At 38.3% G+C, this 115343-nt stretch carries 114 protein-coding genes and 1 pseudogene (2 of these 115 running past the window's edge); 67 read left to right on the top strand and 48 right to left on the bottom strand.

All coding sequences use genetic code 11. The features are described 5' to 3' along the window. The 3 genes in view from PDT38_RS06890 to PDT38_RS06880 are tightly spaced (at most 34 nt apart) and all read left to right on the top strand, a layout consistent with a single transcriptional unit that may run on beyond the window. Positions 1 to 108, top strand: partial view of a GNAT family N-acetyltransferase gene (locus PDT38_RS06890; RefSeq protein ID WP_270800009.1) — the 3' end only. 378 nt of this gene lie to the left of the window's left edge; 108 of the gene's 486 nt are visible here — the last part of the coding sequence; the start codon falls outside the window, past its left edge; its stop codon occupies positions 106 to 108. Positions 109 to 128: 20 nt separating this feature from the next. Beyond that, entirely contained in the window at positions 129 to 1202 is a 1074-nt protein-coding gene (locus PDT38_RS06885) for a Gfo/Idh/MocA family oxidoreductase (RefSeq protein WP_270800160.1), read from the top strand. Between the two features lie 34 nt (positions 1203 to 1236). Next, the gene (locus tag PDT38_RS06880; RefSeq protein ID WP_270800008.1) at positions 1237 to 2403 is read left to right on the top strand and encodes an MFS transporter; all 1167 of its coding nucleotides are present in this window, start codon (positions 1237 to 1239) and stop codon (positions 2401 to 2403) included. A 179-nt stretch (positions 2404 to 2582) separates the two neighbouring features. On the opposite strand, the gene PDT38_RS06875 is transcribed toward PDT38_RS06880, so the two are convergent. Then, complete coding sequence (locus tag PDT38_RS06875; RefSeq protein WP_270800007.1) at positions 2583 to 3503, bottom strand: RluA family pseudouridine synthase; 921 nt, start codon at positions 3501 to 3503, stop codon at positions 2583 to 2585. Between the two features lie 106 nt (positions 3504 to 3609). Here PDT38_RS06875 and PDT38_RS06870 point away from each other — a divergent pair, with 106 nt between their 5' ends. Then, positions 3610 to 3966 carry a DUF5365 family protein gene (locus PDT38_RS06870; RefSeq protein WP_394356227.1) on the top strand — a complete coding sequence of 119 codons (357 nt, stop codon included), beginning with the start codon at positions 3610 to 3612 and terminating at the stop codon, positions 3964 to 3966. Positions 3967 to 4148: 182 nt separating this feature from the next. Next, entirely contained in the window at positions 4149 to 4805 is a 657-nt protein-coding gene (locus PDT38_RS06865) for an HAD family hydrolase (RefSeq protein WP_270800158.1), read from the top strand. Between the two features lie 39 nt (positions 4806 to 4844). Here the strand turns inward: PDT38_RS06865 and PDT38_RS06860 are convergent, their stop codons facing one another. After that, the gene (locus PDT38_RS06860; protein ID WP_270800003.1) at positions 4845 to 5981 is read right to left on the bottom strand and encodes a hypothetical protein; all 1137 of its coding nucleotides are present in this window, start codon (positions 5979 to 5981) and stop codon (positions 4845 to 4847) included. A 536-nt stretch (positions 5982 to 6517) separates the two neighbouring features. Here PDT38_RS06860 and PDT38_RS06855 point away from each other — a divergent pair. The 8 genes from PDT38_RS06855 to PDT38_RS06820 all read left to right on the top strand — a co-directional run bounded on the left by PDT38_RS06855 (position 6518) and on the right by PDT38_RS06820 (position 14729). Next, entirely contained in the window at positions 6518 to 7072 is a 555-nt protein-coding gene (locus PDT38_RS06855) for a glycerol-3-phosphate responsive antiterminator (protein ID WP_270800001.1), read from the top strand. Positions 7073 to 7297: 225 nt separating this feature from the next. Beyond that, positions 7298 to 8113, top strand: coding sequence for an MIP/aquaporin family protein (locus PDT38_RS06850; RefSeq protein WP_270799999.1), 816 nt, complete (start codon positions 7298 to 7300; stop codon positions 8111 to 8113). Positions 8114 to 8143: 30 nt separating this feature from the next. Next, positions 8144 to 9634 (top strand): glycerol kinase GlpK, encoded by a 1491-nt coding sequence (gene glpK / locus PDT38_RS06845; protein ID WP_270799996.1) that lies wholly within the window; start codon positions 8144 to 8146, stop codon positions 9632 to 9634. Between the two features lie 146 nt (positions 9635 to 9780). Further along, positions 9781 to 11445, top strand: a complete 1665-nt coding sequence (locus PDT38_RS06840) for a glycerol-3-phosphate dehydrogenase/oxidase (RefSeq protein ID WP_270799994.1) — start codon at positions 9781 to 9783, stop codon at positions 11443 to 11445. Positions 11446 to 11578: 133 nt separating this feature from the next. Beyond that, positions 11579 to 13327, top strand: a complete 1749-nt coding sequence (locus tag PDT38_RS06835) for a phospho-sugar mutase (protein ID WP_270799993.1) — start codon at positions 11579 to 11581, stop codon at positions 13325 to 13327. 124 nt (positions 13328 to 13451) lie between these two features. Continuing rightward, the gene (locus tag PDT38_RS06830) at positions 13452 to 13910 is read left to right on the top strand and encodes a hypothetical protein (protein WP_270799991.1); all 459 of its coding nucleotides are present in this window, start codon (positions 13452 to 13454) and stop codon (positions 13908 to 13910) included. A gap of 20 nt (positions 13911 to 13930) precedes the next feature. Continuing rightward, a complete protein-coding gene (locus PDT38_RS06825; protein ID WP_270800157.1) occupies positions 13931 to 14128 on the top strand; it encodes a helix-turn-helix transcriptional regulator in 198 nt (65 codons plus the stop codon). Between the two features lie 82 nt (positions 14129 to 14210). Continuing rightward, positions 14211 to 14729: an NADPH-dependent FMN reductase gene (locus PDT38_RS06820; RefSeq protein WP_270799990.1), complete on the top strand. Its 519-nt coding sequence runs from the start codon at positions 14211 to 14213 to the stop codon at positions 14727 to 14729. A gap of 23 nt (positions 14730 to 14752) precedes the next feature. On the opposite strand, the gene PDT38_RS06815 is transcribed toward PDT38_RS06820, so the two are convergent. Beyond that, on the bottom strand, positions 14753 to 15001 hold the full coding sequence (locus PDT38_RS06815; RefSeq protein ID WP_270799988.1) for a YhdB family protein: 249 nt from the start codon (positions 14999 to 15001) through the stop codon (positions 14753 to 14755). A 218-nt stretch (positions 15002 to 15219) separates the two neighbouring features. Here PDT38_RS06815 and PDT38_RS06810 point away from each other — a divergent pair, with 218 nt between their 5' ends. After that, positions 15220 to 15498 (top strand): DUF3889 domain-containing protein, encoded by a 279-nt coding sequence (locus PDT38_RS06810; RefSeq protein ID WP_394356244.1) that lies wholly within the window; start codon positions 15220 to 15222, stop codon positions 15496 to 15498. 30 nt (positions 15499 to 15528) lie between these two features. Here the strand turns inward: PDT38_RS06810 and nsrR are convergent, their stop codons facing one another. Then, positions 15529 to 15957 carry a nitric oxide-sensing transcriptional repressor NsrR gene (gene nsrR, locus PDT38_RS06805; RefSeq protein WP_270799984.1) on the bottom strand — a complete coding sequence of 143 codons (429 nt, stop codon included), beginning with the start codon at positions 15955 to 15957 and terminating at the stop codon, positions 15529 to 15531. A gap of 210 nt (positions 15958 to 16167) precedes the next feature. Between nsrR and hmpA the strand changes: the two genes are divergently transcribed. From hmpA to PDT38_RS06785, 4 genes are all read left to right on the top strand, one after another. Continuing rightward, positions 16168 to 17382 (top strand): NO-inducible flavohemoprotein, encoded by a 1215-nt coding sequence (hmpA, locus tag PDT38_RS06800; RefSeq protein WP_270800156.1) that lies wholly within the window; start codon positions 16168 to 16170, stop codon positions 17380 to 17382. 101 nt (positions 17383 to 17483) lie between these two features. Next, on the top strand, positions 17484 to 18893 hold the full coding sequence (locus tag PDT38_RS06795) for a SpoVR family protein (RefSeq protein ID WP_270799981.1): 1410 nt from the start codon (positions 17484 to 17486) through the stop codon (positions 18891 to 18893). 433 nt (positions 18894 to 19326) lie between these two features. After that, the gene (locus PDT38_RS06790; RefSeq protein WP_270799979.1) at positions 19327 to 20310 is read left to right on the top strand and encodes a C40 family peptidase; all 984 of its coding nucleotides are present in this window, start codon (positions 19327 to 19329) and stop codon (positions 20308 to 20310) included. A 326-nt stretch (positions 20311 to 20636) separates the two neighbouring features. Continuing rightward, positions 20637 to 20930, top strand: a complete 294-nt coding sequence (locus PDT38_RS06785) for a hypothetical protein (protein WP_270799978.1) — start codon at positions 20637 to 20639, stop codon at positions 20928 to 20930. A gap of 214 nt (positions 20931 to 21144) precedes the next feature. On the opposite strand, the gene PDT38_RS06780 is transcribed toward PDT38_RS06785, so the two are convergent. Together PDT38_RS06780 and PDT38_RS06775 are read right to left on the bottom strand one after the other, a co-directional pair. Then, positions 21145 to 21495 (bottom strand): hypothetical protein, encoded by a 351-nt coding sequence (locus PDT38_RS06780; RefSeq protein ID WP_270799977.1) that lies wholly within the window; start codon positions 21493 to 21495, stop codon positions 21145 to 21147. 490 nt (positions 21496 to 21985) lie between these two features. Beyond that, a complete protein-coding gene (locus tag PDT38_RS06775; RefSeq protein ID WP_270799975.1) occupies positions 21986 to 22885 on the bottom strand; it encodes a LysR family transcriptional regulator in 900 nt (299 codons plus the stop codon). 113 nt (positions 22886 to 22998) lie between these two features. Between PDT38_RS06775 and PDT38_RS06770 the strand changes: the two genes are divergently transcribed. The 3 genes from PDT38_RS06770 (at position 22999) to PDT38_RS06760 (ending at position 27232) form a co-directional block, all read left to right on the top strand. Further along, positions 22999 to 24090 (top strand): citrate synthase/methylcitrate synthase, encoded by a 1092-nt coding sequence (locus PDT38_RS06770; RefSeq protein WP_270799973.1) that lies wholly within the window; start codon positions 22999 to 23001, stop codon positions 24088 to 24090. A 123-nt stretch (positions 24091 to 24213) separates the two neighbouring features. Then, the gene (locus PDT38_RS06765) at positions 24214 to 25572 is read left to right on the top strand and encodes a sodium-dependent transporter (protein WP_270799972.1); all 1359 of its coding nucleotides are present in this window, start codon (positions 24214 to 24216) and stop codon (positions 25570 to 25572) included. Between the two features lie 25 nt (positions 25573 to 25597). Continuing rightward, entirely contained in the window at positions 25598 to 27232 is a 1635-nt protein-coding gene (locus PDT38_RS06760) for a pyridoxal phosphate-dependent decarboxylase family protein (protein ID WP_394356226.1), read from the top strand. 146 nt (positions 27233 to 27378) lie between these two features. Here the strand turns inward: PDT38_RS06760 and PDT38_RS06755 are convergent, their stop codons facing one another. Genes PDT38_RS06755 through sigM form a run of 3 tightly spaced genes read right to left on the bottom strand, consistent with a single transcriptional unit; the run spans position 27379 to position 29211 of the window. Next, positions 27379 to 27669 (bottom strand): anti-sigma factor, encoded by a 291-nt coding sequence (locus PDT38_RS06755; RefSeq protein WP_270799970.1) that lies wholly within the window; start codon positions 27667 to 27669, stop codon positions 27379 to 27381. Next, complete coding sequence (locus tag PDT38_RS06750; protein WP_270799968.1) at positions 27657 to 28727, bottom strand: anti-sigma factor; 1071 nt, start codon at positions 28725 to 28727, stop codon at positions 27657 to 27659. The genes PDT38_RS06755 and PDT38_RS06750 overlap by 13 nt, the downstream gene beginning before the upstream one ends. Further along, positions 28720 to 29211: an RNA polymerase sigma factor SigM gene (gene sigM, locus PDT38_RS06745; protein WP_172293796.1), complete on the bottom strand. Its 492-nt coding sequence runs from the start codon at positions 29209 to 29211 to the stop codon at positions 28720 to 28722. The genes PDT38_RS06750 and sigM overlap by 8 nt, the downstream gene beginning before the upstream one ends. 320 nt (positions 29212 to 29531) lie before the next feature. Between sigM and PDT38_RS06740 the strand changes: the two genes are divergently transcribed. Together PDT38_RS06740 and PDT38_RS06735 are read left to right on the top strand one after the other, a co-directional pair. Beyond that, positions 29532 to 30131, top strand: a complete 600-nt coding sequence (locus PDT38_RS06740; RefSeq protein WP_270799964.1) for a lysophospholipid acyltransferase family protein — start codon at positions 29532 to 29534, stop codon at positions 30129 to 30131. A 731-nt stretch (positions 30132 to 30862) separates the two neighbouring features. Continuing rightward, a complete protein-coding gene (locus PDT38_RS06735; protein WP_270799962.1) occupies positions 30863 to 31303 on the top strand; it encodes a DUF805 domain-containing protein in 441 nt (146 codons plus the stop codon). A 67-nt stretch (positions 31304 to 31370) separates the two neighbouring features. On the opposite strand, the gene PDT38_RS06730 is transcribed toward PDT38_RS06735, so the two are convergent. Beyond that, a complete protein-coding gene (locus tag PDT38_RS06730) occupies positions 31371 to 32690 on the bottom strand; it encodes a hemolysin family protein (RefSeq protein WP_270799960.1) in 1320 nt (439 codons plus the stop codon). Between the two features lie 624 nt (positions 32691 to 33314). Here PDT38_RS06730 and PDT38_RS06725 point away from each other — a divergent pair. Further along, positions 33315 to 34688, top strand: coding sequence for a hemolysin family protein (locus PDT38_RS06725; RefSeq protein ID WP_270799959.1), 1374 nt, complete (start codon positions 33315 to 33317; stop codon positions 34686 to 34688). Between the two features lie 283 nt (positions 34689 to 34971). Here the strand turns inward: PDT38_RS06725 and crcB are convergent, their stop codons facing one another. Genes crcB through PDT38_RS06710 form a run of 3 tightly spaced genes read right to left on the bottom strand, consistent with a single transcriptional unit; the run spans position 34972 to position 36433 of the window. Next, positions 34972 to 35325 (bottom strand): fluoride efflux transporter CrcB, encoded by a 354-nt coding sequence (gene crcB, locus PDT38_RS06720; RefSeq protein WP_270799958.1) that lies wholly within the window; start codon positions 35323 to 35325, stop codon positions 34972 to 34974. Further along, positions 35322 to 35714, bottom strand: a complete 393-nt coding sequence (locus tag PDT38_RS06715) for a fluoride efflux transporter FluC (RefSeq protein WP_270799957.1) — start codon at positions 35712 to 35714, stop codon at positions 35322 to 35324. The genes crcB and PDT38_RS06715 overlap by 4 nt, the downstream gene beginning before the upstream one ends. A 14-nt stretch (positions 35715 to 35728) precedes the next feature. Beyond that, positions 35729 to 36433: a glycerophosphodiester phosphodiesterase gene (locus PDT38_RS06710; RefSeq protein WP_270799956.1), complete on the bottom strand. Its 705-nt coding sequence runs from the start codon at positions 36431 to 36433 to the stop codon at positions 35729 to 35731. Positions 36434 to 36578: 145 nt separating this feature from the next. Between PDT38_RS06710 and PDT38_RS06705 the strand changes: the two genes are divergently transcribed. Both PDT38_RS06705 and PDT38_RS06700 read left to right on the top strand, forming a co-directional pair. Continuing rightward, entirely contained in the window at positions 36579 to 37658 is a 1080-nt protein-coding gene (locus PDT38_RS06705; protein WP_270799955.1) for a mechanosensitive ion channel family protein, read from the top strand. Between the two features lie 13 nt (positions 37659 to 37671). Continuing rightward, positions 37672 to 38409: an NAD-dependent protein deacylase gene (locus tag PDT38_RS06700; protein WP_270799953.1), complete on the top strand. Its 738-nt coding sequence runs from the start codon at positions 37672 to 37674 to the stop codon at positions 38407 to 38409. 27 nt (positions 38410 to 38436) lie between these two features. Here PDT38_RS06700 and PDT38_RS06695 read toward each other — a convergent pair whose 3' ends face one another. Further along, complete coding sequence (locus PDT38_RS06695; protein ID WP_270799951.1) at positions 38437 to 39333, bottom strand: polysaccharide deacetylase family protein; 897 nt, start codon at positions 39331 to 39333, stop codon at positions 38437 to 38439. A gap of 221 nt (positions 39334 to 39554) precedes the next feature. Between PDT38_RS06695 and dat the strand changes: the two genes are divergently transcribed. Beyond that, a complete protein-coding gene (gene dat / locus PDT38_RS06690; RefSeq protein WP_270799949.1) occupies positions 39555 to 40403 on the top strand; it encodes a D-amino-acid transaminase in 849 nt (282 codons plus the stop codon). 39 nt (positions 40404 to 40442) lie between these two features. On the opposite strand, the gene nhaC is transcribed toward dat, so the two are convergent. The 5 genes from nhaC to PDT38_RS06665 all read right to left on the bottom strand — a co-directional run bounded on the left by nhaC (position 40443) and on the right by PDT38_RS06665 (position 47126). Next, positions 40443 to 41804: a Na+/H+ antiporter NhaC gene (gene nhaC, locus PDT38_RS06685; RefSeq protein WP_270799947.1), complete on the bottom strand. Its 1362-nt coding sequence runs from the start codon at positions 41802 to 41804 to the stop codon at positions 40443 to 40445. Between the two features lie 491 nt (positions 41805 to 42295). Further along, positions 42296 to 44221: a TOMM precursor leader peptide-binding protein gene (locus PDT38_RS06680; RefSeq protein ID WP_270799946.1), complete on the bottom strand. Its 1926-nt coding sequence runs from the start codon at positions 44219 to 44221 to the stop codon at positions 42296 to 42298. Then, positions 44221 to 46050: a putative thiazole-containing bacteriocin maturation protein gene (locus PDT38_RS06675; protein ID WP_270799944.1), complete on the bottom strand. Its 1830-nt coding sequence runs from the start codon at positions 46048 to 46050 to the stop codon at positions 44221 to 44223. The genes PDT38_RS06680 and PDT38_RS06675 overlap by 1 nt, the downstream gene beginning before the upstream one ends. A 118-nt stretch (positions 46051 to 46168) precedes the next feature. After that, positions 46169 to 46429: a hypothetical protein gene (locus tag PDT38_RS06670; protein WP_394356225.1), complete on the bottom strand. Its 261-nt coding sequence runs from the start codon at positions 46427 to 46429 to the stop codon at positions 46169 to 46171. A gap of 274 nt (positions 46430 to 46703) precedes the next feature. Further along, positions 46704 to 47126, bottom strand: coding sequence for a universal stress protein (locus PDT38_RS06665; RefSeq protein ID WP_270799941.1), 423 nt, complete (start codon positions 47124 to 47126; stop codon positions 46704 to 46706). Positions 47127 to 47549: 423 nt separating this feature from the next. Here PDT38_RS06665 and PDT38_RS06660 point away from each other — a divergent pair, with 423 nt between their 5' ends. Next, positions 47550 to 49304, top strand: coding sequence for an ABC transporter ATP-binding protein (locus PDT38_RS06660; protein WP_270799940.1), 1755 nt, complete (start codon positions 47550 to 47552; stop codon positions 49302 to 49304). After that, a complete protein-coding gene (locus tag PDT38_RS06655) occupies positions 49301 to 51319 on the top strand; it encodes an ABC transporter ATP-binding protein (protein ID WP_270799938.1) in 2019 nt (672 codons plus the stop codon). Before PDT38_RS06660 ends, PDT38_RS06655 begins: the two co-directional genes overlap by 4 nt. A gap of 15 nt (positions 51320 to 51334) precedes the next feature. On the opposite strand, the gene PDT38_RS06650 is transcribed toward PDT38_RS06655, so the two are convergent. After that, a complete protein-coding gene (locus PDT38_RS06650) occupies positions 51335 to 51463 on the bottom strand; it encodes a hypothetical protein (protein ID WP_270799936.1) in 129 nt (42 codons plus the stop codon). A 268-nt stretch (positions 51464 to 51731) separates the two neighbouring features. On the opposite strand from PDT38_RS06650, the gene PDT38_RS06645 reads away from it, so the two are divergent. Next, positions 51732 to 52040 (top strand): RNase A-like domain-containing protein, encoded by a 309-nt coding sequence (locus PDT38_RS06645; RefSeq protein WP_270799934.1) that lies wholly within the window; start codon positions 51732 to 51734, stop codon positions 52038 to 52040. Between the two features lie 113 nt (positions 52041 to 52153). Next, a complete protein-coding gene (locus tag PDT38_RS06640) occupies positions 52154 to 52453 on the top strand; it encodes a contact-dependent growth inhibition system immunity protein (RefSeq protein ID WP_270799933.1) in 300 nt (99 codons plus the stop codon). Positions 52454 to 53023: 570 nt separating this feature from the next. Here PDT38_RS06640 and PDT38_RS06635 read toward each other — a convergent pair. Next, positions 53024 to 53230: an alpha/beta-type small acid-soluble spore protein gene (locus tag PDT38_RS06635; protein ID WP_270799931.1), complete on the bottom strand. Its 207-nt coding sequence runs from the start codon at positions 53228 to 53230 to the stop codon at positions 53024 to 53026. A 228-nt stretch (positions 53231 to 53458) separates the two neighbouring features. On the opposite strand from PDT38_RS06635, the gene PDT38_RS06630 reads away from it, so the two are divergent. Further along, entirely contained in the window at positions 53459 to 53683 is a 225-nt protein-coding gene (locus PDT38_RS06630) for a hypothetical protein (RefSeq protein WP_270799930.1), read from the top strand. Between the two features lie 29 nt (positions 53684 to 53712). Here the strand turns inward: PDT38_RS06630 and PDT38_RS06625 are convergent, their stop codons facing one another. The 5 genes from PDT38_RS06625 to PDT38_RS06605 all read right to left on the bottom strand — a co-directional run bounded on the left by PDT38_RS06625 (position 53713) and on the right by PDT38_RS06605 (position 58516). After that, on the bottom strand, positions 53713 to 54813 hold the full coding sequence (locus tag PDT38_RS06625) for an ABC transporter ATP-binding protein (protein WP_270799928.1): 1101 nt from the start codon (positions 54811 to 54813) through the stop codon (positions 53713 to 53715). 89 nt (positions 54814 to 54902) lie between these two features. Next, positions 54903 to 55790 (bottom strand): PucR family transcriptional regulator, encoded by an 888-nt coding sequence (locus tag PDT38_RS06620; protein ID WP_270799926.1) that lies wholly within the window; start codon positions 55788 to 55790, stop codon positions 54903 to 54905. A gap of 20 nt (positions 55791 to 55810) precedes the next feature. After that, positions 55811 to 56020 (bottom strand): YheE family protein, encoded by a 210-nt coding sequence (locus PDT38_RS06615; RefSeq protein ID WP_172293880.1) that lies wholly within the window; start codon positions 56018 to 56020, stop codon positions 55811 to 55813. A gap of 67 nt (positions 56021 to 56087) precedes the next feature. Beyond that, entirely contained in the window at positions 56088 to 57437 is a 1350-nt protein-coding gene (locus tag PDT38_RS06610; RefSeq protein WP_270799924.1) for a YheC/YheD family endospore coat-associated protein, read from the bottom strand. Continuing rightward, the gene (locus PDT38_RS06605) at positions 57434 to 58516 is read right to left on the bottom strand and encodes a YheC/YheD family endospore coat-associated protein (protein ID WP_270799921.1); all 1083 of its coding nucleotides are present in this window, start codon (positions 58514 to 58516) and stop codon (positions 57434 to 57436) included. Before PDT38_RS06605 ends, PDT38_RS06610 begins: the two co-directional genes overlap by 4 nt. Before the next feature lie 188 nt (positions 58517 to 58704). Here PDT38_RS06605 and PDT38_RS06600 point away from each other — a divergent pair, with 188 nt between their 5' ends. From PDT38_RS06600 to PDT38_RS06575, 6 genes are all read left to right on the top strand, one after another. Then, positions 58705 to 59835 carry a DUF445 domain-containing protein gene (locus tag PDT38_RS06600; protein WP_270799919.1) on the top strand — a complete coding sequence of 377 codons (1131 nt, stop codon included), beginning with the start codon at positions 58705 to 58707 and terminating at the stop codon, positions 59833 to 59835. A 104-nt stretch (positions 59836 to 59939) separates the two neighbouring features. Further along, a complete protein-coding gene (locus tag PDT38_RS06595; protein WP_270799918.1) occupies positions 59940 to 60293 on the top strand; it encodes a YlbF family regulator in 354 nt (117 codons plus the stop codon). Positions 60294 to 60716: 423 nt separating this feature from the next. Then, positions 60717 to 60872, top strand: a complete 156-nt coding sequence (locus tag PDT38_RS06590; protein WP_270799917.1) for a hypothetical protein — start codon at positions 60717 to 60719, stop codon at positions 60870 to 60872. Between the two features lie 138 nt (positions 60873 to 61010). Beyond that, positions 61011 to 61874 (top strand): Cof-type HAD-IIB family hydrolase, encoded by an 864-nt coding sequence (locus PDT38_RS06585; RefSeq protein WP_270799916.1) that lies wholly within the window; start codon positions 61011 to 61013, stop codon positions 61872 to 61874. Between the two features lie 120 nt (positions 61875 to 61994). After that, the gene (locus PDT38_RS06580) at positions 61995 to 63479 is read left to right on the top strand and encodes a coproporphyrinogen III oxidase (RefSeq protein ID WP_270799914.1); all 1485 of its coding nucleotides are present in this window, start codon (positions 61995 to 61997) and stop codon (positions 63477 to 63479) included. A gap of 114 nt (positions 63480 to 63593) precedes the next feature. Beyond that, a complete protein-coding gene (locus PDT38_RS06575; RefSeq protein WP_270799913.1) occupies positions 63594 to 64361 on the top strand; it encodes an enoyl-CoA hydratase in 768 nt (255 codons plus the stop codon). A gap of 49 nt (positions 64362 to 64410) precedes the next feature. Here PDT38_RS06575 and PDT38_RS06570 read toward each other — a convergent pair whose 3' ends face one another. Beyond that, positions 64411 to 64596, bottom strand: a complete 186-nt coding sequence (locus PDT38_RS06570; RefSeq protein ID WP_270799912.1) for a YhzD family protein — start codon at positions 64594 to 64596, stop codon at positions 64411 to 64413. Positions 64597 to 64724: 128 nt separating this feature from the next. On the opposite strand from PDT38_RS06570, the gene PDT38_RS06565 reads away from it, so the two are divergent. The 6 genes from PDT38_RS06565 to PDT38_RS06540 all read left to right on the top strand — a co-directional run bounded on the left by PDT38_RS06565 (position 64725) and on the right by PDT38_RS06540 (position 72489). Next, on the top strand, positions 64725 to 65621 hold the full coding sequence (locus tag PDT38_RS06565; RefSeq protein WP_270799911.1) for an ABC transporter ATP-binding protein: 897 nt from the start codon (positions 64725 to 64727) through the stop codon (positions 65619 to 65621). Further along, positions 65614 to 66888 (top strand): ABC transporter permease, encoded by a 1275-nt coding sequence (locus tag PDT38_RS06560; RefSeq protein WP_270799910.1) that lies wholly within the window; start codon positions 65614 to 65616, stop codon positions 66886 to 66888. The genes PDT38_RS06565 and PDT38_RS06560 overlap by 8 nt, the downstream gene beginning before the upstream one ends. Before the next feature lie 123 nt (positions 66889 to 67011). Then, positions 67012 to 68232 (top strand): metallophosphoesterase family protein, encoded by a 1221-nt coding sequence (locus PDT38_RS06555; protein ID WP_270799908.1) that lies wholly within the window; start codon positions 67012 to 67014, stop codon positions 68230 to 68232. 12 nt (positions 68233 to 68244) lie between these two features. Then, entirely contained in the window at positions 68245 to 71190 is a 2946-nt protein-coding gene (locus tag PDT38_RS06550; protein ID WP_270799906.1) for an ATP-binding protein, read from the top strand. A gap of 60 nt (positions 71191 to 71250) precedes the next feature. After that, positions 71251 to 72204, top strand: coding sequence for a 3'-5' exoribonuclease YhaM (gene yhaM, locus PDT38_RS06545; RefSeq protein WP_270799904.1), 954 nt, complete (start codon positions 71251 to 71253; stop codon positions 72202 to 72204). Positions 72205 to 72264: 60 nt separating this feature from the next. Then, complete coding sequence (locus PDT38_RS06540) at positions 72265 to 72489, top strand: sporulation YhaL family protein (RefSeq protein WP_270799902.1); 225 nt, start codon at positions 72265 to 72267, stop codon at positions 72487 to 72489. Positions 72490 to 72646: 157 nt separating this feature from the next. Here PDT38_RS06540 and PDT38_RS06535 read toward each other — a convergent pair whose 3' ends face one another. Further along, entirely contained in the window at positions 72647 to 73501 is an 855-nt protein-coding gene (locus PDT38_RS06535) for a peptidylprolyl isomerase (RefSeq protein ID WP_270799900.1), read from the bottom strand. Positions 73502 to 73662: 161 nt separating this feature from the next. Between PDT38_RS06535 and PDT38_RS06530 the strand changes: the two genes are divergently transcribed. Then, entirely contained in the window at positions 73663 to 73749 is an 87-nt protein-coding gene (locus PDT38_RS06530; RefSeq protein ID WP_003180245.1) for a YjcZ family sporulation protein, read from the top strand. A gap of 123 nt (positions 73750 to 73872) precedes the next feature. Further along, positions 73873 to 73971, top strand: coding sequence for a YjcZ family sporulation protein (locus PDT38_RS06525; RefSeq protein ID WP_003180247.1), 99 nt, complete (start codon positions 73873 to 73875; stop codon positions 73969 to 73971). A gap of 50 nt (positions 73972 to 74021) precedes the next feature. Here PDT38_RS06525 and PDT38_RS06520 read toward each other — a convergent pair whose 3' ends face one another. Together PDT38_RS06520 and PDT38_RS06515 are read right to left on the bottom strand one after the other, a co-directional pair. After that, positions 74022 to 74204, bottom strand: coding sequence for a hypothetical protein (locus PDT38_RS06520; RefSeq protein WP_270800154.1), 183 nt, complete (start codon positions 74202 to 74204; stop codon positions 74022 to 74024). Between the two features lie 74 nt (positions 74205 to 74278). Then, positions 74279 to 74794, bottom strand: a complete 516-nt coding sequence (locus PDT38_RS06515) for a DUF3267 domain-containing protein (RefSeq protein ID WP_270799897.1) — start codon at positions 74792 to 74794, stop codon at positions 74279 to 74281. Between the two features lie 212 nt (positions 74795 to 75006). Between PDT38_RS06515 and PDT38_RS06510 the strand changes: the two genes are divergently transcribed. Then, positions 75007 to 75354, top strand: a complete 348-nt coding sequence (locus tag PDT38_RS06510; protein WP_270799895.1) for a YhaI family protein — start codon at positions 75007 to 75009, stop codon at positions 75352 to 75354. Here the strand turns inward: PDT38_RS06510 and PDT38_RS06505 are convergent. From PDT38_RS06505 to PDT38_RS06480, 5 genes are all read right to left on the bottom strand, one after another. After that, a complete protein-coding gene (locus PDT38_RS06505) occupies positions 75351 to 75971 on the bottom strand; it encodes an HTH-type transcriptional regulator Hpr (RefSeq protein WP_270799894.1) in 621 nt (206 codons plus the stop codon). The genes PDT38_RS06510 and PDT38_RS06505 overlap by 4 nt on opposite strands. Positions 75972 to 76164: 193 nt before the next feature. Then, positions 76165 to 76521, bottom strand: a complete 357-nt coding sequence (locus tag PDT38_RS06500) for a YtxH domain-containing protein (RefSeq protein WP_270799892.1) — start codon at positions 76519 to 76521, stop codon at positions 76165 to 76167. A gap of 369 nt (positions 76522 to 76890) precedes the next feature. Then, entirely contained in the window at positions 76891 to 77418 is a 528-nt protein-coding gene (locus tag PDT38_RS06490) for a tryptophan transporter (protein WP_270799888.1), read from the bottom strand. Between the two features lie 119 nt (positions 77419 to 77537). Continuing rightward, complete coding sequence (serC, locus tag PDT38_RS06485) at positions 77538 to 78617, bottom strand: 3-phosphoserine/phosphohydroxythreonine transaminase (RefSeq protein ID WP_270799886.1); 1080 nt, start codon at positions 78615 to 78617, stop codon at positions 77538 to 77540. 191 nt (positions 78618 to 78808) lie between these two features. Next, entirely contained in the window at positions 78809 to 79231 is a 423-nt protein-coding gene (locus PDT38_RS06480) for an HIT family protein (protein ID WP_270799884.1), read from the bottom strand. A gap of 485 nt (positions 79232 to 79716) precedes the next feature. On the opposite strand from PDT38_RS06480, the gene PDT38_RS06475 reads away from it, so the two are divergent. The 3 genes from PDT38_RS06475 to PDT38_RS06465 are packed head-to-tail and all read left to right on the top strand — an operon-like array spanning position 79717 to position 82434. Next, complete coding sequence (locus PDT38_RS06475) at positions 79717 to 80457, top strand: ABC transporter ATP-binding protein (RefSeq protein ID WP_270799882.1); 741 nt, start codon at positions 79717 to 79719, stop codon at positions 80455 to 80457. Next, positions 80450 to 81673: an ABC transporter permease gene (locus PDT38_RS06470; protein WP_270799881.1), complete on the top strand. Its 1224-nt coding sequence runs from the start codon at positions 80450 to 80452 to the stop codon at positions 81671 to 81673. The genes PDT38_RS06475 and PDT38_RS06470 overlap by 8 nt, the downstream gene beginning before the upstream one ends. Before the next feature lie 53 nt (positions 81674 to 81726). Next, complete coding sequence (locus PDT38_RS06465; RefSeq protein ID WP_270799880.1) at positions 81727 to 82434, top strand: EcsC family protein; 708 nt, start codon at positions 81727 to 81729, stop codon at positions 82432 to 82434. 36 nt (positions 82435 to 82470) lie between these two features. Here PDT38_RS06465 and PDT38_RS06460 read toward each other — a convergent pair whose 3' ends face one another. Beyond that, a complete protein-coding gene (locus PDT38_RS06460; RefSeq protein WP_394356243.1) occupies positions 82471 to 83604 on the bottom strand; it encodes a M20 family metallopeptidase in 1134 nt (377 codons plus the stop codon). A 196-nt stretch (positions 83605 to 83800) separates the two neighbouring features. Beyond that, entirely contained in the window at positions 83801 to 84304 is a 504-nt protein-coding gene (locus tag PDT38_RS06455) for an antibiotic biosynthesis monooxygenase family protein (protein WP_270799877.1), read from the bottom strand. Between the two features lie 129 nt (positions 84305 to 84433). Here PDT38_RS06455 and PDT38_RS06450 point away from each other — a divergent pair, with 129 nt between their 5' ends. The 6 genes from PDT38_RS06450 to PDT38_RS06425 all read left to right on the top strand — a co-directional run bounded on the left by PDT38_RS06450 (position 84434) and on the right by PDT38_RS06425 (position 93169). Next, positions 84434 to 86563 (top strand): transglycosylase domain-containing protein, encoded by a 2130-nt coding sequence (locus PDT38_RS06450; RefSeq protein WP_270799875.1) that lies wholly within the window; start codon positions 84434 to 84436, stop codon positions 86561 to 86563. A 134-nt stretch (positions 86564 to 86697) separates the two neighbouring features. Then, positions 86698 to 87744: a uroporphyrinogen decarboxylase gene (hemE, locus tag PDT38_RS06445; protein WP_270799873.1), complete on the top strand. Its 1047-nt coding sequence runs from the start codon at positions 86698 to 86700 to the stop codon at positions 87742 to 87744. A gap of 75 nt (positions 87745 to 87819) precedes the next feature. Continuing rightward, positions 87820 to 88758: a ferrochelatase gene (gene hemH, locus PDT38_RS06440; RefSeq protein ID WP_270799871.1), complete on the top strand. Its 939-nt coding sequence runs from the start codon at positions 87820 to 87822 to the stop codon at positions 88756 to 88758. 14 nt (positions 88759 to 88772) lie between these two features. Beyond that, positions 88773 to 90191, top strand: a complete 1419-nt coding sequence (gene hemY, locus PDT38_RS06435) for a protoporphyrinogen oxidase (RefSeq protein WP_270799870.1) — start codon at positions 88773 to 88775, stop codon at positions 90189 to 90191. Positions 90192 to 90372: 181 nt separating this feature from the next. Continuing rightward, a complete protein-coding gene (locus PDT38_RS06430) occupies positions 90373 to 90945 on the top strand; it encodes a TetR/AcrR family transcriptional regulator (protein ID WP_270799868.1) in 573 nt (190 codons plus the stop codon). 58 nt (positions 90946 to 91003) lie between these two features. After that, a complete protein-coding gene (locus PDT38_RS06425; protein ID WP_270799866.1) occupies positions 91004 to 93169 on the top strand; it encodes a YhgE/Pip domain-containing protein in 2166 nt (721 codons plus the stop codon). A gap of 41 nt (positions 93170 to 93210) precedes the next feature. Here PDT38_RS06425 and PDT38_RS06420 read toward each other — a convergent pair whose 3' ends face one another. After that, the gene (locus PDT38_RS06420) at positions 93211 to 94203 is read right to left on the bottom strand and encodes a ketoacyl-ACP synthase III (protein WP_270799865.1); all 993 of its coding nucleotides are present in this window, start codon (positions 94201 to 94203) and stop codon (positions 93211 to 93213) included. A 114-nt stretch (positions 94204 to 94317) separates the two neighbouring features. Here PDT38_RS06420 and PDT38_RS06415 point away from each other — a divergent pair, with 114 nt between their 5' ends. Beyond that, entirely contained in the window at positions 94318 to 95361 is a 1044-nt protein-coding gene (locus tag PDT38_RS06415) for a M42 family metallopeptidase (protein WP_270799864.1), read from the top strand. 178 nt (positions 95362 to 95539) lie between these two features. Here PDT38_RS06415 and PDT38_RS06410 read toward each other — a convergent pair whose 3' ends face one another. Together PDT38_RS06410 and yhfH are read right to left on the bottom strand one after the other, a co-directional pair. Then, positions 95540 to 96826, bottom strand: a complete 1287-nt coding sequence (locus tag PDT38_RS06410; RefSeq protein ID WP_270799862.1) for a cation:dicarboxylate symporter family transporter — start codon at positions 96824 to 96826, stop codon at positions 95540 to 95542. A gap of 246 nt (positions 96827 to 97072) precedes the next feature. Further along, positions 97073 to 97207: a protein YhfH gene (yhfH, locus tag PDT38_RS06405; protein WP_172293955.1), complete on the bottom strand. Its 135-nt coding sequence runs from the start codon at positions 97205 to 97207 to the stop codon at positions 97073 to 97075. 174 nt (positions 97208 to 97381) lie between these two features. Here yhfH and PDT38_RS06400 point away from each other — a divergent pair, with 174 nt between their 5' ends. The 4 genes from PDT38_RS06400 to PDT38_RS06385 all read left to right on the top strand — a co-directional run bounded on the left by PDT38_RS06400 (position 97382) and on the right by PDT38_RS06385 (position 102207). Then, positions 97382 to 98116, top strand: a complete 735-nt coding sequence (locus PDT38_RS06400; protein ID WP_270799859.1) for an MBL fold metallo-hydrolase — start codon at positions 97382 to 97384, stop codon at positions 98114 to 98116. Between the two features lie 13 nt (positions 98117 to 98129). Then, positions 98130 to 99119, top strand: a complete 990-nt coding sequence (locus PDT38_RS06395) for a lipoate--protein ligase (RefSeq protein ID WP_270799858.1) — start codon at positions 98130 to 98132, stop codon at positions 99117 to 99119. A gap of 152 nt (positions 99120 to 99271) precedes the next feature. Then, the gene (locus PDT38_RS06390) at positions 99272 to 100813 is read left to right on the top strand and encodes a fatty acid--CoA ligase family protein (RefSeq protein ID WP_270799856.1); all 1542 of its coding nucleotides are present in this window, start codon (positions 99272 to 99274) and stop codon (positions 100811 to 100813) included. Positions 100814 to 100956: 143 nt separating this feature from the next. Continuing rightward, a complete protein-coding gene (locus tag PDT38_RS06385; protein WP_270799854.1) occupies positions 100957 to 102207 on the top strand; it encodes a M48 family metallopeptidase in 1251 nt (416 codons plus the stop codon). 60 nt (positions 102208 to 102267) lie between these two features. Here PDT38_RS06385 and PDT38_RS06380 read toward each other — a convergent pair whose 3' ends face one another. The 6 genes from PDT38_RS06380 to PDT38_RS06355 form a co-directional block, all read right to left on the bottom strand. Next, entirely contained in the window at positions 102268 to 103410 is a 1143-nt protein-coding gene (locus tag PDT38_RS06380; protein WP_270799852.1) for a S8 family peptidase, read from the bottom strand. A 348-nt stretch (positions 103411 to 103758) separates the two neighbouring features. After that, positions 103759 to 104334 carry a histidine phosphatase family protein gene (locus PDT38_RS06375; RefSeq protein WP_270799851.1) on the bottom strand — a complete coding sequence of 192 codons (576 nt, stop codon included), beginning with the start codon at positions 104332 to 104334 and terminating at the stop codon, positions 103759 to 103761. Between the two features lie 60 nt (positions 104335 to 104394). Further along, on the bottom strand, positions 104395 to 105501 hold the full coding sequence (locus PDT38_RS06370; RefSeq protein ID WP_270799850.1) for an acetyl-CoA C-acyltransferase: 1107 nt from the start codon (positions 105499 to 105501) through the stop codon (positions 104395 to 104397). Positions 105502 to 105504: 3 nt separating this feature from the next. After that, on the bottom strand, positions 105505 to 106935 hold the full coding sequence (locus tag PDT38_RS06365; RefSeq protein WP_270799849.1) for an AMP-binding protein: 1431 nt from the start codon (positions 106933 to 106935) through the stop codon (positions 105505 to 105507). A gap of 13 nt (positions 106936 to 106948) precedes the next feature. Then, positions 106949 to 107485: a biotin transporter BioY gene (locus PDT38_RS06360; protein WP_270799848.1), complete on the bottom strand. Its 537-nt coding sequence runs from the start codon at positions 107483 to 107485 to the stop codon at positions 106949 to 106951. A gap of 148 nt (positions 107486 to 107633) precedes the next feature. After that, positions 107634 to 109163, bottom strand: a complete 1530-nt coding sequence (locus PDT38_RS06355) for an FAD-dependent oxidoreductase (RefSeq protein ID WP_270799846.1) — start codon at positions 109161 to 109163, stop codon at positions 107634 to 107636. Between the two features lie 115 nt (positions 109164 to 109278). On the opposite strand from PDT38_RS06355, the gene PDT38_RS06350 reads away from it, so the two are divergent. After that, entirely contained in the window at positions 109279 to 110136 is an 858-nt protein-coding gene (locus PDT38_RS06350) for an SDR family oxidoreductase (RefSeq protein ID WP_270799837.1), read from the top strand. 26 nt (positions 110137 to 110162) lie between these two features. Here PDT38_RS06350 and PDT38_RS06345 read toward each other — a convergent pair whose 3' ends face one another. Continuing rightward, positions 110163 to 110393, bottom strand: a complete 231-nt coding sequence (locus PDT38_RS06345) for an IDEAL domain-containing protein (RefSeq protein ID WP_270799836.1) — start codon at positions 110391 to 110393, stop codon at positions 110163 to 110165. Positions 110394 to 110664: 271 nt separating this feature from the next. On the opposite strand from PDT38_RS06345, the gene PDT38_RS06340 reads away from it, so the two are divergent. The 3 genes from PDT38_RS06340 to lepB all read left to right on the top strand — a co-directional run bounded on the left by PDT38_RS06340 (position 110665) and on the right by lepB (position 112527). Next, positions 110665 to 111246: a competence protein ComK gene (locus tag PDT38_RS06340; protein WP_270799834.1), complete on the top strand. Its 582-nt coding sequence runs from the start codon at positions 110665 to 110667 to the stop codon at positions 111244 to 111246. 144 nt (positions 111247 to 111390) lie between these two features. Next, positions 111391 to 112002, top strand: coding sequence for a TVP38/TMEM64 family protein (locus PDT38_RS06335; protein ID WP_270799833.1), 612 nt, complete (start codon positions 111391 to 111393; stop codon positions 112000 to 112002). 12 nt (positions 112003 to 112014) lie between these two features. Further along, on the top strand, positions 112015 to 112527 hold the full coding sequence (gene lepB, locus PDT38_RS06330) for a signal peptidase I (protein WP_270799832.1): 513 nt from the start codon (positions 112015 to 112017) through the stop codon (positions 112525 to 112527). Between the two features lie 60 nt (positions 112528 to 112587). On the opposite strand, the gene PDT38_RS06325 is transcribed toward lepB, so the two are convergent. Further along, complete coding sequence (locus tag PDT38_RS06325) at positions 112588 to 114363, bottom strand: S8 family peptidase (protein ID WP_270799831.1); 1776 nt, start codon at positions 114361 to 114363, stop codon at positions 112588 to 112590. Positions 114364 to 114573: 210 nt separating this feature from the next. On the opposite strand from PDT38_RS06325, the pseudogene PDT38_RS06320 reads away from it, so the two are divergent. After that, a pseudogene (locus tag PDT38_RS06320) lies at positions 114574 to 114997 on the top strand (DUF2690 domain-containing protein). Between the two features lie 279 nt (positions 114998 to 115276). Then, a protein-coding gene (locus PDT38_RS06315; protein WP_270799830.1) for a Rap family tetratricopeptide repeat protein crosses the window boundary here: on the top strand, positions 115277 to 115343 show its 5' portion. It continues 1022 nt past the right edge of the window; only the first 67 of its 1089 coding nucleotides appear in the window; it begins with the start codon at positions 115277 to 115279; the stop codon falls past the right edge of the window.

Here is a 115343-nt window from a genome sequence, read left to right as displayed (position 1 = left end):
CATCATGTCGAAAAGATTGTCTTGCAAACAACACCAATGGCAAAAGATCTTTATATAAAACTCGGGTTTGAGAACTCTGGAGAAGATCTTCTATTTAAAGAACTATAGTGTAGGAGGGGCATGATGTGATGAATGTCTTAATTATTGGATTAGGTTATGCTGGAACAAGGTTTCTTCAGGCTTTTACACAAATAAGCATAAAGTTAGATCAAAAAATCAATATTGCATATGTGAATCGAACAAAAAAGCGCAATGATATTCCTTACTTTAAAGATGTTAATTCTGCTATTCACCAGTTTAAACCTGAAGTTGTAGTCATCAGTGTAAATGATGAAAATCATGCTGAGATTATAAAAGAATTGAATGACTACACAGGTTTTATTATTTGTGAAAAACCGTTAACTCAACCACATAACGACTTAGTAGCTTTAGAAAGTCATTTGAAAAATATATCAGGTTTTTGTTTAGATGTTGTAGAAAGATACTCTGATGCAACGATAGCTTTAAAAAAGTATGTTGAACAGCATCATTTACGTCTAGTTCGTGCGAATTTTTGTTGGGGGAAAGATAGAATTAATGACCATAGGCCAACTGCTGGTGTCATCAGTGAAGTCATTCATCCTTTAGATCTTGTTCAGTGGATTTGTGCACCATACTCTGAGTTAAAGCTTATGGGGATTCAAGGTGTTCGTTCCGATTTCTCTATTTCAGGATCTGAAATCCTTGATAGTGTTATGGTCAATGGGTATCTTGAGGAAGCTGTAGTTACAGGATATAGTAGTTTTGTGAATATTGTCAGAAAACGTGAAGTTGACATGGTATTTGCTTCTCCTCAAAATAGACTGGTTTATGTGACGATGGTGTTTGATACACCTGTGTGGGATATTGATTACCTTCGAATTTGGGAGAAGACACCAACTGGTGAACATACATTGCTTGAAATGAAAACGACTGACCAAGACAATGATCCAGAACTTCATACGATCCGTAAATTGATAAAGTTAGTAAAGGATGTTGTGGAATATGTGTTGAATAGGACAAAACCTTCTCAACAATTTCCTGGAATTCAAACTGCTTTACAATTACAACGTTTATTAAATACGATAGAGTATGAGGCTAAAGCGATTGGTCCTGTAAAATATGTAATCGGCAACAAACGGGAGATTTATCAAGATGAAAAGGATTATGAACGTTTAGGATAAACAAAACATAGTCTTAAAGAACATGGAGGGTGTCATGCAAAAAGTACTTCTTCTCACTATAGGGATGTTTACACTAGGTTTTGATGCCTATGTTGTAGCAGGTTTACTGCCAGATATCAGTGCAACTTTTCATATCAATGACTCACAAGCGGGACAGGCTGTAAGTGTTTTTACGCTCTTTTACGCCTTAGCAGCTCCTATTTTTGCAACAATATTGGCTGGAAAGCCTGTACGTAAAGTGTTGTTGTTTGCTCTTGGTTTATTTACAATTGCCAATGGCATTAGTGCTCTATCTCCAAATTTTACTGTTCTTCTTGTATCTCGAGCAGTAGCAGGTATTGGAGCAGGGCTTTATTCACCTTTAGCAGCCGCAGCTGCTGCTGCTCTTGTTTCTCAAGAAAAAAGAGGCCGTGCGCTTGGGATGATTCTTGGGGGTATGAGCATGGGGACAGTCATAGGAGTTCCTGTGGGATTGATGATTGCAAAACATTTAAGTTGGCAAGGAACATTAGGTTTAATTAGTGTGATTGGTTTTGTCGCTATGCTTGGAATCGTCATCTGGTTTCCTCATCTTGCGGCTTCTGCTCCTCCTTCATTACGAGAAAGATTTAAAATGATGACCAATAAACGGGTGTCAATCATTGTAGGAATTACGTTTATGACGAGTGTTGCCAGCCTCGGTTTATATACTTATGTAGCATCTATCTTACAAAACTTGGCATCAATTAATGAAATAACACCTTATTTATGGGTTTGGGGAGTTGGAGGTATTATTGGCAGCTTTTCAATTGGTACTTTAATTGACCGTACTGGACGGCCAGCTTTGCTGATGGCTTTGATTCTAGCCATTCTAGCAATCGCCTTATTTAGTTTGCCATTTACAATTCATATTTCTATATTAGGATTTTTACCTTTTCTATTATGGGGTGCAACGGGATGGGCTTCACAAGCTCCGCAACAGCACTTATTATTAGAAGCACAGCCTCAACACGGTGCTGCTGCTGTCGCTTTAAATAGTTCTGCTAATTATCTAGGCAGTGCAGTCGGTTCATCACTAGGAGGCCTTGCTATGCTAACAGGACTAGCACCTTCTGAATTGCCTTTTGCTGGTACAGCTTTAGTTGTGCTGGCATTTGCAGCACAATTACTAGTCTTAGTTAAAAACAGAGAGAACAAACATACAATTGGGAAAGAGTGTTAAAATATAATGAGCGCACTGAAAAATCAGTACTAGGTTTTCTTTGCAAGGCTTCGACAAAGTCAATGTCGAGTTCCCGAATAGTGGCATTAGCCCACAATAATAGCAGGCATCCACCAACTCCTTTTAATGCAAGTGAAGAAACACAACACATGTTTCTTCACTTGTTTCATTTTTTTGGACTAGATTTTTACTTTTCCAAACAATTGCTCAGTCACCACTTTTAAATCGTCTGGCATTGGTGCCTTGACGACCAGTTTTTCTCCTGTGATCGGATGAGTGACTCTAATTTTTGCGGCGTGCAATGCTTGCCTTTGAAAAAGTTTTGTTGAACCTCCGTAAAGTGTATCTCCTAATAAAGGATGACCAAGGTTTGCAAGATGAACACGGATTTGATGGGTTCTTCCTGTTTCAAGCTGAAGTTCACATAAAGAAATGTTGTTTTTTTGTTGATAGCCTTTTATAACATAATGGGTAATGGCCGATTTTCCGGTTGGAGAAACCCTTCTTCTGACAGGATGATGCCTGTCTCTACCGATGGCATGATGAATGGTCCCTGTTTGTTTTTTAAATTTACCTTTGGCGATGGCAATATATGTTCTCGATAGCTCTTTTCTTTCAAGCTGCTCATCTAAAATAATCTGAGCAAGGCGATGTTTTGCAAATACGATTGCACCACTCGTGTCTTTATCAAGGCGGTGAATATGACGGACTTTTCGTTTTTCCCCATTTGCTTGATAATAAAATGCAATGATGTTGCTTAATGTTCCTGTCTGTCCTTTGTCATTTGGATGTGTTGCGATACCAGGCGGTTTATTGACAATAAGTATATGTTCGTCCTCAAACAACACGGAACATTCGCCGTATTCAGGAATAAAGTCACTTTCTTCATTCTCCCTAAGGTCGATTTCAATTGTATCCCCACTTTTTAATAATAGGTTTTGGGTTTCCGTTTTTTGGTTTATTTTTATTTTTTGATGTTGGGTCCAGTATTGAATGACCGGCTTTGAAGCTTTCGTTACTTTTTTTAAAAATGCAAACAAATGTTCACCATTATTTTCGTTCTGAAATTGGAATGTTAATTTGTTATTTTCTTGGTGCATTTTAACTACTCCTTTCTCTAAAAAGCAATTCAGCCATAAGGAAACACTTACCTTCACTGCCCTGTATTTTTGTATGATATTCTGTTGGAAGAGATTACAGTAAAGGGTGATATGTGTGCGTATTGTTAAAGCAGCAACAGAAGAACAGGAAATCTATATTGAGGAACTTGCTTCTGATCTTTATCAAGTGTTTTCAACTTATTTTAATGATCAAAAAATTGATGAGTTGAAACAGATGGGCACTCTTGATTTTAAAGAATTGCATTACAATGGAACTTTGGATGAAGCATTTCAGATTATGACTAGCCTTCAAATTATACACACATTATTAACAAAGTCAACTCGTCAATGGGGGTTAAAAGATCGCCATCTTTTCGATAAAAATTGTCATAAGTTAAATGAATGTGGCCTGAATTTTCCTTTAAGATCTGCTGATTTCTATATGGACAGCCAAGTGATGTAAGATTGTCCTTCTCCTTCGTTAGTATCTTCATTATTGTACATACTAACAAGGAGTGAGTCTATTGTTGTCTTGTTGCCCCTGCCTTAGTTCATCAGTTGGACTGATACTGATGAACTTGCTTGGGGGTGCTAGGAAGGATACAATAAATGTGCAAAAAGGCAAAAGGAGTTGGACATAGCGGAATGATAAAAGCGATAATCTTTGATTTTGATGGTCTGATCTTAGATACAGAAACCCATGATTATGAAGTGCTTCAAGAGATCTTTCAAGAGCACGGCTCAGATCTTCCAATGTCTGTTTGGGGGAAAGTGATTGGGACGGCTGCTGGATTTGAGCCATTTTCTTATTTAGAAGAGCAATTACAAACCAAGTTGGATCATGATGTACTAACAAATACTCGAAAAGAGCGCTTTTTAAAAAGGATGGAAAATGAAAAACCGCGAGCTGGGGTTGAAGCTTACATAACAGCGGCAAAAGAGCTTGATTTAAAAATTGGTCTGGCCTCAAGTTCAGATTATAAGTGGGTCACACAGCATTTAAAGCAAATTGGGCTTTATGATGATTTTGAGTGTATTAAAACAGCTGATGATGTAAAAGAAGTCAAACCGAATCCAGAGCTTTATTTGCAGACAGCTACTTGTTTAGCCGTAAAGCCTGAGGAATGTCTTGCATTTGAAGACTCTGTCAACGGTTCAATAGCGGCAAAACGGGCAGGAATGAAATGTGTAATTGTTCCGAATAAGGTGACAAAAAGTCTGTTTTTTGAACAATATGACCATCGCTTAGAATCCATGGCGGAAATGGAATTGGAACAACTTATTCAGAAAGTCTCTCAGTAAAGTGAAAGGCGGAACCGCTAAGGTCCGCCTTTTTCGTACTTATTTATTGGGCAATAATTGAAAACGAGCAACATCCCAATCCTGATTTGCTTTTAAAGGTGTCGTGTTCTCTTTTTTTCCTGATTTTAAGTTGTAAGAAATGATGTTTCCAATCAGATGGTGCTTATCTCTTTTAAATCTTTTTGTTAACGCATAGACATTGTGATCATTTATTTTCACATCTTCTAGTGAAAAGTCATCATTGCCTGTGAAAACTTTAAATGATCGTTTTTTATGGAATAAATGATCAAAAACGGTTACTTTTCCATTGCTTGAAACAGCAACAACCTCATCTTTTATTCGTTTTAATTTTGTAGGGAAAAATCCTTTCTCCATTTTGATTTCTCTTTTTGTTTTTAAAGTCTCTTGATCTATCAGTAATATTTTCGATTTTTGGTTCTGTTCTACTTGGTCATTTACTGCTAGCATAAAGGTTTGTTCATCAAGTACTTGGAATCCGTCTTTTTTATTCAGAAAATAAATTTTTTCATTAGGAATCCGTTTTTTTATTTCCGGTTTGTTTGTTTTTGAATTGATGAGTACGATGGACATATGATCATCTTTATTAGTAATGGCGTAAATCTTTTGACCAACTATTTGTGCGGAAACAATCTCACCACTTATGATTAAATGGTTTTTCTTTTTCATCTTGCTGTTCCAATAAACAAGTTCACCGTGTAAACCGTCACCTGTATTACCGATGTTTATATCATGTAAAACATAATTTCCTGAAGTATTAATAAAGATTGCACCTTCATCTTCCGTTTTCTTAGACAAGCTTTTCTCATTGATCTTGTCAAGCTTTCCAGTTTTATTGTTTATCTTAATATGGTCGTTACTTCTATTTGACGCAAAAAAGGTATAGTCTTGATTAGACGCAGATGAATTCAAATCGGTGTGATCTTTTAATGTGATCTGGTCCTGTATTGCACCATCTTCTTGATATACTGCAAACTCACTACCGCTGTTTAACATGTTAGAAAAACTAACGATAAAAGCGCCTTTTTTAATGTCTCTTAACATCATATCCTGATGAGTGCTGATCTTTTCCTTTTGAGGTTCGACTGATTGCTGCTGACAAGAACATGTGATAATTAGGATACTTGATAAAACAAAAAGGGTCTTAAGTCTGTTCATTTTTCCTCCTTATGATGCAAAACAACCGGTTAGACCGGTTGTTGTTTTTAAAATGAATACCCTAACTTTCAGGGGAATAAAACTTGCTTGATAACGTTGTTGTAAGACCCATGGTGATAAGCAAGGTTTTTCACTATAAAATTTTACTATGTTTCTAATATATAGGACAGAAAGCTGTTTGTAAATGACTTATTAGTAATTTTTATTCAGGTAGATTAGTGTGTAAATTCTTGTTTATTTGAGCATAGATCCAAAACGTCAGACGGTCTATTTTGTTCGTCTATTTATCGATATGTAGTGTTGATGAAGTTTTGTTTGATGGGAAATATTGATAATTCATAGTTTACCACATGCTGTCGGAATTTAGAAGAAGCCAACAATCTTTGTCAATGATATGACGAAATTTGATTGAAAATGAGAAGAAGGTTCTTTATGATTAAAACGTTATAGTACCGCTTGTGGTAAAACTATGCTTTTTTGCTTTTTGATTTGAGAGAATTTAGAGATACAAATGATAAGAAGTGAGGGGATGAAACATGGGTTTTCACAATCAAAATATTTTACCAGCTGTGCGCAATATGAAGCAATTTGATATCTTTCTGGATAGCCCGTTTACATATGGTGTTCTTCTTGATATTCACCTTGGACATCTAGGAGGGGTGATGAGTGCTGCAAAACTTCGGGGGAAAAAAATGCTTGTTCATGTTGATCTTATACAAGGAATCAAGCATGATGAATACGGAGCGGAGTTTATTTGTCAGGAAATGAAACCAGCGGGTATTTTGTCGACAAGATCAAGTGTGATTGCCAAAGCAAAACAAAAGAAAGTATATGCGATTCAGCGCATGTTTTTAATTGATACGAGTGCAATGATGAAAAGTATTGAATTGGTACAAAAACATAGACCTGATTTTATCGAGGTTCTGCCCGGGGTTGTGCCTGAATTGATTAAGGAAGTGCATGAAAGAACGGGTATTCCGATTTTTGCTGGCGGTTTTATACGCTCTGATAAAGACGTTAAAAAAGCTTTAGATGCTGGGGCTGTTGCAGTGACAACCTCTGAAACTCAATTGTGGAAACAGTATTATTAAAGAAAAAATAAATTGTGAAAAAATATTGACAACGCTTTCAAAATACGTTACGATCTTACCAAGTTAATACATTGTGATGGAGACTTGGAGATCACAGCAGTTCTTTACAATTTTATGTAAAGAAGGTTTGCTGTGTTTTTTTGTGGTCTTTTATGCAGTGTAAACGGTGAACAATTCATGTTCATCATTTGAAGCACATATTAATAGATTTTAGGAGGGATGGTCTTGACAGCATTTTGGGGGGAAGTTGTTGGAACAATGCTGCTCATCGTATTTGGCGCTGGGGTTTGTGCAGGTGTGAATCTGAAGAAGTCACTTTCACATCAATCAGGATGGATTGTGATCGTATTTGGTTGGGGTCTTGGTGTTGCAATGGCGGCATATGCCGTTGGAGGCATTAGTGGAGCGCACTTGAATCCTGCAGTCACAGTAGGCTTAGCTTTTGTCGGAGATTTTCCTTGGGGACAAGTGCCTTCTTATATTTTAGCGCAAATGTTAGGCGCCTTTTTAGGTGCTGTACTTATTTTTCTTCATTACTTACCACATTGGAAAGAAACAGATGATGAAGGGGCGAAGCTTGGCGTATTTTCAACAGGACCTGCGATTAAAAACACTTTTGCAAATTTGTTTAGCGAAATACTAGGAACCTTTATTCTTGTACTTGGAATTTTGGCGATTGGTGCTAACAAATTTACAGAAGGGCTCAATCCGTTGATTGTTGGGTTTCTAATTGTGGCAATCGGCCTTTCATTAGGGGGAACAACTGGATATGCGATTAATCCAGCACGTGATTTAGGTCCAAGAATTGCCCATTTTGTTTTACCTATTCCCGGAAAAGGGGAATCTAATTGGGGATATTCATGGATTCCAGTATTAGGGCCTATTCTTGGGGGAGCGTTTGGAGGCGTGTTCTATAATGCTGTCTTTAAAGGGCATATGACAAGCAGTTTTTGGATTGTTAGTGTAGTATTATTAGTTGTATTGTTAGGATTTTATATTCAAACGAAAAAACAAACGATGGGAAATTCGGTTCATTTCTAAAGCTTAATAGACACATAGGGGGACATATAAATGGAACAATATATTTTATCTCTTGATCAGGGAACAACGAGTACAAGAGCGATTCTTTTTAATAAAGAAGGTCAAATCGTCTATACTGCACAAAAAGAATTTACTCAACATTTCCCGAAGCCGGGATGGGTTGAACACAACGCCAATGAAATCTGGGGTACGGTTCTGTCTGTTATTGCGACAGTTCTTTCTGAATCAGGTATTGAAGCCGGGCAAATAGCTGGAATCGGAATTACAAACCAAAGGGAGACAACCGTTGTTTGGGATAAACATACAGGTAAGCCGGTTTATAACGCCATTGTCTGGCAGTCGCGTCAATCGGCAGAAATATGTGAGGAATTAAAAAATAAAGGTTATGAGCATACATTTAGAGAAAAAACCGGACTATTAATAGATTCATATTTTTCTGGCACAAAGGTGAAATGGATTTTGGATCATGTAGAAGGAGCAAGAGAAAAAGCGGAAAATGGTGACTTGCTCTTTGGAACGATCGATTCTTGGCTCATCTGGAAGATGTCAGGTGGCAAAGCTCATGTAACGGATTATTCAAATGCTTCAAGAACATTGATGTTTAACATATACGATTTGAAATGGGATGTTGAGCTACTTGATATTCTTGGTATTCCACAATCAATGTTGCCTGAGGTTAAACCTTCCTCTCATGTGTATGCTGAAACGGTTGATTATCATTTCTTCGGGAAAAACATTCCGATTGGCGGAGCGGCAGGTGATCAACAGTCGGCGTTATTCGGTCAAGCCTGTTTTGATGAAGGTATGGTGAAAAATACCTATGGGACAGGGTGCTTTATGCTGATGAACACTGGCGAAAAAGCCATTAAGTCAGAACATGGGCTACTGACAACAATCGCTTGGGGTATTGATGGAAAGGTTGAATATGCACTTGAAGGAAGTGTGTTTGTTGCTGGCTCTGCTGTTCAGTGGTTGCGTGATGGCTTGAGAATGTTTAAAGAAGCGAAAGATAGTGAAAATTATGCTGTAAGAGTGGAATCCGCTGATGGTGTATATGTGGTTCCGGCATTTGTCGGCTTAGGCACACCGTATTGGGATAGCGATGTGCGAGGAGCGGTATTTGGTTTGACCCGAGGTACAACAAAAGAGCACTTTGTCAGGGCAACACTGGAGTCGCTTGCATATCAAACAAAAGATGTCCTTAACGCAATGGAGGAAGACTCAGGTATTTCCCTCAAAACATTACGTGTTGACGGTGGCGCTGTGAAAAATAACTTCTTAATGGAATTTCAAGGAGATATTCTTGATGTTCCAGTTGAACGTCCGGAAATTAATGAGACGACAGCTCTTGGTGCAGCTTATTTGGCAGGACTCGCGGTTGGTTTCTGGAGTGATCGTTCAGAGATTAAAGATCAATGGAAGTTGGAACATCGCTTCGAACCTAAAATGGAAAAAGAAGAGCGTGACAACCTGTACAACGGATGGCAGAAGGCCATTAAAGCAACAATGGCTTTTAAATAAAAATCAGTCATGTTACAATATTGATAAGTTAATAGAAACGGTTGGAGAAGAGGAGAGACCACAACACCAAAGTAGCGGGATTACTTTGGTTGTTTGTGGTCTCTTTTTCTATTTTCTTACCGTGGACAACAAGGGAGGACTTTGAAATGGAATCATTATTCTCAAGTCGTAAACGGGAAAATATCCTTGCAAATATGACAAAACAGAAATATGATGTGCTGATCGTCGGTGGGGGGATTACAGGAGCTGGAACAGCCTTGGACGCCGCTTCAAGAGGAATGAAAACCGCTCTTTTTGAAATGCAGGATTTTGCCGCAGGTACATCAAGCCGCTCGACAAAGCTTGTTCATGGAGGACTTCGCTATTTAAAGCAGTTTGAAGTGAAAATGGTTGCAGAAGTTGGGAAAGAACGGGCGATTGTTTACGAAAATGGCCCACATGTGACAACACCTGAATGGATGCTTCTCCCAATGCATAAAGGTGGAACCTTTGGCAAATTCTCAACATCGATTGGACTTAGAGTTTATGACTTTTTAGCAGGTGTCAAAGCATCAGAACGTAGAAGTATGTTGAACGTCGAAGAGACATTTAAAAAAGAACCGCTTGTCAAAAAGGAAGGTTTAAAAGGTGGAGGTTATTATGTCGAATATCGGACAGATGATGCTAGATTAACGATTGAAGTCTTAAAAGAAGCGGTTAAGTTTGGAGCTGAAGCTGTCAACTATGCCAAGGTAAGTGAGTTCCTTTACGAAAATGGAAAAGTCGTCGGTGTCATCATTGAAGATGTCTTCACAAAGAAAACATACAAAGTTTATGCTGAAAAAATTGTCAATTCTACAGGACCATGGGTAGACCGCCTACGGGAAAAAGATCAATCAAAAGAAGGTAAACACCTTCAACATACGAAAGGGGTCCACCTTGTGTTTGACCAGTCAGTCTTTCCGTTAAAACAAGCGGTATATTTTGATACACCTGATGGTCGTATGGTGTTTGCTATCCCAAGGGATGGTAAAGCATATGTTGGAACAACAGATACCGTTTATAACGAAGATCTCGAACATCCACGAATGACGACTAGTGACAGAGATTATCTGATTGAGGCGATCCGTTATATGTTCCCTGAGTTAAATATGACTGCTAATGATGTAGAATCGAGTTGGGCAGGGCTTAGACCATTGATACACGAAGAAGGAAAAGATCCGTCAGAGATTTCTCGTAAGGATGAAATTTGGACTTCTGCCTCTGGTTTAATCACAATTGCTGGAGGTAAATTAACAGGTTATCGAAAAATGGCTGAACAAATCGTTGATCTGATCAGAACTAGTTTGAAGGAAGAGGGATATGGAGATTTCGGACCATGCAAAACAAAAACACTGCCGATTTCTGGAGGGCATATTGGTGGTTCTCAGCACCTTGAGGACTTTATTGAGCTGAAAGTAGCCGAAGGGATTGCAGTCGGATTAACAAAACAAGCGGCTAAACAGATAGCTTCTAGATATGGTTCTAATACAGACCGTTTATTTGAACGAATGACCCTACTGAAAGAAGAAGCTGCAAAGCGCTGTGTTCCTGTTCATATTTTGGCGGAAATGGATTATGGAATTGAGGAAGAGATGGCTGTTGTTCCAGCAGACTTTTTCGTGCGGAGGACTGGTGCATTATTCTTTGATATTCATTGGGTTCGGACTTATAAAGATGAACTTACAGAATATATGGCAGATAAACTGAACTGGGACGATGTCACAAAGGTCAAGCATTTAAAAGCATTGAATCAGCTGCTTCATGATGCAGTTGTTCCGCTCGAAAAGTGATATTCAAAAAAATGAAGCCGCTTTTAAAAAGCGGTTTCATTTTTTTGCTGAGAATTTGGACAAAACAAACGTTTATAGATAAAATGAATAGTAAAGCTGTGATACATAAGTCAAGAACATTTGGAGGTCTGATATGAGCTGGAAAACAAGCTATGAACGCTGGAAGAATACGGAGAACTTAGACCCTGAAATAAGATCTCTTCTTCTTAAAGTGGCAGAAAATGAAAAAGAATTAGAGGATTGTTTTTATAAAAAACTCGAGTTTGGAACAGCTGGTATGCGTGGTGAAATTGGCCCTGGTCCAAACCGAATGAACGTTTATACAGTACGTAAAGCATCGGCTGGTCTTGCAGCATATATTGCTGAAAATGGTGGTGAAGCAAAAAAAAGAGGGGTTGTCATTGCTTACGATTCGCGCCACAAGTCACCTGAATTTTCAATGGAAGCAGCCAAGACTCTTGCCCAAAATGGCGTTCAAACTTATCTGTTCGACGAACTACGCCCGACACCTGAGCTTTCTTTTGCAGTAAGAGAATTGAATGCATATGCCGGAATTGTCGTTACAGCAAGTCACAATCCACCTGAATACAACGGGTATAAAGTATATGGTGAAGATGGAGCACAGCTACCTCCTGAAGATGCTGACAGGCTTATCAATCATGTGAATATGATTGAAAATGAATTGGCGATCTCAGCTGGTGATGAAGATGTGCTGCGTGAACAAGGCTTGATCAAAATCATCGGTGATGAAATTGATCAAGCATATCTAGACAAACTAGCATCTATTTCTGTCCATCCTGAACTTAGCAAGGAAACAGAAGTCAAGGTGATTTTTACTCCGCTTCATGGTACAGCCAACAAATTGGTCAGACGAGGTTTTCAAGCGCTCGGCTATGACCATGTAACTGTAGTTCCTGAGCAGGAGCTTCCAGACCCGGACTTTTCAACGGTGACTTCACCAAATCCGGAAGAACATGCTGCATTTGAATATGCGATTAAATTGGGCGAAAAAGAAGGAGCAGACATTCTGATTGGTACAGACCCAGATGCGGATCGTCTTGGGGTTGCTGTTAAAGATCACCAAGGACGCTATACGGTCCTAACAGGGAATCAAACGGGAGCACTGCTACTTCATTATTTGCTCTCACAAAAACAGGAAAAAGGCATCCTTCCCCAAAATGGAGTTGTGTTAAAATCGATTGTGACAAGCGAAATGGGGCGTGATATTGCTGCATCATTCGGTCTTGATACAATTGATACATTGACCGGTTTTAAATTTATCGGCCAAAAAATTAAACAATTCAAAGCATCTGGTGAATATCGTTTCCAATTTGGCTATGAAGAAAGTTACGGCTATTTAATCGGTGACTTCGCGAGAGATAAGGATGCCGTTCAGGCCGCACTTTTGGCTGTCGAAGTATGTGCTTATTATAAAAAACAGGGTAAATCTCTTTATGAGGGACTACTGGAATTGTATAAAACGTATGGCTATTACCGTGAAGGTTTAAAATCGCTCACTTTGAAAGGTAAGGAGGGGGCTGAGCAAATAGCAGCCATTCTTAAATCTTTCAGAGAACAGCCACCTCATTCGATCGCTGGTATAGACGTTGTTTTAGCCGAGGATTATTTGACTAGTAAACGGATGTTGTTAAAGGAAAACAAGGAAGACATGATTGATCTACCTCAATCAAATGTATTGAAGTATTTTCTTGAAGATGGATCATGGTTCTGTCTTCGTCCATCTGGTACAGAGCCAAAAGTGAAATTTTATTTTGCAGTTAAAGGCCAAACAGAAGAAGAGAGCGATGAACATCTCAAACGTTTAACAGATGAAGTGATGAAGAAAATTGATGAGATTGTAAAAGCAACAGCGAGGTCATGATTGTTGAAAACCCACCATAAACAAGGAATGGTGGGTTTTTTTCATTTGATAGTGCAACATATATTTGACCATAAGTAACATATATGTTACATTGAATCCGAATGATAGAGGAGGGAATGGCTGTATGAAGTATTTGAAAACTGGGGATGAATACATCGAAAAGAAAATGGATCAATTCTTCGGTGAAGCAGGTATGATCGTTGCTGCTATATTATTCATCGATGTGATCATTAGAGGCTTGATTTTGAACAGAGAACCATCTGAATTCATCATAAGCGGGATCGGCTTTTCAGTTTATGTTGGCTGGATTGTCCTTCGCTATCTGTTATCAGGGTTAGAGTACCCGGAGGTTGACAATCAATTGGTTTACAGAAGAAAAAGAAAAGAAATTCTCGTCACTAGCATCTCTTCCAGTGCCGTCTTCGCGATTCTATCTATTATATTCCTTGGTATTCCAGATCATCTCGATAATTGGATTGATCTAATTGGAATGTTGTTTGTTTTTGTAATACTTCATTTTTTAAGTCAATTGATCTCTTTACATAAATCGTTCAAAAAAAATAAAGATCTTTTCGATGACTGAAGGATCTGAGGTGATAAATGATGGTTAACCGAGTTAAACTGGCCCGAGTTGAAAAGTCATTAACACAAGCCCAGTTAGCCGCCAAGGTCAATGTAACGCGGCAAACGATCGGGCTGATTGAAAAAGGAAAATATAATCCGACTCTGCAACTTTGTGTTGCCATTGCAAAAGCATTGGATAAAACTTTGGATGACTTATTTTGGGAATTAACAAAATGAGAATAGTGTGTTTTAAATGAGAATAAAGAAGGCAAAAATAATCACCATAAAGCCAATTTTTCATATGAAGGAGATGGGGGAAATGAAGGTCACAGTTATAAGTGGTACTGCAAGAAAACAAGGGAGAACAAGGATCGTTTCTTCATATATCGCTGATACATATCAGGCTGATTTAATTGATTTAAGCGAATATATTCTGCCGATCTTTAATGGAGAAGAAGAACAGTTATTAGATGATAATATTAAAAAATTAAGAACAACTATTAAAGATTCCGATGCAGTCGTCTTAGTATCCCCGGAATATCACAGTGGTATGAGTGGTGCATTAAAAAATGCGCTTGATTTTTTGAGTCATGAACAATTTTCTAATAAACCTGTGGCCATTTTGGCTTGTGCCGGAGGCGGTAAAGGCGGGATAAATGCTTTAGTCAATATGAGAACGGTTGCTCGTGGAGTGTATGCAAACGTGATTCCAAACCAGCTTGTCCTTGATCCAATTGATATTGAGACTGAAAATCGAACAGTTACTCAAGCGACTGAAGCGAAAATTAAAGATATAATGGAAGAACTTTTCTTGTATGCAAAATTTAAAAAAGCCTGACGCTTTTATGCGTCAAGCTTTTTTTATGTGAGAATTGGAACACCAGGGTCACTTTCATGACCTGAAAAAGAAGCATGGTCAATATATTGAAGCAAGTCGTAAAGTCGTTTTTCAACAATGGAGTCATCTCTTTCGAAATTATAAGCGTGTAAAAAATGTTCAATCCGTTTAGATAATAAATCATCCTCTGTTCTCACCATTAGGATTAATAAATTATCCCACTGAGACCTATGTGTGTAATACAACGCTTTATCATAATCGGCATAATTCATTCATCACTTCTCCCTTCTTTCTTTAGGAGTCATGGTTATTGTATGTGGCCGGTCTGTTTTTGTCTCTGGACAAAACTTGGTCTCCTTGTGTTTACAGCCTAGAAATATGAGGATTGTATATGTATGATTTACAGGTTTTCTGCTCATGTTAATCAATAAATACAAATCGGAGAGAATCAAAAATGAAAAAACGATTATATATAGTGCTTTTTAGCTTCATGATAGTCATTTCCATGACACAAAAAAGCTACTCATTAGAAGAAAATCATCTAGAGAGATGGGAAAGAATTGCATTCAGTGCGCTTGAAGAAAAATTTAAAGGCGCTTTATTAGAGGATTATCAATATATAGGGCGTACAGAAGTCAATGGTGAACAGACGAAAGACGTATTTAGAGTGACCGTTAACCAAAAAGGAAAAGCATTTTCTGCGCATGCAGAGGTCTATTTTCATCCTATAACAAACACGATTATTAGTGTCAATGTATTTACTTTATAAGAAAAACGAAGGAATAAGTTCCTTCGTTATCTAAAACAGATCACGTATTTTGTCTTGATTCATGATGACATCCTGAAGTGTGTATTGATCTAACACAGCTAAATATGCGGTAAGGGCTTTGTTTAACACGTGCTTTAAGCCGCAGTTTGGAGAAAGAATGCACGTGTTTTTTTCTCTGTCAAAGCATTCCACAAGATGAAAATCATCTTCAGTATGTCTAATCACTTCACCAATATTAATCGATTCAGGCGCTTTTCCCAGGCGAATTCCGCCGTTTCGACCACGAATCGTCTCAACATAGCCAAGCTTACCGAGCTTGTAAATCACCTTCATGAGGTGGTTCTTTGAAATGGCATAAGCATCAGCAACATCTTTAATATTGACGAGATCGTTTGAGTTTTTTGTTGCTAGAAAAATGAGAACCCTTAATGAGTAATCCGTATAATTAGTTAGTTTCATCGCTCTACCTCGATCAAACATGTTTTCATTATCTTATCACATTTTGATCTTAGGCATAATACCATTTGTTACAAAAGTATAAAACATGACTAGTTAATATTGCTTAAATTTCAAATTATGTCTAACATAAAGATGTATCTAAAATACATCTTTATTGTGACTTAAAAGATGTATTAGAAATACATTTTTTGTGGGAGAGGAGAAATGAACATGTTATCTGAAAAAACGAAACAAATTGTCAAAGCGACGGCCCCTGTTTTAAAGGAACGAGGAACAGAGATTACATCATGTTTTTACAAAAGGATGTTCAGCGCACACCCAGAATTGAAGAACATTTTTAATATGTCTCGTCAACAAACAGGCGGGCAGCCTAAAGCATTAGCTTATACGGTGTTACAAGCAGCAGAGAATATCGACCATCTTGAAGCGCTCCTGCCGGTTGTCAAACAAATTGGCCATAAGCATAAAAGTTTACATGTAAAGCCAGAGCAATATCCGATTGTCGGTTATCACCTTTTAGAAGCGATTGAAATTGTTTTGGGTGATGATGCCTCAGAGGACATTCTCCAAGCCTGGAGAGAGGCATATGAAGAGATTGCTCGCGTGTTTATTGAGGTTGAACAACAAATGTATGATGAAGACAAAAAGCAAGCTGAGAGCTGGGAAGGATTTAAACCGTTTGTTGTTGTAGAAAAGCGTGTCGAATCTGAAACGATGACCTCTTTTTATTTAAAACCTGCGGATGGAACAGACTTACCTGTTTTTAGTCCTGGTCAATATGTATCTGTTCGAATTAAAATTCCAGGAGACTCACACCTTTCAGCAAGACAATATAGTTTGTCAGATGCATGGAATCGAGATTATTATCGGATTTCAGTCAAATTGGAGGGGGAAGAAGGTAAACCAAACGGAAGGGTGTCGAATTATCTTCATGAAAAAATGGAAGTTGGCGGTAGCTTGGAACTGAGTGTTCCAGCGGGAGACTTCACCCTTACTGAACAAACAAATAAGCCCGTTTACTTTATTAGTGCTGGATCTGGAATTACCCCAGTCATGAGTATGGCGAAAACACTGGTTGCTCGGGAAAATCATCAGAAGTTTACATTCATTCATGCCGCAAAATCTGCTGAACATCATGCGTTTCGTGCAGAGGCAGAACAACTGATCAGCCAAAATCCAGCAGGTAGACTACTGTTTCTCTATAGCCAAGATTCAGAAAATCAAGCAGAACACATCATAAAGGGTCGTTTGAATGAAGATATTCTCAAAAAAATAGTGCAAGACCAAGATGGTGATTTTTATATTTGTGGCCCCCTATCTTTCATGAAATGCGTCATTGGAGACTTACAAAATATAGGGGTACCGCTTGAGAACATTCACTACGAAAGTTTTGCTTCTGCTCTTGAGATGCAAATAGCCCATTAATTGAAAGGCAGCTGTCAAATGGACAGCTGCCTTTCTCGTTTCATCTTTTCTCACCCTAGCTCATACAATAGAGATAAGTTTAACCAGGAGGGATTGGAGTATTGAGTGTACGGGAGGAGAAAGAACTTTATCAAGCAATTGCAGAAATTACAGAAATCGCCAAAGGGTTTGGTCTTGATTTTTATCCAATGAGATATGAAATATGCCCGGCTGAAATTATTTATACATTTGGAGCGTATGGGATGCCGACCAGATACAGTCATTGGAGCTTTGGCAAGCAATTTCATAAAATGAAACTCCATTATGATTTTGGTTTAAGTAAAATATACGAACTCGTCATTAATTCTGATCCATGTTATGCATTTTTACTTGATACCAATTCATTGGTTCAAAACAAATTAATTGTCGCCCATGTCCTTGCACACTGTGATTTCTTTAAGAATAACTGCCGATTTCAAAATACAAAACGGGATATGGTTGAAAGCATGGCAGCAACAGCAGAACGGATTAAGGATTACGAAATGATTCATGGAACACAGGAAGTTGAGGCTTTTCTTGACGCAGTGTTGGCCATTCAAGAGCATATTGATCCATCATTGGTAAGACCAAAGCTATCTTGGAGTATAGACGATGAAGAAGATACAGAGACCGATCGTGTTAAGACACCATATGATGATTTATGGCGCCTAGATCAGAAAGAACCAATCAAGAAAAAGAAAAAACCGAAAAAAAAATTTCCGCCAAAATCAGAAAAAGATCTTTTGTTGTTTATTGAGGAGCATTCACGAGAGCTTGAACCTTGGCAGCGAGACATTTTGACAATGATGAGGGAGGAAATGCTCTATTTCTGGCCGCAACTTGAAACGAAAATTATGAATGAAGGATGGGCATCCTACTGGCATCAGCGGATTATTCGTGAACTTCATCTCACTTCAAGCGAAGCGATCGAGTTTGCTAAATTGAATGCAGGTGTTGTTCAGCCTTCAAAAACGGGGATCAATCCTTATTATCTCGGATTAAAAATTTTTGAAGATATTGAAGAAAGGTATAATCAACCAACTGCTGATATGAAAAAAATAGGTGTTAAACCAGACTCAGGAAAAGAAAAAATATTTGAAGTAAGAGAAATTGAGTCAGATATCTCGTTTATCCGCAATTATTTAACGAAAGATCTTGTCAGGCAAGAAGATCTTTATTTGTTTCAAAAACAGGGAAGGGATTATAAAATCGTTGATAAAGACTGGGAAGCTGTCCGTGACCAGCTTGTGAGTATGAGAGTGAATGGCGGTTTTCCATATTTGACGGTTGAAGACGGGGATTATTTAAAAAATAATGAACTGTATATTAAACATTGGTATGAAGACATCGAACTTGATTTGAAATATCTCGAAAAAGTGCTTCCCTATCTTCATCAGCTTTGGGGAAGAAGTGTCCACGTTGAAACGGTTCTAGAGGATAAGCCGGTTTTGTTTTCATATGATGGAAAAGCGGTTCATCGCAGATATTTATAAAAAAGAGGGGAAGCACCCTCTTTTTTTTCGTAACCTTTTTGTAATTGAACAAGATCAACTACTGTATCCTTTCGGCTGTGGAGCTAGAATGTACAGATGTTATAAAACTGTAATCTAGTAAATAATGGATTAAATTATAAAAAATCTGCAAAAATAAATAGTTAGACACGTTGATTTTAAAGTATTTGTAAATATTATCCGTAAAGAAATGCATCATAACGTTACTATTGAAATAGAAATGAAAAATTTTATACCCTTAAAAACTTTTTTTAAAAACGAATAAGTAAAAAAATTACTCTGTTAAGTCAAGACTGTTTATATTAGAATGTTCTCCTTATAATAGATTTATAGGAAGGTTGAAACCACCTTTCTACAGTAGAATTCGAGATTAATTAATTATTGTAAAAATCAAAAATCTACTTAGGAGGACAACATGAAAAAGCAAATATTCACAGCTGCATCAGCTGTTGTTTTAGGATCAACTTTGTTTGCAGGAGCAGCTTCAGCAGCAAGTGTTCAAGTACAAAGTGGTGATACTTTATGGGGACTTTCTCAAAAATATGGAACAACAGTTACTCAAATTAAACAGGAAAACCAACTGACTTCTGATATGATTTATATTGGACAAACACTATCTATTAATGGTAGTAGTTCAACAACACAGTCTACTACTTCTACAACTTATAAAGTTGTGAGTGGTGACAGTCTTTGGAAAATAGCAAATACGTACAATATGACAGTTAATGAATTAAAATCACTAAATAGTTTAACATCTGATATGATTTATGTTGGTCAAGTATTAAAAGTAAAGGGTACAACATCAACATCTCCAAACACGACAAGCCCAACTGGAAGTAGTAGTGATTCAACAACTTATAAGGTTGTCAGTGGTGACAGTCTCTCAAAAATTGCAAAATCATACAATATGACTGTCGAGGAGCTAAAATCACTTAATGGTTTAACATCTGATATGATTTATGTTGGACAAGTATTAAAAGTAAAAGGTACAACATCAACGTCTCCAAATACGACAACACAAACTGGAGGACAAACTTCTTCAAAGCTTGATACAACAAAGCTAGTTTCAGATGCAAAAGCTTTGATCGGAACGCCATATGTATGGGGCGGTACAACAACAGCTGGTTTTGATTGCAGTGGTTTCATATGGTATATCTTGAATAAACAAACAGATGTGACCAGAACAAACACAGCTGGTTACTGGAGTTCGATGACTAGCGTGTCAAGTCCAGCGGTCGGTGACTTTGTTTTCTTCACGACTTATCAGCCAGGCCCATCACATATGGGGGTTTATATTGGAAATAACAAATTTATTCATGCTGGTTCAAATGGTGTGACAACAAGTGATTTAACAACAAGCTATTGGAAAGAGCGCTACCTTGGTGCAAAACGATTCTAATAGCCCTTAATAGGCCCGTTCATCTATAAGGTGAGCGGGCTTTTCCTTTGACATAGACGTTGGACTGTTTGATCCTTAATAAGGATAGTGTGAATGAAAGAGTTTTACCAATAAATTTGAGGTTGGTTCGTACGGTTTATTATGAAGCGAAATGATAGACATGAAAATTAGGTGGAAGAATATGAAGATTTTTATTTGAAAATTTGATTATTTATTCGTTCTCAAATCATTGCTTCATACAAGTGATTATCCTTTGACGAAACAGAACGAATGTTCTATTATTAAAATGAAGAATAGATGAGTCATGACAAGGAGTGAATGGCGGATTGAATAAGTTAAGAGAACTAAACCAGTTGTGCGGTACGATTGAGTATGGATATTATTCCAATATACATCCTACATCTGAACCAGAGTGTTACATTGAGTCATTTCATTCCCTTGACCAATTACAGCACCTGCTTGATAAAACAAAAATAAATGAGATCAAGAAAAGACTTGATGCGGTTCAAATTGAAATAGAGGCAGTTTGCTTTAATAGCAAAACATGTGATTCTAATATAAACGTTGAATTACTGCTTATGAAGGACGAATTTTACGGTGAAATCCTTGAAAGAACGTAAAAATTGATCAGGTGAGGAATATCGTAAAATACGTATGCCCAATTAAATAAGTCCATCGAATGTCTAATTTAGGAAGAGTAAGATCCATTTAATGATTTTAGTTGGTGCAAGAACGATTGAATAACCTGAATATTTTCAGTTGATTTGAAAGAGACAATGGTTTTTAGTGAGATGAGAAAACGGTTAATCATCCGTCTTGAAAAATGGCTAGTTGTCAGCTTGCTGAATTTCCTAGTCGTTTTTCAATATGGTAAACTCGCTTTTCTAGTTGAACTTGCTTATCTTCATAATAATCATAATCCTTTTTTAGTTCTTGAACATAGTCTCGGTGACTGTCTAACTTTTCGTTTGTTTGGATGGCGTATTTTGTTAAGACTTCTAGATTTTTTTCTAGGCCTTCAATTTTGCAATTTACTTTTTCAAACTGTTTGTTCATTCCTTTAAACTGATGATCAACATTTTCAAATCGCTTATCGATCTTTTCAAACTGATGATCGACATTTTCGAATCGTTGATCGATTTTTTCGTTTAGTCCTTGTAACATTTTCAAGATCTTTTCTTCCATGCTCAATCCCCCTCTCTTGATTAATAAATCTGATATATAACTCTAGAAAAAACGTTATAAATCTAGTTTTTATTATAGCATAAAAAAAAGCTAGTGATTTTTCACTCAGTCAACAATAAAACGGTTTTCCATTCGTAAATTATTTTTTTGTTGTTGAATCTAGCCTTTGTTTAGTGAGTGAAATTTGTTTTTAAACTTATATATTTCTATTTTTAATATTTGGGAAAAGGTAAAGCCGTATAAAATTAGTGCAATAGCTCAATACTTTATTGCACTAATTACTCCATAATGGGGTTAACACAAAATAAGCTTCTGATGTTTCTTGCCCATTGATTTGAAACTAATGACAAACTAACTGATAAGATGTAATGAATGATCAACAAAAACAGTTCAACATTCAGATTCATAGTGAACTTGGGTATGCGCTAGGCTGCCCAATTTTTTTGGGAAGCTGTGGCTTGTCACCGAAGACTAAGTCAGATAGTTTACCTTACCCTAGAGTATTGTTGAGATCTTTTAGAGCGGCATGTTGAAATTGTGATAAAAACGTTAAAAAGTCTTGTACTTTTTCATTTTCTTTTAAGCTGATTGCGTATCCGCCTGCCATGGGAAGCTGCATAAACTTGCAGGGAACTTCTATTAGGTTTCCTTCTTTTAGTTCACGGCGAACAGTGGATATTGGTAAAAATGAAATCCCCATTCCTTCGGCAATAAATCGTTTCGTAATGTGTGTCTGGGAAACGAGCATTGTTCTAACAAATGGAAATTTGATTCTTAGCTGATGTACTAAATCATCCCAATACTCAGGATGGTTATGTGTTAACAATAAATAATCTTCAAGTAGTTCTTTCACATTTCGCTCCGGTGCACCACTGTCATGGGGTGCAACTAAAATGACAGGATCACTGTACATGGAATAACATGTTAAATTTGCTGATTGAACATTTAAACAGCTTAAGCCAACATCTGCAGTACCATTAGATATGTGGGGAGCGATTTGAGATGATTCGGCAATTTTCACTTTAATCTCTGAGTCGGGGTATAGAGATGTATATTTTTTGAGTACGAAAGGTAATATGGTGTCGGCGATAAGCGGTGAAACAGCAAGATTTAATGTTTGGGCATAGCCCTGCCTAATTCTATGCAGTTCTGCCATACTAGACTCGTAATCATCTAAAAGGCGCAAAGCGAAAGGAAGATAGGCTCTTCCTTCTTTTGTCAAATGAATACTTCTACCTTTTCGAGTGAATAATTGGCAACCGATCTCTTCTTCAAGCTGTTTGATTTGAACAGTTACAGTTGGTTGGGAAATAAATAAGGTTTCGGCTGTTTTTCTGAAATTTTCATATTTTGCAGCAGTAACAAAGGTATGAAGCCATTTAAAGTCCATTATAGGAACCTCCTGATTTATTTTTTTAATTAAAAACATCAATATAATTCAATATTTTTTAAATATTATATCAATTATAATGGATGATAACAAAGCATCAAGGAGGAATGGTTATGGTATATCATGGACTGAAAGGGGTTACTTGTGTAGAAACTGTAATTAGTCACATTGATGGTGAACAGGGAAAACTTATTTATAGAGGCTATGATGCTGAACAACTTGCGCTCACATCGACATTTGAAGAAACTGCATTTTTAATACTGAATGGAACTTTTCCAAAGAAAGAAGAGCTCAAAACATTTCAAAATATGATAGCTCCGTGTCAATTGCCTAAAACAGCAGAGCTTTTGCTTCGCAATTTGCCAGATCGGTTAGACGATATGGCTGTTCTTCGCACGGTGATCTCTTCTTTCGGTGAAAAAACGTACACTTCTCGTCCAACCTTAGAAGAAGCAGTTCGACTAATTGCTGCATCCCCTACTATTATCGCCTTCAGAAAACGATTATTAGATGGATTAGAACCTGTTCAACCGCTTGCTGAACTTGGTTTTGTAGAAAACTATTTTTATATGTTGAAAAACAAGCGTCCAACGCTTGCCCAGAAGAAAGCACTTGAAACTTATATGATATTAGCGATGGAACATGGTATGAACGCTTCAACCTTTTCAGCACGTGTGACTGCTTCAACGGAATCGGACCTTGTTTCATCATTAACGTCAGCACTCGGCACGATGAAAGGGCCATTGCACGGAGGGGCGCCGTCAGCGGTTACCAAAATGTTAGAAGACATTCAAGAAAAACAACACGCTGAAAATTATTTGCGAAATAAATTGGAAAAGGGCGAGAGACTGATGGGGTTTGGGCATCGTGTATATCAAACACATGATCCAAGGGCAAAAGCTCTGAGAATGAAAGCTCAAGAAATTGCTGGTGGTGACAGAGAAATCGATTTGGCGCTTTATGTTGAAGACACGGCAATTCGACTTTTACAGGAATATAAGCCGGAACGAAAACTTTACACAAATGTTGAGTTTTATGCCGCAGCAGTCATGAAAGCCCTCAATTTTGAAGCTTCACTATTTACCCCTACTTTTTCAGCGAGCCGGATGGTCGGTTGGTGTGCTCATGTATTAGAACAAGCCAATAACAATATGATATTTAGACCTTCAGCTAAATATATCGGAGATTTCGTTTCCTCTTCTTAAAAAACCCTTCTTTATCTTGAAGGGTTTTTCTTTTTATTCAGAAAAATAAAAATTTATTTAATCTCTTAAAAAAAGTGATGGAGTGAGAGATAATAGAAAATAACATTGAAAGGAAGTGAAGGAATGAACGATCGCAGGATTTCGGTAAAATGGGCATCGAAAATAGGTTTTGTGCTTGCTGCGGCGGGGACTGCCATCGGTCTAGGGGCGATTTGGAAGTTTCCATATGTGGCAGGAACAAACGGAGGTGGAGCGTTTTTTCTTGTATTTGCTCTTTTTACTGTATTGTTAGGGTATCCCTTATTGCTTGGGGAGTTTATTTTAGGCCGAAAAAGTCAATCAGATGCGATCGGTACTTATCGAAAACTAGCACCTGGGACACCTTGGGTGATCACGGGTTGGATCGGGATTGTCGCTTGTTTTCTTGTTTTATCTTTTTACAGTGTGATCGGCGGCTGGATTTTGCTGTATATCATCAAGGCTGTTACTGGTGCATTATCTGGTCTTTCTCAGTCTGAGTATGGGGCACTTTTTGGATCGGTTATTCAAGATCCGGTGCAAACGTTAGTAGCACAGCTCGTGTTTATTGTGATGACGATCCTTGTTGTAGCAAGAGGTGTGCAAAAGGGGATTGAACGTGTCAGTTCGATCATGATGCCGCTTTTATTTATTTTATTCATTGCCCTTGTTGGAAGAGCACTGACACTTGACCATGCGATCGATGGTGTGCGTTTTTTGCTTGTTCCCGATTTTAGCAGTTTGACCCCTCGTGCCATTCTTTTTGCTCTTGGACAAGCCTTTTTCACCTTAACACTTGGTGTATCTGTTATGGTGACATATAGTTCATATTTATCAAAAACACAAAACTTGCCAAAATCGGCACTCTCAATTGTGATCATGAACTTGGCGGTTACACTGTTAGCCGGATTGGCGATTTTTCCAGCTGTCTTCTCATTCGGTCTTAAACCTAATGAAGGGCCGGTATTATTGTTTGCAGTGCTGCCAGCTGTTTTTGATCAACTTCCATTCGGAATGTTATTTTTCATCGGATTTTTGCTTGCTTTTTTATTTGCAGCATTGACATCCGCCTTTTCAATGATAGAAATTATTGTGGCGTCTGTCACAAAAGGCGACCAAAAGAAGAGAGGGAAATGGGCATGGACGATCGGACTTCTTATTTTTGTTGTTGGGGTTCCTTCTTGTTTATCCTACGGGGTGCTCAATTTTCCACTGATTTTTCAAAAGACATTTTTTGATCTTGCAGACTACATCGTCAGTAACATTCTTTTACCTTTGGGGGCGTTGCTCATTTCAATCTTTGTTCCTCTGAAACTATCTAAAGAGGATTTGTATGATGAAATGAAATGTGGATCAAAAGTTGGGAGAGGTTTTTTTCTTGTGTGGTTTTACCTTCTCCGTTTTCTTGTTCCAATTGCGATTGTCCTTGTCTTTTTGAATTTATTAGGTGTATTTTCATTTTAATTGATCAGGAGATGGGAGAACAATGATGAGACATATTCAAAGTATGTATCCTAGTGAAGATGGTAATAGAGAAGCACGTTATGAATTACTGGGACTGTTTGAAACGGTTCTGACCGAGCTAGATCAATTGAAAGACCCCAATAAAATGACGCTCGGTGCGGAACCAGATCTTTCGTCAAATTATTATCAAAACATCATAAATGAGGCCGTTATACCTGAGAAAGGGTTTGGAACGAGAAAAACTGTTGAAGAGCTAGTTAAACTGGCAGAAGGTCACCGTTTTTTAAATCGTCATTATGTTGCAAATGCAACACCTCTTCCGAACAATGCCAGCATTGTTGGCAATCTTTTAATGGTGCTTTTAAACGGAAATAATTTGTGGGATGTTGATGGAACAGCGGCTGCTAAAACAGAAGTTCAAATTACGAGTATGATGAGCGATATCGTTGGTTATGACAAGCAAAAAAGCGGTGGGTTTACAACTTGGGGAGGTCAAGGAGCTGTTTTTCAATCGCTTAGATTAGCGATAGCCGCTGCCTGCCCTGAAGCAAACCAAAAAGGAATACCACAGCATCTGTATGCGTTTTGTTCTGAACTATCACATTTCAGTCTTTATAAATCAATGGAAGCTACAGGGATTGGAACTGATCATTTAGTTCGGGTGAAAACGAATCGTGATCATTCTATGGATCTAACTGATTTACGAGAAAAAATGAAGGTAGTCATTGAAAGTGGAGGTCTACCGGTTTACATTTTGGCGACACTTGGAACGACAGACACTTTTGGAATTGATGATCTCTCAGGTATTAAGCAAATCACTGATGAAATAAAAACTACATACGACTTACCACACATATATATCCATGCCGATTCCGCGATGGGTGGAATGTATAGCTTTTTTAACAAATATAATTTTGAAGAAAACCCGCTTTATTTTGAGAATGAAGTTCTTGAAGTTCTGTCTCATTACAAGAGTCGTTTTCAGGAGCTCAGGCATGCGGATAGTCTGGCTTTTGATTTTCATAAACTTGGACAGACTCCTTATACAACAAGTCTTTTTTTAATCAAAGATAGAACTGCTTTACAAGCGGTTGACTTAGATTCTCAAGAGACGCCATATGTCGGAAACAGAGGATTTGGTAGCTATCATACAAGTTATACACTCGAATGCTCACGAATGGGTAGTAGTATCCCCATCTATGCTTCATTAATTGCTCTCGGTGTTGAGGGGTATCAAGAGATTTTAGCCAATTACATTAGAGTTAGCTTAGCATTTCGTCAGAAGCTGACTGAAGCTTTTCCTAATGTAGCTGTTACTAATGAGGTAGCACCTGTGACAACTTTTCGCTTTTATCCTAAAGGTATCCGTTATGCCGATGAAATAAACGGGAACATGACAGAGAAAGAGATTCGAGAGATTAATAGCTACAATGAGAAAATTGCGGAAACATTGGGGAGATACCGAGGGCAGACATATTTCGGAAGCACGAAAAAACAGAGATATGTTTATCCTAAGGACAGTCAATCACCTGTACCGTTGTATGTAGAGAAATTTTACTGTGTGTCCCCATACACGACGCTTGATGTGCTGGATGACTATATTGATTTTTTAAAAACACATATTCACTCATCAGATTTGATCATGTGGGAAACGAAATAGCTTTTTGTGATCAGGAAGCTGCTTTGCGTTTGACTGCCAGCTCCTTTCAGAGAAAAAGCGAAACAAAAAATGAGCAAGTGGAGAAACACAATTTTTTGTTTCTTCACTTGCTTCATTTTTTGGACTTACTGGCCAGCCCCAGTTCATTAAAATCCAAGCTGTAAATTCGTATTGATTGAAACAATGGTCCAGACACAAATGAGAATGAACACATTGAGTACGACACCGAGGAATCCTAAACCTGTTCGCCCCTTTTTAATAAAGAGCTCGATAATAGCGAGTGGTATGGCAGCCATCGAAAATGGTAACATCTGATATGAATATATAATCGTATCGCTTAAAATTGATAAGTTTAAAATGAAAAGGGAAAGAATCGCTGTTCCAACTGAGACCCATCCAAACACATTATGTTCTTTAAAGATCCTTACCAATTCCATAATTCCACCTCACCTAGTTTCGCTGCTTTTACAGGTCCTTTTTTAATCAGTCGCTCTATTTCTTTTGAGGGTCCTGTCACAACAGCTCCATATACATTAACACCATTTTTTTCTACATAATTTAGTCTTTTTTGAATGTTCAAGTCTTTTCTTCCTGAAATGGTATCAACCCATTGGGGGTGTCTCGCCATATATGACAGTGCTTTTTTAAATTGTTCATCATTATTTTGACCGAGATCTCTCACTTCAAACAGTTTGTTTGAGTCTTTTCCAGGAAACCCAATTGGTTCAGTATATGGATGGTTTTTTAGATCATCTTCTGTTTCAATAGCATTCCAAAGGATGCGGATGTCGTATCCTTTTAATTTCTCATAAAGCTCACTGGTCGGATACGGTCTATCAAATGAAAGAAAAGCTTCTGTAACAGTCCCATTTGGCAATTCTTTTAAGACTGCCTCAACTTTTGCTACCGATTTTTCTTTTATGCCTGTCGGGTAAGAAAAGTATCGGTTTTCTTTCGGGAGTTTCTGATAATACTGGTTGATTTCTGGAGATTTTAATTGATCAAAAAACATCTCGATTCTTTCATTTCCAACCACTTTTGTCACATTGCCGATTTGTTTCTTTAAAGGAAATTCTGTTTTAATCCCAAAAAGCTGAACTCTATTAACAAGTGCATCAGTGTCGACTTGAATATTCGGTTTTGTGACAGCAACAGTTATGGAAGCGGTTTTGACAAGTTCATTTCCTCTGCTGTCATGTCCACCTAGTCCATAATACAAATAACTTCCAAGTGTACAAAGCGGAAGAATCATGAGGGTTGATAAAACAGCTAGTGCTGAGATTCTCATATATGATTTGTTTTTTCCGTATCTTAAAATTGCTTTTTGTTTTTCTGGGCTAATTGTTAGATCCCAATTTTCATCTTTCATTTCGTGATCAAGTATTTCTTGATATTCATCAAGTTGTTCAAGTTCTTTTTCAACCTCAAGCATTTCTGAGTCCGATAATTCACCGTTTTGATATTTTTCCCAACGTTTTTTGAAATCTTCACTCATCGTTAACACCTCTGTTGTAAAGTGCTTTTAGCCGTTGTCTGGCACGAAATAAAACACTTTTAAAATTTGCCTCCGTGATATTCATCAAGCTTGACGCTTCTTTATAGTTCAGCTCTTTTAAATAATAAAGCGTCAGCGCTTCCCGATAGTTGTCAGGCAATTGGTTCATATATAATGTCAACACTTCCTTTATTTCGACTTGATCAGCCGGGCTTTGGACCGCAGTTTGAAAAAGGCTTCCGATCAGATCGTCAGAAATGGTTACTTCCTTTTTGTGTTTTCTGACATAATCAATAAATGCATTGCGGGCCACTTGGAAAAGCCATGGCTTCACTTTGCTATGATCGTAGGAGTGGATATGTATATATGCTCTCATAAAGGTTTCCTGCAACAAATCCTCTGCTAAATGTTTATCTTTTGTCATGGAGAGCAGGAACCTGTAAACATCATTCATATACATTTGGTAAATTTCATCGATAGTCACTGCCTTTTCTCCCCTCTATGTTATAAACGCATAAGAAAGGTTTGAAGTTGCACTTAATTTGCCCATGGCTGTTTTTTCCACAATTTCTTACCCTTAGATATTATATCTATAATAGTAACAAAAATCTGCGAAAACTCTAACTTTTAACTGTTTTTATTGCTTTTTTAATAACTACACAGTCTGTTTAAATAAGAAAGGCTCTGTGAAGGAGGAAATTTAGCCGCTGAAGTAAAATGATTTTTTAGTACCAGGTATTAAAAAAAATTGTTATAATAAAAGAAGAAAACCTCATTTGACAATAACAATAAAGGAAGTGCCATATGTATAAATTCACTGCTTATGCTGCAAAAATGATTCTTTCTTTACGCGGCGGAATTAAAGTATACAATAAAGAGAATCTTCCTACAGATACCGGTTTCGTAATTGCTTGTACACATTCTGGATGGGTCGATGTCGTTGCATTAGGTGCTGGTATTTTGCCCCATGAAATTCATTACATGGCGAAAAAAGAACTTTTTGAAAAAAAATTGACTGGTTCGTTCCTTTCAAGCATTAACGCTTTTCCAGTCGACCGAGAAAACCCGGGACCAAGCAGTATTAAAACTCCGATCAAATTATTAAAAGAGGGAAAAATTGTTGGCATTTTCCCGAGTGGGACGAGATCTTCTGAAGATGTCCCTTTAAAAAGAGGAGCAGTCACGATTGCCCAGATGGGAAAGGCTCCGCTTGTACCAGCTGCATATAGCGGTCCATCCAATGGAAAAGAGCTATTCAAGAAAGGTAAAATGAAACTGATTATCGGTAAACCGCTCAATCAGGAAGATTTTTCTCAATATTCTTCAAAGGAAAAACTAGCGAAAATGACAGAGGCATTGTCCCATAGTATTAAGGTTCTTGAGAAACAACTGAAAGAACTTTAAGAAAGTAGTTACAGGCTGTCTACATGGATCAGGGGAATTGCGAGCCTCCTGCGGGAACAGCGAGCCAGGCGAGACCCAGCAGGAGCAAGGAATGAGCTCCGAAGAGGCTTGCGGATCGCCCGCGAAGCGAGCAATTCCCCGATTTTTATTGATCCACACTATTTTCAGGACACGCCCTTGTTTGGGAAAGTGACTTTTACAAAAAGCAGTTCTTTCAAAAATTTCAGAGAAGAGTAATTTCCATCATTAACATTTTGTGTTGCTTCAGCTAACCAAACCCAAAAAATGCTATTTTTATTGGTGTTTTTTCAAATAAGTATTAGCGATTAAAAGTCAAATCCTCTTTATTCCAGCAAAAAGTGATTTAATGTCACATGATGAACTACACTTTCACGAACTACATTCTTTTGTTTTCAAAATGTCTAAAAAGAGTTAAAAGATTCACTCCTCCTTTTCAGCGATTTCTTTAGCGATGTAGCTTGTATATCCTTTGTCTTTGAAAAGAATCAGTCTGTCTAAATGATACGTTCTCTCGTTAATTGTTTCGTTATTTCGTTATCCTAAATATGTAATTAGTTGGTGGCATTTTTAAAGAAATTGATAATGTAGTCAAGTGGTTACATTATTTATTTTACATGAATTGCTATGAAAAGTGTGTTTTTATTGTTGTTTTTATGGTATGATAGTTTCGTTTTTCGCAAATTAGTCTAGTAAATGATGGAGGAAATCGTATGAAGTGGTATTTAAAAGTTTTTAAGGATGTGAAATTTGAAGGGAGAGCAAGGCGAAAGGAATTTTGGTTCTTTAGTCTTTTTAATGTTATTATGAGCTTTTTTTTCGTTTTTGCAGGCATAATATTAATATATTTAATCATTAGTTTTGATGCAGCAAGATCCGGGATAGATTCTTATGAGATAGGATATGTATCAGGCTATCTAGGAAGTCGATTGGGTATCATCATGATAATTTTGTATCTGATCGCCATTTTTGTCCCAGCACATGCTGTCGGCTATCGAAGGATTCAAGATACGGGGAAAAGTGGTGAGTGGGTATGGTTAAACTTGATTCCTCTTATAGGTGCTATCATTTTAGTTTTAGTATTTTTTTGTAGAGATAGTGAAGCAAAAGATAATCAGTATGGCCCAAATCCGAAAGCAACTTTAAAAGAATAAAGTGTGAAGTTTACTTTCATACATAATAAAAAAGCTTGCCGACAAAGTGTGTCGACAAGCTTTTATACTATTCCGCTTCTTCAATCAGTTCTTCTATCGCTTTTTTAACCTCTACATATGAGACATGATGACCATCGATCTCATTAATGATAAATTCAAAGCCTTGCTCGGTGAGCATGTCGCCTTTTTGGACATCATATTTTTGTGTTAGGAACCAGCCGCCAATGGTGTCGACTTCTTCATTGTTGAGATTGGTACCAAGCAAATCGTTGACTTGATCAATCAGTACCTTACCATCGAGAATGTAATGGTTTTCTTCAATTTTACGGATTTCATTGATTTCATCTATATCAAATTCGTCGCGGATTTCGCCAACGATTTCTTCAATGATATCTTCAACTGTGACAAGGCCTGCTGTACCGCCATATTCATCGGAAAGAATCGCCATGTGGACGCGTTCTTTTTGCATTTTCAACAACAGATCATGGATTGGTATCGTTTCGATCACATGAATGATCGGATAGATAAATTGTTCAATCGTGTCTTCTTTTGTACATTCTCCGCTGATGCAGGCGGTCAAAATTTCCTTTATATTGACGACACCGATGATATTGTCTTTATCACCATCTTCGATCGGATAGCGTGTATATCCTTCCGCTTTTGTAATATCGATCATGTCTTCGATTTTCATATCATTTGGAAAACTGACAACTTCTGTTCTCGGAATCATGATTTCCTTGGCAAGACGATCATCGAATTCAAAAATTTTATTGACATATTTGAATTCAGATTGATTGATTTCACCGCTTTTATAGCTTTCTGACAGAATAATTCGCAGTTCTTCCTCAGAGTGTGCCATCTCGTTCTCAGAAACTGTCTCAAGACCGAATGCTTTCGTCAAAAGTCTCGCTGATCCGTTCAAAGCCCAAATAAATGGGAACATGATCCGGTAAAACCAGATCAGGGGTTTTGAGAACAGAAAGGAAATCGTTTCGGCCTTTTGAATGGCAAGTGTTTTCGGAGCAAGTTCCCCGACAACAACATGCAGAAACGTGATAATCGTGAATGCGATCACAACTGAAATAAGATGTGAAACAGAACTTGGGATATGAATCTCAGCAAACAGCGGTTTAAGCAGTTCGGCGATGGTTGGCTCTCCTAGCCAACCAAGACCGAGAGCTGTCAGTGTAATTCCGAGTTGGCAAGCTGATAAATATTCGTCCAAATGTGTGATCACTTGTTTGACCGAAACCGCTCGTTTATCTCCTTCAGCAATCAGCTGATCGACCCGTGTGCTTCTGATTCTGATAATTGCAAACTCAGATGCTACGAAAAATGCTGTTAAAGCAATTAAAACAGCAACAAAAATCAAATTAACTATTTCCAATTAGGACCTTCATTCTGACGTGAGAATGAAGGTAACACCTCCTGTTTAGTAAAAGATTAACTAAAGCAGCAGCATGACTGATTGGATAGCCGTCTTGTCAACATTGCCAGTTCATATTGTCACGTACCTCATTTCATCGTTACGGAAGAGGGAACTTTGACAGGGCCAATCTTTGCTGCTTGCGTTTAGTGTTGAAATAACGTTTCTGTCAGACGCAAGTCGCCCAAGGTTCACGTTATCATCAATATTCCGTTTTGTTATGTCCGCTGTTGCCGTTAGCTGATCAATACGATATGTCTCTGCCCCATCTGCATCCCTCCTCACTCATCAAGTTATAGATATAAAATATTTTAATATATTAGAAGCTGTTTATACAAGTTAATTGAATAAAAACAGATGATAATTGATGGAAATATCTTTTATTTTCTAAAAATTCATGAATTTTCAGTTTGTTTATTTGACTGATTCTTTTTTAATAAAGTAAGATAATAGTATATATTGACTTGGAGGTGGTATGATGGGGCCCTCTACATAGTCATTCAAATGAAACGCACATCAGTCATACAGAAAGAATTTGAATTCATCAGGAGGTGACTCCTTATCCTGCATAGAGGATAGGGTTAAATGGACGATATCGTTAGTCTGATGATCATTGGCATTCTAATTGCTTTAACCGCTTTTTTTGTCGCTTCAGAATTTGCCATTGTCAGAGTGAGAAGCTCACGGATCGATCAGCTTATAACGGAAGGAAACAAAAAAGCAGTTCGTGCAAAACAAGTGATATCAGATTTAGATGAATATTTATCAGCTTGTCAACTTGGTATCACCATAACCGCTTTAGGTCTTGGATGGATGGGGGAACCTGCATTCAAAAAGGTATTGCATCCACTTTTTGAAAGTATGCATGTTTCAGATTCCATTTCACAGCCGCTATCAGTGGCTATTGCTTTTTCTGTTATTACATTTTTGAATGTGGTTGTTGGTGAACTGGCTCCTAAAACGATTGCGATCCAAAAAGCGGAGCAGCTTACACTTTGGTTAGCAGGACCATTGCACTTTTTCAATGTGGTTATGTTTCCATTCATTTGGGTATTGAATGTGTCAGCCAGATTATTAACGATGATATTCGGTGTGAAACCGGCGTCGGAAAACGAGGAATCACACTCAGAGGAAGAACTGCGAATCCTGTTATCAGAAAGCTATAAAAGCGGAGAAATTAATCCGTCTGAATATAAATATGTGAATAAAATATTCGAATTTGACAATCGAATTGCTAAAGAAATCATGGTTCCTCGTACAGAGATTGCTTCCGTACCTGTCGATTTACCGATTGAAGAGGCGCTTTCTGTTATGCTGAAAGAGAAATATACGCGCTGGCCCGTATATGAAGGTGATAAGGACCATGTCATAGGCATGATTAATACAAAACAACTGTTTACCGATCTGATGTTTATGTCAGAAGAAGAAAAAAAACGGGTTACACTGAGAGCATACATTCGTCCTGTCATTGAAGTGATTGAGACGGCTCCAATTCAAAAGCTTCTGATCAAAATGCAAGGGGAACGGATACACATGGCGATCTTAACCGATGAATATGGGGGAACGTCAGGCCTTGTCACAACAGAAGATATTCTTGAAGAAATCGTTGGAGACATTAGAGACGAATTTGATGAAGATGAAATGCCACTTATTCAGAAAATAGCTGATCATGAATACATGATGGATGGAAAAGTGAGAATCGATCAAGTCAATGAGTTATTTGAAGAATCCATCGATGAGAAGGAAGTCGATACGATTGGTGGTTTAGTGTTGAAAGAGAATATAGATATTGCAGAAGGTCAGACGGTATATGTTGGTTCCTTTGCAATTACTGTTCTTGAAATGGAAGGACGTCTTATTAAGCATGTTGAAATAAAGCAGGAACAAACGACTGAACATCTGGGACTAACACCGTCAGATCCGGTCGTTGTTCATCAAGTCACCTTGAGCGAAAAATAAGCTCAAGGTTTTGTTAGTGTTTATATGTTTTTAGAAAAAATGATTTGGCGTACATCTGATTGAGTTTTATTTGCGGGGTTGGAATGATCAAGTTCGGGAAAATATCGTAGAAATCATGTTGATGAACGTTTTTCTTTTAAGATCAAGTTAAACTTTATCATGATGTAAAATTCCAAGCCGGCTTATCTTGACATTAAAGAAATCTTCTTTAGCCACTATAGTCTACAATGGGAAGTTTCAAGAATCCATTCTTTGGATTCTTGAACATTTTCATCAGCTGTGCTTATAAAAGAAGACTGCCAGCCCAAAATCCCCCAATACAGCATGTCATCGTCATTAACATATATAGAGCGCTTGCTTTTAAGCGTTTTTCTAATAAAAGCTGAACAGCTTCGACACTAAAGGTGGAGAATGTTGTAAATCCACCGAAAAAACCAGTTCCGATGACAATAGATAGTAATTGATGTTTGATATCAAGACTAACAAAAATTCCCAACACAAAAGAACCGAGAATGTTAACTAGTAAAATACTAATCGGAATTTTGGGGTGCGGAAATTTGTTCTTGATCAGGTTGCCCAGCCAAAATCTGAGGATAGAGCCGATACCTCCTGCGATCATAAAACCAACTGTCATCATGATTTGACCGCTCCTTTTCCAAGCCTCGAAAGCCGGCTACCGAGACTAAATCCTATGAATGCGAGACATACTCCGCCAGTAAGTGTTGCTCCTAAATAGATCATTCCCATATAAGGTGCAGAAGAATGGAGCAGCAGCACGGTTTCTTTAGAAAACGCGGACATTGTTGTATAACCTCCACAAAATCCGGTCCCTAAAGCTAGTTGAATAAACGGTTTTTTCGGGCGATTTGTGAAAAAACCGGTAAGAAGGCCTAAAAGCAAACTTCCAGATAGATTTTCAATCAAAGTAGGCCAAGGAAAAAATGAGCCACCCGTCCACATGTTTAATACATAACGAAAAAGTGAACCGAGTGTCCCGCCTATAAAAACGGCAACATATGATTTCATGTACTTCCTTCTTTCTAAAAATAATCAGGATAATCAGTAATAATTCCATCGATCTTCCAGCTTTGTAACCGACGTCCGGTTTTCTGTCCATTGACTGTCCATGCGAAAGCTTTCATACCATGGCGATGAACGGATTTGATTAGAAAAGGATTGAGCATCGTTTGTTTCATGTTGACATATTGCGCAAATGAAGAAATGTATTGAAGCTGATGTCGTGAAAACAATCCTAATCTCGGTCTGATCAAAACAGCGGTCGGCAGTGAAGGATAAAGTCTATGAAGCGTTTTGATGGCTTCAGAATCAAAAGATTGGACGATAATATTTAATGAAAAACCGAATTGATCAATCAGTTTTCCAAGCGATTTTTCAATACCTGGCTGTGTTTTTGAAGACTTGATTTCAATAAGTAAACCCATTTTTTTGTGATACTTTTGTAAAACAGCTTCAAGTGTTGGAATCTTTTCACCTTGAAAGGAAGGCGAAAACCAGCTTCCTGCATCCAATTTTTCAAGTTCATGCATTGTAAAATGTCTAACAAAACCAGTTCCGTTTGTCGTCCGATCCACTCTATCATCATGAATAACTGCTAGTTTATTGTCCCGAGTCATTTGAACATCAAGCTCAATAAAGTCAGCTGAGAGCTCCCTTGCTTTTTCAAAAGCAGCAAATGTATTTTCCGGTGCATAAGCTGAAGCTCCTCGATGAGCGATAATCTGCACAAATGTCAGCTCCTCTTTAAAAAAATCGTTCCCTTATAAGAATAACGGAAGATATCAAGCAAGTAAATCAAGGGTGAATCATAAGAAATTTTTCGAAGCTTTTAGTATAATGAATTCTTGACAGCGATAATAAGGAGAGAAAGTGATGTTTACACAATACATGACCGTAGAGTTTGCTACTAAAATGGGTATCAGCATTGGCATTTTGCTCTTATTTTTCTTGCTTAGAAAAATATTTACGAAATATTTATTTAATTTGATTGTCAAATTAACAAACAAACCAAAAACTGATTTTTTTAATCAGGTGGCGCTTGCTTTTGAAAAGCCAGCTAGGTGGTTTTTTACGATCGTCGGTATCTATTTAGCGATTATTTACTCGCCATTTTTTGATACTCACATGGCAATCGTTCATAAGTTGTATAGAGTGTCGTTAATTATTGTGATTGTTAGTGGGCTTTACAATTTAACAGCTTCATCGTCAGTTGTATTCGATAAAATTAATAAACGATTTGAATTGGCTATGGACGATATTCTTGCACCGTTCTTATCTAAAGTTCTTCGTTTTATCATTATTGCATTAGGAATCAGTGTAATAGCCGGAGAGTTCAATTATGATATTAACGGATTTGTTGCCGGTCTCGGGCTTGGCGGCTTTGCATTTGCACTTGCAGCGAAAGATACAGTCGGAAATTTTTTCGGGGGAATTGTCATCATCATGGAAAAGCCCTTTACAATAGGGGATTGGATTGAGACGAATATTGTGATAGGGACGGTTGAAGATATATCATTTCGAAGCACAAAAGTCCGCACAGCTGGAGAAGCTCTTGTCACAGTTCCAAACTCAGTTCTGGCAAATGAAGCGATTAAGAACTGGACGAAAATGAGAAAGCGCCAAATTACATTTTCACTTCATATTGATCCATCAACACCACGGGAAAAGGTGGAAAGGTGTGTGGAACGATTTAAAGAGATGCTCCGAACGCATGATGGAGTACACCAAGAAGTGATTATGGTCAATTTAGAGGTATTGCAAGACACACATTTAAGTATCTTTTTTAACTTCTATACGAATACAACAGTGTGGGCCGAAAATTTAGAAGTTAGACAAGATGTGAACTATCGAATTATTGACATTATGGATCAAGAACAAGTTGACTTTGTGTCACCTGGCCATCATTTGTTTGAATTGAGTAAAACGAAGTCGATGAATGAAAAATCTAATTAAAGGGGGAGACGATATGCAGGGAGAAGCTGAGAAATTCATCGGTTTGCTTGAAAAGGCTCAGCATATTACTGTTTTAACAGGTGCAGGAATGAGTACAGAATCAGGTATTCCAGATTTTCGTTCTGCAGGTGGGATATGGACAGAAGACACATCAAGAATGGAAGCAATGAGCCGTGATTATTTTGAGCGTTATCCGAAGCTTTTCTGGCCGAAATTTAAAGAGCTTTTTCAACTGAAAATGAGCGATTCGTTTCAGCCGAATGCTGGGCATCGTTTCTTGGCTGAACTTGAAAAGCAGGGGAAGGATGTCAACGTGTTTACGCAAAATATCGACGGACTTCATATCGAGGCAGGAAGCCAACATGTTTACGAACTGCATGGTACACTCCAAACAGCGACTTGTCCAACATGTGGAACGCAATATGGACGAGCTGAAATGCTGCAAGAAGAAATTCCAAAATGCTGCCAGTGCCGTTTTATTTTAAAACCGGATGTTGTGTTGTTTGGTGACATCGTTCAGCACTTAGACACCCTTTTTCAAGTTCTCAATTCAACTGATCTGCTGTTGGTGATCGGTACTTCACTTGAAGTAGCACCTGTCAGATTTGTTCCTGAAGAAGCACATATGATCCCAGGTTTAAAAAAGATTATGATCAATTTGGATGAAACCGCTTATGATCAATTGTTTGATCTTGTTATACATCGGAAGATCGCTGAATTTATAAGTGAATTAAACCGTTTTCCAATATAAAAAAATCCCCTGTTAACAGGGGATTAGTTATTCATGGATAGGAATCATCGACTGATCGATCACTTCAAATGAATAACCCATATTTTTTAGGTTTTTAATCAAGATAGGCAATGATTGAACTGTTGTTGGAATATCATGCAATAAGATCACAAGAGGTTGCTTTGTCTGCCGCTTTTCAAGCGTGCTTAACTGATTCAAAACTTCTGGAACAAATTTTTGACTTCTGTACTTCCAATCAAGGCTATCAATATTCCAGTCCCAATAAATAAACCCGTTTTTTTTCAACACTTTTTCTTGAGCGTCGGTTAAGTATGGTTTGCTTCCATACGGTGTTCTAATCAGGTTGGTTTTGACGCCAGTAATAGACTTGAGCGTTGCTTGTGCCTGCTTCATTTCTAGATTCGGAGAATAAGCATTTTTGTAAAACAATTTTTTGTTGTGGGTGACCCCATGAAGCCCAAGTTTATGACCTTGCCGTTTCATCTGAAGAACAGCTTCTCGATGGTATCTCATGTTTGGTTCGAGCATGAAAAATGTTGCTTTTACATCAGATTCATTTAAGATTTGAAGTAACCTTTGAGTCGCTGATGAAGGTCCATCATCAAAAGTCAAATAAACCGTTTTCCCCGGCTTTTTTTTCACTGTTGCCTGTTTCTTTTTTTCATGTTTTTGTTTAGGAACATCCTGTTTTTTGCTCAAATGGTTAGCGAGTTTGTCTCGTGTTGTTTCTTTGAGCGGGATGCTGTCTCCTTCATGACGCATTTGACTATTTTTTGTCATTGTCAATTCTTTTTTTTGCGAAGTATCGGGAGATTTCGACAAATCCCAAACATAAAGAAGAATCAGACACAGAATGACAAAACATGCTGATTTCGTCAGTAAATAAAGCACAGAAGGGGATGTTTTTTTCGAATCTTTACGCATGTTACTCTCTCCGTATCATTTTCTAATTATACTAGAATCCTTATCTCATAAAATAAGGGATCATATTTTTCAAGTATACAGGATTAGAAGGAAGATGAATACAGTTTATCGAAAATAATGTCATTTTTTAAAAGAAAATGTTGAAGGAATCCTATTTTTTTAAAAATTTTGACAACATCCACATGTTAGAATAAAAGGGAATGATGTAAAGGGGTGGGGAAATGAAGGTGCTTTTTAACGGTCGTTTCGTTGACCGGAGCGAATGTAAGGTTGATATTGAGGATAGAGGGTATCAATTCGGAGATGGGGTTTATGAAGTAATTCGTATTTATAACGGTACCTTTTATCTGTTACATGAGCACATCGCTCGATTGTTTAGAAGCGCTTCTGAAATTGAGATGGTCCTTCCATTTTCAGAAGCCGAGTTGAGAGATCAGTTAAAGGAACTGATCATCATCAATCAAGTTGATGATGGTGGAATTTATCTGCAGGTCACAAGAGGAACGGCTCCAAGAAAGCATCAGTATAATCCAGGGCTTAAACCGCAATTTATAGCTTATCCGCTGCCAGTTCAAAAACCTGTCCTCCAACAGCAAACTGGTGTTTCTGTGATCACCGCAGAAGATTTGCGATGGCTGAGATGTGATATTAAAAGTCTGAACCTGCTGTATAATGTGATGGCCAAGCAAAAAGCTTATGAGGCTTCGGCATTTGAAGCGATTTTGCTTCGCGGTGGGGTTGTAACAGAAGGGACGACTTCAAATGTTTTTGTTGTCAAACATCACATCATTTACACTCACCCTGCGACAAACTTGATTTTAAACGGTATCACACGGAGGAAACTACTTCAGCTTTTTCAAAAAAACGGCTGGCCGTATCAAGAAAAAAAGATTACGAAAGATCAACTGCTGACAGCGGATGAAGTCTTTATTTCTTCGACAACAGCTGAGGTTATGCCTGTCACGGTGATTGACGGCCAGAACATTGGAGCTGGGACACCAGGACGGCTGACAAAAGAAGTGCAAAAAGTGTTCCAACATCATATTTTGCTAGAAACATCTAAAAAATAAACAACAGGGCCGTTTCCACATGGAAACCGGCCCTGTTGTTTATGATTTGCGAAAACCAAACAATATTGAAAATAGCGGTGATAAATAAAGAAAAAATACAAATGGCAAGTATTCGATTACAGGTACTCCAAGTGCAGTTGACATGAATGCACCACTGACACCCCATGGTATCATCGGATTAATAAGTGTACCGCCATCTTCAAGAGATCTTGATAAATGTTTGCGATCAATCCCAAGTTTGTCATAAAGTTTTTTAAAGGACTGACCTGGGATTAAAATAGACAAATATTGTTCCCCTGTGAGCAAATTGATTCCGATACTTGCTGAAACCGTTGAGAAAACGAGCCTTGCTTTTGTACGGATACCTTTAATGACACCTTCAAGCAGGCTTGAGATCAGTCCGGTTTTTTCCATCAGACCGCCAAGAGCAAAGGCTATCATAATGAGTGAAACAGAACCCATCATCGATTGAAGCCCACCGCGGTTGAGAATTTTCTCAACTGCTTCATTTCCAACTGAAAAAACCGGTCCGTTTTGCATAGCAGCCAAAAATGAAGAGATATTGGCTGCAGGCTGGATAATCGCAATGAGAACTATAGCTGAAACGATTCCAGCTACCAAAGATGGAATGACAGGTGTGCGTCTGACAGCCAGTACAATCACGAGTAATGGTGGCAAAAGGGACCAGCCACTGATGGCAACTGTACCTTCAATCCCTTTGACAATCGATTGGATGTTTTCTGTAGATGTGTCCGCAATTGTTAGTGACCTTCCCATAAAAAAGAAAACCAAAATGGTGATCAAAAGTGCCGGAATTGTGGTGCCCATCATATGTCTAATATGCTTAAAAATCGGAAGTTCCCCAACGCCTGCGGCAAAATTTGTTGTGTCTGACAATGGTGACATCTTATCGCCAAAACAAGCCCCGCAAATAACAGCTCCTGCAACCCATGTCAATGGAACCCCAGCAGCGTGAGCAACACCGATCAATGCCACACCAATAGTGCTTACCGTTGTGAAGCTTGAACCAACCAATGAACTAATCATTAAACAGCTGATGAGGGCTGTCAAAAGCAAATATTGTGGTTCAATTATGGTTAATGCATATACAGTTACAGTAGGAATTGTTCCGCTATACTCCCAGACCCCAATTAAGATTCCGATTAATGACAAGATCATAATGGGTTGAATACCATTTCGAATTCCGGTGATCATACCACTTTCAAGTTCTTTCCATGAATAGCCCTTTAAAGAGCCAACAGTCGCTAGAAAAGCGACACAAATGAGCAAAGGTACATGTGCTTCTGCATGGAAAATGAAGAGGCATGTGAAAATGATGATGAGCATGACAAAAAATAATAAAGCCGATATGGAAAAAGAAAAACGTTTATCTTTAAACAATATTTACACCTCATTAGTCAAATATCACTCTTTAACACTTTTATGCTTTTGTGCGTAAACGTATTATAACAGAAAAATAGTCAATTGACCTATAAAAAAATTAAAAAAGCGGGCTAAGTTTTTGAAAGCGCTGACTATTTCTTTAGGTATAATAGTCTCAGAAAGGCAGAATTGTATACATAGTTGTACCTAATTGCTGAAAATAGGGGGATTTACTAAATGGGGCTTCAGGTGCGATGATCTGCCATGTTTAGAATCTTATGATATGGGTGAGAAATCCACCCATCTTGATTTGCTTTTAAAGCACTCCATCATGTTGAGTGACATCTAACCAAAAGAAAAGCACCTTCAAAATTTAGACTATGTCTAAAATTTGGGGTGCAGTTCAAAACCATCCTGCTCTTTTTTGGATTCTTGTTCGTAATTGGAGGTGGTTGACAGGTGAAGGGCGTTCTGCTTAAAGATAAAACAGAACGATTAGAATAGACATGTTAAGGAAATGGATGGGGATGTTGATTGAGTTGTTCGGGTTTCATCTTTTCTTCTGTAAACCTAAGTTTCTTAGGTACTGTTAATACTCGCTCAAGTCCAGTTAGGCGGGTAAGGCGGTGTCCAAATGTCATGGGCAACATACCTGGGATTAAGACTTTCACACAGTATAAGCCATTTCGTTTAATGGTGGGTGAAGTTTGATCAACAACGATTACCTCAAGGTTGAGGTGGTGAAACCTTTCAAGCAGATTGCGAAGATCTTCGCTCAAGTCAAGGTTTGCTTCGTCTAGTTTGAAAGCGTCTTTAAATGTTTGCAGGGGCTGTTTTTGGTTTAGTAGAAACTGAAGGCGGTTTTCAGCTTCAGGTAAACCGTATAGCATACTATGTTGTTCCATTTTTTGTACTAAAAAAGGGTTGGAAAGCATTTCTAGATATTGATCACGGTCAGCTGCGAATCTTTGATCATGCTTTAACATCATTCCAGCCAACTCGTGACACGCGCTTTTAACCGCTTTTATAGGATTTAGATGGGCACCACCTGTGCAAATAAGATTTAAACCATGGGTCTTTTTGTTTTTAGCGATAGCCCAAATACTTGGAATACCGTGTTCCATGGTCGAATTGTAAACATACAAATCATATCCTGCAACAGCGCGAATTCGTTCTAACATGCATTGCAACTCTTGATCATCACAAGACTTAAGGTCAAGCTGTTGAAGAGGAAGCTGAGCATACCAGGTGATTAAAAAAGAATCGCGTTCAACGACTTCTAAAATGGCATGAAAGATTGCTTCCTCCAAGCTATTGCCTAATGCACATCCGTTAGATGTCTCATACACGAAACTGTTCTTTCGTCCCAAACTATAGTAGGCGAGCGCCTCTGGTACTAATATCGGTCGTTCTTGTAAAAAAGAATAACCCCATACCCAATTCATCGGGAGATGTGGATCAAACGGTTTAAAGGGAAAATCAGCATGCTGATACTGTTTTTCATCATGCAATCCCACTTTTCTCGGATCAAGTGCCACCGTTTCTAACTGCTCGTAACAATCATAAATCATTGTTCGTTTGCCCCGTGGTTCGATTCCTGAAAAACGTTCTAACCCTTCTAAAATAGCCGTTAACTCGCTTTCTTCATATGAATGGCTCCTACCGCCGACACCTTCATTTCCGATCCATAAAGGCATATTGACAATCATATCGGCAAACGGCAGAATGGCATCATATCTTTTACTATTAAAAATCCCTGTTCGCTGATCAAGGTATTCAGTCTTAAGTACACTTTTTAATTCAGCTAAATCGCGAACACGAAAACGATCAATCCTTGTTTTCAAACTTGGTTGAAGTTTAAGTAGGGCTAATTCTGCTGTATCTTCAGGTATATGGCTACAAATCGGACATGATGGATCAGGGATAAAGGAATGAAAAGAACTTTCTAATGTTTTCATATTGATGAACAACAATCGATTTTCCAGGTTATGATGACCGTGGTTGATTACGTTTTCGATCTCATGACAAATCAACAAAATCATCTGACGACAGCCGTTCCTTGAGGCCCATGGGTCACGGTTGACCTCTCCTTCTAATTCTTGCATTTGTTGACTGTCTGGACTGTTGATCATCCGTCTCATATCAGCACATTGAGAACACCCAGAGTTGGCCGGATTAACGAATGGCCCGATGATACCTTCACCAAATGAAACAAAACCGCGAAGCCATGGAATGCCCATTTGACGGAATTTTTCGTCTGCTTTGCGGTATAAACATGGGCGACAAGCATCATGTACGACAATGGCAAACTGAGTTCCATTAGGTATTCCAGCCTCAAAGTCAGGTTGACAGATCACCTTATATTTTGCGGTCAATTGTTTTAACACACCGTCTGCGATCACACCGTCACCAATTAGTAAAATGGTGTGTTCCATCACACTTCCTCCTTTGAAAGACGCACAGCATAGATATCGAGATGTTTTTTCAAAATCGGTTCAAGCGGAAAATCATAGACAAGGAGTTGTAAACCGTGCTGTTTCAACTTTGTTAATGTCAAGTTCATCAACTTTGGAAAATCTTCAATCATATCAATATGAAGTGGCTTTATATGGTTTTGATTAACAATCAGAGAACTGTTTTTTTGTGGCTGTATGTTCATGAGAGCACACTCCAATGTTTTTCTTAATGCTAATGTGATGTTTATGCCCACACTTTTGTACCATTGATTATGTAGACATACCCATATGACAGGAAAGCCTGCTACTTCCGTGCCTAAAAAAATCTTTACAGGGCTGTTCGACTGCTTCATGATATTCAAATAGTACTCACAATGATGATCATTGATCACTTCTAAAGTGATTGGTGATATGATTTCTTTTCCATTCCACTCCCGTTTTTCCAATTCATGATGTAAACATGTTTGCAATCCTCTTAGTACGGCTTCTGCAAACATGTCTCCTGCTCCTACACCTAGAAACTGTTTTTCCCCAGTATAGGAATGAACAAGTTTTGAGCCATACATTTCAATTCCGATCAGTCCGGCCTCTCGTCGAGCTTCTTCATGGGTAAAACCGACACAAATCTTTTTCGCTAAAAGTTCAGCTGGCCCTGTTGATAATGGATTGACAGGTTGCACATAACACTGTGACAAAGGAAGCTGTTTTAAATTTTTTTCTTCCCATAAATGAAAGATTCCGATTTTTTCAGAAGTTAGTTGACTAAATAGTTGAAAGATATGACTTTTTCCTTTAGAATCCATTGTCATTCTCGTCTCCATGTCGTGGATGAAGTGAAGTTCAGCGGTTTTAATATTGACAAGCGGATGAGGGGGGAACCAGTGCCAAGTACTTTCCAACGTCACGAGATCAAGAAGATAAACATGGTTTCGTTTCGATAATTGTGATAGGCCGGTAACGGCTTTAAACAATTCAAAAGCAATGATATTTGCGAGCATGTCTTTTCCTATCGAAGAATACGTTTCAAGTTTGTGATGATCCAAGAGAACCGTACTGTGAAGGCGTCGCCATGCTGATTCAAAGCATCCATCATGATGATCGAGCGTGACAGGCCCTGCTAAGCCCATTTGTTTCACACAGACTGCCGGGAAAAAACTTTTTCCTTTTTTTCTGCATTCTCTTTGAAGCTCACTGATTTTTTCTGGATCGGCATCTTCAGAAACATATAATACCCAGTCAAAAGGTATGATGGCTTCTTGCCAATTTTGGGTTGGGATCACTTCAATCGTTACATCGTGTTCATTCTCCTTTAACAGCTCTGAAGCTCGTTGCTGGACATAAATTGTGGTGAACCCCGTTTCAGCCAAGGCACGCACCATTGAAGCAACAAAGGAACCAGTGCCTAGTAATAATACTTTTGCATTGCGGCATGATTGAAAGCGATATGCTCCTGAATTCGCAAAACTCTCAATCCATTCGATTTGTGATGCGTACGTGTTAAGCTCCTCGCATTGCAATCTATGAGACTTATCACAACTCACATCCCGAACAAATCCGTTTTTTTGAAGAATATCTCCAATTTCAAACACTCTGTTTCTGTATGGAGTAGATAATCCAGCTGTCAATTCTTCAAGTGTATGTTTGCCATTAAACATAGGCCATAATTTTTCGATCCACTGATAAATAGAATCACCTTTTATTCGAAAAGAACCAGAGTTGTTTCTAAAATAAACGCCACCATTTGGATTACGAAGAAAACATGTATCTTGCTTCACCTTTAAGCGAGCGGATGCGGTCAAGTTTGTCATGCAGCTCCTCCTTAAGATGATGTTAAAAAAATACATACCATTATATGTCATCTAGTTTGTCCATTATGTTGAGCAAATTAAGCCCCTGCAGTTCGTACAGGGGCAGTATACATCAGGACTACATACCACCATACCAGCAACAGTGACCAGCACAACTCCAACAGCTTCCGCAACTTGCACAGCTGGCACAACTCCAACAGCTTCCGCAACTTGCACAGCTGGCACAACTCCAACAGCTTCCGCAACTTGCACAGCTGGCACAACTCCAACAGCTTCCGCAGCTTGCACAGCTGGCACAACTCCAACAGCTTCCACAACTCCAGCAACTTCCAGAATGCATCATATTAGCATCGCGATGGTTAGGATCCCAAGCCATCATTTCACCCGCCTGGAAATGATCCATCCCTAATGATTGTAGTTCATCATGAAAATGTTGCATGTTTCCACCTCTTTTTTCATATTCATAAACTAATTTTTCGTTAAGGTATTGAAAGAAATTAAACACCCGGGGTCTCTCGATATCAAAATATGGGATTTGTTAGGTGGTTGTTACTGCTTTAACCGCCTATTTTCTAATGAAAGAACCTAGTGGAATCTTTCGAGAAATAAAATATAAAAAAAACCGGCCTGATAAGACCGGTTAAATGAGAACCTTATTTGATGATTAAGACAGGTATTTCTGATTCAGTCGAAATCTTGTCACTGACACTGCCAAACAACAATTTTTTTATGCGATTTTGGTCCCGAGTCCCTGTAATAATCAGATCGGCACTGAGTTTTTCCGCGTGATCAAGGATTGCGTTTGCAGGATCACCTTCTAAAATAGCAATTTCAGCTGTAAGCTGATTCTCGTTTAAGACTCGTTTTGCTGAAGCAAGCGCTTCTTCTGTACTGTCTTCATAGATCATAGGTTCGTCATTTATTGTTTCATATGGAGGAGAGATTTTTACCTCCTGAACATGTGCTATGAACAGTTTGGAACCAAGTCTTTTTGTTAGTTCAATTGCTTTAATAAGGGCACTTCTGCTTTCATCTTTTTCGTCAAATGCAACAAGGATTCGGGCCGCTTTAAACAAATGGATCATTCCTTTCAGAATGGGATTATTATTGTTATACCCGTTTTTTGATGAAGTCTAACAATCAAGTTGACAATAAAAGACTCGTATAATAAGATGGAAAATATTAATAAGAATGGGAGGTTACCGTCATGTTAAGAACAATGAATCCAACATTTCTAAGAAAATTGAATCATAACGTGACGGTGGAAAACCTCTCTTAGATTATTTTTCAAAATGTAAGTGAGGCGTATGTCGCGTTAAGAGCGTGCATGCGCCTTTTGATTGATATGGGAAAGGCATGCTGCAAAATAAACAGTATGTCTTTTTTTCATATATAAAATAAGTAAGAGGAGGGATTTCTGTGTTCAGTATTAGAAAAAAAGAAAGCCATGATTGTAAGGAAAAACTTGAAGGCGGTTAAAAATATGGGGGGATGACATGATGTTTTCTGTTTTATGGAAGTTAGGTTGGTTTTTTAAGGACTCTTGGAAGCGTTATACAATAGCGATCACCCTGCTATTGATTGTTAATTCTTTAGAAATGTTTCCGCCAAAGCTATTCGGAAATGTGATTGATGATATTCAAGCGGGCACTTTTTCAATGGCAGCCATGCTCCGTTATATAGGTTTATTTATCGGTTTGGCAATCGTTGTGTATATGTTGTCGTATTACTGGATGTATCAACTGTTTGGCGGTGCAAATCTGATTGAAAAAATCCTTAGATCCAAATTAATGGGTCATTTGTTAAAAATGACGCCGACTTTTTATGAAAAGAACCGAACCGGAGATTTGATGGCAAGAACGACAAATGATTTAAAAGCCATTTCAATGACAGCTGGTTTTGGCATTTTAACATTGGTTGACTCGACAGTTTATATGTTGACACTTCTCTTTACGATGAGTTTTTTCATTAGTTGGAAACTGACACTTGCGGCGATTATTCCTCTACCATTCATGGCTGCCGCCATCAGTGTATACGGAAAAAGAATTCATCAGCGTTTTACTGAAGCGCAGCAAGCGTTCGGCGACTTAAATGATCAAGTTCTCGAATCAATCTCAGGTGTCAGAGTCATTCGTGCGTATGTCCAAGAAAAAAGCGATGTCAGCCGGTTTAACAGGATGACAGCAGATGTGTACGAGAAAAACATGAAAGTAGCGCGAATTGAAGCTCTGTTTGAACCGACAGTTAAATTGCTAGTCGGCATCAGTTATTTAATCGGTTTAGGTTATGGCGCTTATCTTGTCTTTCGTAGTCAACTTACTCTGGGGGAACTTGTTTCATTTAATGTTTATCTTGGAATGCTGATTTGGCCGATGTTTGCCATCGGTGAACTGATCAATGTGATGCAAAGGGGGAATGCGTCACTTGATAGGGTAAATGAGACATTGTCATATCTGCCCGATGTGACAGAAGCACCGCATGTTGAAAAAACGAAACCAGGGGATCTTGTCTTTGAAAATGTTAGTTTTTCGTATCCAAGTTCAAGTTCAGACAATCTTAAGTCCATTTCATTTACTGTTTTAAAAGGGCAAACTATTGGAATAGTAGGGAAGACAGGAAGTGGGAAAACGACATTAATCAAACAGCTTTTAAGACAATATCCAAAAGGAACAGGAACAATCACGATTTCTGGTGTGCCGATCGAGAACATCTCTCTTGACGAATTACATAGCTGGATCGGATATGTTCCTCAAGATCATGTATTATTTTCAAAAACGATAAAAGAAAACATTTTGTTTGGGACTCAAGATGGAAAAGACCAGGATGTGAAAGATGTTATTCGAGCAGCTCATTTAGAAAAGGATCTCGAACAACTCCCTGAGGGATTTGAGACAATGGTAGGTGAGAAAGGTGTCGCCTTGTCAGGTGGGCAAAAACAACGAGTTTCAATTGCTCGTGCATTAATCAAAGAACCACACATCTTGATTTTAGATGATTCGCTATCAGCTGTTGATGCGAAAACAGAACGGATGATGATCGGAAATATTCGGGATAAACGGAAAGAAAAAACAACGTTTATTATCTCGCATCGTATGTCAACAGTCGAGCATGCTGATGTCATACTGGTGATAGAAGATGGAAAAATAGTCGAACGGGGTACTCACCTAGAGCTGATTGAAAGAAAAGGCTGGTATTACGAGCAATATGAAGCACAACAGCACACTCCAGTGGAAGCAGGGGGGAATGGTGCATGAAGACTGGTAAGCGACTTATCCAATATTCCCTTTATTATAAAAAAATTCTGATCTGTGCACTGGTCATGCTGATCGTGGCTGTTTCAGCAGAACTGACAGGTCCGTTTATCGCAAAAAAGATGATTGATGAACACATTTTAGGAATTGAAAAAACATGGTATGAAGTCTCTGAAAAGAGTAAATACTCTGTTTCTTATAAAGGCAGGGAATATGTCAGGGAAGATAGAATGTCCTCTTCTGATTCAAAACGAAAACAGGTTCACGTTTTTCAAATCGGAATGGCGTACTATTTTGTTGATGAAGCGATACAGTTTGACGGTGAGCGAACGGTAATGAATGGGAGACTGCGGATACAAAATGGAACCCAATCGGTGACCTATCCGTCCGTCCGCCTCTCACCAGCTGAAGTGTATTCGTTTTATGAACCGGAAGTAGGCGGAATTGTCTCATTGGTTTTATTGTATTTTGGCCTCTTGATTTTTTCGATATTTTTCCACTATGGTCAAGTATATTTATTACAGATGAGTGCCAACCGGATTATTCAAAAAATGCGCAAAGATGTGTTCGCTAATATTCAAAAGTTACCCATTCCCTTTTTTGATTATTTACCAGCTGGTAAAATTGTTGCGAGGGTGACCAATGATACGGAAGCCATCCGCGATCTTTATGTCACTGTATTATCTACATTTGTTTCAAAAATCATTTATATGGTCGGAATTTTCACAGCACTGTTTATATTGGATGTGCGACTGGCAACGGTTTGTCTTATGATTATTCCGCTTATTGTGATTTGGTCAGTTGTCTACCGGCGTTTTGCATCAGGTTACAATCATAAACTCAGATCAATCAACAGTGATATTAATGCGAAAGTGAATGAATCCATTCAAGGAATGACAATTATTCAGGCGTTTCGTCGTCAAAAAGAGACAAAGCGCGATTTTGAGCAGTTAAATAACAGCCATTTTCATTATCAAAATAAAATGCTTCGTTTGAATTGTTTACTGTCACATAATTTAGTCAATTTCCTCAGAAATGGTATGTTTGTTGCATTAATTTGGTATTTTGGAGGAGCGGCCTTAAATGCAGAGGGAGTTATCTCAATCGGTGTTTTATACGCATTTGTTGATTATTTGACTCGTTTAATTGAGCCGATTAATGGCATTGTCAGTCAATTTTCCAAATTAGAATTGGCCCGGGTTTCAGCGGAGCGTGTCTTTCAGCTTTTAGATGAGTCAGGTGTTGAAGTAACGGAAAAAAGTACTGAGAAAGTAAAAGGTCATGTTGTGTTTGAAAATGTCTCATTTCGATATGATCAAAGTCATGATGTTTTAAAAAATATTTCATTCGAGGCGAAACCAGGCGAAACAATTGCATTAGTCGGACATACAGGATCTGGAAAAAGCTCGATTTTGAATGTGCTGTTTCGCTTTTATGACATCCGTAAGGGTGATGTGAAAATCGATGGAAAAAGTATTTATGATGTTTCACAGCAACAAATTAGACAGCATTTAGGTATCGTATTACAGGATCCTTTTTTATTTACCGGAACGATTGCTTCAAATGTCAGTCTTGGCAATGAAGAGATCTCAAGGGAAAAAATTGAAGACGCATTAAAGCAAGTTGGGGCTGATCAATGGCTAACTCAGTTACGTAAAGGCCTTGATGAACCAGTGATCGAAAAAGGAGGGACGCTTTCTTCAGGACAAAGACAGCTGATCTCGTTTGCAAGAGCGCTTGCTTATGATCCAGCTATCCTCATTTTAGATGAGGCAACGGCAAATATCGATACTGAAACAGAAGTCATGATTCAAAAGGCACTTGATGTGGTGAAAAAAGGACGAACAACCTTTATCATTGCCCACAGGTTGTCAACGATTAGAAATGCGAATCAAATCCTTGTTCTTGATAAAGGAAACATCATTGAACAGGGGAATCATGAACAATTGATCAAACAAAAAGGGCAGTATTATCAGATGTATGAACTTCAAAAAGGTGAGGGGATCTGTGTTGGTTAGCGAGTTTCCTCCTCGCTATCCAATAAGCCTGTCCGCCGAATTAGGTTTTCTGCATGTGAGCGATTGAAAGACAACATATTCATGCAAGAGCGAACATCCAACAAATTGTATGAGTTCCCAGTTTATCGTTGTTACAAATTGCATGCCGACTCCTCCTTCAGAAGTTAGCATATGAATCAAGGAGCGAGTGGGTGTGGATTTTGTTTGCAACAATCTAAAATTGCGGAAGAAGTCTCTTTCTTCACAAAAAGGGTAGATCAATACTGAAATTTAGAGAAAAGCCAGTGGCCTTTTGGTTCTCCACTGGCATTATTTTTTGACTACAAAATCACCCTTTTAAATAAATACCGAGTAGTACATAGATTTAAGTTGTTGTTAACATAAACATTACGAACAAATATTCCTATTAATATTGAAAAAGAACGATCTAGCTCCTGGTGGTGGATTAGCAGCTCATGAGGCAAAGGGTGGGCATTTAATAGACAGGCATGTCGGAAAATCGGATAAACAACTATTGAAGAGGTTGAAAAATAATCCTAAAATTACTGGTTCTTCTACTTTTAAGGATAGAATGACAGCTGAAAAAGTTGCTGATACAGTTCTTAGAGACCCTAAGAATATTGAGAAAATCCAAAAATGGTTATCTGACCAAAATAGTAGACCTACATTACCTTTAAAATTCAAAGGTGATGGAGAAATAATTGGTAGAAGTGCTACATGAAATTCAGAAGTAATCGAGAATGTTACAAACGCGAAAATAATACTTAAAAAGGATAATAATAATAGTTTTATTTTAACAGGATATCCTGTTAAATAGAAAGAAGGGACAGTTAAATGGGTGAAACTTATGATTATTTAAAGGAGTTGGAAGATTTTTCAGGAGGAACATTTCATCAAGATATCAGTTCTCCAGAACAAGCATTAGGTGAGTTTATAAACGAAGCTAGCAAAGATTGCCTGCTATCTACAATAAAGGATTGTGAGATGTTTTTGAATAGTAATTTAACAAAACAGGAGAAAGAAAATATTATTCAAAATAATGCAGAAGTTTATTTTCTAGCTATTGAATTAACCCCTCTACAGTGGCTAAATAATTTAGTAGAGCAAATGAAAGAAGAAGTGAAAACAAAATAAAATAATTTAAAAATAACCTTGATTGTCTTATACCTTTCAAGGTTTCTTTTTTGGGTGGGGCTACCTAGTATCAATATCATACTAAGACAACATAAAGTTATGTAACCCTCAAACCCTAAGTGAGATAGAACGAAAATAAAAATGTGTTTGCATTAAACACTCCCAAAGGTGTTAATTTTAGTTTTTGATAGGCTACACTTAACTAGACAGAAAAATTAAGGTCAAGTAGACTACAGATCATATAATTAAGGAGAATCTACGATGGGTAAAAGTGAACGCCGAACATTTACTAAGGAATTTAAACAACAGTGGTGCAGCTTTACAACAGCGGTATAACAAGAAAAGAGATTATTAAGAATATGATATGACCTTACTCCGTTATCTTTAAACATATATTCTAAACATATAGAACATTAAATTTCACATTTATAGAATTTGAATAAGAAAAATTTTTAAAAAACCATTTTCCTTTCTTCTCATATCCGGGTTTTTTAGTATAAGTTTTTTTCGAAAGGGACAATAAAAAAGAAGGTGTGATCAACACACCTTCTATAGAAGCCATTTATGAAGTTATGAATGTTGTTGCCCGCCCATTACTCGCTGAGCTTGAGAAACAAGACGTTTAGTGATTTCACCGCCGACAGAACCGTTTGCACGGGAAGTTGTATCAGCACCAAGGTTTACACCAAACTCAGATGCGATTTCTGTTTTCATTTGATCAATAGCTTGGGCAGCACCAGGGACAAGCAATTTGTTAGAATAACTTTGGTCAGCCATTTGTATTCAAACTCCTCTCAAAAAAATAGTGTGGTTGGGCTAGCTGGACTTGCACCAGCTGTCGGTTTTCTAATGAGGAAAAACCGTTGCCTTTCTATGGCTTAGCCCAATGTACTTGTTAATATGAACCGATGAAATGAAAATCATACAATGATAAAATGAGCAGATGTTGGAAGATGAAATTTGAATCAGTTGGGAAAGCTATAAAAAAAAGCAGGAGGATTGTCAATGTGCCCTGTATGCAATGGCATTCTTGTCGAGACAAAAGCTTGCCCAAAGTGTGGCGGTGATATGACGAATATCGGAAGAGCGACCGATTTTTTTGGTCCTTACAGTCCTTATATGGAGTTCGATTCTTTTTTACAGATGAAAAAAACAAGCTGTCTCCATGTGTACTCTTGTCTTGACTGCTCCTTTCAAGACACTGTTGAAATTAAATTGACCGAAGCATAACAGCTTCGGTCTTGTTGAGTGAAACTTGATTAACGAATGCGAATTTCTGTTGATGGATCAAAGAAATGCGCTTTATTCATATCAAATGCAAGAGGGAGAATAGAGCCTGGATGGACATCTGTTCGTGAGTCTACTCTTGCGATAAATGGTTGTCCACCTACCTGAGAATAAAGCATGGTTTCAGAGCCCATCAATTCAGCTACTTCAATGTTTGCATCAATTTTTGCTTCTTTTGCAGCTTCAAGGAAGACAAGTTCATCATGAATGTCTTCAGGGCGAATGCCCATGGTGACATCTTTTCCTACATAGCCTTTGTCACGTAACACTTTCATCTTTCCTTCTGGAACCAATATGGATATATCCCCGAATGTAAAGGTATTGTTTTCTTTTAATGTACCTGTGAAAAAGTTCATCGCTGGAGATCCAATAAAGCCGCCAACAAAAACGTTTTCTGGGTTTTCATACACTTCTTTTGGGGCACCCACTTGCTGGATGATTCCGTCCTTCATCACGACAAGTCTTGTTGCCATTGTCATCGCTTCTGTTTGGTCATGTGTAACATAAATCGTTGTTGTTTTTAGACGCTGATGAAGTTTGGTAATCTCCGCGCGCATTTGTACACGAAGCTTGGCATCGAGGTTTGATAATGGTTCATCCATCAAAAATACTTTGGCATCACGAACGATCGCACGACCTAAAGCGACCCGTTGACGTTGTCCGCCTGAAAGGGCTTTCGGTTTTCTATTTAAAAATTCTTCAAGTCCTAAAATTTTTGCAGCTTCCTCGACACGGCGTTTAATTTCGTCTTTCGGGAATTTTCTCAGTTTTAACCCAAAAGCCATATTATCGAAAACACTCATATGCGGATAAAGTGCATAGTTTTGGAATACCATTGCAATGTTCCGATCTTTTGGAGCAACATCATTCATTCGTTGACCATCGATTGTGAATTCACCTTTCGTGATTTCTTCTAGTCCTGCTATCATTCTGAGTGTTGTCGATTTTCCACAGCCAGATGGTCCGACAAAGACAATAAATTCTTTATCCTGAATATGCAAATTAAAATTGTCCACCGCTGTTACTTTGTTATCATAAACTTTGTAAATTGAATCAAGAACCAGCTCTGCCATTTTTAATCTCCCTCTTTCTGAAAGCGCTTTATTTATATGTTTAGTTTATAAAATAAGAGCAAGGAGTGTAAATGGACATGGTGCACAATTTATTTTGGCATGTTGCTATATAAGTTGAAAATAAAATAGACAGCAGCCGCTTCTTCAAATTGTCTAATATCAATCGCAGTGTGCTCAATAAATTTGTCAATTCTATATTGCAGACTATTTCGGTGAATAAATAAATGTTTTGCTGAAAGAGATGCATTTAAGTTGCACTTTAAGTATGTGCGAATTGTTAAAAGCATCTCAGAATCAGCCAATTCGTTTTTAATGGCATCAGAAAATATACCCACTACTGTTTCTTTAGGATTTTTCAACAAAAATGCTGGGAGACATTGATAAAAAGAGGTGACTTTCTCACGCTCTCCGTTTGCAAGGACGTATTGAAACAGCCGTTTTTCAAAAGCGATTCTTTCTCGAAGTGATGCATTCACATGATGTAGCTGGCCACTAAAAAACATTGGGTTTGCCAAAAAATCGCTTGTTAGTGCGTCAGACAGCTCAGCCAGTCGCTTTTTTGATAAAAATGGCGCTGGATTTTCATGGATGATCACTGCTTCATCACGATCATACCAAATCACGAGGGGACGTTTAAAAAAGCCACTAATCGCTTCTTTTATAGCTTGTCTTTCCTCTGGGGCATGCTCCATTTTAAAAAAATGCCCTTGAATCGTTCGAATGTTGTCATGATTCACCAGGGGAGCATTTGCAAAAAAATACTGGTACCAATTTTTTTCGGCGGGTGAGAACCAGAACATATTTTGCTCAGAAAAAGGTTTAAATAAAGTAGAAAGAAGCTGTTTTTCCTGATCGGTGATCGCGTCTTTTAAAATGCCGAATGTTTCACCTTCATCTGTTTGAAACCAGTACGCTTGATGTCTAGACCCGTAGGTTACCATTTGTTCACCATATAAAGCTTTTAATCTTTCCAACATTCGCAAAACTTCCTTTTCATTTACTCGTAAATATGGAAAAGCATTAATTCGTGAATTTCACTTTTCAGTGATGGCTCGTCATCATGGGGGGGATAAGTGCTCCCCCATTCAATCTCTCCAGACTGATGATAAATTCCTTCATAATGTGTTCCTTTATGATAAAACGAGATTTTCCAGCCAGGCAATTTTTCTTTTTTAAACAATGGTTTCCATTGAAAATGACAAATCATCATGCGTCACGCTCCTTATCAAAGTGGTAACGGATTTGTAATCATTTTATCTCATTTACAAGAAAGATTATAGATGAATTTCTGACTGCCACATTTTTTCCGGATATTGGATCGCTTGTTCTGTTAAGTATGAAGCATATTCGAAATTTCTTCGATTCGTTAAGCGGCTCACAGATGTTAAGCTTGGATGGGTGAAAATACCTCTTCCGGGACGGGAATTAGCTTCAAATATCCAGACATGACCTGCTAGGTCAATCCCTAGATCAATGCCGATTTCACCAATTAATCCAGTGATTTTTTGATCAAGGACACGGCTAATCAAGAGTGCCGTTTTTGTGAGCTTTTGCAGGATGAGAAGCCTTGCTTGCGGATGACAATTGATTTGTGAAAGTGTTTTAACAATTCCGCCGCTAGACATATGTGTTGTGCAACCACCTGTTTTTGCAATTTTGACGGCGATCGCTGTCACCGTCCAATTTCCATTTCTATTTTTGTTTGTATGCACTCTAAAATCAGCTGGTTGGCCATCCACTCTCATCCGTTCAATTCCTTGCTGGGCGAGATAATACATTTGTTTGTACTGATCCAGAAATACAGTAGCTGATGAAAACATTTGTTGACCTTCTTTTGATTTGGCAACAATTTTGTTTGATGTTTGCTTGGAAAGCTGAACAATGCCATGACCTAAGCTGCCATCGACGGGTTTCAAGTATATCATTTGGTACTGATTGATCATGGTTTCGATTGTCTCTGCGCTAGGCTCAAGTACTGAGTATGGAAGCAGGCTCGCGGTTGATTCATCTTGTTGTAAAGCTTCATAAAGCTCCCATTTGTTGAAAAAACGGGGGTTAAACCATGGGATTTGATATTCGTTGATGAGCCGCATTTTTGTTTCTTGTAAAAAGTCGGCATTCTCAGCTTGTCGGTTTGGTAAACGATCATAAACGACATTCGGAAGAGGGACAGTGATTTGTTCCCAGCTATTTTTCCTGAAAATGAGACCTTTTACAGAACCATCTTCCCATTGAATGTGGTGAGCCCCGAAGAGGTAGCAAAACCCGCCTAACGGAAGATCCATCATCAATAATTCTGCGAAGAATAACGATCTCCCTTTAACTGGTTCCACCTCTGATTTTGTAAAACCGGCAGTGAAAATTCCGATCAGCGGCCCAATATAGACGGTTTTTTCGTGAAACACTAATGCTGCTTTGCCGCGATATGGAATCCGTAAGGCTCGATACAAATTTTCAGAAAGCAATATTGTATGCTGCAAATCACTGTCAAAGGAGATGTGACATCTCTCAACATTCGTGCCAAATGCTACATATAAAAATCCATCCCGTTTTAATATTGACGGGAGTACCATTTTATTATCGCTGTTTTGATGAATGCCGACTGCAAATCGTTCGTCAATCATTTTTTTTCGGCTTCTTTCTTGTTTACTTCTTCTAAAAATAAACAGTACGCTAAAGGCCCATTATATAAAAAATCTCTCATCGTTTCAGAGGATTGACTTAAAAATGTTTTTTTCCCAGGTTTTGAATTGACATCGATAAGCCAGACTTTTCCGTCTTTTGTCAGACAAATATCAAGACCTAGTTCAAACAAACGGCCATGCTCCGCTTCAAGTGTAGAAGGAACGGCTTGATGAATCGTATTTAGGTCATCCAGCAAGATTGTCTGGCGTTTTTTTGGAATTGACAAAAGCCAATTCTCAAAGCTCATCGCTTCGGCTGTTCCTGTTGTATTAGTGAGCAATGCGTGTTGATAACTTCGCCTAACTGTTTTTCCAGCCAACTTCCATTCGTCTGAGCTATTTTTCTGCAATAACAGCCTAATATCACATGGATAACCTTCTTGATCTTGAATATCAAGATAAGACTGTAAAAGATAGCGATGTTGAAGGATTTTTTTACACCATGTTTCAAAAGAAGCCTGTTTAGAGAATGATTTGAGTTGTTTATGTTTTCCAACTTGATAAGAGGCTTTCACCGTTTTTCCGGTCATCTCCAAATAAATGATACCTCGGCCTCCAGAATAGGCAGGTTTAAGAACACAGGATTTCTCTTTCGCGAGACGTCGCAAAATGTCTTGACCACTTTTGGCAATAGTTGTGAGAGGTAAATATGCCTGAACAATTGAATTTGTTTTTAACGTTTTAAAAACCGTCCATTTATCAGGGAGGCCATAGCCAAGGAAAGACGTTTTTGGATATTTTTTAAGCCATTCTACAATAGGTTTTGCTTTTCTAGACCGTTGATCTTTACCGTAGAAACAGCGGTCATAGATCCAGTCTGGAATTTCGCATTTAATCTCATTCCATTGAGCTGATTTGGGATGATAACTGTGTGCTTTGATCTGTGTAGAACCAGGAGTAATATCTAAAGGTGTAAACCGGATGAACCGAATGCCATCATTAGAAGCCCTAATTGCCAGTTCTTCGGCATAGTCTTTTTCATGCTGGTGGGATAGGGACATAAATCCAAGCGTCATCATGTGAATTCCCCCTTGTTTGGTTAAAATCTGTGCTGTTAAACACCACAATTCCCTTAAATAATTTTATTTTTAAGGCGCCCGTATCATTCCCTTATTTGCTCGTCGTTCTCTTAGCCACTATAATAACGATAGTAGAAAAGCGCATCTATTAGATGTTATGTGAAATGGAAGGTAGTTGAAAAAAAGAAATGTATGTTATGGGTATTTTTTTAATGATGATGATAATAGGTGCATTAATTGGGGCAATAACGAATCATTTTGCTATCAAAATGCTGTTTCGGCCGTATCAACCGCTTTATCTATTTGGAAAGCAGGTTCCGTTTACTCCGGGATTAATTCCGAAAAGACGTGATGAGCTGGCAAGACAGATGGGGCAAATGGTTGTCAACCATTTGCTAACAGCGGAGGGGATCAAAAAAAGACTGGCTTCAGATCATGTCAAACAACAAGCACTAAAATTAGGAGAAAGGTTGTTGGGGTTTTTTGGAAAATCTGAGTTAACGACAGAAGAAGCATTGGAGAAAATCGGAGTCATAGACGCTGCAAATAAAGCAGATCAATTTGTACATATGTGGACGGATGAGAAATTAGCTTCATTTTTAGTAAAATATGAAAATGAGCCATTGAAAGAGCTTATTCCAGAAGAAGTACAAGAAAAACTGCGAGGAAAAATTCCAATGGTCTCAGAGTATATTTTACAGCGTGCCATCAGCTATTTTGAAAGTGATGCAGGGAAAAATCGCCTTGGCAACATGATTGACGATTTTCTCAAGGAACGCGGGATGCTCGGTAGTATGGTACAGATGTTTTTAGGAAATAGCAGTTTAGTTGACCGGGTTCAACCGGAGATTTTGAAATTTCTGAAAAACCGTGAGACTGTCAAACTGTTAACAGATTTGCTTGAAAATGAATGGGACAAGCTGAAACAGTATTCTTTTAAAGAAGCTGATGAAAAGTGGAATCTTAAAACATTGATCATGAACTTGAAAGAAAGGTTGATCAAGCCATTTTCACTCCGTCCTTTTTTTGAAAGAACAATTGGCTCCTATATCACGGTTGTCGAAAAGACTTTAACAAACCGTTTACCAGACCTGATTGACCACCTGCTTGAAGAAGTTGCCCGTCATCTGGATGATGTCCTAAAACGACTTCAGCTAGATGATATCGTCAAAGAGCAAGTCAACAATTTTCCAGTCGAGCGTCTCGAAGAAATGGTATTATCGATTTCAAAGCGGGAGTTTAAAATGATTACATATTTGGGCGGACTCCTGGGCGGGATTATTGGTGCTTTCCAAGCACTTATTGTGGTTTTAATCTGATCACCATGCAGCAATTATGAACAAATCATAGTGATAACTATGAAAAATGATCCATAGTCTGTTATAGTGAAGTGGTGTCATACTTAGGAAAGGAGTGTATAAATATGACAGTTAATTTATACGATACGGCTTATGAATTGGAAAAAGCATTGCGCCAAAGTGAGGAATATTCCCACTTAAAGAGTTTATATGATGATGTAAATGCTGATGAATCTGCAAAAAGGATGTTTGACAATTTTCGCGATATTCAATTAAATCTTCAACAAAAACAAATGAGTGGTGAAGATATCACCCCAGAAGAAGTCGAACAAGCCCAAAAATCTGTTGCATTAGTCCAGCAACACGACAAAATTTCCAAGCTGATGGAATCAGAACAACGGATGAGTATGCTGATTGCTGAATTAAATAAAATCATAATGAAACCACTTGAAGAACTTTACGGAAATCCTGAAAGCTAAAGTGAAAAAATAAACTGACAGCGCTGTTTTGGCGGTGTCAGTTTATTTTTTACTAATGGATCACTTATTGACAAGCTATTGATGATCGAGCAATCACCTTATTTCAAGCTGTGCATTTAGAAGATGACAAATAGTATGTCATCATAGATGTAGATTTCAATCGCTTTCCTCTAATAGCTAGACGATCTTTCATGTCTATGATGATCAAAGATGTTCATCTCAAGCAATTATATGAAAAATATCATGATTAGATATCGGAGTATGATAGCTCAAAGATTCATGACGATATTCACTTTTGCTAAATAGCTTTTGACAGGCTAAAATGTTTGTCTTTGGTCTATTTTAAAAAAACCCTTGTCAATTTAAAAAAATGTTGCGATAATATTAAATGTAAGTGCTTTCATTGTTTGCCGGGGTACGATCATGATAAAACTGACTAGCGGCAAACGGGCGATAGGGGTACAGAGAAACTTAGGTGACAGTGCCAATTTTGTCAGATCAAAGGGGTTTACTATATTCAGCGACTTGAATGAAAGGGGCATTGAAGTCGCTGTTTCTGGAATAAGGGAGACATCATGATCGTATCCAATATTTTGATGGGAAAAAGCCTGATATTTTAGGCTTTTTTATGTGGAGCAGAAGCAGTCTGTTCTAAAGTAACGCTTCAGGACATATTCTCTATAACAGGTACAGTCAGCAAAGAAGGGGGATCTTCTAATGTCAAAACAAATGCTAGCGCTAAATATAGACGGAACGCTTATTCGAACGAATGGAAGGCTTCATCCTGCAACAAAGGAAGCAATTGAATACGTAAAGAAAAAGGATGTATACATTACACTTGTAACAAATAGACATTTTCGTTCTGCGCAAAAGATCGCAAAGTCTTTAAATATTGATGGGAAGTTGATCGCCCACAGCGGTGCTATCATTGCAGACGAAATTGATGAACCTTTTTTGGAAAAAAGAATTTCTGAAGAAAAAACGTTTAATATTGTGCAAATATTGGAAAGTTATGAATGTAATATTAGAATTCTGCATGAAAAATATTCAATTGGCAACCGAAAAAAAACAAACTCGACTTTGCTAGCGAAAACGATGATACATCCGTCAGATCCAATCTTTTATCCCGTTCAATTTGTCGATTCTTTAAGCGATATGTTAATGGATGAACCGGTTAGTGCACCAGTGATTGAGGTATATTGTCCTAGTGAGCAAAAAGAAGAAATCAAACAAACAATTGAAAATGCTTTTCCTTCTGTAGATGTAATAGATGCAGGTGGAAAAATGCTTATCGTTCAAAATGGAGTTTCAAAAGTAACCAGTTTGGCCATACTTGCTGCTGATTTAGGTTTCAAAATGGAGGATGTTGTCGCGATCGGTCATGATGTTGATGATCTGGCGATGATCGAGTTAGCCGGACTCGGTGTTGCGATGGGCAATGCGCCCCAAGAAGTGAAACAAAAAGCAGATTGGGTAACGCGCAGTAATGATGAACAGGGTGTTGCCTATATGATTAAAGAATATTTTCGTAAACAGCAAAGCAAGGATTTTCTCAGAAGACTTCATATTAAAAAAATATAACAAGCTCCAAACCCCCGTTTTCATGAGGAAAATAGGGGTTTTTATTTTTTAGACGATAAATTGATTTTGTCCAATTATTTTTGTACACTAAAGAAAGTTTTAAATGAAAAGGTGATCAAATTGCGCATTTCTATAAAAGGCATTGATGATGAACGATTTAAGAGACCACTTGAGCATATTGCTCATTTATTTTTTGAAGAGTCAGAGGTTGTATTTGGCGAAACAGAAAACGAAGGGCTTACAATCAGGTTACATTATCAATGTGATCATACTGGTGTGTGGGCATCAGGGGTTATTCAACAATCAGACATTCATGCTGAATATCAAAAATTGCTCGATTCACATTTGCCAGAAAAAGAAGTTTTTAAACAGATAAAACATACAGTTTCCTATGTTTATTTAAGTATACTTCAGCAGTATACAGGCATCATTCAAAAATGGGGTATTCTGACCGGAATTCGTCCGACAAAGTTATTGCACAAAAAACTGCAAAACGGGTGGTCAAAGGAAGCGGCTCATGCCGAGCTGAAAAAGGATTACCTAATCCATGATGAGAAGATTGAGCTGATGCAGCGTATCATCGACCAGCAGTTGACGGCTGTACCTGATTTATATGATTTACAGAGAGAAGTCAGCATTTATATAGGTATTCCATTTTGTCCAACGAAATGTGCGTACTGCACATTTCCCGCATATGCCATTAAAGGACAAGCCGGAAGAGTCGGTTCATTTTTATCAGGACTTCACTATGAAATGCGAAAAATCGGTGAATGGCTCAAACAGCACGATATTAAGATTACAACGGTTTACTTTGGCGGAGGAACACCGACAAGTATTAGCGCAGAAGAAATGGATTTGCTTTATGAAGAAATGTACCAATCGTTTCCAGATGTTCAAAACATTCGTGAAATGACAGTTGAAGCAGGTCGCCCTGATACGATCACAGAGGAAAAGCTTGCGGTTTTAAAAAAGTGGAACATCGACCGCATTAGCATTAATCCGCAGTCATACGAAAATGAGACCTTAAAGGCAATTGGACGTCACCATACAGTCGAAGAAACCATTGAAAAATATCATCTTTCTCGGAAACATGGAATGTCTAACATTAATATGGATTTAATTATCGGTCTCCCAGGAGAAGGTGTAACAGAATTCCGGCACTCCCTTCAAGAAACTGAAAAACTAATGCCAGAATCATTGACGGTTCATACGTTGTCATTTAAACGCGCATCGGAAATGACGAAAAATAAGCATAAATATAAAGTAGCGGATAGGACGGAAATTGTTGAGATGATGGCTGATGCCGTATCTTGGACAGAACAGCATGGCTATCATCCCTATTATTTATATAGACAAAAAAACATCCTCGGTAATCTCGAAAATATTGGCTATAGTCTTCCGGGACAGGAAAGCATCTATAATATTATGATTATGGAAGAGAAACAGACGATTATTGGCATTGGTTGTGGGGCAGCAAGTAAATTTATCGATCCAAATACGGGGAACATTAAACACTTCGCTAATCCAAAAGATCCAAAAACGTATAATGACAGGTTTGAATATTATACAGAAGAAAAACTTCGTTATCTGTCCCAACTTTTTTAAAACGATATCGTTCCTCCTGATCAATTTTATTTCACTAAAAAAAGGTGTTTGGGTATAAAAAGTGGAAATATGACTATGTTCATCATAAAAATGAATTTGACGGAGGTACTGGGGATGGAATTTATTAAATGGCAAGACCATGGTCAGATGTTTGAGATTGTTCTCAATCGTCCAGACGCCTATAATGCTTTACATGAAAACATGCTTGAGGAACTAAAAGAAGCTTTGATTATAGCTGAAGAAAGTGAAGCAAAGATCATGTTGCTCAAGGGAAATGGGAAAGGGTTTTCTGCAGGCGGCGATATAAAGATGATGTTGTCTTCCGGGGATGCCTTGCATTCAGAGCATGTCATTGATACGATATCTGATATTGCGATGATGATTTATACAATGCCAAAAATAACGATTGCAGCTATTCACGGGGCAGCTGCCGGGCTTGGCTTGAGCCTGGCGCTCGCCTGTGACCATGTCATGGCTGAAAAAGAAGCGAAGTTAGCGATGAATTTTATTGGAATCGGACTCGTTCCTGATGGTGGAGGACACTTCTTCTTGGAACGGAAAATCGGAGAAAAAACTGCAAAGGAATTAATATGGAGCGGTAAAAAATTACTGGCTGATGAAGCTTTTAAACTTCAGCTTGTTGATGAAGTATTCAGTGGTGATCTTAACCATCATGTGGATGTACAGGTTGAAAAACTTTTGCGTGCTCCACTCTCAGCCATGATTGAGTCAAAAAAAATCTACCAAAGCCTGAATGTTGAGCGACTGCAAAAAACACTTGAACTTGAAAAAACATCACAAGTCAAAATGAGATTGACAAAAGATCATCAAGAAGGGATCAGAGCATTTTTAGAGAAGCGCAAACCGCAGTTCAATCAGTAGTATCATAGAAAAATTGTGGTGGGCGGCCTTTTAAAAAGGCCGCTCTTAGTTATCTTTGAAAGGCGATCATTTTCCCAGAAGAATTGACGATCCGGTGTGTATGCTCGGAAAATTGTTTTTCTTTTAGGAGATGTTCTCCTTTTTCTTTTGCTTCTTTTTCATTCAGTGCTTCAAAATGGTCGTTCAGTAGCGCTTCTCCAGATGGAGAAAAAACAGTTACGTAATAAGTTTCCATTCTATTCACCTTTTTCTCTAGAATTTTCTGTTCATTCCGTTTATATATTTATATAAAAATCAAAAAAATCCTTTTTTTTATGATTTTTGTAACGTATCATTGAAGATTGAAAGGAGGAGTTTTTTTAAATGCTAAAAATTAATCATGTGACAAAGAGATTTGGGTCTTTTACAGCTGTAGATAATTTAACACTTGATATTCCAGAGAAGCAGATGTTTGGCCTTCTTGGTGCCAATGGCGCTGGGAAAACCACGACATTTCGAATGATACTAGGGCTTTTAAACGCAACAGAAGGCAGTGTGACTTGGAAAGGCAAACCGATCAATTACAATGTTAGCGATCAAATCGGTTATCTGCCGGAAGAGCGTGGACTGTATCCCAAACTGAAAGTCAAAGATCAACTCGCCTATCTCGGAAGGTTGAAAGGCATGACAAAGCAAAATGCGCTTAAAGAAATGCACAACTGGCTCGAACGTTTCCATATTACCGAATATGCAGATAAAAGAGTTGAAGAGCTTTCAAAAGGAAACCAGCAAAAAATTCAGTTCATCACAGCTGTCTTGCACAAGCCAGAACTTTTGATTCTTGATGAACCTTTCAGTGGTTTGGATCCAGTCAACGTGGAACTGTTAAAAGAAGCTGTCATTGCCTTGAAAGACAGTGGCGTTTCAATCGTATTTTCGAGTCATAGAATGGAACATGTCGAAGAACTTTGTGAGTACGTTTGTATTTTGCAACGGGGAACACCTGTTGTTCAAGGGAAACTAAAAGAGATTAAACGTTCTTTTGGCAAGAAAAATGTGACGATCCATTCAGATATGGATTTAAATTTCTTAAAAGAAATAACAGGGATTACGAAATGGCGGGAGACATCAGAAGGTGTTAGTTTGCAAATCGAAAATGAAGACATTTCTCAGGAGTTGTTTTCAATGTTGCAAGGGCGTGGATTTATTAGAAAGTTTGAACTTGAAGAACCTTCTTTAAATGATATTTTCATTGAAAAGGTAGGTGCACGTTATGAATAAGTTTTGGATTGTGCTTTTTCATACATACCTTAGCAAGCTAAAAACAAAATCGTTTATCATTTCGACAGCAATTACACTTGCACTTGTTGTATTGGTCACCAACCTCGGGTCCATCATTTCTTTATTTGATGATGGAAAAGGCGATGAACCGGATAAAATTGCTGTTATCGATCAATCCAAACAGCTATATCCAGCGTTTTCTCAACAAGTGAAGCTGGCAGACAAAGACAAAGAAATTAAGATTTTCAAAGCGAAAAAGTCTGAAAAAGAATTAGAAAAAGACATTAAAGATGAAAAGCTTGAAGGTGTTTTACTTTTAGATAGAGATCAAAAAGGTGAATTAACCGCAACATATAAAGCACTGGATGTTGCTGATTCAACTGCTGTTTCTATTTTTAAACAGGCGATTTCACAAACAAAAATTGTCGTTGGTACAGCTGAACTAAAAGTGCCACAGGAAAAGCTGCATCAGCTGTTTACGCCTGTTGAAGTCAAAAAGGTCGCTTTGAAAGAAGGGGCTAAATCAGAAGAAGAGCTCCAGAAAGCGACAGGACTTGTTTATGTTGTTTTGTTTGTCATTTACATTTCAGTTCTCATGTACGCTTCAATGATTGCCACTGAAGTTGCAACAGAAAAGTCATCTAGAGTGATGGAAATTTTAATTTCAAGTGTACCACCTATTCAGCAAATGTTTGCTAAATTATTCGGGGTCGCATTGTTAGGAATAACCCAGCTGGGAGCTCTGTTCCTTGCCGGTTATCTGTCTGTGCAAGCAAACCAAGAGAAAGCAACTGGAATGGGAGATGTGATTAAAGGCTTTTTTGATGTTTCAGGTGTTCCTGTTGCAACACTCGTTTATGGGGTGATTTTCCTCATACTCGGTTATTTCCTTTATGCAACATTGGCCGCATTTCTCGGAAGTGTTGTGAGTCGGATTGAAGATGTACAGCAGACCATTTCACCAATGATCTTGCTTGTTGTGGTGGGCTTTATGATCGCCATGTTTGGCTTGAATGCACCTGATTCACCATTTATTACGGTGACGTCATTCATCCCGTTTTTTGCGCCAATGATCATGTTCCTGAGAGTTGGCATGCTCGATATACCGGTTTGGGAAGCGGCGTTAGGTATTGGAATCACCGCTCTGACGATTGTCATTCTCGCAGTAGTGGGAGCGAAAGTTTATAAAGGTGGAGTGCTGATGTATTCAAGCGGTGGCGGCTGGAAAAATATTAAGCAAGCACTCCGTTTATCAAAAGATCAATAGTTTTGAAGAAAAAGGTGTCCTACTAACTGAGTGGGCACCTTTTTTTATCATGACTAGAACGTGCATTCGTATAACAGCCGTGATAAAATGAAAGTCAGAAATGGTTGTGAAAAGGAGCGGAAGATGGCAAATTTAACTTTTATTCATGCAGCTGATCTCCATTTAGACAGCCCGTTTCATGGGATTCATCAAGTGCCAGAAGCGATTTACAAGCGGATTAAAAACAGTACATTTGAAAGTGCTGCCAATGTGTTTCAGCTTGCCATCCAAGAACAGGTTGACTTCATTTTACTAGCTGGTGATCTTTTTGATGAAGCAAATCGTAGTTTAAAAGCTCAGCTTTTTTTACGTAAGCAGTTTTTAAAACTCCAGGAAAAAGGTATAAACGCATATGTCATTTTTGGAAATCATGATCATCTGGGCGGTGAATGGACACCGATTGAATGGCCTGACAATGTTCATATCTTCTCATCTGAAGACATTGAAGAAAAATTGTTTTACAAAGATGGCCAACTTGCCGCCAGCATTTATGGTTACAGCTATTCAGAGCGTGCTGTATTTGCAAACAAGGCAAAAGAGATGAAAAAATCGACAGATGCACCTCTACATATCGGAATGATTCATGGAACACTGTCTGGTGAGAGTGGTCATGATCCGTATTGTCCTTTTTCATGGCAAGATTTAAAAAACAGTCACATCGATTATTGGGCACTCGGACATATTCATAAAAGACAGGTGATTTCAGTTGAACATCCAACGGTGATTTATCCGGGGAACACACAAGCCCGTCACATCAAGGAGATAGGTGAGAAAGGCTGTTTTCTTGTCCATGCCTCAGATGGTCATTTGTCATTTGAATTTCAATCGACATCTGATGTTCTTTGGGATGTGATTCAGATTGATGTCTCAACTACACAAAATGTAACACAATTAATCAATCTCATTGAAGAACACTTCAAAACCTTACATGAAAAAGGGAAGTCTTTATGTGTGAAAATGTTATTGACAGGTGAAGCACCGCCATATTTAGCGGAAGCTGGCATCATTGATGAACTGCTTGAGGTTTTCCATGAAGAGGAGCAGACAGAGGAATCATTTATCTGGATTGTTGGAATTGAGGATCACACAGCCATCACCTTGAACAAAATAGAAAATGACACATTTTTTCAGGAACTGATTGGCGAAATCGATCAATTCCAAGATTTTGATGACATTCTTGGCAGTTTGAGACACCACCCTGTTTTTAGACGATATGGTGAGCCATTTCATGAAGAAGTGTTTCAGGAGATTCGCGATCAAGCGAAAAAAATGTTGTTTGATGAGTTAAGGACGTTAAAACGATAAGGGAGGATACAGGTGAAAATTCAAGCTCTTCACATATATGGTTACGGAAAATTTATCAATCAAATATTTCATCTATCATCTTCAAACCTCCACTTAATCTATGGGCTGAATGAAGCTGGAAAAACCACGCTGATGTCATTTATTGAAAGCGTGTTGTTCGGGTTCCCCAAAACAAAGCGCTATGAACCGAAAACAGGCGGGACATACGGGGGAATGCTTGAGGTACATCATCACGAATTCGGACATCTCCGCATTGAACGGACGGCAGGAAAGCCTGAACGGGTGAATATCTACTTAGAAAATGGAAGTATTCGCTCAGAAGACTTTCTCAACAAATTATTATCCAATATGGACAGGCCATTGTATAAAGCGATCTACTCGTTTGATGTCTTCGGCCTTCAGGAGATTCATAAGATGAACCGTGACAAAATCGGGCGTTTTTTACTTTTTTCAAGTTTATTCGGTTCTGACGCCATTTCAAAAATGGATGCGAACCTGTTGAAAAAACAGGAAGAATTGTTTAAACCGAATGGTCGAAAACCTGAGCTCAACCAGGAACTGGAGCGGTTAAAACGGCTTTCAGAGGAATTAAAAAAAGCGAAAGCCCGTGAAGGAGAATATCATCATCTCCTAAGTGAGAAAAAAGCGACTAAAGTGATGATCAACAAACATGAGCAGCTGCTCCGTGAACTTACAGGTGAGCTCGAGCAATTGAAGCAGGCACTTCAAATCTATCCTTTAATTGCTGAGGAACGGGTCCTGACAAACGAACTGAAAACATGTCAAAGTCATTTTCCTGAAGCGGGATTATTTGAATTGGAAAAATACGAATCTCATCTTCATCCCAAATTAGCTCAGTTGAAAGGGCTTGAGGAAAAGAAATCTGATTTGATGAAACAATCTGCTGAGCTTACGCCTCAAAAAGGGCATTTACAGTACGAAGTGAAAATTGAAGAGCTTCTTGCAGAGTATCCATTTTACCAATCATACAAAGAAAAAATCATGATGTTAACTGAACAACTAGTTCAATTAGAAAATCGTGCCAAAGAGGGGATGGCACGGTTAAAAATAGACAATGAAACAGAGATTTTAAAAGTAGACATTACATATGAATATGAATGGAAACTGCAAGAAACCATCCAAATTTATCTGCAGTTATGTGAAAAGAAACGGATGCTTGATGAACATTTTGAGCGGGCAAGAGCAGACTTGGAAGAAGCAGAACAAGCATGTACAAGTTTGGCTGAAAAAGTAATGGCAGAGGATGTTCGTCAACAGAAAGAAGAAGCCCTTAGCCGTTTCAAGGTGACAAACGGGCCATTAGGAAGACGGGAAGAGTTGAAAAGACAGCTATCTTTTCTGAAAAAAGAACAGAAAGAGCGGACGAAGCGAAGAAACATAGGGGCAGTTTTGACAATATTGACTGCTTTTGTTGCCTGTATAGCAGCACTGTTTTTCAAGGAATGGCTTTTATTACTTTTGATTGTTCCAATTTCAATCGTCTTCGTGTTGTTTTTTCTAAAGAAATCTGAACCGTCTTCTGTCATGATGTTTATTGAAAACCAGCTTGATAACATTGAAGATTCCGCTATAGAGCATGGACCAGAACAGACAAAATTAAGAGAAGAGCTATGGCAGGATGAGCAATCAAGACAATTTCTCATGATGAAACGGGCTGAACTGAAGCAAAGGGAAACGGACTATGAAAGAGCCATCAAAAAATACGAGGATTGGGAAGCGGAAATCCATCCTTATCAGCAGCGAGCAGACGATTATGTAAAAGAGTTGAATCTGGCAATCGAACCATCATTTTTACTTGATGCTTACAGTTTGATAAAAGAGCTGAATAAAGACTTGACCAAAAAATGGGAGGTGAAAAAGGAACTCAACCACTTTCAAGAAAAAAGCGCATCCTTTGAAAAGCGGCTCATGAACATTGCCTCAAGTCTTCATCATTCTGAAGAAAGTATACCTGACCTGATGTATTCTCTGAAAAATGAACTTGATGCAGAAAAGCAAAGACTCAGGAAGGAACAGGAACTCAATATGTCTATTGACCATACTCTTGAGAAAATCAAGGAGCTAACAAGGGAAGCAGACTACTTCAAATCGAAAATATCTGACTTGTTTGCCAAAGCCGGAGCAAGCGACCGTGAGATGTTCATCAAGCTGGCAAACCAGGATAGAACCAACAAGGATCTTAAAGCAAAACTCAACCAAATTCAAAGAGAACTTCGTACAAAAGATGAGATTGCGATTACACTGGCCTCAGAGAATTCTTTTACAGGACTAGAAGAACATCTGAGCAATGTTAATGAACAAAAAGCCTTCACAGAACAGCAACTGATAGAGGAAAGAGAAAAGGTAGCATTGTTTACTGCGGAGCAGCGAAGACTTGAAGAATCGGGAACGGTTTCTGAATTGACACATCAGCTAGAAATGCAAAAAGATCAAGTTGCTCAAGCTGCAAAAAAATGGGCTTCAATCAAGTTAATCAGACAAGCTGTGAAAAATAAACTTGATGAGCATAAAAGAATACGTCTTCCCAAGCTTTTAGAGACAGCGGAATCATTGTTAAAGACATTAACGGGTGACCGTTATGAAAAAATTTATTTCTCTGAAATAAGTGATTCAATCATGGTACTGAAAAAAGATGGAGCGGCTTATCACGCCCATGAATTATCGCAAGCAACTTGTGAACAGCTTTATTTAGCGATTCGCTTTGCTCTTGCTCTATCCCATCAAAAAGGAGTCCGACTTCCTTTTCAGCTTGATGACAGCTTTGTTCACTTTGATCATGATAGATTTAAGCGTGTGTTAGAGTTATTAAAGGAATTGTCAGGAGGAGATCAGCAAATTTTATACTATACATGTCATGATCATGTAAAGGCTTCTTTTCATGATGAAGAGGTGACGGTGCTTTCTTCATCATTACAAGAAATGGTAAAAAAAGCGTAACGAACAAATCATAGTGTATGCTATAATCATCATATGTAAGAAAACGGAGGGAGCTTTACAATGGCAAAAGGTATTATGCTACATGAAGTTGGTGAGCAGGTCGATTTATACTTGCTGATCAAATCGTCAACAAAAGGGATCGCAAGTAATGGAAAACCATTTTTAACACTGATGCTACAGGATCAGTCAGGAGATATTGAAGCAAAGCTTTGGGACGCTAAACAAAATGATGAGGTAACCTATGGACCGCAAACGATTGTGAAGGTGGTCGGTGACATACATCATTACCGCGGGCGCAATCAGTTAAAGCTGAGAAACATCAGACCTGCCGGTGCAAATGACAATGTACATATTGATGATTTTCTCGAGACCGCTCCAATTCCGAAAAATGAAATGATGGAAGCGATCACCCAATATATTTTTGAAATGAAAAACCCAAATATTCAGCGGATGACAAGACATCTCATCAAAAAATATGGAAAAGAATTCAGCGATTTTCCAGCCGCGACAAAAAATCATCATGAATTTGTATCTGGGTTGGCATACCATGTTGTCTCAATGTTAAATCTAGCCAAAACTGTAGCTGATTTATATCCGACACTTGACAGAGATCTGCTTTATGCGGGTGTGATCCTTCACGATCTAGGAAAAGTAAAAGAGCTTTCTGGACCGGTGTCCACCACATATACTGTTGAAGGGAATTTGCTTGGTCATATTTCAATCATGGTAACAGAAGTCTCAAAAGCAGCTGAAGAGCTTCAAATTGATTCAGAAGAAGTGCTTATTTTACAGCATTTAATTTTAAGTCATCATGGTAAACCTGAATGGGGAAGTCCGAAACCACCGATGGTGAAAGAAGCGGAAGTTCTTCATTATATCGATAATCTTGATGCGAAAATTAATATGATGGATCGAGCACTCATGCGAGTGAAGCCAGGAGAGTATACTGAGCGTGTCTTTGCGTTGGATAACCGTTCCTTTTATAAACCCACTTTTCATAAATCACCATCATAACTTGTCTCTTAACCGCATATATTCAGGTAATACGGTTTATCTGAAAAAGGGGGAGAACGGATGTTGTTTTTTCCATGGTGGGTCTATCTCTGTATTGTCGGCATTGTCTTTTGCGCATATAAGCTGATGGCAACGGCAAAAGAAGAAGAAACAATCGATCAGGCATTTATCGAAAAAGAAGGCCAAATTTATATGGAGCGAATGAAGAACGAGCAAGAAAAACGGAAAAAGTCTTCTTCAGATCAAAGCGAACCTGAAGCAGAAAGCAAGCACTCGATTGCTTGACATATTTACTTTAAGGGGCTTCTCAAAAAGTCAAATTTTTGGCGTAGAGATGCTCCTTTTGCATTTCACATTGTTTCTGATTTGAATTTTGCGATGTGATTAAAGAAATAGGCATGAGACTGGTACCAAACCAACCTCATGCCTATTTATGTTAAAATTAGCCTTGACCATTTTGCATTTGCGTTTTTTGATCTTCTATTTGTCCTTTGATTTCTTTATCTTTTGTTTTTATCTTAGCTTCTTCTTCAAACTTCTTCAACACTTCTTGAATTGTTACCCCATCGTTTTGTTTTTGCTCTAACAATTGTTTTTCCAAATCTTTCTTCATGTCCTCGTATTTGCCGCGTTCTTCAGTTTTCTTAATCAGATGGTAACCATGGCTCGTTTTTACTGGTTGACTGATTTCTCCAGTTTTTAGAGCAAAAGCTGATTTTTCAAACGGTTTTTCCATTTTTCCTTTTTCAAACCATCCGAGATCTCCGCCATTTTGACCTGATGGGTCTTGTGAATATTCTTTCGCTAGATCTTCAAATTTTTCCCCTTTTTTTAATTTTTTCTGAACTTCATTTATCGTTTTCTTATCATTTACAAGAATATGGCTTGCCCGAATTTTACCTTTTAAGCTGTCATAATACGCCTTTACTTCTTTATCTTCCACTTTCACGTTGTCTTTTGCTGCCTTTTCTATAAGAAGTTGAGTTTTAATCTCATCTTTCAGCTTATCTTCTCCATGGTTTTTAACATAGGTTTTGTACTGTGGATTTTTACGGTACTCGTCCAATTTTTTCTCGATTTCTTTGTCGGATACTTTATATTTATCCGTGAGAGCTTTTTTCTGAGCTATAATACTGATCCCATTCGCACCGTATCTATCTTTTAATTCTTTGTAAAGATCTTCCTTTGTAATGTTTCCGTATTTTGTTTCAGCGACAACTTCAGAGTCTCCGCCTTTACATGCACTAAGGGTTAGAATACTTGTGGCTGTAACTGCCGCAATCACCATTTTTTTCATATTACAAAACACTCCTAATCATAACAATTTAACTTCCTTTGAATTGTATCATATCATATTCTGCCATGCTGTAAAAAGATTTTCAATAGAGGGGCATTCGTCTAGTCAAAAATTCTTCTCCGCCATACAAATATAGTGATCAAGAAAAGGAGGTCAATAACATGAGTGGAGGATATTCAAGCGGTTTTGCTTTATTGGTCGTGTTATTCATTTTGTTAATCATCGTCGGTGCAGCTTACCTGTACTAAAAACTTAAAAAATAAGGAAAAGAACCGCTTTTTTGGGTGGTTCTTTTCTTTGTAAGCAGAGAGCCTAATCGTTTTGTGATATTCGTGCATACACTAATGTAACGACTAAGAGGAGGTGTCAACATGGGTGACGGCTATGCAGGAGGTTTCGCTGGTGGTTTCGCACTGCTTGTAGTACTGTTCATTTTATTAATTATTATTGGTGCTTCTTGGATATGTTAATAAACAAAAGGATAGCTGCCAGATCAATTGCGATCGGCAGTTATCCTTTTTTATGCTGCAAAAGAAATTTCAATAAATGATGAGATCAATAAAATTAAAATCAGCACATTAATCATTCTAAATACCTTATCTTGCCGTTCTTCAGGAATCTCTTTAATAAGGCATAATGAGTTTGTAAGATTGTTGATGTTAAACACGGTAAAGATCGCAAACAGAATGAAATAAAAAACAATAATAAGAGATCCCCCTCTCTATTTCTGCTCCATACTACATTATCAAATATTGATTGAAAAAGATAGATTCTTTATTATTTCTGGATTAAAATATCAAAGTCGTCAGCTTCTTGGTCAACATAGCTGTTTTTTGGTGCTTGCGCTAGTTTCCAAGCCAGTAAAAAGTCAGGTAAACAATAACCGAAATGGATACTTGATATAATACAGAAATAATGTGCGAGTTCGGGTATCATGGCCCCCGCATAGAAAAAAAACGGGGTGATGACAGAGAAAGGAAGAAGCAATGAAACAAGCATTGTATTTTTCGGTATTTCTCTCCACGTTCTCATTTTTAGCCAAAAAATCTTTTTTTCAAGTTTTTTTCTGCTGATGTTCGGTAATAAGTGTAAGATTTTATGAGCGATAATCGTCGCAACTAAAATTCCAGTGAACAAAAGAGCATGATCGCCTTTTTGCACAGTTTGTGGATGGATTAACTGCATCGCTAAATATTCGGGAATAAAAAAAAGAATCATTAAACTAATGGCAGCGAGTACAATTCGCATACCTCCATAATCTTTTGTCAGATTAATGGTTTTCCAGCAACTCATCAGTGACATCCTTCCATTTTTAAAACTGATATATAAATCCTCAGAATAATTTACTCTTCTGGATGAGAAAAATCAATCCCTTTTTGAAAAAAAATTCGTCATTTTAACAAGAAATGACGAGAGTTCAAAAATGGGACAAAAATCTTCATATTGAACTTTCAACCAAAGGAAATATCGGCTAAAATAAAATAAAGGGAAAGAGATGTGAAATTATGAGTTCAATTGATGATCGTCTGACACGATTGGAATATTATATGAAGTTGCTATTGAATACGGCAGAGATGGATCAATATCCATATTATAAAATGTTAATAGAGCGAGGGTTGACTGAGGAAGAAGGGAAAGAAACTGAACGTATTTGTGAGGAATTGACAAGCGAGCTGGCAGAACAAAAAGCGCAAGGATATGTGATGTTTGAACATCTTCTTACGCTTTTTGCTGGACAGCTAAATGAAAAACTTGAAGTGCACGAAACGATTTTTGCCCTTCATAGACAGGGTCTTTACAGATCGCTAATGAGCGAATTCATCAACATTATGAAAAAACATGGGATCGATTAATTTTTAATTGGTTCAAGTGGGTTGGTCATTTCTAGAGATGCAGCAGTTTCTTTCGTTTCCTCTTTCTTCTTCATTTTTCCATTATCACTGATAAACTCATTTTCTATATTAGAAAATGATTTTTCAAAAATCTCCATGAAGTCTTCTCCATAAATATGGCGAATAATCGTCATCATTTCGACGATCTCAGGAAACTTTCCGTACAGCTGATGAAGAGGTTGGGCACCTTTTAACACGGCGTTTCTAGATGGGTCATAGGACTCGAGAATTTTAAGAAAAATATCTTCACCTTTCGAAGTCAGCTGAATGTACGTATTCCGTTTATCGTTTAACTTTTTAGAGAATTCTAGATAACCTCTTTCCTCAAGCTTTTTTGAAAAATTAAATGCTGTGGATACATGCATCACACCAAATTTAGCAATTTCGGAAATGGATGCTCCGTTTAGTTGATAGGCAATCCATAAAATATGATGCTCATTAATGTTTAGGTCATAAGGCTTAATCCACTGTTGCCAATCTTTTTCTATCGATTTCCAAAGCGCTTTGCTTAGTTGTGCCATTCGTTGACTGAATAAAAGTGCGTCTTTTATAGAATAGGGCTGTTCCACTCGATTCATTCACTTCACCTGCTTCTCTTTGTCTTAATAATTTCTATTATGCCAATAAAATAAAGATTAATAAAGATGTAAATTTACGAAATTTTTAAAAATTAAGTTTCTTTGTGTCAAATCAAGGTTTTACTTAAAAAAAGAGCGTGAAAAGTTTTTATTCACACCCCTTTTTAAGGCCATTTTTTTTTCGCTGAATATATTAGTTTTGTAAGGTTTTCTCCAATTGTTTAATCTTGTCTTCTATCTCAGCGATTTCCTTTTTGAGATCTTGTTGATGGGGTTTGATAGCCTCTTTCCATTCCAGTATAGATGACTGAAGTTCACTACCGACATCTTTAATGATTTCAGCGCTTTCTTGTGCAGTTTTAACGACTTGTTCTTTTAAAGCGACTCCATCGGTTTTTAACTTCTTCACTGTATCTTGAAATTTTCCACAGTTTGTTTTAAGCTGCTTTCTAAATTTTTTACCTGAAGTTGGCGTAGTAAGCAGAGCTGTAACGCCACCAATTACTCCACCTACAAGCAGACCTGCCGCTAAAGATCGGCCTTTTGACATATACATCACCCCGAATATATTTTTAATCTGAATTATCACATAACAAGAAAGTTTTGCATAGCTTGCTTTATTTTAGCATACTTTTTTAAAAAGGAGGGAGAGGGTTGTCTGTCATCTTGATTGTTTTGACATTAATAAGCGCTGCTTTTACCATCGGCTCCTTTTATTACTTAAAACTTCTCGCGTTTTCTTCATCTTATCCGCCTAAACACGTCCTTAAACAAAAAACGATGTTTTGTGTGGGGGGTGCCGGACTCACATTTTTGCTGCTTTTTTTTGTTAAGCTTCTTATATAAATATCGTGCACATTCGCTTTTTTTTGACCATAAAAACGAAAAAACCTCTTAAAAAGATAAGAGGTTTGTCATGTTATTTTAGTTGTTCGATCAGTTTTGAGCGTTCCATGATCACTTGCACGATTGGATAAATGATGAACATAGCGATCGTGTTGATCAGTGTCGTTGGTAAGACGACAACTAGGAACAGGGTCATAAATCCTTGATTTCCTGGCAGACCGCTTATGAAAAGTGCTGCCGTCAGGAAGATAGCTCCTGATAGGATCGTTCCTGCCGCTGTCAATCCGCTAGCTGTAAATGTTCTTTTCTTCAGATTTTTTAATGCCAGAAATGAAACAAAAAAGATGACAGCTGTGATCGGTTTATCAATCATATTTGGCAATTGTCCGCCTGGGAATCCAGTTGTTAAGGCAGAAATGATACCTGTCACGATTCCGATCGTCAGAGCATGTTGTAATTTAGGAAAAAGCAAGATTCCCATAAACATCATAATCAACATCATATCGGGCTTCATTCCGAAGAAAAATGGTGGAATAACTGTATGAAGCGCTGCTCCAATCGCAACAATTAAGGCCATTACAACTAATTCTTTTGTTTTCATGACTATTCTCTCCTCGTCTAGGCTCTTTTTTTAGCTTTCCAATAATATGCTCATCATTTATTGCGAAAGCTTTATCAAAGTATATCAAACTTTAGTAGGGATGGGGTAGCCTTTTTTATTCATGATGAGACGGACGCCTGAAAATGCTTCATAAAAGAAGCCAGTTTCTCACAATCCTCAATGGAAACGGCATTGTAAATCGATGCCCGGCAGCCGCCAATTGAACGGTGTCCGCCAAGACCCACCATGTTTTCTTGTTTAGCTTTGGTGATGAATGATTTTGTCAGTTCATCATTTGTCAATGTAAAGGTAACATTCATGTTTGAGCGACTGTCAGTTCTTGCATGTCCACGGTAAAACCCATGACTATCGTCAATTGCTTTATACAAGATCTCTGCCTTCTTGCGGTTACGCTGTGCGATTGCAGAGAGTCCCCCTTGTTCTTTCAACCATTCAAGTACAAGAGATAGCATATAAATCGCAAAAGTCGGAGGGGTATTATAAAGTGAATCTGCTTTTACATGTGTAGAGTATTTTAAGATTTTCGCAACCTGTTCGTTTTCCTGGGAAAGCAGCTCTTTTTTCAAAATCACGACGGTTACCCCTGAAGGTCCAAGATTTTTTTGGGCACCGGCATAGATGATACCAAATTTTGAAACATCGATTGGTCTGCTTAAAATATCGCTCGACATGTCTGCGACAATCGGGATTGAATAATCAGGAAACTGCTGCCATTGTGTCCCGAAAATTGTATTATTGCTTGTCAGATGCAGGTAGGCACCGTCAGATGGAACTTCTGAAATACTAGGGATATACCGATATGTGTCAGTTTCACTTGTCGCGATAATGGATGTGTTTCCAAAAAGCTTTGCTTCAGCAAGCGCCTTTTCAGACCATGACCCAGTCAACACAAAGTGTGCGGTTTTTTCCTTTGAGAGAAAGTTCATGGGAATCATTGAAAATTGAAGACTTGCTCCACCTTGAAGAAATAATATTTCATAATCCTCAGGTATTTCCATCAATTCTTTTAATAGGGCTTTTGCATGTTGATGCACAGCATCATATTCTTTGCTTCGGTGGGATAACTCCATAACGGACATCCCTGACCCATTAAAATCAAGTAATTCGTCTTTCGCTTTTTGCAACACTTCTAAAGGTAGTGCTGCAGGTCCTGCATTAAAGTTTGTTGTACGTATCATCACAATCGCTCCCTGTTCATGTGTAAAAATATAAAACAATCCTAACATAAAAGTTACTCGTCATACATTAAAAATTTGAATTGTGTGAATTTTAATCGGTAAGGATTTACTTGTGTGAAGGGGAGTTTTGGGATTGTGTAAATTTTGTGACACCCGCGGAATGAAAACAGAAATGGCGAAGCCATTTCTGTTCATTTTAATCGGTTATTGATAGAGGAGGCGATATGTTGCAGATCTTCCGCTGTATAGTCATCTGCATGTGTTTTCCAGACTGCTCCAAAGCCGTCCCCTTTCCCATAACGAGGAATGATGTGCATATGATAATGAAATACCGATTGTCCGGCTTGTTCGCCATTGTTATTGAGCAAGTTTAATCCGATTGGTTGATATTCTTCTTTAATGGCTTTGGCGATTTTTGGTACAGCTTCAAAAAAATTTCTTGAAACATCAGGTGTCATTTCATAGATATTTGCTTTATGGACTTTTGGTATCACCAGAGTGTGTCCTTTGGTGACTTGACTAATGTCGAGAAAAGCCATCACATGCTCGTTTTCAAACACTTTAGCAGAAGGAATTTCCCCTTTTAGAATTTGACAGAAAATACAATCGCTCATACTTTGCCTCCTTTTTTTACCGAAAGGTTATGTATAAGCAACATATTACCACATTTTTTAGGAAAATACGAAAACAGGATGAACGGCTCCCCGCGTTCACCCTGCACTTGAAGAAGGTTAGCTGTTCATAAAGAACTTCACACTGCCTTTTGCAAGTACCTCTTAGTGAGGACTTGAAAACGCCTCAACATTTCCTGCGACAAACACCTCATTTGATTGACATCTATTTAGGATGCTTTTTCAATTCAGTGAATGAAAGAAATTCAAGCATTGACATGTTACACATTCTTTCCAAACGGACTTGCTGATTTGTTGTCTTTGACAAACACCTCATTTGCAAGGTTTGTTAAGCTTTCCTTCTTCATCAATTAGATTGTCCAAAAAGCTTTAAACTATGCATCGATTTTTCTAACTTGATGAAAATCCTTTTGAATAACACCTTATTTTTGGTACTATTAAGAAAAATGCGAGAAAGGAACGAACGTATGTCACTATTGACTGTCAAAGACCTAACTGGTGGGTATACAAGGAATCCAGTATTGCGTGATGTGTCATTTTCGATCAATCGCGAGCAGATTGTCGGTTTAATCGGTTTGAACGGAGCAGGAAAAAGTACAACAATTCGCCATATTATCGGCTTAATGGAACCGCATAAAGGATCAATTAAGCTGAATGGCAAAACATTTCTAGAAGACCCGGAAAACTATCGCTCACAATTTACATTTATTCCAGAGACACCCATTTTGTATGAAGAACTAACGCTTCGCGAGCATTTGGAACTGACGGCGATGGCCTATGGATTATCAAAAGAAACGTTTGAAAAAAGGTTACCACCACTATTAAAAGAATTCAGAATGGAAAAGCGCTTAAAATGGTTTCCAGCCCATTTTTCAAAAGGAATGAAGCAAAAGGTCATGATTATGTGTGCGTTTTTAGTCGAACCAGACCTTTATATTATTGATGAACCATTCCTTGGGCTTGATCCGTTAGCCATTAACGCTTTGCTTGAGCGGATGAAGGAAGCAAAGAAAAAAGGTTCAGCCGTTCTCATGTCAACACATATATTAGCCACTGCTGAACGATATTGTGATTCCTTCATCATTTTACATAATGGTGAAATACGAGCAAAAGGAACACTTGCAGAGCTTAGAGAGCATTTTTCAATGAAAGAGGCAAGCCTAGATGATCTGTATATTGAGCTGACGAAGGAAGAGAGCGATGAATAGCATTCAAGGAATTTGGAAGGCGAGAGTTGAGGAGCATATTAAGGAAACAAGAGCTTATTTAAAATATATGCTAAACGATCATCTTGTGATTGTCATGATTTTTTTTATCGCAGGAGCTGCCAGTTGGTATAGTAAATGGTTGAAAACGATCCCTGACGGCTTTCCGGCATACTTGGTGATGGCCGCTTTGTTTTCATTTATGCTGACAAGTTCTTATGTCAGAACGCTGATTAAAGAAGCGGATTTGGTGTTTTTATTACCGCTTGAAGCAAACATGAAACCGTATTTTAACCAAGCTTTTCGGTTTAGTTTTATGATCCAACTGTTACCATTGCTTGCGGTTATGCTGATCTTAGCGCCACTTTATTTTGCAGTGAGCGGAATGACCTTATCAACTTATCTTTTTATATTACTGCAAGTGCTTGTGCTAAAAGTTTGGAATATGGCCATGCAATGGCGAATGACATTCTTTGGTGAAAAAAACATCCGAATGACAGATCAGATCGTTCGTTTTTTTCTTAATATATGTGCTGTTTACTTTGCATTGAAGGCTTCCTATATGTTTGCGATTGCAATATACGTGATCATGGTTGCGTTACTCGTATATTTCACATCATTTGCTCGAAAAAAGTCGTTTAAATGGGAGCAACATATAGATGATGAAATCAAAAGAAAACAGCGCTTCTACAGACTGGCCAACTTGTTTACAGATGTACCCCATCTTAGAAAACGTGCAAAAAGAAGGGCGTATCTTGACTGGCTGCTCAGTTTTATCCCATATGACCAGCGACAGACCTTTACTTATATGTATAGCAGGGCTTTTATTAGATCGAATGATTATCTCGGTATCGTGTTGAGATTGACAGTCATTTTTGCCATCATCATTGGTTATTTTTCAAGTTATCAATGGGTGTCTGCTGGACTGATCATCTTTACAGTATTTATTACCGGAATTCAGCTGACCCCGCTGTTCAATCATTTTTCTCACCTTTCTTTACAGGAGTTATATCCTGTCAATCAAAGAGAGAGAGAAAAAAGTTTCTTTGGGCTACTTCATGTTGTGCTAAGTGTTCAAGCATTCATATTGGCAGCCACATTGGGTATTAAGTTAAACTGGACTGGGATGTTTATCGGTTTAATAGGCTCTCTACTGCTGATCTTTGTCATCATGAAGCCTTATTTTAACAGCAGACTAAAAAAAAATGCACGTAAATAAAATGAATCCTTTTCTTTTACAGTTCGTAAATATAAGAAGAGGTGAAAAAGGGCATGAATGAAAACCAGCTGTTTTTAGATGAAGCCTATCGTTGGAAACTGAAGTTTTTACGGAAGTCATCAATGGTTGAACGGCTGTCTAAAAGTGTACAGACAAAAGTGAATGCCCATATTCCTGATAAGGTACACAAGGCTGTCACAGAAGCCATCAAAAAAATGGTTGAAGCAACATTGATAGGCTCAAATTTGACAACCGTCCAAAAAGACACAGGCGCACTCACTCTAAAGGAAAAAAACCAACTTGCACAAAAGACGATTGCTCAATATCAGAAAGCAGCTGCTGCAGAAGGAATTGGAACCGGTGCTGGAGGGATATTTCTCGGACTGGCTGATTTTCCACTTTTCATCAGCATTAAAATGAAATGCTTGTTCGAATTGGCATCTATTTACGGATACAATGTGAAACAGAAGGAGGAACGATTGTTTCTCCTCTATATTTTTCAGCTAGCTTTTTCAGGAGAAAAACACCGAAAAGATCTATTTGCTATCATCGAAAATTGGGATACTGAAAAAAGGGAAATCGATTGGAAAACTTTTCAGCAGGAATACCGAGATTACCTCGATTTTATTAAAATATTCCAAATTATTCCTGGGTTTGGAGCAGTTGTTGGTGGTACAGCAAATTATAAATTATTAGGGCATCTTGGAGAGACCGCAAGACACATTTTTCATTTGCGACTCATAAAGGCGCTAGTTGAATGAAGCAGAAAAAGCAGGATTGCATTCCTGCTTTTTCATTCAGCATTTCTGTTGATAAGAAATGACAGCTCTGGCCATGATTTTGGCAGCAATCAGCATCGCTTTCTCATTGAAGTCAAATTGTGGATGGTGATGAGGAAAGACATTTTCTGTCATTTCAGGTGCTGCGCCAGTAAAGAAAAACGTTCCTTTTACATGTTGGAGATAATAGGCGAAATCTTCTCCACCCATTTGCATGTCGCTTTCTGTGACTTTTTGGACACCTGGCGTGTTTCTGGCGATATCAGCAAGAAAGGCTGTTTCTTGAGGATGGTTATGAACGGCCGGGTAACCTCTCTCATACAAGTATTGATAATCTCCGCCATGCATGCTACAAATACCTTTGACAACTCGTTCGATTTCGTTTTCAATTAAATTTCTGATCTTTTCATTAAATGAACGAGCCGTACCGATTAAAACGGCTTTGTCAGCAATGACATTAAAAGAATTCTCGGCGAGAAATGACCCTGTTGAGATCACTGCTGGTTGTATCGGATCTAGTCTGCGGCTGACAATCTGCTGGAGAGCTGAAACAACTTGTGAACCAATCAAGACTGCATCCTTTGTTTCATGAGGCTGTGCACCATGACCACCTTTCCCATTGATGGTAATCGTGAATCGGTCAGCAGCCGCCATGATTGGTCCTGTTTTATATTGAACCGTACCAAGTGGCACTGTTGCCCATAAGTGTGTCCCAAAAATGACATCTACTCCATCAAGGCAACCATCTTCAATCATTGGTTTGGCTCCACCAGGTGTGTATTCTTCTGCATGTTGATGAATCATAACCAGCTTTCCTGATAAACGTTTTCTATTTTCATTTAATACTTTTGCAAGAACAAGAAGTGTGGCAGTGTGTCCATCATGGCCACAGGCATGCATAACACCGGGAACCGTTGACCGATAAGAAACGGTTTTTTCATCTTGAATCGGGAGAGCGTCAAAATCGGCTCTTAAAGCTATAACAGGTCCGGGCTGTTCGCCCTCAATATAGGCAAGAACACCACCACCGCCAACATTTGTGCGGGTCGGAATACCAAGTGTCTGATAATAAGAGGCAATCGATGCAGCCGTTTTCTTTTCTTTAAAAGACAGTTCAGGATATTGGTGAAAATGACGTCTTAAGGTGACCATTTCATCATAGTGACTTTCTAGCTGTTCACAAACGAATTGCTTTAAGCTTGTGATATCCAAAATAATTCCTCCTTTAAGGAATGGTGACTTTTTTAAATTTTATGACAGTTTAAGTCCTATTTCAATCTGTTTGTAAGATTTTGGAGAGATTCATTTCCTTGGAAATAATAAATAAACTGCCAGACATTCTGGCAGTTTATTTGACAGAGTAATATGAACGAATATAAGACGGACGGGAAAAAATGGTGCCATCATGATTGATTCCTTCAGCTGAATGATGTTTTTTATGAGCTTCCGTGAAAGAAGTTGAATTTTTCCAGTCTTGAAAGGCTTGTTCTGTTTCCCAGAGTGTTAAGACGATATATATATCGCTTTCTTTTGGTCTAAGCATTCTGAACGCCTTAAATCCAGGATGATGTTCAACTTTCTCTACTCGATTTTTAAAACGGGATTCAAATAGCGGTCTTCCTTCAAATGTCACAGGGATATTGTTGAGGACGGCAAAACCGGATTGATCCAATGTTCCAGATTGTTGGATCACTTCATAATGGTGAGGCGCTTGAAATACACTTTTTTCTGTCGTTTCCTGAAAAAGGATGGCAGAGTCATTCCCTTTCATAAACAACATGTGTTCAAGATCGTGTTGTTTTGCAAGCTTTTTTAAAAAATCAACTGTTCCATATGTAATATAGAAGTTCATTTTGTTCACCCCTTTATTGATAGTATAACAAAAGGATAACTTAAAATTCTATCAACAAAACAAACAAATATGAAACATAAAACGAGGAAAAAAATCCCACACTAAATATGAAAGGAATGAGGTGAATAGATGAAAAAGAAATTTTTCATTCCAGTCATGATTGTCATTGCCATTATGTTTTTTTCTTTAATTGGATATATTACAATTTTATTCTTAGGGGACTATGTTATTGATGAAAAGAAATTGATTTTCCACGCATCTTCAAAAATCATTGATCAAAACGGTGAAGAAGTAGCTAGTCTTTATACCGAAAACAGAAGGCCGGTCTCCATTCATGAAGTTCCTAAAAGTGTTAAACATGCATTTATTTCTGTTGAAGACCAACGTTTTTATGAACATCATGGCATCGATTTGAAATCGGTGGGTCGCGCTGTTTACAAAGATGTTTTAGCTGGTAGCAAGGTCGAAGGTGGCAGTACCATCACCCAACAGCTTGCCAAAAATATCTTTTTAACAAATGATAAAACGTTTTTTAGAAAAACAAAAGAAGTGATTATTGCAATTAATCTAGAGAGAGACTATAGCAAGGACAAGCTTTTGGAAATGTATTTAAACCAACTCTATTTTGGGCACGGTGTGTATGGAATTCAGGCAGCTGCTAATTATTTTTTTAGCAAAGATGTAAAGGACTTAACGCTCAGTGAAGCAGCGGTTCTTGCCTCACTTCCTAAAGCACCCAATGCTTATTCACCGATTCTTCATCCGAAAAAAAGCAGGGAACGGCGTAATGTTGTCCTGAGCATGATGTATGAACAAGGATATATCACTTCAAAAGAAGCGGTCAGAGCACAAGGAAGCACCTTGGGTCTACATGTTAAAGAAAAATCGAAAAACCCTTGGCTTGATAGCTATATAGATCTTGTGATAAAAGAAGCAGAAGAAGAGTATTCGATTTCTAGAGAACAGCTTCTTCAAGGTGGATATACAATTCGTGTTCCACTTGATATATCCGTTCAAAAAGCTGCTTACAAACTTATGCAGGAAGATGACTACTTTCCTGGAACTGACCATCATGCAGAAGGCAGTGCAGTTTTTATTGATAATCAGACAGGTGGCGTTATTGCTGCTATTGGCGGGAGAAATTTTACTCCGAGCGGTTTTAATAGGGCAGTGGAAGCTCGTCAGCCTGGGTCGACTTTTAAGCCGCTGGCTGTTTATGGGCCGGCACTAGAAGAAAAGCGCTATAAACCATACTCTTTACTTGAGGATAAACAGCTTTCATATAACGGTTATACCCCAAAAAATTATGATATGCATTATGATGGAAAGGTATCAATGGTTGATGCGCTAACATATAGCAAAAACGCCCCCGCTGTCTGGATGTTAAATGAACTAGGTGTTGACACTGTAAAACCTTATTTAAATAAGCTAGGCATGAACATTCCTGATGATGGACTCTCATTAGGATTAGGTGGCTTGGAAAAAGGGGTATCACCTCTTCAACTGGCTGGTGCATACCGGTCGTTTGCCAATTTAGGAAAGTATGATAAACCATACTTGATAAAAAAAATCACTGATGAAAACGGAGAGGTTTTGTTTCGCCACAAAGAGGAACCCGAAAGAGTTTTCAGTAAACAAACTTCATGGAATATGACACGAATGCTTCAAGAGGTTGTCGAGACAGGTACTGGAAAAGCTGGTGATTTTCTTGGAGAGATTGCTGGAAAAACAGGCTCCACTTCTTATACAGGTAAAGATGGCGCAACAAAAGATGTATGGTTTGCAGGCTATACACCGAAAGTGACGGGGGCTGTCTGGATGGGTTATGATAAAACAGATGAAACCCACTATTTAAAAGGTGGAAGTTCGTATCCGACAAGATTGTTCAAAGATATTTTGAAACAGTCCAATCAGAAACATATTTCATTTAAAAAACCTGAAGGAATTAAAGATTTGGAACGACCAATACACTTGAAAGACTTAGTAACAGTGAATGCTGATTATTCCTTTACACCTCTCGGATTGGTTACGGTGTCATTAACATGGCAAGAACAAGAGGATAAAAGAGCAGAATATAGAATTTATGAAAAAAAAGCTGGAGACGAACAACTGATTGATACTGTTAAAGGTAAAGGAAGCTATGAGATTCCATATTCCAATATCTTTTCGGGTTCATCCTACAGGGTTGTTCCATACAACCCACAAACAAAAACAGAAGGGAATGGGACAGAGTTTATTAAACCTGAATTGTTTCATTAAATTGATGAATTGGTGAATTCATCAATTTTTTGAACAATAAGTATGAATTGTATACTGATGATCAAAAAAACGTTATATTTGAAGAAGCTATTTTAATGGACGTGCGGTTTGCAAGTGAAAGGTGGAAATCGAGAGTGAATAATAAAGCTTTTAATGACACGTTTTTAAAAGCGTGCCGAGGGGAAAAGAGCGATCATGTTCCTGTGTGGTACATGAGGCAAGCGGGAAGATCACAGCCGGAATACCGAGCACTAAAAGAGAAATATAGTTTGTTTGAAATTACACATCAGCCTGAATTGTGTGCCTATGTGACAAGGTTACCTGTTGAAAACTACGGCGTTGATGCAGCCATTCTTTATAAGGATATTATGACACCGCTTCCAGGAATAGGTGTTCAAGTTGAAATTAAAAATGGAGTCGGTCCTGTGATCGACAATCCGATCACGTCTCTTTCAGATGTTGAAAAGCTTGGTGAACTAGAGCCAGAAGAGGATATTCCATATGTGCTGAAAACGATTAAATTGTTAACGGAGGAACAGCTGAATGTTCCATTGATCGGTTTTACCGGAGCGCCATTTACATTGGCAAGTTATATGATAGAGGGCGGGCCTTCGAAAAACTACAACAAAACAAAAGCATTTATGTACAGTCAGCCTAAAGCATGGGATCAATTGATGAAAAGGTTAGCGAAGATGGCGATTGTTTATGTGAAGGCACAAATCCGTGCCGGTGCAAAGGCGATTCAAGTTTTTGATTCATGGGTGGGGGCGCTAAATGCCAATGATTACCGAACTTACATTAAACCAACAATGGATATGTTGTTTAAGGAATTAAAAAAAGAAGGTGTACCACTGATCATGTTTGGAGTGGGAGCAAGCCACCTTGCGCGCGATTGGCATGATCTTTCACTTGATGTCGTAGGACTTGACTGGAGGATGAGTATTCAAAAAGCAAGGGATCAAGGACTTGTCAAAACACTTCAGGGAAATCTAGATCCAGCTATACTGCTTGCCCCATGGGAAGTAATTGAAGCAAGAACAAAATCAATTTTGGAGCAAGGAATGATGACAGACCGGTTTATATTTAATCTTGGACATGGTGTTTTTCCTGAAGTCAATCCTGATACACTGAAAAGATTAACATCTTTTATTCATGAGTACTCCTCTTCTAAAACCTTATGAGCATTTATGTTGGACTTTTCCGGTTAAACTGTCAAAATACTTAGAGATGCGAGATCTAAAGAAGAGGTGTTCATGTTGAGTAAAAAGAGGATGGGGCTTCTTGTCATGGCGTATGGAACGCCGTACAAGGAAGAGGATATTGAACGGTATTACACGCACATTCGACGAGGCAGAAAACCAGAGCCGGACATGCTTCAAGATTTGAAAGATCGCTATCGTGCGATCGGTGGAATATCGCCACTTGCAAAAATCACCAATGAACAGGCGACACAATTAGAAAAACATTTAAATAAGATTCAAGATAAAATGACATTTAAAGCATATATCGGACTTAAACACATTGAACCGTTTATTGAAGATGCTGTTTACGAGATGCATAAGGACGGGATCACAGAAGCAGTCAGCCTTGTGTTGGCTCCGCATTATTCTACATTTAGTGTTAAGTCTTATCAAAAGCGAGCAGATACAGAGGCAGAAAAGCTGGGCGGTCTATCAATCACATCAATTGACAGCTGGTATGATGAGCCGAAATTTATCACATATTGGGCAGAGCAAGTGAAACAGACATTTGGGCAATTCACACCAGAAGAGAGGGAACACGCTGTTGTGATCTTATCGGCACATAGCCTTCCCGAGAAAATTATTGAGTTAGGGGATCCTTATCCTGACCAGCTCAAGCAATCTGCCAGACTGATAGTCGAAGAGGCGGGGATTGAGAATTATGCGATAGGGTGGCAAAGTGAAGGGAATACACCAGACCCTTGGCTTGGGCCTGATGTTCAGGATTTGACACGCGATCTAGCAGATCGAAAAGGCTACAAGACGTTTGTTTATGTACCAGTCGGTTTTGTAGCAGACCACTTGGAAGTGTTGTATGACAACGATTTTGAATGCAAAACTGTGACAAATGATCTCGGAGCAAGCTACTACAGACCGGAAATGCCTAATGCAAAACCGGAATTTATTGATGCTTTAGCTACCGTTGTCTTGAAAAAATTGGAGAAAGAATTGTAAAGAAGGCGATTGATATGAGTAGCGAACGAAAGCGGATTGTTATCATCGGCGGCGGTATTACCGGATTGACCGCAGCTTTCTACTTGGAGAGAGAAATTAAAAAAAATCATCTTTCTGCTGAAGTGACGCTTGTTGAAGCGAGCCCAAGGCTAGGTGGGAAAATCCAGACCGTTCACAAAGATGGCTATATTATTGAAAAAGGTCCAGATTCCTTTTTAGAACGAAAACAGAGTGGTCCACAGCTTGTTAAAGATTTGGGCATGGAGCATTTACTTGTCAATAATGCAACAGGACAGTCTTATGTTCTCGTCAATGAAAGTCTCTATCCAATTCCTGAAGGTGCAGTCATGGGTGTGCCGACAAAGATCGGGCCGTTTCTAACGACGAGTTTGTTTTCTTTTCATGGAAAATTGAGAGCTGCAATGGATTTGGTTCTTCCGGCAAGCAAACCCCAAGAGGATCAGTCACTGGGAGAATTTTTTAGACGGCGTGTTGGCGGAGAAGTAGTTGAAAACTTAATTGAACCACTTTTGTCAGGTATATACGCGGGTGATATTGATCGGCTCAGCCTGATGTCAACATTTCCACAGTTTTATTTAACAGAGCAGAAATATCGAAGTTTGATTGTAGGGATGAAAAAATCAAAAAGTGGTAATGCCCAAAAACCAGCAGCAAAGAAGAAGGGGCTTTTTCAAACCTTAAAAACCGGATTACAAACGATTGTCGAAGAATTGGAAAAACAGCTTGAATTGACAACGATCTATAAAGGTACAAAAGTGGTCAGTATAGACCGTGGTCAAGATCATTATAGTCTGATGTTGGACAACGGGGGCATTCTTGATGCCGATGCTGCTGTGATTACAGCACCATATAAAGCGATCACTTCGATATTTCAAGGTGAGGATTGGCTAGAAGGTCTGGAAGATATTGTTTCAACATCTGTTGCCAATGTGGCACTCGGTTTTCCAGAAGAAGCTGTAGAGATGAATCAAGAAGGGACAGGTTTTGTCATTTCACGGAACAGTGATTTCTCGATTACTGCTTGTACATGGACAAATAAAAAGTGGCCTCATACAACGCCAAGGGGTAAAGTTTTATTAAGAGCCTATGTCGGAAAAGCTGGTGACGAATCGGTTGTTGAACAGTCAGATAGTGAGATGATTAGAATCGTCCTCGAAGATTTAAAACGGATTATGAAAATTGATGGTGAACCGGAAATGAGCTGTATCACAAGATGGAATGATGCCATGCCACAGTATCATGTCGGTCATCAACAAAAGATTAAGAAACTAAGAGATGGTTTGAAAACATCTTATCCTGGGATTTTTGCAACAGGCGCTTCCTTTGAGGGAGTCGGAATTCCCGACTGTATTGAGCAGGGTAAACAAGTTGTCTCTGATGTACTTGCATATTTATTTGAACAAACTAAATAGAAAAATATAAAAAGCTGTCGATATGAAACATGGCGGCTTTTTTTTTTGTCGAAAAACTACAAAAAAATGTTTCCTGAGAAAACAAAATTAAATGTTTGCATTTCGAATAAAGTTGTGGTAAATTACGTATTATACTTAATGACTAAAACGTTCAAATAGTCATTTTAGGAGTGGAAAAAGCATGAGCATAGATCGAAAAGCGCTTATTATCGAAGCTGCAGCAAAATCATTTGCTCAGTTTGGATATAAGGCAACAACGATGGATCTGGTAGCAAAGCTCGCGAACGTTGGCAAGGGTACCATTTATACTTTTTTCAAAAATAAAGAAGAATTATTTAGTGAAATCTTTTCTTCTTTGTTAGCCGAAATGAAACAAACAGCAGACGAGGCTATTGATTCTCATCTTCCGTTTCATGAAAATGCGCATCGTGCGTTAATTGCTATATTGGAATACAGAAAAAAGCACCAACTGACAATTAAAATTTTTCAAGAAGGTGCGGAGCTTGGTACACCAGCTGCTAAGGAAGTGATCGAAAAGCTTGAGCGGATGATTATGAACTACATTAAGAAAAAAATAAAAGAAGCAATTAAAAATGAGGATATTAAACCTTGCGATGCTGAGTTAAATGCATTTGTTATTTTTAAACTTTATGTTGCCCTTATCTTTGATTGGGAAAAACATCATGAACCATTAAAAACAGAAGATATAGCGGAAATGCTCAAAATGTATATTTTAAAAGGATTGTCCCTTTAGATAATCCTTTTTTTAAAGGGCCAAAAAGTGCGGCCAATTTTTAGGAGGCGTATCAACAATGAATGTTTTACGAAACCAGTGGAGAGAACTGTATACAAATAAAAAACTGTTGATTTCTGTTATCGGAGTTCTCTTTATTCCGCTGATTTACAGTAGCGTCTTTTTGGCAGCATACTGGGATCCTTATGGAAATGTCGATCAGCTTCCTGTGGCTGTTGTGAATGCTGACAAGGGAACAACATATGAGGGAAAAGATCTTCACATCGGTGACGATCTTGTCAAAAAAATGAAGGAAGATAAAAAGTTTGACTGGCATTTTACATCAAAAGATGAAGCATTAGATGGTCTGAAAAATGAGGAGTATTACATGGTGGTTGAAATCCCTAAAGATTTCTCGAAAAATGCCAGCACCGTATTAGATAAGAAACCGAAAAAACTACAATTAATCTATCATACAAATGCCGGCCGAAATTATGTCGGTGCGCAAATCAGTGATAAGGCTATTGAGAAGCTTCAACATTCTGTCGGTTCAGAAATCACAGAGCAGTATGCTGAAGTCATATTTGATAATTTCGGTAAACTTGCTAAAGGGCTTGTTCAAGCAAGTGAAGGAGCCGGAAAACTTGATCAGGGCTTAAAAAATGCGAAAGAGGGCAGTCAAAAGCTTGAAAAGAATTTAAAAAAATTAGCAAAATCACAAATGGAATTTAATAAAGAAGGGATGGATAAATTCGGAGCAGGGAATGCAACGTTAAACAAAAAAATCCATGAGCTTGATTCAGCACTTGCTCAATTCCAACAAAAAAGCGGTGAGCTCTATGACGGCTCAAAAAAACTGCAGGAAGGTATGTCACCGCTTGTCTCAGGTTTAGAGCAGATGAATGAAAAAGCTCAGAAATTGAGTCAATTTGAAAAATTGATTTCAGATGAAAATATTACACAACTTGAAACCACACTTTCGAATGCTGAAAAAGCTAAAAAAGAAATTACTCAAATTGCGGCTGAGATTACAAAACTTGAAAAAGCATTGAAAAGTCAAAAAGGTAATATTAAACAAATTATTGAATCCAGCAATCTGTTGACAAAAGAACAAAAAGCAGCTTTGGCAAAACAGATAGAAGAGAAGACAGGAGATATAAAACTGCCTGCATTAGACCAATTGAAATCGAAAATTCCCGATTTTAGTAAACTGCCTGATCTTTCGAATATTAAAAAGAAAATTCAGGAATTAAAAGAAGTACCTGATGGGGTAAACAAACTTTATACAGGTTCACAAAAAATTCAAAAGGGAATGGGCAGTCTGACAGATGGGTTATCTGCATATAATGAAAAATTTTCTCAAGCTAAAGATGGCTCTTCTAAAATTGCTGATGGCAGTCAGAAGCTAACAGATAAGTTTGCAGATCTAAAAAGTGCTTCTAAAAAGTTAGAAGATGCTTCGTCTAAACTTGCAGGTGGCGCCACAACACTTGATGAAGGTCTCGGGAAACTGTCTGATGGAAGTGGCAAGCTATCAAATAAACTTTCTGATGCGGCTGATAAGACAGGGGATATTAAAGCGGGGAAAGATAACTATCATATGTTTTCTGATCCTGTTGGTGTTGATGACGACAAAATTAACAATGTTTCAAATTATGGAACTGGATTAACACCATATATTTTATCGCTAGGTTTATTTGTCGGTGCCTTAATGATTACCGTTGTGTTTGATGTAAAAGAGCCTTCAGGTCGACCTGAATCGGCATTAAGTTGGTTCTTTAGTAAGTTTAGTATTCTTCTTCCAGTTGGGATTTTGCAAGCTGTTATTGCCTGCACAATCATTCTCTTCGGGATCGGTCTTGAAGTAGAAAGTATCTGGAGATTTTATGTATTTAGTATCATCATGAGTATCACATGTGTGCTAATCATTCAGTTTTTGGCAGCAGCACTGGGTAACCCCGGTCGGTTTATCGCTGTTATCATACTTGTGCTTCAACTCGGAGGAAGTGGTGGAACATTCCCAGTAGCGCTTGTTCCTGAATTTTTCCAAACGGTTCATGCTGCACTTCCGATGACTTACAGTATTGCTGGTTACAGAGCTATTATATCAAGTGGAGATTATGGTTATATGTGGGAACAAGCTGAGGTACTCGGCGCCATTTCTATCATGATGATGGCATTGATCATAGTCTATTTCGGGGTCTTGTTGAGAAAAGGAAAAGTGACAGAACAGCCTGCTTCATAGATGAAAAGCGGACATCAATTAACGATGTCCGCTTTTTTTGGTTAGAATGTTTTCACACCCCATTTTACAATCATTCCTGTGTATGTAAGACCACCGCCAAAGCCAAAAAGTAAGAGAGTCTCCCCTTCCTTCAACATCTTGTTTTGAACCGCGTGATCGAGAGCGAGAACAATGGATGCCGAAGATGTATTGCCAAACCATTCGACACTTGTTAGTGCTTTTTCAATGGGAATTGCCGCTTTTTCACAAATCGATTCTATCATTCTCAAGTTAGCGCTGTGAGGTACGAACCAATCGATCTGTTCAATTTGCATTTCTGCCTGTTTAAGTAGTTTTTGAATTCCTTCAGGGATAGTTCGCACCGCCCATTTATAGACTTCGCGTCCATTTTGGATCATTTTCCCGTTCCCCTTCAGTTGTTCTCCTTTTAAATCATTTCTTAAACCTGTTCTGTACAAGTGTCTAGCTCCATCTCCATTTGTACTTTGGACAAACGTAATAAAGCTCGGACTTTGTTCTTCTCGTTCGATCAATAAAGCACCTGCCCCATCTCCAAATAAAATACATGAACTACCGTCTGTGTAATCTGTTACTTTTGATAATGTTTCTCCAGCAATGACAAGAATTTTCCTGTGCAGTCCTGAGGTAATGAGGCCGTTGGCAACATGAAGAGCGTATGTTAAACCAGCACAAGTTGCATTTAAATCAACTGCTCCAATGTCAGTCCAACCAAAGTATTCTTGAACTTGACAAGCTGTGCTTGGAAAGGAGTAGTCGGCAGTTGTTGTAGAGACGATGACCAGCTCAATATCATCAAGTGTGCCAGCATATCTATTTTTTAAATCTTTGACAGCTTGAATACAAAGATCTGATGTGAATTCATGTTCACTTGCCAATCGGCGTTCTCTCATGCCCGTCCGTTGGATAATCCATTCATTAGAAGTGTCAACCATTCTTTCCAAATCTTTGTTTGTCAGCCGTTTTTCTGGAACATAAGTACCGATTGCAGAAATTCGTGCTTTTGATCCATTCATAAAGCTCACTCTCCTTTTTTATATTATAGCACAAGATATTAGTATCTGGTGCTAATTTTCTCATCAGTCTGAATCATGTATACTAAATAAAGAAATACCAGAGGAGGAATCAGAATGGGATCTGTTCATGAAACGATGCAACTGATTAAACAGCTAGTCTCAATACCTAGTCCGACAGGAAATACATATGGGATCATTGACTTTATTAAATGTTTGCTTAAGGAACAAGGAATCGAAACGAAACGAACTCAAAAAGGCGGTCTGATCGCTGTCATTCCTGGACGCGACAAGGCACGGCACAGGGTATTGACCGCGCATGTTGATACACTTGGTGCAATGGTAAAAGAGATTAAAGAAGACGGTCGTCTGAAAATCGATTTGATTGGGGGTTTTAACTATCACTCAATTGAAGGTGAGTACTGCCAAATTACCACTTCCTCAGGAAAAGTATATAGCGGAACCATTTTAATGCACCAAACTTCTGTTCATGTTTATAAAGATGCGGGAAAAGCTGAACGCAACCAAAAGAATATGGAAGTGCGAATTGATGAGCCTGTTTGTGATGAAAAAGAGACGAGGGCACTCGGAATTCATGTCGGTGACTTTATTTCTTTCAATCCAAGGGTCGAGATCACGTCTAGTGGCTTTATCAAATCTCGTCATTTGGATGACAAAGCAAGTGTGGCCTTATTGCTTCAACTAATTAAAAAAATTAAGTCGGAAAACATCAGTCTTCCTTATACAACGCATTTTTTAATCTCTAATAATGAAGAAATCGGTTATGGCGGCAATTCTAATATTCCGTCTGAAACTGTTGAATATATGGCTGTTGATATGGGAGCAATCGGCGATGGACAATCATCAGATGAGTATACGGTATCGATTTGTGTAAAAGATGCAAGTGGTCCATATCATTACAAACTTAGACAAAACCTTGTCAAGCTTTGTGAAAAACATGGGATAGACTATAAATTAGACATTTATCCGTACTATGGATCAGATGCATCTGCTGCGGTTCATGCTGGGTATGATATCGTCCACGGTTTGATTGGTCCAGGAATAGATGCTTCTCATGCATTTGAAAGAACACATAAGAGATCTTTGGAACATACAGCAAAGCTTCTATATCATTATGTTCAGTCTGAAATGATCGAATAGGAAAAAAAAGCCACCCGAAGCGGCCGGACGTCGCTTTGGATGGATAAAAATGGATCTCTTTTTCTATAGGACAGCATATGTGAAAATGAGGAAAATGATTGGACGGGTTTATGAATCAATCTGAAACGCATCTTTCCTAATCGGAAATATGCGTTTTTTCTATTGGTAAAGATCTCATTCAGCTAGACATTTTCATATCTTGAGGTTTTAGTTTATTCAATTCTGCTTGTCCTTTGATCATATTATATTCGCCTTCCCATTTTGACATGACGACCGCAGCAAGAGCGTTTCCTGTGAGATTAACGACTGTGCGTGCCATGTCCATAATACGATCGACACCTGCAATAAATGCTAGCCCTTCACTCGGGATGCCAATCGTTCCGAGTGTCGCTAAAAGAACGACAAAAGATGTGCCAGGTACAGCAGCCATTCCTTTTGATGTAATCATCAGTACAACAATTAATGAAATTTGCTGACCGATTGACAAGTCAATCCCGTATACCTGTGCCAAAAACAATGTGGCAATCGCTTGGTACAAAACAGAACCATCAAGATTGAATGTATAGCCAATCGGAATCACAAACGAAACAATCGCTTTCGGACAGCCGATTTTCTCCATCTTTTCCATCACACGGGGAAGAACGGTTTCTGAACTTGATGTACTAAAAGCAAGCAGTAGCTCGTCTTTTATGTAAGATAAAAATTTTAATATATGAATCCCGGTCAATTTACCGACAATACCAAAAATGACAAACAAGAAAAATGCTAATGCAAAATAAACGAGTAAAACGAGTTTTCCTAATGAAAGAAGCGAAGAAAAACCGAATTTTGAAACTGTAACACCGATTAAGGCAAACACACCAAATGGTGCAATCTTCATCACGAGGTTTACAACATGAAACATCGCTTGGGAAGTCGCTTCAAAAAAGGAAAGAACCGGTTTTCCTTTTTCACCGATCGCTGAAACACCTAATGCAAAAAGGACGGTAAAGCAAATGATCGCCAACATGTCTCCATCAGCTAGAGAGTGGAAAAAGTTTGTTGGTACAATGTGCAGAAATGTATCTGCAATCGATGTTTTCCCTGCTTCTTTTTCGCTTTGAACATACTGGCTAATATCTGTTTTCTCATGATTAGAAAAGTGAATGCCCTCTCCAGGATGCAAAAGGTTTCCTAGTAAAAGACCTAACAAAATTGCAAAAGTAGTAATGATCTCAAAATAAAGAATTGTCCGAAATCCAAGCCGACCAATTTTTTTACCATTACCAGCACCAGCGACACCAACGATTAAACTGGATACAACGATGGGAATAACAATCATTTTGATTAATCTTAAAAATAAATCGCCAATCGGTTGAAGATACCTTTCCACAGCTGGATTTCCAAACCAAATGGCACCAACAGCTACACCTAAAATCAATCCAAGAAAAATTTGCGTGGCCATACCCATTTTAAATTTTTTCATAGACACCCTCCCAACATTCAATTATTATATTAGAAAATTAATGAAATAAACATTAAATTAAGTATATCGAAATAAAAAGCACTTCGTCCAATAAAAAAAACGTCCGAATAGATTGAAAATTTAGAACGAAAGGATTGATCACTGTTAATCTGAAAAAATAAATTTTGAATAGAATGATCAAAACAAAAAAAGCTGACGAATGGGAGGTGGAAAATCCCATTCGTCAGCTTTTTATCTTATCATTGTTTAAAGCTCTTTCACCTTTAAACATTTGCAGCATGTATTTCCATAACATTCATGCTGTTCTTCTATGTCGTGACCGCATTTTGTGCATTTTTTGGCAGGTAAATTTCTGAAAAAATCGGTAATTTTCGCAAGCATTGTGATTCCCCCAGTTCAATTAATTACCATCATTGTATTATAACAGTTCAATTGAGTGCAATGGCTGTTTCATGACAAATGTGAGGACATTTTATGACAAAACATAAAGCATGCATTTTCACAGAAAAATGGGTATATTGAATAAGGGAATTCATAAAAAGAGGTGTCATAAACATGAAGATTACGGTTATTGGCTGTTATGGCGGTTTTCCTGCAGCAAATGAAGCGACTTCCGGTTATTTGTTGCAATCAGGGGATTATTCGCTGCTTATTGATTGCGGCAGTGCGGTTTTGTCTAAGCTTCAGCAATTTATACCTGTTGAAAAGCTAAACGCCGTTATTTTATCTCATTATCACCATGATCATATAGCTGACATTGGGCCTTTACAGTTTGCCAAATTGGTCGGTTCACAGCTGGGAAAAGGCGAACAGGTACTTCCGATATATGGACATTCGTTTGATGAAGGACAATTTTTGCGCCTTACATATAAAACCCATACTGTAGGAAGAGCGTATGATTCAGAAAAACCTCTAACAGTAGGGCCGTTTACGGTGAATTTTTTGAAGACAGTCCATCCGGTTGATTGTTTTGCCATGCGAATTACAGATGGTGTACACTCTGTTGTTTATACAGCAGATTCAAGTTTTCAAGAATCGTTTATCCCTTTTTCAGATGGAGCTGATTTATTAATGAGTGAGTGTAGCTTTTATGCTGATCAGGATGGGACAAATGCCGGACATTTAAACAGTCTTGATGCGGGCCGCATAGCACGGGATGCTAGAGTTGGACAACTTTTGCTAACACATTTGCCACACTTTGGAGATCATCAAAAGCTAATAGAAGAGGCAAAAACCGTTTTTAATAGAGGAGTTCATCTTGCGAAAACTGGTTTTGTTTGGGGAGACTAAAGGAGGAGCGGACATGCTATTTATAGATAATCAACATATTACAGATCCACGAATCAATTTGGCAATTGAGGAGTACTGCTTAAAATACCTTGATCCTGAACAGACATATTTACTGTTTTACATCAACCAACCATCAATCATCATTGGCAAAAATCAAAATACAATTGAAGAAATCAATACGAAATATGTTGAAGATAATGGGATTATTGTTGTGCGGCGGCTGTCTGGAGGTGGGGCAGTCTATCATGATCTTGGAAACTTGAATTTTAGCTTCATCACCAAGGATGATGGCAACAGCTTTCATAATTTTAAGAAGTTCACAGAACCTGTCGTTGCTGCTTTACAGCGGCTAGGTGTGAAAGCTGAGTTGAGCGGCCGAAACGATTTGATGGCAAACGGTCGAAAAATTTCTGGGAATGCCCAGTTTTCAACAAAGGGAAGAATGTTTAGCCATGGAACACTTTTATTTGACTCTGAAATCGAACATGTTGTCTCAGCATTAAATGTCAAAAAAGAAAAAATTGAGTCTAAAGGAATTAAGTCAATCCGCAGCCGTGTTGCCAATATTAGTGAATTTCTAAACGAAAAGATGACGACAGAGGAATTTCGTCAATTGTTGCTCCGTTATATTTTTAATACGGATGAAGAAATTCCTGAGTATAAATTAACGGATGAAGACTGGAAACAGATCAAACAAATCTCAAAAGAACGCTATCAAAATTGGGATTGGAACTATGGAAAATCACCGAAATTCAACCTTCAGCATTCAAAACGTTTCTCAGCTGGATCGATTGACATTCGTCTGGAAGTTCAAAAGGGTATCATTCGAGAGTGCAAAATTTTTGGGGACTTTTTTGGTGTTGGTGATGTCAGTGAAATTGAAGAAAAGCTATCAGGTGTTCAATATGGGCGAGAAACCATTGAAGAAGCACTTCAAGGCATTGATCTCAAAGTTTATTTCGGTAATATTTCAAAAGAAGAGTTTTTTGAGCTGATTTATTAAAGAAAGTCGTCTAAAGGCGACTTTTTTTATCGGGATGGAAGATATTTTCTGCTAGAGTCTTGAGTGTTGTTTGTTCATTTACTATAATGGGAATAGATTTTGATTATTTAAAAAATGAATGGTTATTCATTCATTTTTAAAGGGGTGGGAGAATGAATTTAGTTTCAAAACTAGGGGAGACTGCTAAATTAAAGCCTGATAGGACCGCTTATATTTTTGGAGATCAAACAGAAACATATGGGGGGCTACAAGAAAAAATTGATCGTTTTGCTGGGGGATTATATGAAATAGGGGTAAAAAAAGGTGATCATATTGCACTGCTTTTAGGAAATACACCACATTTTCTAATTTCTTTTTTTGGAGCGTTAAAAGCTGGAGCTGTCATCATTCCCATCAATCCAACCTATACACCAACAGAAATTGGTTATTTGTTGACGAATGGGGATGTAAAAGTTGTTGTCGCAGACGGGAAGTTGTTGCCATTATACGAAAAGATGCACGAAATGCTTCCAAAAATCGAACAGGTCATTCTTTGTGAAACAAGCGAACCGCTTCAAGAGTCAGAAAATCTTCAGGTAAACAAAAAATTGAAATCGTTTGCAAATCTAATGAAATCTTCTGTTCAGGTTTTTTCTGAGCCAAATCAAGATGATATTGCAGCGATTCTCTATACATCAGGAACGACTGGAAAGCCAAAAGGAGCGATGTTAACACATCAAAATCTCTATTCCAATGCTAATGATGTTGCCCAATATTTAACAATGGATGAAGATGATCTTGTTGTCGCAGCATTGCCAATGTTTCATGTGTTTTGCCTAACGGTCTGTATGAATGCTCCTCTTATGAATGGAGCAGCCGTTCTCATCATGCCAAAATTTAGTCCGTCTGCTGTTTTTAAATTGGTGAAAAAGCATAAAGCGACAATTTTTGCTGGTGTCCCAACAATGTATAATTATTTGTACCAGCATGAGGGAGCAAATGAAGATGGATTTGCTTCTGTCCGCATTTGTATCTCAGGAGGAGCAGCTATGCCTGTCGCCCTGTTAAACAACTTTGAAAAAAAATTCAATGTCCTTGTTTTAGAAGGCTATGGTTTATCAGAAGCATCACCTGTTGCGTGCTTTAATCCATTTCATACTGGAAGGAAACCCGGTTCAATTGGTACCAATATCCTTAATGTAAAAAACAAAGTTGTGAATGAGTTTGGTGAAGAACTTCCACCCAATCAAGTAGGTGAACTGATTGTTAAAGGACCAAATGTCATGAAGGGTTATTATAAAATGCCTGAGGAAACGGCTCATACAATTAAAGATGGCTGGCTATATACAGGCGATTTGGCAAGGCAAGATGAAGACGGATATTTTTACATTGTCGACAGAAAAAAGGATATGATCCTTGTCGGTGGCTACAATGTCTATCCGAGAGAAGTTGAAGAAGTGCTGTACAAACATCCCGATGTCGCTGAAGCGGTCGTCATTGGTGTTCCTGATCCTAATAAGGGGGAAGTGGTGCAATGTTATGTTGTACCGAAATCGAAGACATTGACTGAAGAAGAGATTGTTTCACATTGCGAGAGACATCTCGCTAAATACAAACGGCCATCAACCATTACTTTTTTAGATGAAATTCCGAAAAATTCTACTGGTAAAATCCTAAGAAGAGCTTTAAAAGACATTTTAACAAAACAATCATAGCAAGAAAGGGACGTTTAAGCGCGTCCCTTTCTTGCTATGAATTTAGAAGCAGTATGCCGGTATCTGCGAAAGACTTGTTCTAATGTTTCCTTAAAAAGCTTACAATAGAAAGTAACTGCTACCCGAGAAGGAGTGATTCGTCCATGTGGAAATGGATTACGGGAGCCGGCCTGCTTTATGTGCTGTACGGCGTTTTTTTCTATTGGTATTTGTTCATGACCGGAGAGTCCTCCGTTCCTGAGGCGCTAAAAGGGACAAGTGCAGATCCGGCAACATTTATGAATCAGCATGAGCTTGTCCTAACAGAAGAATATTCAAGAATCAAAGATTTTGTATTTTTTCTCAGAATTCCGTTTGAGTGGTTTTTGTTTTTTATTCTGTTAATTGCTGGTTTATCAAAAAAAATGAAACAGTGGGCTGAGCAAACATCAAAGCGAAAGTTTATTCAAATAACTGCTTATGTGTTCACCTTATCATTAATTATGGTGCTCGTGTCCTTGCCACTCGATTGGATGAGCTACCAAATGGCGCTTGATTATGGCATTTCAACGCAAACTCAAGCGAGCTGGATCAAAGATCAAGTGATTGATTTTTGGATTAATTTTCCTTTAACGTTAGGTGCGGTGATGATATTTTATTGGCTGGTCAAAAGACATGAAAAACGCTGGTGGCTCTATGCTTGGGGCTTAACAATACCTGTGACACTATTTTTGTTTTTTCTCCAACCGGTCGTGATTGATCCTTTGTATAACGATTTTTATCCGCTGAAAAATAAAGAACTGGAATCAAGAATTTTAAAGTTGGCAAATCAAGCGAATATTCCCACTGATCAAGTGTATGAAGTCAATATGTCTGAAAAAACCAATGCACTAAATGCTTATGTAACCGGGATCGGTGCCAATAAGAGGATTGTACTTTGGGATACCACTTTAAATAAATTGGCTGAGCCTGAGATATTATTTATTATGGCGCATGAAATGGGACACTATGTAATGAAGCATGTCTATATCGGACTTGCAGGATACTTGCTGTTATCACTTGTTGGTTTTTATTTCATTGCTAAACTATACAAATGGGTCATTAATCGCTATGGGAAGCGGCTTCATATTAAAAATAAAACAGATCTTGCTGCCCTACCGCTTCTTCTCCTCATCATCGGTGTCCTTTCTGTTACAGCAACACCTTTTACAAACGCGGTTTCAAGGTATCAGGAAAAAACGGCTGATCAGTATGCAATCGAATTAACGAAAAATAACGATGCTGCTGTTTCAACTTTTCAGGAACTGTCAAAAGCGAGTTTAAGTGAAGCGAATCCACCATGGCTTGTGAAGATTTTTAAATATGGACATCCGACAATCATGGAGCGTATTCAATCTATTGAGGAAAATAAATAAATATTGAAAAAGCTAGTCCATAAAAGACTAGCTTTTTCAGTCGCTTGCTGTTAAAATATGTTATTGAGCGGCAGCTTCAGCATTGATCAATCCTTTGCCATAATAGAAGGCGCTTCCCAAATGAGTCGCTGTTTTGGAGAGACGGTCGCGAATTTGTGAAGCAGAAAGCGATGGGTTTTTGCTCTTGACTAAAGCTGCTGCTCCTGCTACATGAGGAGATGCCATAGATGTTCCGTTCAATGATTTATATAAGTTACCAGGATATGTGCTGTACACGCTTGCGCCAGGAGCCATGACTTCAAGTTCATCACCAACACTTGAAAAATATGCTCTTTTACTATCTTTGTCGACTGCTCCGACGGCAATAGCTGAATCATATTTGGCCGGATAGCCGATTGTATTTGAGTTTCCTGATGATCCGCTGTTTCCTGCTGCTGCTACAACGACAACCCCACTTGAATATGCACGATCAACCGCTTTTTTCAGCGCTATTGAACCTGATGGTCCACCAAGGCTCATATTAATGACATCCATGTGATTGTCTGTCGCCCATTCGATTCCATCGACAATAGCACTATATGTCCCGCTTCCGCCTGAATCTAATACTTTAATGGCGTATAAAGAGACATTTGGTGCAACGCCGATAACACCTTCAGTATTATCGATTGCAGCTACCGTTCCGGCAACATGTGTACCATGTCCATTACCATCATGGAAAGGATCGGAATCCCCAGCTACAAAGCTTTTTCCACCAGCTACTTTTAAGTCTGGATGTGCGGAAGAGATGCCCGTATCAATAATACCGACTTTTACATTTTTTCCAGTAACATCTTGAGCTTGAACTTTATCAGCTTTGATCAATGAAATACCGTATGGAACTGTTTGCGCTAATGCGTGAGCAACATGGTCTTTTTCAATGTATTCAATGCTAGGGTCTTTTTTCAGCTCTTTTAGCGCTTTTTGATCAAGGGTAACTTTTGCGGCATTAATCGATCTAAAGTGTTTGTCCACTTTACCGCCGTTTTCCTTGATGACATCTTTTTTAGCGCTCGTTGTTTTCAATGAAGACTTAAATCCGACAATGTAATCTTTTTTGACATCTTTCGCCGACGATTTGACGGCATTGACCGGGTGACTGAAAGCCATTGAGAAAACTAGAAGCAGAACCGTCAACAGACTAAACCATAACCTTTTTTTACCCACTACACTTTCACGCTCCTAAGATTTTATTCAGAATAATCGGAATTGATAAATAAGATTATCTATTCGAATTATTCTGTAAATTCATTATATAAAAATAATGTAATAAATGGTAGACCTATTTTTTGAAAAAAAAATCTACTTTTTTATGATTGTTTTAACTTACTTATGAAGAATTTTAAAGTTCTATAGAATGAAAAAAAGCAACGATTAAATTCATGATTTCTGTGAAAAAGATCACAGTCATCAATGGTGATAAGCAATCTGCATTCACTGAATTTTCCATTTGTTATTTTTAGGGAATGACATAAAAATGCGAACAGCTAGTTTTCAGCTGTCCGCGTTGCGTTTTTAATTTGACAAATGATCTGACAGATTATAGTCTTCAACATGCCATTTGTTTTTTAACATCCTAATATTACTCAGGCAAGCATTGACGAGTTTTGTCTGATGAAGTTCGCTATCATCATCGATTGCGATTTTTGAAAGTAGAGTATGGATAGCAGCACCGTGAGCAACGAGCAAGATTTTTTGCTTGGGATATTGTTCACTAATCTTGTCAATACCTGCCATCAGACGGGCAGCCAAGGCTTCCTTTGTCTCTTGATTGGGATAGTTTTTATCAGGGTAAAGTTTCATTCTGTCGGCAAAGGGCATTCCCTCTGCATCACCGTAATTCCTCTCAATGAAATCTTCCATTTCAATAATGTCAAGATGAAGATATTGATTAATAATCTCTGCAGTTTCTTTTGCTCTTTTTAAAGGACTTGTGATGATCAAGTCCCAAGATGTACCTTTTAAAAATTCACCAGTTTCTTTTGCCTGTCTTTTTCCGGTTTCATTTAGTGGGATATCAGTTCTTCCTTGCAGCCGTCCTTGAGAATTCCAGTCGGTTTCTCCGTGCCGTATTAAACAAATCGCAGTCATAAAAAGCTCCTTTCTTAGATGAATCAATACTTTTGATGATAAAGTCATTATACTAAATATTTAGGCACATGAATCAATCACTTCAAATAATAGAGCTGTTCCGATTCCGCCGCCGCTACCAATCGCAGCGACGACATACTTTAGATCATTCCTTCGTTTTGCTTCATAAAATAAACGTGTGACTAAAATGCTACCAGAAGCACCGTAAGGATGACCGAGTGCCAAGGCTCCTCCGTTGACATTGAGTTTGTGATAAGGAATTCCAAGTTCTTTGGCGCAAGCTACGATTTTAACGGCGAATGCTTCATTTATTTCAAATAGGTCAATATCTTTCACTGAAAGTCCTCGTTTTGTTAACAACTTTTGTATGGCTGGTACCGGAGAAATTTGCGGTACATTTGGATCGACTCCGCTGACCTCGCTGTCAACAAATCGCAAAATAGGCAATAGATCAAGCTCTATGGCTTTTTGTTCTTCCATGACGACGACAGCACATGCTCCGTCGTGAATTCCACAGCTGTTTGCCGCTGTTACGGTCCCTCCTGGCTTTTTGAAAACTGGTCTAGCCTTTGACACGACTTGATCAATCGACTGTCGCATCCGGCTTAAACTTTCGTCTACTGTCCATTTGGAGAACGGGAGTATTTCCTCCTCATCATAACCATTTATATGGGCAGACATGCTTCTTTTATAGCTTAATTTGGCATAGTCATCCTGCATCTTTCGTGAAATATTGTAGATTTCTGCTGTTTTCTCTGCCGCGTCTCCCATATCAGGGTCGCCCCATTCATCAGGTGAAAATCGCGCTCTTTTCGGAAAAGGAGAAAGGCTAGCACTTTCTGTCCCTCCAGCGATATAACAGCTTCCTGCACCAGACTTGACAAAATAACAGGCGGTACGGATTGCTTCCAGACCGGCACTGCATTGCCGGTCTATCGTCATCCCTGTTACAGAAGCTGGGAGACCTGCAGAAAGAGCAGATAAACGTGCGATATTACCGCCAGGGCCCACAACATTCCCAAGTATGACTTCATTCATGTTTTCGCCAAGCGGTCTGGCAAGGAAACGGATAAGGTGAGCAGCCAGTTCATGGGGTTCACTCGTTTTCAACCATCCATTGTGTCTGCCAATAATCGTTCTTTTTGCATTTGTGATCACAGCTTTCATATTTTAACGGCCTTTCAATTGTTGTTTTAGGAGATGCCGAGCGATTTTTCCGCTGGTTGTATGCGGAATCTGCTCGGTGAAATACCATATTCTTGGCGTTTTGTAGTGAGCAAGCTGCCGTTTGCACCAAGCTTTTAGCTCTTTAACGGAAGCTTTTCCTTTAATAACAGCTGCTGCTTTTTCTCCCCAATAATCATCATTCACACCGATGACTGCTACCTCTTCCACATGGGGGTGTGAGGAAAGGACACTTTCAATTTCTTCCGGGTAAATATTAATTCCCCCGTATACAATCATGCTGTTTTCTCTGCCAATTAAATAAAGATATCCATCTTCATCCTTCCAGCCCACATCATGAACTGTCATCCAGTCGTTTTCATCAGGGGAATGGAGGTCAGTCTGTTCTTGTAAATAGCCGCTAAACACCATCGGGCTTTTGACGTAAATTTTCCCAATCTCACCAGGTTTAGCTGACTTTCCTGAACTTGTCCGAATGTCGACTTCTACATGATGAAAGGGAAGTCCGACAGAATCAGGCTTTTTCTCATCATCTTGAGGTGTAGAAACAGAAATGAAGCTTAGCTCTGACGTTCCATAGAAATGATATAAAGAGAGAGAAGGATATTTTTTTCTTAGCTTCTCTTTAGCATGTTTACTCCAATTCGCTCCTGAAGAAATCACTTTGACAGGTTTATCTATCTGTCTGTTTTCAGAACTCAGTGCATTTGTCATAGTCGGCACTGTATAAAGTGTTGTGACAGGTTGCTGTGCAATTGTCTGTTCAAGATCAGTCAGCGAAAATTTTTTCAATAGATCGATTGTTCCGCCCAAAAATAATGTATTCATCGCACCGTATAAAAAATGTGAAAAGAAAAGAGAACCCGGTATGACGACTCTGTCTTCTTTTGATAATTGAAAGTTTCGGCTGCTATTATGAAAGCTCTCAATCCAAGATTGATGTGATCTGCTAAATGCTTTTGGCGAACCTGTGGATCCTGAAGTAAATCCAATATAAAAAGGAAGATCATCATTTACATGTGGCACGGGGTCTAATGGTGTGTTCTCAATTTCGTGCAGGCATGTTTCCAAAAGTATAACATTTGAGTGGCCTGGAAAAGGGTGTTCTGCAATGATGAGATCCGGTTTGCAAAGTGAAAGTCTTTCACTACATTCAGTCAGACTAAAGCGTTGATCAAATGGAATAGCAGTCCAGCCGGCCATCGCTGCACCAGCAAAGAGCTGTAAAAAAGGAACACCGTTTGGCAATGAAAATACAAGTCTTTCATTCATTCTTTTTTTTCGTTTTAGCCAGCTGGCCGTTCGTAAAACAAGTTGATACCATGTTTGATAATCAATGATTTCTGCCTCTGTTTGGATGGCGATTTTTTTTGGATCATGCTCTGCATGAGATTGGTATGTTTCAGTAATCGGCACGTTTATAGTCCTCCTAACCGCGTGTTTGTAATACTTTTCTTAATTTCAGCACAAGATATGCAGCGACTGCGGATTTAAGTAAATCACCGGGGATATAGACGAGACTGAGCACTGTGGCCTTTTTTAAATCAATATGCATAAGAAAAGCTTGAACCGGAATACCTACTGCATATAATAGGAAGATGCCAAATAAAATATGAATGAAAAAAATCGTTCGAAAATGTAAACCTGATCGTTTAGTGACGGTTAGGGCAATGCAAAAGGCTACAACAGGCCAGGCTAATATGTATCCCGCACTTGGACTAACAAACACGCTTAATCCACCCCGGCCTCCTGCTAGAATGGGGATGCCGCTTGCCACAAGCAGCAAAAAGACGATGAGGCTGAGAGCTGCATTTTTTGGTTTATTGATTCCTCCTGCAAGCATGACACCTAATGTCTGCAATGTAATCGGAACCTGTGTAAACGGAAGAGTGAGCGGCGGGACAAAACCGAGAACCGCTATAATGGCTGTACTTAATGAAATAAGCATCATATCTTTTATATTCATATGTGACTGTGATCCTTTCCAGATTTATAAGTGAGATTGTTTTTAAAATATCATTGTCTTTTTTCTTATGTCAACTTTGTTTAAAAATGAATACACAAATCTCATCGATAGATTTGTGTATGTTTGCTAGCTTTGCAAATCGCATGTATCAGCTTTCTGGCTCTTTCAATGGCAGAACTGCTGGCCCTTCGATCACTTCTCCATCGATTGAAAACCTTGAACCGTGGCATGGACAATCCCAAGTTCTTTCTCCATCATTCCACTCGACCTCACAACCCATATGAGTGCAGGTTGTATCAACCAGATGCAGTCTCCCATTTTGATCTCGATAAGCGCCAGTCCGTTTTCCTTTCATTGAAACGACAGCACCTTCATCATTGGCAAGCTCATCCGCTTTGCCGAGTGGTGGTTCAAGTTTTCCTTCAACAAAATGTTTGGCGACATCTGCGTTAAAAGAAATGGCTTTTTTAACACTTGGATTGGTGTGAAAACGAGCTGGTTTAAAAATGTCTTGATAACGATTGTTTTCATTTGTAATGTGGTCCGTCATGATTTGGGCTGCGAGAGTACTTGATGTCATCCCCCATTTCTTAAATCCAGTTGCCACAAGAATTCGTTTTTCATCTTTCCTAATTGGTCCAATATAAGGGATTTTATCAAGGGTCATTAAATCCTGTGTTGACCAACGATATGGGATTTCTTCAACACCAAGCACACTTTCTGCAAATGACTCAAGTGCTTGATAATGCTTCATTGTATCTTTTCCTTGACCTGTCTTATGACTTTCTCCGCCAACAAGAACCATTTTTTCTCCGTTGATCATGACGGAGCGCAGTGAACGGGAAGGCTGATCAATGCTTAAATACATTCCGTCTGGATAGGGGGACTTTGGCTTGATGGCCAGTATATATGATCGGCTTGGTTCAAGCCGTGCAAAGTAAAAACCTTTTTTATCATGGAACGGAAAATGTGTACAGCATAAAACATAGTCGCTAATAATCGTCTGCCCGTTTCTTGTTTTGACTTTTGGATGATCACCAGCTTTTATGTCTTGAGCGGCCGTGTTTTCAAATATTTGACCACCTCTTTGTTGGATCGTTTCTATTAAATGTTTTAGATAATGGAGTGGATGAAATTGTGCTTGGTTTTTCATGACTAATCCAGCTTTTATATCAATTGCGACAGGTAAGTCATGGATCACTTCTCTATCAATTCCTAATTTTTGATAAGCTTCATGCTCTTTTTTTATTTTTTCGACTGAAGCTTCTTCAGTAGTATAGATCACCGCATCCTGTTCTTCAAAATCGCATGAGATGTTTTGGTCTTGAACAAGGTGTTTAATAAATAAAAGCGCCTCTAGATTTGCTTCATAATAAAACCGAGCATTTTCCATCCCAATGTTACTGATCAATTCATCATAAATCAGATCATGTTGGGCAGTAATTTTGGCAGTTGTATGTCCAGTAGTACCATTCATGATACGGTCGGCATCGATCAAAACGACACGATAACCTTTCTGTGTCAGCATATAAGCCGTTGTAATACCTGTTATCCCTCCGCCGATAATCGTGACATCTGTATTTAAATCATTTGTTAAGTTCTGAAATGAGGGAAGATGAGTACTGTCTCTCCAAAATGATTCAGGTGATAGCGGTAGTTTTTGTTGACCCTTCGTCATATGAGTTCCTCCTAGCTGTTCGTCATCCTTAAATTTTCCATTGTGAAAGTATTCATACATAAAAACGGCTTGTCATAAAATAATAAGGTTTAATGGAGATCAAGGAGGAATGGATTTGAGTAAACAACCAAAAAAAGTACTGCCTCCCCAACATCAAACACACCAACCGGGATTGGAGTATTTGATGAATCCTCGTCCTGTTTTTGACAAACCGAAACTGGGCAAAAAATTAGCAGGGAAAACGGCGATCATTACAGGAGGAGATAGTGGTATTGGCAGAGCAGTATCAGTCTTGTTTGCCAAAGAAGGCGCAAATGTAGTCGTTGTCTATTTTAATGAACATATAGATGCAGAAGAAACAAAGACATATGTAGAAAGAGAAGGTACAAAGTGCAAACTGATTGCGGGTGACATTGGAGATGAAGGGTTCAGTGATGAAGTGGTTCGCCAAACAAAAGATACTTTTCCGACGATTGATATTCTCATCAATAATGCTGCTGAGCAACATCCGCAAAACAGCATTCAAAACATCTCAAGCCGACAGTTAATCAGAACGTTTCAAACGAATATGTTTTCAATGTTTTATTTGACAAAGGCAGTACTCCCTCATCTAAAATCCGGAAGTTCGATTATTAATACAACCTCGGTTACAGCGTATGCTGGCAATGAAACATTAATTGATTATTCAGCAACAAAAGGAGCGATTACATCTTTTACACGGTCACTGGCTTTATCACTTGTTGATCAAGGCATTCGAGTAAACGGTGTAGCACCAGGACCGATTTGGACACCGCTGATTCCATCGACATTTACGGAAAAACAAGTCGAAATTTTCGGTTCAACAGTGCCAATGGGGCGTCCAGGGCAACCGGTAGAAGTAGCGCCGAGCTACCTATTTCTTGCAAGTGAAGATTCTTCTTATATGACTGGTCAGATTCTTCATGTTAATGGTGGAAAAATCATTAATGGATAAAAAAGCCAATCCGTTTAGGATTGGCATTATTCGCGTGATTTAAGCGCAATATATTCTTTTGAAAGCTCAAGAAAAGCTTGTTTGTTTCGGCTATCTAATGCTTCATTGATTTTCTCTGTCAAGATGTGCAAACGTCGTTTATATAACGACTCATCAAGGATCATTTGAATATAAATGTCCATTGAGGTGAGATCAGCATCTTTTTGATGGCTGGTGTGGGACTTCATGAGCTCAGTGTACGATTTTTTGTTTTTCATAAAGATTCCCCCTGATACCTTTTTTATAGTATAAGGGTAATGAAACAAGAAATCAATAAGTATTTTTAATTTTTAGATAATTATTTGAACAATCATATTATCTGAGGACAAAAGTCGATAAGATTCGCGGAAAAAACTAAAATTTTTTGGATGAAAAAAAGAAATTTCATTTAAAAAACATTTTTTCAAATAAATTGGAAATAATCCTGTCGTTTTCTAACTGAAAATGTTAGATTAGTAGTATAAATTTACTAATGAGGGAGGATTAATGATGAATCATGCAGGAGATATGGAAAAAGATACTTATGAAGTGAACAGTTCCACAATGGCTGTGCTACCTTTGAATGACGGGGAAAAGCCCGCTTCAAAAGTGCTTGAAACCGACAGGACATTTTTTGTTAAAATGAGGCCTTTTCAAATCATAGATAGGAGCTGTCGTTATTTTGGGTCGAGCTATGCTGGAAGAAAAGCTGGTACATATGAGGTTATCAAAGTTTCACATAAACCGCCAATCATGGTAGATCACTCGAATAACATCTTTCTTTTTCCAACCTTTTCTTCAACAAGACCACAGTGTGGTTGGCTTTCTCATGCGCATATTCATGAATTCCGGGCGGCGAAATTTGACAATACATTTGTCACTTTTGTAAATGGAGATTCATTGGAGTTGCCTGTATCAATCACATCTTTTGAAAACCAAGTATACCGGACAGCATGGCTAAGAACCAAATTTTTGGATCGAATTGAAGGGAGATCATTACAGCAAAAACAGGAATTTATGCTGTATCCAAAAGAAGATCGCAACCAGCTAATCTATGAATTTATTCTCAGGGAATTGAAAAAGCGGTATTAAAGAAGTTTTTTCTTTAAAAAAATCAAAAACATGATTAAAATGGCGAAGATGCTTCAAACTAAAAGGAAATATTTTTTTGTCAGTGATTTAAAGTTTGTCTTTGAACGTGTAAAATAAGGATAGACAATTCCCTGAGGAGAATGAGTGTTGGAGCAATTTTTCAGTTACTTTACAGAAGAAAATGTAGCAGAGTTTTTCCAGAGCTATCGAGCATTTGGTCCTTTTATTGCCATATTGCTTCCATTTATTGAAGCGATCTTGCCATTTTTACCGCTTCTTGTTTTTGTCGTTGCCAATGTCAATTCGTTCGGTTTGTGGCAAGGGTTTCTTTTAACATGGATCGGGGCCTCAGCTGGATCGATTACTGTCTTTCTTTTTATCCGCCATTTTGGCCAACAAAAGTTTTTACAATTTATCCGTACACATCAATCGGTCAAAAAACTAATGGTATGGGTGGAAAAACGCGGTTTCGGACCTTTGTTTCTCCTCCTTTGCTTCCCATTCACACCATCAGCTGCGGTTAATGTTGTTGCAGGACTTTCACGGATTAGTCTGTTGCCGTTTTCCCTTGCAGTGTTATGTGGAAAGTTGGTGATGATTTTTATTGTCAGCTTTATCGGTCATGACCTCAAGGCGTTGGTTACACAGCCTTTACGAACAGCGTTCGTCACTTTTGTGATTTTGATATTGTGGTATGCCGGAAAACGGGTTGAGCATCGTTTAAATGTGAAATTCAGTCAGAGAGAGCATGACTAGGGGGACATAGATGTGAAAAAGCGTTTTTTGGTCATTGCCGGACTGGTTGTCATTATCCTTGGCTTTCAGGTGAAAAATATCGTATTTATTGATTATACAGTTGAAGGTGTCAGTATGAATCCAACGTTTCAGGAAGGAAATAAACTCCTGATCAACCGGTTTGCCCATCACTTTAAGACGGTGAGCAGATTTGATATTGTGCTGTTTAAAGGACCTGAGAAGTCTGTTTATATCAAAAGGGTCATCGGGCTTCCAGGTGAAACGGTCAAATATGAAGATGATCAGCTGTATATTAATGGACGGCCAGTCAAAGAACCTTATTTAGATGATTTGAAATCTGTAACTGCAGGTGATCTGACCGGTGATTTTACATTGAAGGAGATAACGGGAGAGGAGAAAGTTCCTGAAAACCAGTACTTTGTCCTTGGAGATAATCGGATTCATAGCAATGACAGCCGTCATTTTGGCTTTGTTTCAGAAGACGATATCGTTGGAATTGTAACGGAGCGAATTGATAAGAAATGAGTCTTAAACAAAAAACCTTTAAGACCCTCTTTAAAAGAGGTCTTAAAGGTTTTTTTGGTCTTACTTTAATTTAATGGCATTGAGCCGTTTTCTCAACTGTGTTTTGATCGCTGAATGTTTTAGTTTATTTACCGCTGACCGGGCAACATATTTGGTTTTTTTCGTTCTGTTTTTTTCAGCTTGTCTGACTTTGATTTTTGCTATTGTCACTTTTTTATTGTAAGCAAGCGTCACTTTCTTTTTGACTTTGTTGAGCCTACTTTGCAACTTTGATTTATCTTTTCCTCTATGAAGTTGATTGATTGATGTTTGAGCTTTAGAAATGTTTCGGTCACTGCGCTTTTTTTCAGCGTATGAAACAGTCTTTTTTGCATTTTTAAGAAGGATTGATCGGACCATGTTAAGCCGTTTTTGTAACTTTGTCCTAAATGCAGTCTTATAAAGTTCATTGATCGCTTTTTGGGCGGCATCAGCGGTGGTTTTCTTTTTATATTTTTCAGCATGTTTCACTTTAGATGCCGCTACTTTTTTGAGCTGCTCGATCACTCGATCCAGTCTTTTTTTCAGGGCTTGTTTATCAGTGTTTGATGGTAGTAGGTCAACAGCTTTTTTCGCTGTGGTAATGGTGGATTTTCGCTTGTTTTTTTCAGCTTGTTTGACAGCTTTTTCTGCTTTTGCAAATGCCATTACATTATTTTTATAGAGAATCTGTCCATAGCCAAACAGCTGATCACGGCCAGCCAAGCCCAAATCGCTGACATAGTTCCGCATTTTTGTGCGCAGATCAGTATTTCGGCTTGTGGGATACTGCTGTTTTAATAAAGCCAACATTCCAGTCACGTGTGGAGTGGCCTGCGAAGTCCCATCTCCAATTGCATATTGGTGATTTAAGTATGTGCTAATAATCGATGTGCCGGGAGCGGAGAACTCAATGGCAGCACCAGTGTTAGAGAATGACGCTAGACTGTTTTTTTCATTAGTTGCTGATACAGCAATGACACTGTTGTAGGCAGCTGGGTAATTAACAGGTTTTCCGTTTCCATCATTACCACTGGCCGCTACGAGGATAATCCCCTTTTGATAGGCTTTATCTAAGGCATCATGGAGAATTTTGCTATCACTCGTTGTACCAAGACTCATATTGATGATATTGATACCGTGCTGAATCGACCAGTCGATCCCCTTTAAAATACTGATCAGATCTCCCGTTCCTTTCTTATCAAGTGCTTTTACCGCATATAATTGAACGTCTGGTGCAACTCCATCTATTCCATAGCCATTATGTTTAGCCCCAATAATTCCAGCGACATGTGTTCCATGGCCGTTATCATCACGATATGATGAAGTGTAGCCAACCGTTGAGACACCACCAGCAATTGTTAAGTCATCGTGCGGGGAGATTCCACTGTCGATGACAGCGACTTTCGTATTTTTTCCAGTAACTCCTTTAGACCAAGCCAGTTGAACTTGAAGTGGTTTCAAATTCCATTGTTCAAATGAATAACTGTTATCACTTGTTTCGTTTGTGAAAGCTTTAAGAGTTGTTCCATCTAGAGAAGTAAATGAAACATTTTCTTCAACATACAAAACATCTGGATCATCTTCTAACTCCAGGACTGTTTCTTCATCCGCAGTAACAGCAACAGCTGGAATGTTTTTGTACGTTTGTTCAACCGTTTCAGCACTTTCTATGGCGGATTCTTTTCCGTCTTGATTTTTATATACAACAATGATTTCACTGTCGGGTTGTTTTTCGTTTGCCTGACTACGGGGCGGAAAAGTGAAAGTGCTAAAAAATAAAGCAGCAGAAATCAAGATTTTCCAAAAGTTCTTCATACAGTTCTCCTCCTTTGCTAGGCGGTATTTATCATTTATATCGGGAGAATTTCTATTTTTCAAAGAGGAGAATAGGCATAAAAGAGAAAAATCGTAATATGATGAGGATCGATGGTTTGGATGTTTCAGAGGATGACTTGGAAGGGGGATGGAGATGAAGAAAACTTTCGCTAAAGTTTGTGGTGTCTGTGTGATTGTTTTTTATTGCGCATGACGAATGAAATATCGGTACAAGCGGAAAACCATTCATCTGATGGTAAGAGTCCTTACTATCAAAACTGTGCTTCAAGCGGATCAACAAAAGCAACAGTGAGACTCATTAACAGCAGTAATCAACAGTTTGGAATGTTGAGTTTTAAAGTTCAGCAGTGCCTGTAAAACAGTATGGGCTAAAATCACACTGGACAATGCAGTCCCATCAGGCTGGGAGGCAAATGCTTGGATAAAAAGAAACACCGATGACAAGCAGTTGAGCTACAGCGCATCGGGAGGTAATGGAAAAGTCCTGCCAGGACAGAAATCCTGCTATACGCCAATGGTCTATGACCTTGATCCAAGAACATCACCGGTGCTAGTACCTATGCTTATCCAAGATCTTATTAAAGGGTTGTCTCAAAACCTCTTAAAAACATAAAATCTGGTACGGCCTCAAGTATTTTACCAGATTTTTGTGCCCATTTGTGAATGGATTCATACGAGCGACAATTATGGCGCTCGTTTCATTATATTATGGACGAAGGTGACAAACCCAACCTGCGAAGATGAAGGCTTCGGAAGCCAAGGTTTTATTTGACATGACAAAGTATAAGAGAATGATTTTTAAAAATATGAATATAGTACCAATGTTATTCATTAATAAAACTGAAAAAATATAGTATAATAGAATTAGATATAAAAACTGAAAGGAGTCTGTATGAACAAACTTGCTGCAGCGGAAGTAGCCAACAATTTAAACGCTTGGTATCGTGCAATTAGAAGAA

It is taken from the genome of Bacillus changyiensis (genome assembly GCF_027706145.1).
GTDB lineage: Bacteria > Bacillota > Bacilli > Bacillales > Bacillaceae > Bacillus > Bacillus changyiensis.
This window is presented reverse-complemented; position numbering and strand designations above follow the sequence as displayed.

What these genes read in the sequence shown, in the direction of transcription:
- PDT38_RS06775 (WP_270799975.1), bottom strand. Translation starts at nt 22,885, where the DNA reads ATGGACTTTAAATGGCTTCATACCTTTGTTACTGCTGCAAAATATGAA.
- PDT38_RS06475 (WP_270799882.1), top strand. Translation starts at nt 79,717, where the DNA reads ATGTCACTATTGACTGTCAAAGACCTAACTGGTGGGTATACAAGGAAT.
- yhfH (WP_172293955.1), bottom strand. Translation starts at nt 97,207, where the DNA reads ATGCTTGCGAAAATTACCGATTTTTTCAGAAATTTACCTGCCAAAAAA.
- PDT38_RS06600 (WP_270799919.1), top strand. Translation starts at nt 58,705, where the DNA reads ATGTATGTTATGGGTATTTTTTTAATGATGATGATAATAGGTGCATTA.
- PDT38_RS06555 (WP_270799908.1), top strand. Translation starts at nt 67,012, where the DNA reads ATGGCAAATTTAACTTTTATTCATGCAGCTGATCTCCATTTAGACAGC.
- PDT38_RS06855 (WP_270800001.1), top strand. Translation starts at nt 6,518, where the DNA reads ATGGGTTTTCACAATCAAAATATTTTACCAGCTGTGCGCAATATGAAG.
- PDT38_RS06460 (WP_394356243.1), bottom strand. Translation starts at nt 83,604, where the DNA reads ATGGTCACCTTAAGACGTCATTTTCACCAATATCCTGAACTGTCTTTT.
- PDT38_RS06400 (WP_270799859.1), top strand. Translation starts at nt 97,382, where the DNA reads ATGAAGATTACGGTTATTGGCTGTTATGGCGGTTTTCCTGCAGCAAAT.
- PDT38_RS06390 (WP_270799856.1), top strand. Translation starts at nt 99,272, where the DNA reads ATGAATTTAGTTTCAAAACTAGGGGAGACTGCTAAATTAAAGCCTGAT.
- PDT38_RS06705 (WP_270799955.1), top strand. Translation starts at nt 36,579, where the DNA reads ATGTTTACACAATACATGACCGTAGAGTTTGCTACTAAAATGGGTATC.
- PDT38_RS06880 (WP_270800008.1), top strand. Translation starts at nt 1,237, where the DNA reads ATGCAAAAAGTACTTCTTCTCACTATAGGGATGTTTACACTAGGTTTT.
- PDT38_RS06590 (WP_270799917.1), top strand. Translation starts at nt 60,717, where the DNA reads ATGATAAAACTGACTAGCGGCAAACGGGCGATAGGGGTACAGAGAAAC.
- PDT38_RS06885 (WP_270800160.1), top strand. Translation starts at nt 129, where the DNA reads ATGAATGTCTTAATTATTGGATTAGGTTATGCTGGAACAAGGTTTCTT.
- PDT38_RS06340 (WP_270799834.1), top strand. Translation starts at nt 110,665, where the DNA reads ATGAATCATGCAGGAGATATGGAAAAAGATACTTATGAAGTGAACAGT.
- PDT38_RS06820 (WP_270799990.1), top strand. Translation starts at nt 14,211, where the DNA reads ATGAAGGTCACAGTTATAAGTGGTACTGCAAGAAAACAAGGGAGAACA.
- PDT38_RS06695 (WP_270799951.1), bottom strand. Translation starts at nt 39,333, where the DNA reads ATGCGTAAAGATTCGAAAAAAACATCCCCTTCTGTGCTTTATTTACTG.
- PDT38_RS06780 (WP_270799977.1), bottom strand. Translation starts at nt 21,495, where the DNA reads ATGGAAGAAAAGATCTTGAAAATGTTACAAGGACTAAACGAAAAAATC.
- PDT38_RS06410 (WP_270799862.1), bottom strand. Translation starts at nt 96,826, where the DNA reads ATGAAAAAATTTAAAATGGGTATGGCCACGCAAATTTTTCTTGGATTG.
- PDT38_RS06790 (WP_270799979.1), top strand. Translation starts at nt 19,327, where the DNA reads ATGAAAAAGCAAATATTCACAGCTGCATCAGCTGTTGTTTTAGGATCA.
- PDT38_RS06810 (WP_394356244.1), top strand. Translation starts at nt 15,220, where the DNA reads ATGATAGTCATTTCCATGACACAAAAAAGCTACTCATTAGAAGAAAAT.
- PDT38_RS06530 (WP_003180245.1), top strand. Translation starts at nt 73,663, where the DNA reads ATGAGTGGAGGATATTCAAGCGGTTTTGCTTTATTGGTCGTGTTATTC.
- PDT38_RS06515 (WP_270799897.1), bottom strand. Translation starts at nt 74,794, where the DNA reads ATGAGTTGCTGGAAAACCATTAATCTGACAAAAGATTATGGAGGTATG.
- PDT38_RS06470 (WP_270799881.1), top strand. Translation starts at nt 80,450, where the DNA reads ATGAATAGCATTCAAGGAATTTGGAAGGCGAGAGTTGAGGAGCATATT.
- PDT38_RS06715 (WP_270799957.1), bottom strand. Translation starts at nt 35,714, where the DNA reads ATGAAATCATATGTTGCCGTTTTTATAGGCGGGACACTCGGTTCACTT.
- PDT38_RS06860 (WP_270800003.1), bottom strand. Translation starts at nt 5,981, where the DNA reads ATGAACAGACTTAAGACCCTTTTTGTTTTATCAAGTATCCTAATTATC.
- PDT38_RS06675 (WP_270799944.1), bottom strand. Translation starts at nt 46,050, where the DNA reads ATGACAAACTTGACCGCATCCGCTCGCTTAAAGGTGAAGCAAGATACA.
- PDT38_RS06425 (WP_270799866.1), top strand. Translation starts at nt 91,004, where the DNA reads ATGAATGTTTTACGAAACCAGTGGAGAGAACTGTATACAAATAAAAAA.
- PDT38_RS06770 (WP_270799973.1), top strand. Translation starts at nt 22,999, where the DNA reads ATGGTATATCATGGACTGAAAGGGGTTACTTGTGTAGAAACTGTAATT.
- PDT38_RS06505 (WP_270799894.1), bottom strand. Translation starts at nt 75,971, where the DNA reads ATGAATCGAGTGGAACAGCCCTATTCTATAAAAGACGCACTTTTATTC.
- hmpA (WP_270800156.1), top strand. Translation starts at nt 16,168, where the DNA reads ATGTTATCTGAAAAAACGAAACAAATTGTCAAAGCGACGGCCCCTGTT.
- PDT38_RS06370 (WP_270799850.1), bottom strand. Translation starts at nt 105,501, where the DNA reads ATGAAAGCTGTGATCACAAATGCAAAAAGAACGATTATTGGCAGACAC.
- PDT38_RS06835 (WP_270799993.1), top strand. Translation starts at nt 11,579, where the DNA reads ATGAGCTGGAAAACAAGCTATGAACGCTGGAAGAATACGGAGAACTTA.
- PDT38_RS06815 (WP_270799988.1), bottom strand. Translation starts at nt 15,001, where the DNA reads ATGAATTATGCCGATTATGATAAAGCGTTGTATTACACACATAGGTCT.
- PDT38_RS06660 (WP_270799940.1), top strand. Translation starts at nt 47,550, where the DNA reads ATGTTTTCTGTTTTATGGAAGTTAGGTTGGTTTTTTAAGGACTCTTGG.
- PDT38_RS06655 (WP_270799938.1), top strand. Translation starts at nt 49,301, where the DNA reads ATGAAGACTGGTAAGCGACTTATCCAATATTCCCTTTATTATAAAAAA.
- PDT38_RS06570 (WP_270799912.1), bottom strand. Translation starts at nt 64,596, where the DNA reads ATGGAAACTTATTACGTAACTGTTTTTTCTCCATCTGGAGAAGCGCTA.
- PDT38_RS06500 (WP_270799892.1), bottom strand. Translation starts at nt 76,521, where the DNA reads ATGTCAAAAGGCCGATCTTTAGCGGCAGGTCTGCTTGTAGGTGGAGTA.
- PDT38_RS06345 (WP_270799836.1), bottom strand. Translation starts at nt 110,393, where the DNA reads ATGAAAAACAAAAAATCGTACACTGAGCTCATGAAGTCCCACACCAGC.
- nsrR (WP_270799984.1), bottom strand. Translation starts at nt 15,957, where the DNA reads ATGAAACTAACTAATTATACGGATTACTCATTAAGGGTTCTCATTTTT.
- PDT38_RS06610 (WP_270799924.1), bottom strand. Translation starts at nt 57,437, where the DNA reads ATGATTGACGAACGATTTGCAGTCGGCATTCATCAAAACAGCGATAAT.
- serC (WP_270799886.1), bottom strand. Translation starts at nt 78,617, where the DNA reads ATGATACGTACAACAAACTTTAATGCAGGACCTGCAGCACTACCTTTA.
- PDT38_RS06620 (WP_270799926.1), bottom strand. Translation starts at nt 55,790, where the DNA reads ATGTTGGAAAGATTAAAAGCTTTATATGGTGAACAAATGGTAACCTAC.
- PDT38_RS06760 (WP_394356226.1), top strand. Translation starts at nt 25,598, where the DNA reads ATGAGACATATTCAAAGTATGTATCCTAGTGAAGATGGTAATAGAGAA.
- PDT38_RS06480 (WP_270799884.1), bottom strand. Translation starts at nt 79,231, where the DNA reads ATGAGCGATTGTATTTTCTGTCAAATTCTAAAAGGGGAAATTCCTTCT.
- PDT38_RS06395 (WP_270799858.1), top strand. Translation starts at nt 98,130, where the DNA reads ATGCTATTTATAGATAATCAACATATTACAGATCCACGAATCAATTTG.
- PDT38_RS06585 (WP_270799916.1), top strand. Translation starts at nt 61,011, where the DNA reads ATGTCAAAACAAATGCTAGCGCTAAATATAGACGGAACGCTTATTCGA.
- PDT38_RS06535 (WP_270799900.1), bottom strand. Translation starts at nt 73,501, where the DNA reads ATGAAAAAAATGGTGATTGCGGCAGTTACAGCCACAAGTATTCTAACC.
- PDT38_RS06420 (WP_270799865.1), bottom strand. Translation starts at nt 94,203, where the DNA reads ATGAATGGATCAAAAGCACGAATTTCTGCAATCGGTACTTATGTTCCA.
- PDT38_RS06750 (WP_270799968.1), bottom strand. Translation starts at nt 28,727, where the DNA reads ATGAGTGAAGATTTCAAAAAACGTTGGGAAAAATATCAAAACGGTGAA.
- PDT38_RS06725 (WP_270799959.1), top strand. Translation starts at nt 33,315, where the DNA reads ATGGACGATATCGTTAGTCTGATGATCATTGGCATTCTAATTGCTTTA.
- PDT38_RS06595 (WP_270799918.1), top strand. Translation starts at nt 59,940, where the DNA reads ATGACAGTTAATTTATACGATACGGCTTATGAATTGGAAAAAGCATTG.
- PDT38_RS06825 (WP_270800157.1), top strand. Translation starts at nt 13,931, where the DNA reads ATGGTTAACCGAGTTAAACTGGCCCGAGTTGAAAAGTCATTAACACAA.
- PDT38_RS06840 (WP_270799994.1), top strand. Translation starts at nt 9,781, where the DNA reads ATGGAATCATTATTCTCAAGTCGTAAACGGGAAAATATCCTTGCAAAT.
- PDT38_RS06630 (WP_270799930.1), top strand. Translation starts at nt 53,459, where the DNA reads ATGTGCCCTGTATGCAATGGCATTCTTGTCGAGACAAAAGCTTGCCCA.
- PDT38_RS06465 (WP_270799880.1), top strand. Translation starts at nt 81,727, where the DNA reads ATGAATGAAAACCAGCTGTTTTTAGATGAAGCCTATCGTTGGAAACTG.
- hemY (WP_270799870.1), top strand. Translation starts at nt 88,773, where the DNA reads ATGAGTAGCGAACGAAAGCGGATTGTTATCATCGGCGGCGGTATTACC.
- PDT38_RS06360 (WP_270799848.1), bottom strand. Translation starts at nt 107,485, where the DNA reads ATGAATATAAAAGATATGATGCTTATTTCATTAAGTACAGCCATTATA.
- PDT38_RS06650 (WP_270799936.1), bottom strand. Translation starts at nt 51,463, where the DNA reads ATGCAATTTGTAACAACGATAAACTGGGAACTCATACAATTTGTTGGA.
- PDT38_RS06355 (WP_270799846.1), bottom strand. Translation starts at nt 109,163, where the DNA reads ATGACGAAGGGTCAACAAAAACTACCGCTATCACCTGAATCATTTTGG.
- PDT38_RS06635 (WP_270799931.1), bottom strand. Translation starts at nt 53,230, where the DNA reads ATGGCTGACCAAAGTTATTCTAACAAATTGCTTGTCCCTGGTGCTGCC.
- yhaM (WP_270799904.1), top strand. Translation starts at nt 71,251, where the DNA reads ATGGCAAAAGGTATTATGCTACATGAAGTTGGTGAGCAGGTCGATTTA.
- PDT38_RS06575 (WP_270799913.1), top strand. Translation starts at nt 63,594, where the DNA reads ATGGAATTTATTAAATGGCAAGACCATGGTCAGATGTTTGAGATTGTT.
- PDT38_RS06540 (WP_270799902.1), top strand. Translation starts at nt 72,265, where the DNA reads ATGTTGTTTTTTCCATGGTGGGTCTATCTCTGTATTGTCGGCATTGTC.
- PDT38_RS06325 (WP_270799831.1), bottom strand. Translation starts at nt 114,363, where the DNA reads ATGAAGAACTTTTGGAAAATCTTGATTTCTGCTGCTTTATTTTTTAGC.
- PDT38_RS06830 (WP_270799991.1), top strand. Translation starts at nt 13,452, where the DNA reads ATGAAGTATTTGAAAACTGGGGATGAATACATCGAAAAGAAAATGGAT.
- PDT38_RS06490 (WP_270799888.1), bottom strand. Translation starts at nt 77,418, where the DNA reads ATGAAAACAAAAGAATTAGTTGTAATGGCCTTAATTGTTGCGATTGGA.
- PDT38_RS06875 (WP_270800007.1), bottom strand. Translation starts at nt 3,503, where the DNA reads ATGCACCAAGAAAATAACAAATTAACATTCCAATTTCAGAACGAAAAT.
- glpK (WP_270799996.1), top strand. Translation starts at nt 8,144, where the DNA reads ATGGAACAATATATTTTATCTCTTGATCAGGGAACAACGAGTACAAGA.
- PDT38_RS06415 (WP_270799864.1), top strand. Translation starts at nt 94,318, where the DNA reads ATGGGATCTGTTCATGAAACGATGCAACTGATTAAACAGCTAGTCTCA.
- PDT38_RS06640 (WP_270799933.1), top strand. Translation starts at nt 52,154, where the DNA reads ATGGGTGAAACTTATGATTATTTAAAGGAGTTGGAAGATTTTTCAGGA.
- PDT38_RS06615 (WP_172293880.1), bottom strand. Translation starts at nt 56,020, where the DNA reads ATGATTTGTCATTTTCAATGGAAACCATTGTTTAAAAAAGAAAAATTG.
- PDT38_RS06450 (WP_270799875.1), top strand. Translation starts at nt 84,434, where the DNA reads ATGAAAAAGAAATTTTTCATTCCAGTCATGATTGTCATTGCCATTATG.
- PDT38_RS06455 (WP_270799877.1), bottom strand. Translation starts at nt 84,304, where the DNA reads ATGAACTTCTATATTACATATGGAACAGTTGATTTTTTAAAAAAGCTT.
- PDT38_RS06385 (WP_270799854.1), top strand. Translation starts at nt 100,957, where the DNA reads ATGTGGAAATGGATTACGGGAGCCGGCCTGCTTTATGTGCTGTACGGC.
- PDT38_RS06680 (WP_270799946.1), bottom strand. Translation starts at nt 44,221, where the DNA reads ATGGAACACACCATTTTACTAATTGGTGACGGTGTGATCGCAGACGGT.
- PDT38_RS06735 (WP_270799962.1), top strand. Translation starts at nt 30,863, where the DNA reads ATGAAGTGGTATTTAAAAGTTTTTAAGGATGTGAAATTTGAAGGGAGA.
- PDT38_RS06525 (WP_003180247.1), top strand. Translation starts at nt 73,873, where the DNA reads ATGGGTGACGGCTATGCAGGAGGTTTCGCTGGTGGTTTCGCACTGCTT.
- PDT38_RS06565 (WP_270799911.1), top strand. Translation starts at nt 64,725, where the DNA reads ATGCTAAAAATTAATCATGTGACAAAGAGATTTGGGTCTTTTACAGCT.
- PDT38_RS06560 (WP_270799910.1), top strand. Translation starts at nt 65,614, where the DNA reads ATGAATAAGTTTTGGATTGTGCTTTTTCATACATACCTTAGCAAGCTA.
- PDT38_RS06670 (WP_394356225.1), bottom strand. Translation starts at nt 46,429, where the DNA reads ATGATGGCTTGGGATCCTAACCATCGCGATGCTAATATGATGCATTCT.
- PDT38_RS06625 (WP_270799928.1), bottom strand. Translation starts at nt 54,813, where the DNA reads ATGGCAGAGCTGGTTCTTGATTCAATTTACAAAGTTTATGATAACAAA.
- PDT38_RS06605 (WP_270799921.1), bottom strand. Translation starts at nt 58,516, where the DNA reads ATGATGACGCTTGGATTTATGTCCCTATCCCACCAGCATGAAAAAGAC.
- PDT38_RS06375 (WP_270799851.1), bottom strand. Translation starts at nt 104,334, where the DNA reads ATGACTGCGATTTGTTTAATACGGCACGGAGAAACCGACTGGAATTCT.
- PDT38_RS06865 (WP_270800158.1), top strand. Translation starts at nt 4,149, where the DNA reads ATGATAAAAGCGATAATCTTTGATTTTGATGGTCTGATCTTAGATACA.
- dat (WP_270799949.1), top strand. Translation starts at nt 39,555, where the DNA reads ATGAAGGTGCTTTTTAACGGTCGTTTCGTTGACCGGAGCGAATGTAAG.
- PDT38_RS06755 (WP_270799970.1), bottom strand. Translation starts at nt 27,669, where the DNA reads ATGGAATTGGTAAGGATCTTTAAAGAACATAATGTGTTTGGATGGGTC.
- PDT38_RS06510 (WP_270799895.1), top strand. Translation starts at nt 75,007, where the DNA reads ATGAGTTCAATTGATGATCGTCTGACACGATTGGAATATTATATGAAG.
- PDT38_RS06740 (WP_270799964.1), top strand. Translation starts at nt 29,532, where the DNA reads ATGTATAAATTCACTGCTTATGCTGCAAAAATGATTCTTTCTTTACGC.
- crcB (WP_270799958.1), bottom strand. Translation starts at nt 35,325, where the DNA reads ATGATGACAGTTGGTTTTATGATCGCAGGAGGTATCGGCTCTATCCTC.
- PDT38_RS06765 (WP_270799972.1), top strand. Translation starts at nt 24,214, where the DNA reads ATGAACGATCGCAGGATTTCGGTAAAATGGGCATCGAAAATAGGTTTT.
- PDT38_RS06430 (WP_270799868.1), top strand. Translation starts at nt 90,373, where the DNA reads ATGAGCATAGATCGAAAAGCGCTTATTATCGAAGCTGCAGCAAAATCA.
- PDT38_RS06700 (WP_270799953.1), top strand. Translation starts at nt 37,672, where the DNA reads ATGCAGGGAGAAGCTGAGAAATTCATCGGTTTGCTTGAAAAGGCTCAG.